Here is a 111,166-nt window from a genome sequence, read left to right as displayed (position 1 = left end):
GCGCTCGGGCTGCTCGCCGGGCTGCTGCTGCTCAACGCCCTGCTGCCGCACCCGGTGCTCTGGCCGATCTACCTGGTCGCCGCCCTGGTCGCGGCCTGCGACGGGCTCCAGCGCCCGGCGCTGGACTCGCTGCTGCCGCGGGTGGTCGCGTACCAGCACCTGTCGGCCGCCTTCGCCCTCAAGTCGCTCTACCACAACGTCGCTTCGGTGGCCGGTCCGGCGCTGGCCGGTGTCGTGGTGGCGGTGTCCGGGGTGCAGACCGCGTACGCGCTGGACGTGCTGACCTTCGCGGTCTCGCTGCTGCTGCTCGTCCGGATCAGGGCGGTGCCGCCGGCCACCGGCGCCGAGCGCCCGTCGATCCGGGCGGTGCTCACCGGCGTGCGGTACGCGTGGAGCCGCAAGGACCTGCTCGGCACCTACGCGATCGACCTGTGCGCCATGCTGTTCGCCTTCCCGGTGGCCGTCTTCCCGTTCCTGGCCTCGGACTTGGGCGCGGACTGGGCGCTCGGCCCGATGTACGCCGCCGCCGCCGTCGGCGGCCTGCTGGTCGGTGCGACCAGCGGCTGGACGTCCCGGGTGCACCGGCACGGACGGCTGCTGGTGGCCGCCGCGGTCGGCTGGGGCGCGGCCATGACGCTGGCCGGACTGTCCGGCAGCGTCTGGGTGGTACTGCTCGGGCTGGCCCTGGCCGGTGGCGCGGACGAGATCAGCGGGATCGCCCGCTCCACCATGTGGAACCAGTCCATCCCGGACGAGGTACGCGGCCGGATGGCCGGCGTCGAGCTGCTCAGCTACTCCGTCGGGCCCCAGCTCGGCCAGGTCCGGGCCGGCACCATGGCCGGCCTGATCGGCGTCCGCGCCGCCGTCTGGACCGGGGGCCTGGCCTGCGTCGCCGGCGTCCTCGCCCTCGCCGCCGCCCTCCCCCGCCTGCTCGCCTACGACGACCGCACCGACCCGCACACCGCCGCCGTCCGCGCCGAACACGAACGCAACGCCCTCGACACCCCCGCCCCGGCCTGACCGCCCCGGAGCGGCCGGGCTATTGCGCCCCGCCGTCCTTGGGGCGGTCGTCCCAGCGCGGGTCGTTCTGCCACTCGCGGTTGCGTTCGTTCGCGATGTCCAGGGCGTGGGCGGCCTCCTCGCGGGTGGCGTAGGGGCCGAGGCGGTCCTTCGCGGGGCACTCGGGGCCCTCCTCGACCTTGGCGTGCTTGATGCAGTAGAACCATTCGCCGGGTCGGCCGGTCGGCTTGCGGTGGAATCCGAGGGGCATCGCGTTCTCCCGTCCAGACATGGGGGTCGGTACCGATCATTCCCCGGGCGGGGCCGCCGTGCACACCGCGCGGGAACCGCCGGGTGGCGGCGGGGGCGGCGACTAGACTCGCCGGCATGGCTCTCGTACCCGGCATCCAGTCCCCCACCCGCAAGGTCCCGGCGCACATCGCGCGCCCCGAGTACGTCGGGAAGCCCGCCCCGACGCCGTACACCGGGCCCGAGGTGCAGACCGCCGAGACGATCGAGAAGATGCGGATCGCGGGCGGGATCGCGGCCCGGGCCATGGAAGAGGCGGCGAAGCTGATCGCCCCCGGCGTCACCACCGACGCGCTGGACGCCGTCGCCCACGCGTACATGTGCGACCACGACGCCTACCCGTCCGACCTCGGGTACCGCGGCTTCCCCAAGTCCGTCTGCACCTCCGTCAACGAGGTGATCTGCCACGGCATCCCGGACTCGACCGTGCTGCAGGACGGCGACATCGTCAACATCGACGCCACCGCCTACATCCACGGCGTGCACGGCGACCTCAACGCCACCTACCTGGTCGGCGACGTGGACGAGGAGTCCCGGCTGCTGGTCGAGCGCACCCGGGAGTCGCTGAACCGGGCGATCAAGGCGGTCAAGCCGGGCCGTCAGATCAACGTCATCGGACGGGTCATCGAGTCCTACGCCAAGCGCTTCGACTACGGCGTGGTGCGGGACTTCACCGGACACGGCATCAACACGTCGTTCCACTCCGGCCTGATCGTCCCGCACTACGACAGCGAGCGGGCCACCGAGGTCATCAAGCCCGGCATGACGTTCACCATCGAGCCGATGCTCACCCTGGGCACCTACGACTACGAGATCTGGCCGGACGGCTGGACGGTCGTCACCAAGGACCGCAAGCGCACCGCCCAGTTCGAGCACACCCTGGTGGTCACGGCGGACGGCGCGGAGATCCTCACCCTGCCGTAGCCGTGCCACCCGGTGGGCGCCGGATCAGCCGATCAGCCACTGCTCCTCGGCGACGGCGCCCACCTCGGTGCAGGCGTCGGTGAGCACGTCCAGGACGCGCAGCGGGTCCGGCAGCGGCAGTTCGGGCCCGCGCAGCCACCGCACCTCGGAGCCGTCCGGCAGCGCGGCGGGCGGGAGCAGGGTGTACGAGCCGCGGCAGTGCCAGCGCAGGCCGGGGTGCTCGGACACGGTGTCCGGGGTGGAGTCGAGGGCGCTGTCCCACCACTCGTCCTCGTCCTGGGGGGTGCCGCGGGTGGCGGTGAAGAAGAGGTAGCGGTCCTCGCCGACGGCGGCGACCGGGCCCTCGACGCCCAGCGCGGTCAGCCGCTCCAGGGCGAGCCGGCCGGCCTCGGCGGGGACGTCCAGGACGTCGTGCACCCGGCCGGTGGCGGTGACGAAGTTGGCCTGGGGGTCGCGGGAGAGCCAGCGGGAGAGCTGCTCGGGGTCGGTGGTGGCCTGGGTCTGCCAGGCGAAGGAGACCGGGTGCCGGGCCGGGGCCGGACAGGCCACCCGGTCGCAGGAACAGCGGTAGCCGGCCGGGTGGGCGGCGGGTGCGAGCGGGAATCCGGCGCGCACGGCGCCGAGCAGCTGTTCCAGTCTGGCGGCCGGGTCCGCGCCTCCCGGGCGGGCCCGCTCACGGTCACGCTTCTGCCACCAGGTCGTCCACCTGCTGCCGGCTTCCATCGTGCCCCTTCCGCGCAACTGCCGTGCCTGGTGCGACACAGCGTTCGACGTACCACTCGGACGCAACGCGCGGCATCCCCCGCTGCTTCCCGGGGCGGTGCTCGGCCCTGCTGTCCGCGCCCCGCCGACCGCGGCCGGGGTCACCGGACGGCCGACGCCCGGGTCTCGGTACGCCTGTCGCGGCAGCACGCTGTCCGCGCCGGTGACGGCCGGAGGGCACACTGACTCGCGCCTCGCCCGGCCCGTACGGGGCCCGCTGACCCGGGGTGGACCCCGGGGGCGTACAGGAAAGGATAGGGGTGCGCGGGGCCTGCGGATGACCGGGGGCGGTGCCTCTCCGGTCACACCCCGGCCACGCGGGCCACACTCCGGGCACCCGGCCGTCACCGTGCCTCCGCTCCCGGGTGCTCCCGGCGTGGCCACCCCGTGGAGGTGAGACCCTGGAGGGGTGAAGAGCGCGGACACCGAATTCGTCGGCGGGCCCCTGGACGGGACGGTCCTGCCGATCCCGCTGGGGCCGATGCTGGGCGTGCCCAAGAAGTACAAGGTCCCGGTCCCCGCGCAGGGCGACTCCCCCGCGCGCACACTGGTGTACGTCCGGAGCAAGCAGGTGCGGGGGCTCAGCTGGTTCTGGCGCTACGAGTACGACGAGGCGGCCTCCACCGGCGCCGGGCCCACCGGGTCCGCGGAGGCGACCGGACCGACGGAGCCGGCCGGCCCCACCGGACCCGCGGACTGACCGGCCGCCCGTTCCCCCTTCGCCCTCCCCGGGAGGTCGGCATGGCCAGGACGGTTCCGCACCCCGAACGGCACGGCAGGAGCCGCGCGCGGGCTGCCGCCCACCACAATCGGCAGGTCGCCTGGGTGACGGGTGCCCTGCTGCTGGTGGTCTGCCTCTACAGCGTCACGATCGGGCCCGACGGCTGGCTCTGGTTCGGCTGGGCGGTGCTGCTGCTCGCCTGCGTGGGCCTGTTCCTGGTCCGCCCCTGAGCGGCGGCACCGCCCGGGCCACCGGCCTGCGCCGGGACCGGCCCCCGCACCGGTCAGTCATCCTCGGCGAGGACGAGGTACAGCTTCTTGCGGGCCTCGGTCAGCACCGCCAGGCCCTTGGCGCGCTGCGCCTCGGTGCCGGTGCGCATGACCTGCTGGACCGCCTGCTCGACCGCGACGAGCGCCTGGCCGACCTCCTGGACGGCCTCCCAGTCGACCTCCCGGCCGGCCTCGGCCCACGGCTCCGCCGGGCCGGCCTCGGCCTCGGCGCGCCCCCGCTCGGTGAGCGAGACCAGCCGCTTGCCGCCGACCTCCTCCGCCGTGATCAGGCCCTCCTCCTCCAGCAGCTGGAGGTTCGGGTAGATCGAGCCGGGGCTGGGCCGCCAGGCCCCGTTGGTCCGCTCGGCGATCTCGGCGATCATCTCGTAGCCGTGCATCGGCCGCTCCTTGAGCAGGGCCAGCAGCGAGGCCCGCACGTCGCCGCGCCGGGCCCGGCCGCCGCGCCGCCCGTGCGGGCCGCCGCGCCGGCCGCCGTGGCCGCCGAAGCCGTGCCCGAACGGGCCGCCCATCGGCCGGCCGGGGCCGCCGCCGCCGAACGGCGGGCCGAAGCCGCCGAAGGCCGCCCGCCCCTCGAAGCCGCCGGGGCCCTCTCCGGGCATCCCCCGGAACTCCGGACCCGGACCGCTACGGCGTCCGCCGCCGCGCGGGTCCTCCGCGCGAAATCGCATTCCTGAGCGCATGGCGCCCACCTCCTCGATGGTTCCTTCGGTTCCGTCGGGACAGTCGAGTCACTGTCTCGATAGTTCGACGATATATCGGTGACTGTCGCTCGTCAACGGATACCGACACGGTTGCGACAGGCCGCGCGGGCCCGGGCGGAACGGATACGGTGACGGGCATGGCCGGTGAACGAGACCTTGCGACCCTGCTGCGCGGGATGCGCCCGCAGCTCAACCCGGGGCGGTACGTCTACTGCACCCTCCCCGCGAAGGTGCCCGCCGGCATGCGGCCGGTGGTGACCGTCGCCGAACCCGAAGGGGTGACGGTGGTGGTCACCCAGGAGGAGGCCGACGCGCTCGGGCTGCGCTACGAGTACGTGGCTGCCTGGATCACCCTGCAGATCCACTCCGCACTGGAGGCCGTCGGACTCACCGCGGCCGTCGCCGGGCGCCTCGCCGAGCAGGGCATCAGCTGCAACGTGGTGGCCGGCTTCCACCACGACCACCTGTTCGTCGCCGCCGACGACGCCGACCGCGCCGTCCGGGCACTGGAACAGCTCTCCGCCGACTCCGGCTGACCGCTCCCACCGGCCCGCCCCGGCGGCCCGCCCCGCCGGACGGGCCCGCCGGGTGGCCGCCGCCGGGCACGCCTTCGAGACTGGAGGGAGCCGCCCCGCCAGGGCCGGCCCCCACCGGAAGGAGACGGCCGCCATGGCCATCTGCGTCACCTGCGGCAACGACTACTGGCTCGCCTTCGAGATCAGGACGGTCACCGGCGACACCTACACCTTCGACAGCTTCGAGTGCGCGATGGAGAAGCTCGCCCCCCGCTGCGAACACTGCAACGTGCGCATCGTGGGCCACGGCGTCGAGGTGGCCGGCATGTTCTTCTGCTGCGCCAACTGCGCCCGCGTCAACGGCGGCCTCGGCGAACAGATCCGCGACGCCGTCGGCACCCACCCGGCCTGAACCCGGCCCCGCGACGCGCGAAGGTCCCGCGACAACGCGAAAGGGACGACGCGAAAAGGACGACGCGAAAGGCCCTCCGACCCGTTGCGGGTCGGAGGGCCTTCGGCTGTTCGAGGGGCGGAAGAGTCGGCCTGTACGCCGGGTTCTGTCACCCGGGTTGCTCGCGCGGCCCGGGGAGACGGCCATCCATCTAGGGCTGCCGTTGCCGACAGCCTCGTGCGGTCTACCCGCGAGCTCGGGCGAGCAGCCCTCGAACACTCGCGCACGGTGCCCGAGGGCACCGATCTTGACCTTGCTCCAGGTGGGGTTTACCTAGCCGGCCGGGTCACCCCGGTCGCTGGTGGTCTCTTACACCACCGTTTCACCCTTACCCACGCGCCGAAGCGGTGGGCGGTCTGTTTTCTGTGGCACTGTCCCGCGGGTCACCCCGGGTGGGCGTTACCCACCACCCTGCTCTGTGGAGCCCGGACGTTCCTCGGCGGGTCAGGGACCCGTCGCGACCGCCCGGCCGGCTCTTCCGCCGTAGTGGTCATGGTAGCCGCTCGGGCGGAGCCTCCCGAACACCGGGCCGGGCCGCCGGCGGCTCGCCGCCGAGGCGGGCGGCCACCCCCGCGGCGGTCCGGTCGGCCCAGACGCCGGTGGTGACCAGGCCGAGGACGAGGACGGCGCCGCCGAGGCCGACCAGGATCCACCAGCCGGCGTGGCTGGCCGGGGCGAAGCCGGTGGCCATCGGGCCCACCACGGCCGAGGTGACGACCGTGCCGATCACCGCGACGCCCAGCGACTGGCCGACCTGGCGGCTGGTCGAGGCGACGGCGGCGGCCACGCCCGCCTGGGAGCGCGGCATGCCGGAGACCGCCGCGTTGGTGATCGGCGCGTTGACCAGGCCGAAGCCGAAGCCGAACAGCGCGTACGCGGCCAGCAGCAGCGCGGCCGGGGAGTCGGCGCCGAGCCGGGTGAGCAGCAGGCCGCTCGCCGCCAGGCCCAGCCCGGCCACCACCAGCGGCAGGCGCGGGCCCCGGCTGCCGACGATCCGCCCGGACAGCGGCGCGCAGACCAGCATCATCCCGGCCATCGGCAGCGTCCACAGGCCCGCCTCGACCGGGCTGTAGTGCCGGACGTCCTGGAGGTAGAGGGTGTTGAGGAAGAGGAAGCCGCCCAGCGCCGAGAACGCGCAGACCGCGGTGACGGTGGCCCCGGTGAACGGCGCGCTGGCGAAGAAGCGCGGGTCCACCAGCGGCTCGGCGACCCGCCGCTCCCAGAGCGGGAAGGCGATCAGCGCGGCGACCGCGGCCGCGGCGAGGGCCAGGATCACCGGGGAGGTCCAGCCGTTGCCCGGGCCCTCGATGATCGCGGCGGTGCCGCAGCCGAGCAGGACGATCATCAGCAGCTGCCCGACCGGGTCGAGCCGGCGGGGCCGCGGCGCGCGCGACTCGGGGACGTAACGGTAGGTCAGCAGGATGGCGACCAGGGCCACCGGAACGTTGATCAGGAAGATCGACGGCCAGCCGGCGCCGTCCACCAGGAAGCCGCCGAGCAGCGGGCCGAGCGCCATCGAGATGCCGACCACGCCGCCCCAGACGCCGATCGCCCGGGCCCGTTCCCTCGGGTCGGTGAAGGTGTTGGTGATGATCGACATCGCCACCGGGTTGAGCATCGAGCCGCCCACCGCCTGCAGGGCCCGGAAGGCCACCAGCCACTCCAGGCTCGGCGCCAGGCTGCACAGCAGGGACCCCAGGGCGAAGCAGGCCAGCCCGATCCGGAACACCCGCCGGCGGCCGAAGCGGTCGGCCACCGAGCCGAACAGCATCAGCAGCGAGGCCAGCACCAGGGTGTAGGCGTCGATGATCCACTGCAGGCCGGAGGCCGGGGCGTCCAGGTCCTTCTGGATCACCGGCAGCGCGATGTTCACCACGGTGTTGTCCAGGCCGACGATGAACAGGCTCAGGCAGCAGATCGCGAGGACCAGCAGCCGGCGGCGGCGACCGGTGTCCGGCACGGCGGGTGACGGGGCAGCGGGTCCGGCGGCGGGTGCGACGGGAGGCTGGGCATCGGGCACGGACCGATCCTCCCACCCCGGGCCGGGTGAGGGGGGCTCAGACCGCGGCGAAGCGGACCGTACGGGTGGCCGGATCGGCCCGGGCGAGGCGGACGTCGATCACCCGGCCGAGCGGGAGCGGCGGCCCGCCCCCGGTGCCGTCGGCGGCGTCGCAGCGGGCCCGGACGGCGGGCTCGCGCAGCTGGACGACGCCCGAGCCGGGGCGCTTGCCGTCCACCTCGATCACCACCGCCGAGAACTCCTCGCCCTCCCGCCCCACCAGCAGCTCGGCCTCCACCAGGTCCACGCAGGCCCGTTCCACCTCGGCCGCCCGCCGGTCCCCGCTCGCCATCAGCGCCGGTACGGCCGGCAGCGCCTCGCGCGCCCAGTCCGGCACGTCCTCGCCCGCCGCGACCGCCGCGCACACCTCCTGGGCGAAGCGGTCGCCGAGCCGGCGCAGCGGCGCGGTGCAGTGCGCGTACGGGGCGGCCAGCGCGGCGTGCCCGGGCTCGGCGGGGGCGGGCAGGCCGCGGGACTCGTCGAAGGCGTGGTAGCCGGCGCCGCGCAGCAGCCCGGTGCAGGCGTTCAGGAAGGCGGCGTCCAGCGGCGCGTCCGGGTCCAGCGAGCGGATCAGTTCCGGGTACGGGAGGGCCTGCGGCCAGTCGACGTCCAGGGCGGCCGCGATCCGGCGCAGCCGCTCGTACGCGGCGGCGGGCGCGGCCGGCAGGGTGCGCAGCAGGCCGACGCCCGCGTCCAGCATCAGTTCGGCCGCGGCCATGCCGGTGAGCAGCGAGATCTGGGCGTTCCAGCCGTCGGCCGGGCTCAGCGCGCGGTAGCCGAGGACGTAGCCGTGCAGGGTCTCCTCGACCTCCTGCTCGGGCACCGGCAGGCTGATCCCGCCCCGGGCCCGCTCCTGCTCCTCGCGCAGCCGGCCGACGGTGGCGAGCAGGGCGAGCTGTTCGTCGGCGCCGCCGAGGTCCACGGCGCGCTGGACGGCGGCGTAGTCCAGTCGGCGGTGCGACCGGACCAGGGCGCGGCGCAGGTCCGCCAGCACGACGGCGCCGTCGGCGTCCAGGTCCAGCTGCCAGAGCAGGGCCGGGCGGGGTTCGCCGGGCAGCAGGCTGGCGGCGTCCTCGGAGATCCGGGCGGGGTGCAGCGGGACGCGGTGGTCCGGGAAGTAGAGGGTCTCGACCCGGCGGCGGGCCTCGGCGTCGACGGCTCCGCCGGGGCGGACGAAGGCGGCGACGTCGGCGATCGCGTAGTGCACCCGGTAGCCGCCGCCCGGGCGGTGGGTCAGGTGCATGGCCTGGTCGAGGTCGCGGGAGCCGGGCGGGTCGACGGTGAACAGCGGCAGGTCGGTGGCGTCGTACTCCGGCAGCCGGGGGTGCCCGGCGGCCTCCTCCGCCTCCGCGAGCACGGCCTCGGGCCACTCGGTGTGGATCTCCAGGCGGGTGCGGAGCTCGGTGAGCTCGGTGTTGATCCGGGCGGAGTCGACGGCCTTGACGCGCAGTTTTCGGCGAGGCATGCAGGCCAGCGTAGGGCGGACCGGGAGGTTCCGGGCGCAGGCCCCCGGCGCGTCCGCCGGCGGCCCGCGCCCGTCGGGGGCCGCGCCCGTCGGGGCTCAACGGCCCAGGAGGGACCTGAGGTCCTTGGCGGCCAGGGCGATCGCGTCGTCGTAGCCGCCGGTGGCGAGCCGCAGCACGAAGGCCACGGCGTCGTCCGGGTGCGGGTCGGTGTAGGGCTCCGCGTTGTAGTCCAGGAACAGCAGCATCGCCTCGAAGGCGGTGCGCTTGTTCCGGTCGACCAGCGGGTGGTTGCGGGCCAGGCTCTGGCCGAGGGCGGCCGCCTTGGTCCACAGGTCGGGGTAGGCGTCGTCGCCGAACAGGGTGGCCTGCGGGCGGGCGATCGCCGACAGCAGGCCGCCGAGGTCGCGGACGTTCTGCGGGCCCCCGGCGAGGTAGGTGACGTCGTCGAGGTCCAGGTACTCCGTGGTCACAGGTCCTTCAACCTCTCCAGCGTCTCGGCGTTCCCGGCGCGGATCCGGGCCACCATCGCGGCCCGGCGCGCGGCCCTGTCCTGCGGGGCCGGGTCGGCGGGCGTCGGCGGGAGCGGGTCCGCGAGCGCCTCCGGGAGCTCGGACTGGCGGACCTCGAAGGCCAGTTCGGCCGTGTCCGCCTCCGTGGCCGACCCCGTCACGCGCACCCGGCCGGCCAGCACGGCCTCGGCCGCCGCCCGCACCGCGAACTCCAGCGCCTGCCTGGTCTCCGCGGGCAGGCCGGCGGGCAGGCGCACGGGCAGGGACTCCTCCTCGGCGTCGCCGTCGCCGGGCACCAGGTCCAGGGGTCGCATGGTCATCTCGTTCACTCTCCTTCGCCGGTCACCGTAGTGGGCAACGCCGGGCCGGCCCACCGAATTGCCGCCCGGGCGGGCCGGGGGCCGGAGGGGTGTAAGGGCTCGTACGGTGGGGTCGGGCGTTGCTTCACGGAGGGGGTGCGGGCGATGGACGCGGTCAAGGCGGCCGGGGGCGTGGTGTCGGCGGGGCTGGCGGTGACGGGGGCGCTGCACGCGGTGTGGGCGGTGACGCCCTGGCCGCTGCGGACGCCGGAGGAGTTCGTGGACACCGTGGTGGGCGCGGGCGAGGGGCCGCCGCCGTCGGCCTGTCTGGTGGTGGCGGGGCTGCTGGGGACGGCCTCCTACCTGGTGGCGGCGGAGGCCGGGCTGCTGCCGGCGGCGGGCCCGCGGGGGTTGCGGCGGGCCGGGTTTCAACGGGCCGGGGTGCGGACGGCGGCCGGGGTGCTGCTGGCCCGCGGGCTCACCGGGCCGGTGGTGTTCGGGCGGCTCAGCGAGCGCTCGGCGCGGTTCCGGCGGCTGAACCTGCGCTACTACTCGCCCCTGTGCGTGGCGTTGGGAGCCGGAGCGGCCGCAGTAGGGTGGCGGGGTTCGTCCGCCACAGATTGTTGAGGAGTCCGCTGTGCTGGTGCTGTTGCCGCCCTCGGAGGGCAAGGCCGCGTCCGGGGACGGCGCGCCGCTCGCGCTCGACGGGCTGTCGCTGCCGGGGCTGACGGCGGCGCGCGGCGCGGTGCTGGAGGCGCTGGTGGGCCTCTGCCGGGGCGACGAGGACGCCGCCGCCGAGGTGCTCGGCCTCACCCCCGGGCTGCGCGGCGAGATCGCCAAGAACGCCGGGCTGCCCACCGCCGGGGCCCGCCCGGCGGCCGAGGTGTACACCGGGGTGCTGTTCGACAACCTGGGGCTGGCCACCCTGGACGCCGCCGCGTACGACCGCGCCGAGCGGGCGCTGCTGGTGTTCTCCGGTCTCTGGGGCGCGGTGCGGATCTCCGACCGGATCCCGTCCTACCGCTGCTCGATGGGCGTGAAACTCCCTGAGCTGGGGGCGCTCGGCGCGTACTGGCGGGGCGTGACGGCCGACGTGCTCCCGGAGGTGGCGGACGGGCTGGTGCTGGACCTGCGCAGCTCCGCGTACGCGGCGGCCTGGAAGCCGGCCGGCGAGGTGGCCTCCCGTACGGCGACCGTCCGGGTGCTCCAGGAGCGGAACGGCAAGCGCAGCGTGGTCAGCCACTTCAACAAGGCGACCAAGGGGCGGCTGGTGCGGGACCTGCTGGTCGCCGGGGCCGAGCCGAAGACCCCGGCCGAGCTGATGGACGCGCTGCTGGCGCTGGGCCACCGGGTCGAGCTGGCGGCGGAGGGCACGGCGCGCAAGCCGTGGCAGCTGGACGTGGTGGTCACCGAGGTGCACTGACCCCCCCGGTGGGGAGGGTCAGCGCAGGTGGGAGCTGTCGTTGAGCAGCCGCAGCGAGGCGTTGCCGTCCGCGTAGTACTGGACGGCGCAGATCGAGGCGGCGGACAGCTCCATCCGGTACATCGAGTCCGGCGGGGCGCCGAGCGCCAGCCGGACCAGGGTCTTGATCGGGCTGACGTGCGAGACCACCAGCACCGTCTTCCCCGCGTACCGGGCGAGGATCTTGTCCCGGGCGACGCCGGCCCGGTGGGTGAGGGTGGTGAAGCTCTCGGCGCTGCCGGTCGGCTTGGCCTTCGCGGAACCCAGCCAGGCCGAGAGGTCGTCCGGGTACCGCTCCTGCACCTCGGCGAAGGTCAGGCCCTCCCAGTCGCCGAAGTCGACCTCGCGCAGGCCCTCCTCGTACCGGACCTCCAGGCCGAGCCGGGCGGCGACGATCTCGGCGGTCTGCCGGGTGCGGCGCATCGGGGAGGCGACGACCGCCTGGACGCTGCCGCGCGCGGCCAGGGCGTCGGCGGCCCGCTCGGCCTGCCAGCGGCCCTTGTCGGACAGCTCCGGGTCGGTGCCGCCACTGCCGGAGAAACGCTTCTCCGGGGTGAGCGGGGTCTCGCCGTGGCGCAGCAGGACGAAGGTGGTCGGGGTGCCGAGGTCGGCCGGGGCGGCCCAGCCGGCCTTGGGGGCGGGGGGCTTCGGCAGCGGCTCCTCGGCCGTGGCGGCGGCCCCGGCTTCGGCCAGGGGCCTGGGCTCCCACTGGCGCCCGTCGCGGCCGGCGTCCATCGCCTCGTTGGCCAGCTTGTCGGCGTCCTTGTTCTTCTCGCGCGGGATCCAGGTGTAGCCGACCCGGCCGCGCGGGAAGACCGCGCGCGCCTCGGCGGCGAGCGGCTGCATGTCGGGGTGCTTGATCTTCCAGCGCCCGGACATCTGCTCGACGACCAGCTTGGAGTCCATCCGGACGTCCACGGAGGCGTCCGGGTCGAGCGCGCGGGCCGCCTTGAGCCCGGCGATCAGGCCCCGGTACTCGGCCACGTTGTTGGTGGCGTGGCCGATGAACTCGGCGGCCTCGGCGACGAGCTGCCCGGTGTCGGCGTCCCGGACCACCGCGCCGTAGCCGGCCGGCCCCGGGTTGCCCCGGGACCCGCCGTCCGCTTCGACGATGAAGCGCGCCGCCACCGGATCAGGCGCCCGAGTCGGCGGTGCGGACCAGGATCCGCCCGCAGTTCTCGCAGCGGACCACCTTGTCGGCGGGCTCGGCCTTGATGGCGTTCAGCTCGGTGATCGAGAACTCGGTGCGGCAGCCCTCGCAGCGGCGCTGGTAGAGCCGGGCCGCGCCGACGCCGCCCTGGGTCTCGCGCAGCTTGGCGTACACCTTCAGCAGGTCGGCCGGGATGACGGCGGCGACGGTCTCGCGGTCGCGCTTGACCTTGTCGGCCTCGCCGTCGATCTCGGCGAACGCGGCGTCGCGGCGGCCCTCGGCCTCGGCGAGGACGACGGTGGAGTGCTCCAGGCGGGCGGTCAGCTCGTCGACCCGGGTCTTGGCGCTCTCCTGGCGCTCCATGATCTCCAGCACGACCTCTTCCAGGTCGCCCTGGCGCTTGGCCAGCGAGCCGATCTCGTGCTGGAGGTTCTCCAGGTCCTTCGGCGAGGTGATCGCGCCGGAGTCCAGCCGCTGCTGGTTGCGGGCGGAGCGGGCGCGGACCTGCTCGACGTCCTGCTCGGCCTTGGTCAGCTCGCGGGCGGTGTCGCCCTTCTGGGCCTCGGCGGCGACGACGAGGTCCTTGAGCGCGGTGTGGTCGGCGGTGGCCTTGTCGATCTCGGCGTGCTCGGGCAGGCTCCGGCGCCGGTGGGCCAGCTGGTCGAGCTTCGAGTCGAAGGCCTGGAGGTCGAGCAGGCGGATCTGGTCGGCGGGCGCGGCGTTCAAGGGGAAAGCTCCTGTGGATCGGGTCAGGCGGTGAAGGACATGGGGGCGTGCGCGGTCCACGGGTCGGTGACCCGGTGGGAGACCTTGGTCTCCACGGCCCAGCCGTGCTGGTCGGCGACGGCCCGCAGGGCGCGCTCGGCCAGGCCGAGCCAGGGCCACTCGGTGGCCCAGTGGGCGGCGTCGACCAGCGCGACCGGCGCGGCCTCGGTGGCCTCGGAGGCCGGGTGGTGGCGCAGGTCGGCGGTCACGTAGGCGTCCACGCCGGCCGCCCGTACGTCGGAGAGGAAGCCGTCGCCCGAACCGCCGCACACCGCGACCCGGCCGATCAGCCGGTCCGGGTCACCGGAGACGCGCACACCGGCGGCGGTCGCGGGCAGACCGGCGGCGACCTGCGCGGCGAAGGCCGACAGGGTCAGCGGGGGCTCCAGCAGGCCGATCCGGCCGGTGCCGCGACGGCCCAGCGGGTCGGTCGGGTCCGGCACCAGCGGGCCGGTGACCCGCAGGCCGACGGCCTCGGCCAGCGCGTCCGAGACACCGGGGTCGGCGTGGTCGGCGTTGGTGTGGGCGACGTGCAGGGCGATGCCGTTGGTGATCAGGGTGTGCACCACCCGGCCCTTGAAGGTGGTCGCGGCGACGCTGGTGGTGCCGCGCAGGTACAGGGGGTGGTGGGTGACCACCAGGTCGGCGCCCCACTCCACGGCCTCGTCGACGACCGCCTGGACGGGGTCGACGGCGAACAGCACGCGGCTGACCTCGGCCTGAGGATCACCGCAGACCAGGCCGACGGCGTCCCAGGACTCCGCCCACTGCGGGGGGTAGACCTCTTCGAGCGCGGTGATGACGTCGGACAGTTTCGGCACCTGTCGAGACTACCGTGCGCGCGGGGCCGGTCGGGCCTCGGCCGATCGGGGGACGGCGGCGGAACGGCGGCAGGACGGTGCCGGGGCTACGGCGGGGCGGCGGCGGGCGTGCTTCGGACGCGGGTGCCGCAGGCGTACGGATGCGCGTCAACCTGCAGCTGGGGCGCGTGTCCGGGTCCCGCGCGCGCCGTACGCGCCCGCACGCCGTGCGCCCGTTACTCACAGCAGTGTTCTCGTACGAATTCGAAACCGCCCACTGATCACCCTTACGAGTGAAGTGACCGGCTCTGCGTTGAGGCTTCGGATTTCTCGAAACTAACTTCATTCCTGCGAACGGGAGTTGCCCCGGTCACCTCGGCCGGGAGCCCCTGGAGGGGGGTCGCGAGGAGCCGAGCAGAGGACGAAGGGGTGTGGTGACGCATGGGGTGGCCGGAGGCGACGCGGGCGGCCCTGGCCGGCACCGGGGGCCGGGGAGGCGACGGCGACTGGGACGTCACCGTCGGGGGCTTCTGGTGCACGGCCCGGCCGTCCGCGTCCGCGCCGTTACCGGCGCAGGGGTGGAAGCTCCACGTCAGCGCTGCCTCGGTGGTCGGTGGGGAGGTGCTCGCGGGCGTGGTCCGGGCGCTCGCCGCGGACCCGTGCAGTTTCAAGTTCGCCGCCGCCGAGGAGCGGCTGCGCGAGCTCAACTCCCGTAACAGCGACCGTGGTTCGGCGGGCAAGTTCATCACCGTCTACCCGGCGGACGACGCCCAGTTCCAGCGGCTGGCAACCGAACTGGACCGGGTGACGGCCGGGCTGCCCGGGCCGGTGGTGCTCTCCGACCGGCCGTACCGGCCCGGCAGCCGGGTGCACTACCGCTACGGCGCGTTCGCGGCCCGGGCCGAGCTCGGCAACGACGGGGAGTACCGCTCGGTGCTGCGCGGGCCCGGCGGGGAACGGGCCGAGGACGTGCGCGGCGGGTCGTACCGGGCGCCGGGGTGGGTCCGGGACCCGTTGCGCGGTGCCGACGACCCCCGCCGGCGTGGGGACGCAGGCGGGGGCGGGCGCGGCGACCGGCCCGGGGGCGGGCGCGGCGGCGGGGTGCTGCTGGCCGGGCGCTACGCGGTGACCGCCGCCGTACGGCACGGCGCCAAGGGCGGGGTGTTCCTCGGGCGCGAGGCCGCGAGCGGCGCGGAGGTCGTGGTCAAGCAGGCCCGCGCGCACATCGAGGTCGACCGCGCCGGGACCGACGCCCGCGACGCGCTGCGGCACGAGGCCGCGCTGCTCGCCCGGCTGGACGGGCAGGGGCTGGTACCGCGCGCCGTCGAACTGATCGAGCAGGACGACTCCGTCTTCCTGGTGCAGGAACGAATCGCCGGGCAGCCGCTCGGCGCCTGGGTCGCCGCCCGGCTGCGGCGCGACGGCAGCCCGGACGTCGACTGGACCGAGGCCGGACCGGTGGCGCACGGACTGCTCGACCTGGTCGGGCGGGTGCACGGCCAGGGCCTGGTGCTGCGCGACCTCTCCCCCGGCAACGTGATGGTCCGGCCGGACGGCAGCCTGCGGCTGATCGACCTCGAACTCGCCGCCGAGACCGGCCACCGGGCCGGCACGGCCGGCACCCCCGGCTACCGCGCCCCCGAACAGGGACGGCTCGCCCTCGCCGGCACCGGCACGGCCGACCCGGCCGCCGACCGCTACGCCCTCGGCGGGCTGTTCTTCCTGCTGGCCACCGGGCACGACCCGCTGCTGCCCGAGGACCTGCCGCGGGCCCGCCCGGTCGCCGAACGGCTCGGCCGCTGGCTCGACCTGGCGGCCCGCTCGGGTGCCACCGCGCGGCGGCTGGCGCCGGTGGTCCTGGGGCTGCGGGCCGAGCAGCCGGAGCTGCGGTGGAGCCTGGCGCGGGCCCGGGAGGCGCTGGGAGGGAAGGCACTGGGAGGGAAGGCTCTGGGTGGGCGGGGCGGCGGCGGAGTGCCGGGCGTGGACCCTTGTGTGGATCCCGGCGCCGTTTCGGCTCCTGCCGTGCCCGGTGCGGCTGCGAGGCCGGCCGTGTCCGCTCTGGTCGCCCCGCTGTGGCAGGCCACCCCTCGGCCGGGCACGGACGCCGATGCCCCGCCCCTCGACCGGCTGCTGCACGACGGCCTGCGGCACCTCGCCGCCGGCGCGACACCGGAACGGTCCGACCGGCTGTGGCCCGTGGTGCCCGCCGGGGAACGGACGGACCCGTGCAACGTCCAGCACGGCGCCGCGGGCGTGCTCGCCGTACTGGCGCGGGCGGCCGCGGCACCCGGCCTGCCGGCCGAGGTCCGGGCGACGGCCGCGGGTACGGCCCGGACCGCCGCGGACTGGATCGAGCGGCGGGTCGCCGCCGAGCCGGTGGTACTGCCCGGGCTGCACTTCGGACGGTCGGGAACGGCCTGGGCACTGCTCGACGCCGCCCGGGTGCTGGGCGACCAGGAGGCGGCCGAGCGGGCCGCCGCACTCGCCCGGCGGATCGCCGTCGAGTGGCCCAACCCGGACGTCTGCCACGGCGCGGCGGGCGCGGGCTTCGCCCAACTCCGCTTCGCCGGGGAGGACTTCCGCGCGGACCACGGCTTCGCCGAACGCGCCGACCGCTGCGCCCGCGCCCTGCTCGCCGCCGCGCGACGGGAACCGTACGGGACGGTCTGGCCGGTGCCGGCCGACTTCGACTCGGCGCTCGCCGGGATCACCCACCTCGGCTTCGCGCACGGCGTGGCGGGCGTCGGCGCCTTCCTGCTCGCCGCCGCCGGGGCGACCGGCGACCGCGCCCTGCGGGACGCCTGCACGACGGCCGCCCTGGACGCCGGGCGGACGCTCGGCGCCACCGTGCGGTGGAGCGAGGGCGACGGCGACCGAAACGGCGCGGCCGATCGCCGCACCGACCGGGCCTGCGCCTGGTGGCCGCAGAGCGCCGCCGACCCCGAGCACATCCGGCTCCCGCACTGGTGCAGCGGCTCCTCCGGCGCGGGCAGCTTCCTGCTGCGGCTGTGGCGGGCCACCGGCGACACCGAGGCGCTGCGCCTCACCCGTGCCGCCGGCCGGGCCGTCCTGGCCTGCCGCTGGCACGGCGGAGTGAGCGCCTGCCACGGCCTGGCCGGTGACGGCGAGTACCTGCTGGACCTCGCCGAGGCCACGGACGAGCCCGAATTCCGTTCCGGGGCACGCCGGTTGGCCCGACTGATCGCGGCCCGGAGCGCACTGCGCGACGGCCTGCTGGTCCTGCCCGACGAGACGGGCACGGGCTGCGCCGCCGCCTACGGCACCGGCACGGCAGGACCGCTGGCCTTCCTCCTCCGGCTCCGGCACGGCGGCCCCCGGCTCTGGCTGGACCCGCTCTCCCCCAGCCACCCGCTCGCTCCCCCTTGCCCGCCGACCCCCGCCCGCGACCAACTGCCTTGCGACAGCGACGGGGTGAGCGAGACGTGAACACGGCCACCCGCGCCACCACCCGGGCCCTGCGCCGGCTGAGCTTCTCCTTCGCCGCCGACGGCAGCCACGCGGCCTGCCTGGCCGCGGCCGCCGACAGCGGCTGGTACGTGGAGAGTTGGCGGCTCCCACCGGACGGCTCCCCCGCCGTACCCGCCGCGCTGCCGCTGTCCGGCAACCGGTCGGAGCAGCTGCGCTCGCAGCTCGTCGCCCTGCCCGACGGCTCGGTGCTGGTCTGCCGGCACGACGGCGAGCGGCACGACCTGGTCCGCCTCTCGCACGGCGGGAACGGCACCGTGGAACAGCAGTTGGCCTCGCTCCGGATGCCCGGACTGCGCCTGCTGCCGCTCCCGGTGGCCCCCGGCGCCGACCCGCGCACCCCGGTGGCGATCGCCCTGGGCACCGACACCCGCCCGGCGACCACCGCCTGGCTGATCCGGGCGGACGGCAGCGAGCCCGTGCAGGTCGCCGAGATCCCCGGCCTGCACGGCGGCGGCGCCTGGCTGGACCACGCGGGCGCGCTGCTCGCCCTGGACCGGGTGGCCGGCGGGCTGGTCCGCAGCGTGGTGCTGGACCTGCGCAGCGGCACCACCACCCCGCTGCTGGAGATCGGCGAGCACAGCAACGACCGGCTGGTGCTGTTCGACCCCGACAGCCGCTTCGCGATGGTGCGCAGCGACGCGCCCGGCACCGACCGGCTCGGCTGGGGCGTGCTGGGCGGCGGGGAACCACTGCGGTTCCCGGAATGCCTGCACGTCTCGGGCATGTTCCTGCGCCCGGTGGCACTGCGGCAGGCGGCGGACGGCCCGCGGGTCGCGGTGCAGATCGACCACGGCGCCGGCTCGGCGCTCGCCCTGTGGCGGCCCGCCGTCGGGCGGCTGGACCCGCTGCCGGTGCCACCCGGGCGGCTCGGCGCGGTCGGGCACTGGGACGGCGCCGGGCTGCGGATCCCGTACTCCTCGCCCGACCACCCGGCGGCGCTGGCCACCCTGGACGTGGACGCCCTGCTGGCGCACGGCCCGGCCCCCGCCGAGACCGCCCCGATGCCGCTGCCGCTGCAACTCGCGCCCCTGGGCTCGGGCCTGCCCGGCCCGTGGCGGGACACCGTCCTGCCCTGGCAGCCCGGTGCACCGCGCGTCACCCGCACCCCGCCGGCCGGCTGGCGCCTGGACGGCAGCACCCAGCCCGGCGACGGCAGCCGCTGGCAGCCCGCGCAGAGCCTCGAACTCGCGGGCCCGGCAGGCCCGTTGGAGGCCGTGGTGTACGGCGGCGACGCCTGGCTGAGCAACCCGCACCTGGTGCTGGCGCTGCACGGCGGCCCCGCCGACGCCTGGCGGCTGGAGTTCGACCCGGCGCTGCAACGGATGGCCGCCGAGGGCCTGGCCGTGGTCGCGCCCAACCAGCGCGGCTCCACCGGCTACGGGGTGCCGCACGCGCTGGCCATCCGGGGCGCCTGGGGCGGCCCCGACCTGGACGACGTGCTCTACCTGCTGGAGGGCATCGCCGGCCAGCGGGCGGCACTCGGCCTGGAACCGCCCGCCCTGTTCGGGGTCAGCTACGGCGCCTTCCTGGCGCTGCTGGCGGCCGCGCACGCGCCGACCGAGCAGGTCGCCCGCTGCGCGGTGGTCGCACCGTTCCTGTCCGGCGCCCGGCTGATGGCCGAAGCGGCGCCCCCCGTACGGGCGTTGACCACCCGGCTGGGCGGCGGCGACCCGATCCTGGACGCCCGCGGACCGCGCGACGTGCTCCAGCTCGCGCACCGGCTGAGCGCCCCGCTGCTGGTCGTGCACGGCAACCGGGACGAGGTGGTACCGGTCGGCCAATCCCGTTCGCTGCGGCACGAGTTGCTGCGGATCGGCCGGGTCGAGGGCACGGACTTCCGGTACGTGGAGGCGGCCGGCTCCGGCCACGAGGTGCTCGCCGAGGAGGGCGCCGCCGTGCTGCACGAACTGCTGGCCGCGTTCCTGCGGACCGGCCGACCGGGCTGATCCCGCCCGGCCACCCACAGACTCCCGGGCCCGTCGAGGCCCGGGGCACCACCCCGGTGCGGCGGATGGAGGCCGCGCCGGGGGTCAACACCCGACGCCCGCAGGCAGATCGCGGCGGGCGACACCCTCAAGGGGAGGACCCGATCATGGAGAACATGGTGGACTTCGAGACCGACCTCGCGGCGCTGCAGGACCTGCCGGAGACCGAGTCCGTCGAGCTGACCGGCCACGGCAGCGGCTGCCAGTACACCTGTCTCATCCTGACCTGTCTGATCTTCACCAACAGCTGATCAGGAACGGCCCCACGGGTGCCGCCCTCGCCTGTCCGGACAGGCGAGGGCGGCACCCGCCTTCCCGCACCCTCCTTCCCACACCCGCCTTCCCACACCCGCCTTCCCACGCCCGCGTCCAACTCACCGACAGGAGGCCGGACTTGCCACGACGACCCACCGGATGGACACTCGCCCTCGGCATCGCCCTGCCGGTCGAGGCCGCCACCACCCTCGCACTGCCCGCCGTCCTCGCCGCAGCCGTCGACGCCGCCCTCGCCCACCGGACCGGGACCGCCCTCGCCCCACCCGCCCTCCTGCTGCTGACGGCCGCCGCCGCCAACGCCACCGCGGCGGCCGCCGGACCGGCCTGCTCGGCCGAGGCCACCGCCGCCCTGCGCGGGCGCCTGCTCCGCCACCTCCTCGCCCTCGGGCCCGGCGGCCGCCTGCACGGCGGGCCGCCACCCGGCGACCTCGCCGCCCGGCTCCTCGGCTCGGCCGCCGACGCGGGCGGCCGGCTCCCCGCCGTACTCGGCGCGGCCACCGCGCTGCTCACCTCGATCGGCGCGATCCTCGGACTGGCCGCGCTCTCGCCGTGGCTGGCACTCGCCTTCTTCGCGGGCGTGGTGCCCGGCGTGCTGCTCATCCGGCTCTTCCTGCACCGGGCCGGGCCGGTGTTCGCCCGCTACCAGGAGGTGCAGGCCGAACTCGCGGCCCGGCTCAGCGGCGCCCTCACCGGGCTGCGCAGCATCCACGCGGCGCGCGCCGAACACCGCGAAGCCGCCCGGGTCCTGGCCCCGCTCCCGGACCTGTCCGCGGCCGGACACGCGCTCTGGGCCGCCCAGCGGCGCACCGCCTGGCAGGCCACCCTGCTGATCGCCCTGGTCGAGATCACCGTGCTCGCCACCGCCGGGGCGCTGCTCGCCGACGGCGCCCTCGCCCCGGGCGCGCTCGCCGCGGCGGCGGGCTGGGCGGCGCTCGGCGCGGGGCTCTTCGAACAGGTGGAGTCGCTGGTCGGGGTCGCCCACGCGCGCGCCGGGCAGGCCCGGGTCGACGAACTGCTGGCGCTCGCACCGGCCCCGGCCGGCCCGGCGGCCCTCCCGGCGAGCGGGCCCGGCGAGGTCGCCCTGCGGGGCGTGGTGGTGCGCGACGGCGAACGGGTCCTGCTCGGCCCGCTCGACCTCACCGTCCCCGGCGGCCGCACCGTCGCCCTGGTCGGGCACTCCGGTGCCGGGAAGTCACTGCTCGCCGCACTGCCGGGGCGACTGCGCGACCCCGACGAGGGCACCGTACTGATCGACGGCGTCCCGGTGGACACCCTGTCCCCCACCGCCCTGCGGGACGCCGTCGGCTACGCCTTCGCCCGGCCCGACCTGGTCGGCCGCACCATCCGCGACGCCCTCGCCGGAGCGGGCCCGGCCGAAGCCGCGGCCGCGTGCGCGGACGGCTTCCTGGCCCGGCTCCCCCACGGCTGGGACACCCCGCTCGACGACCTCCAGCTCTCCGGCGGCGAACTCCAACGCCTCGGCCTCGCCCGGCTGCTGGCCCGCCCCACCCGCGTCGTCGTCCTCGACGACGCCACCTCCGGCCTGGACCTCGCCACCGAGTACCAGGTCACCGAGGCCCTCGACCGCGCCACCCACGGACGCACCCGGCTGGTCGTCGCCCACCGCGCGACCGTCGCCGCCCGCGCCGACCTCGTCGCCTGGCTCGACGGGGGCCGCCTCCGCGCCCTCGCCCCCCACACCCACCTCCTCGCCCACCCCGACTACCGCGCCACCCTCTCGGCCACCACCCTCCAGGCAGCCACGACGTGACGCACCGGAAGTCGATCGGGCCGACTTCCGGTGCGGGGGGGACCGGCCACCCTCTGCCCTGCCGAGCTCTCGACGCTTCCTCTCAGCCGCACCGGAAGTCGAGCTCATCGACTTCCGGTGCGGGGAGATCAGCCGGCACCCCCGCCCTACCGCCCCACCGCGCCCTCCGCGCCTGCACCAGAAGTCGACCGGGTCGACTTCTCGCGCACGCCGCTCAGCCACCACCCCCTGACCGCACGGGAAGTCGACCCGATCGACTTCCCGTCCTCTCCGAAAGCCGACTGGATCGACGTCCATGGGATTGCCCACCTCGCACCGCACAAGCACCGACGCCAACCCCGACACCGGAAGTCGGCAGGGCCGACGTCCGGTGCAACCGCCGCCCCGAGCAGGCCACCGACGGGCGCCGGGCGCATCGACCTGGCGGTCCGCCCGCCCCGGAGGAGAGGCGGACGCGCCCAAGCGCCGGCATCGGCCACGGTGGCGGCTGCTGGCACGGCCCTTACGGGCGGCGCGGGGCGGGGCACGGGTGTCGGTGGCCGAGGAGCTGCGGCCGGGGGCGGGCGCGCCGATACCCGAGGTGGGCACGGTGGCGGGCCGGGGGCAGGGGCGAAGCCGTCGGCGCACCCCGGAATGGAGGCAGCGGCACCGCGGGGTCGGGATGGTCGTAGGGGCGATGCGGGGCACGCGAGGAGCCCTGGTGGGGTTGCTCGTCTGGTCGGGGGTGGAGGCGGTGCCGCCGCTGGTGTCCGGCTTGTTGGTGTCGGCCGCCGTCGATCAGGGGTTCCTGGCCGGGCGGCCGGGGGTCGGGGTGGCCTGGTTGGGCGGGTTCGGGGCGGCGATGGCGGTGCGGGCGTACGCGGCGCGGGCCGGGTTCCCGTACCTCGCGGGGGTGGTGGAGCCGCTGCGGAACGCGCTGGTGGAGCGGGTGGTCCGCGGTGCCCTGGCGCGGCCGCGGGCGGATCCGGCCGCCGTCGCGCGGTTGACCGAACAGGTGGAGTCCGTACGGCAGTTGACCGCGACGCTGCTCCGCACGCTGCGCGGGGTGGGGATCACGCTGGTCGCCGCCCTGGTCGGGCTGGCGCTGCTGGCGCCGGCCGTGCTGCCGCTGGTACTGGTGCCGCTATTGGTGGCCGGGCTGCTGTTCGTACGGCTGCTGCGGCCGTTGGCGGGCGGGCGGCGGGCGGCGGTCCTGGCCGAGGAGCGGCTCGCCGCCGAGGCCGGGCGGGCGTTGCGCGGGCTGCGCGACGTGCAGGCGACGGGGGCGGGCGACGCGGTCGCCCGGGCGCTGACCGGGGTGGCGCAGGAGAGCGCGGCCGCCTCCCGGGCGCTGGGCCGGGCGTCGGCCCTGCGCGCGCTCGTGGTGGCGCTCGGCGGGCGGCTGCCGGTCCTGGCCGTCCTGGCGGCGGCGCCCTGGCTGCTGGCGCACGACGCGCTGACGGCGGGCGGGCTGCTCGGCGTCGCCACCTACCTCCTCCAGCAACTGGACCCGGCCGTACGGACGTTGGCGGGAACGGTCGGCGGCTGGCTGCTCAATCTCGGCGTGGTGCTGGACCGACTGGCGGAATCGACCACCGAGTCCGGGCCCAACCCCACGCCAACCCCCGTCCCCACTCCCGCCCCCACCCCACTCCCCACCCCCGGCGTGCCGCTCGGCGCGGTCCGGCTGCTCGGGGTGCGGTACGCCCACGGACCGGGCGCTCCGGCTGTGCTGGACGGGGTGGACGCGGAGTTCCGCCCCGGGGAGCACGTGGCGGTGGTCGGGCCGAGCGGGGTGGGGAAGTCGACCCTGGCGGGGCTACTGGCGGGCCTGGTGGCGCCGACGGCGGGGGCGGTGGTGGTCGGTGGCGGCCCGCGCGGGGTGGCGCTGCTGCCGCAGGAGGCGTACGTGTTCCCGGGGTCGGTGCGGGAGAACCTGACCTGGCTCGCCCCGGGCGCGTCCGGGCGGGAGGTCGCGGAGGCCGTCGGGCGCCTGGGGGCGGACGGGCTGGTGGCGCGGCTGGGCGGGTTGGCCGGCGCGCTGCGCGATCCGGGTGAACTGTCCTCCGGTGAGCGCCAGTTGCTGGCTCTGGTGCGGACGTACCTGGCGGACGCGCCGGTGGTGGTGCTGGACGAGGCGACCTGCCATCTGGAGGCGGCCGCGGAGGAGCGGGTGGAGCGGGCGTTCGCCGCGCGGCCGGGGACGCTGGTGGTGGTCGCGCACCGGATCAGTTCGGCGCTGCGGGCGGACCGGGTGCTGCTGCTGGACGGCGGTCGCGGACTGCTGGCCCGGCACGGCGACCTCCAGGTGCTGTCGCCGTTCTACCGCGAGCTCGTCGGCCACTGGCTGGGTTCTTCCAGAGTGGCCCCCGGGGCCGCGGGCGGGGCGGGACTCGCCCCATGAGGTCGATAGGATCTCGTCCGTCCCGGCCGTTATGGTGGCCGGGGCACGGGCCGCGATCACCGGCTGTGGGCGCGTTCCGAGCGCCCGATCGGGGACCCGACCGTGTGCCGCAGGCATCGGACGGGCGCCGATGACCTGCACCCTCGCACGGAAGACGATTTCTCATGTCCGACACCCTCACCGACACCACGGGCCCTGCGGTCAACGGGACCGACGCCGACGAGAAGACGGCCGAGGACACCGCGTCGCACGGCCGCCACCGCGGCGGCTCGGCCGACGACGACACCCCTGGGGCGGACCCGCACGGCCGCCACCGCGCCGCCGGCGCCCGGGGCTGATCCGCCGAACACACCGACACACCCCGCGAGGGCCCGCCGAGGAGACTTCCCGGCGGGCCCTCGAACGTCACACCCCGACCCCACTCCACACTCCCCACCCCCACCGCACTGTGGGGCGGGGCGCGGCGGGCGGGGCGTCAGGAGTCCAGCGAGATCACCGTCCGCAGCGCCTCGCCGCTGCGCATCTGCTCGATCGCCCGGTTCACCTCGGCCAGCCCGACCCGGTGGGTGATCATCCCGTCGAGGTCGATCCGCCCGGCCCGCCAGAGGTCCACGACCAGGGCGATCGTGCGGGCGACCGGCGCCCCGCCGTACAGCGAGGGCAGCAGCCGCTTCTCGTTGAAGAACAGTTCCCCCATGGTGAACTGGGCGAGGTCGTCCTGCGCGCCCGCGCCGATGACGACGACGGCGCCGCCGCGCCGGGCGGCGTCGTAGCCGGCCCGGACGGTGGCCGCGCGGCCGACGGCCTCGAAGACGTGGTCGAAGCCGCCGCCGGGCAACCCCTTGGCGAACGCCTTGAGTTCCTCGGGCGCGATGGCCTCGGTGGCGCCGAAGGCGAGGGCCCGTTCGCGGCGTGAGGCGACCGGGTCGACCACGGTGATCCGGGCGGCGCCGCAGACCCGGGCGCCCTGGACGGTGGCCACGCCGACACCGCCCGCGCCGATCACCGCGACCGAGGAACCGGGCTCCACCCGGGCGGTGTTGACGGCGGCGCCGATGCCGGTGGTCACGCCGCAGCCGATCAGGGCGGCGGCCTCGTACGGCAGGTCGGCGGGCACCTTGATCACCGCGTCGGCGGCGACCACCACCTCCTCGGCGAAGGCGCCGGTGCCGTAGAAGCCGGAGGCCTCGGTGCCGTCGTCGGCGAGCCGGAAGCCGGGGGCGCCGAGCCGCCGCAGGCTGGCGATGCAGAGGTGGCCGCGGCCGCGCTCGCAGTGGGCGCAGCGTCCGCAGGGGGCCATCCAGCAGAGCACCACGCGGTCGCCGGGGGCGACGCCGGTGACGCCCTCGCCGACCTCGACGACGTCCCCGGCGCCCTCGTGCCCGGGGACGAAGGGCGCGGGCTGCGGCAGGATCCCGCTCATCGCGGAGAGGTCCGAGTGGCACAGGCTGGCGGCGCGCATCCGGACCCGTACGGTGCCCGGTCCGAAGCCGAGCGCCGTGACGTCCTCGCGGACGTCGAGGGTGTCCTGGCCGGTCTTGTGCAGGACGGCTGCGCGCATGGGCTGCTCCCGGTGTGCCTCGGGTCATCGGGTCAAGGGTCGGGGCGATTCTGGCACGGCCGCCGGGCACGGACTAGAACGCGTTCCAGAACGGCGCGGGGGCGGCGGCCCGGCGGAGTGATCACAGTACGAACAAGCCCTCCGCGCAGCGACGATCCGGCCCGCCATCATGATCGCCGTGCTCACGGCCTCGGCCGACGGCGCACCGCCGACCGGACCGGCCGACCTCCCGGCGGCCGCCCCGCTACCGTCGAGTAGGGTCCGAGCACGTCCGTCCGCCGCCCGAACCCGAGGAGCACCGCATGTCCGACCTGCTGGAGGGCGCCCGCCCGGCGCCGGAGGTGCTGGCGGCGTTCGAGACGGCCACCGGGTTCATGCCGGTGGACGAGGGCCTCGCGCTCTACGAGGCGGCGGTGGCGGCGGCCCGGCGCACCGGGCTGCCGGTGCTGGAGATCGGCACCTACTGCGGCCGCTCGGCGGTCCTGCTGGCCGCCGCGGCCCGGGAGGCCGGGACGGTCGCGCTGACCGTGGACCACCACCGCGGCTCGGAGGAGCAGCAGCCGGGCTGGGAGTACCACGACCCGACCCTGGTGGACCCGGAGGTCGGCCGGATGGACACCCTGCCCCGGTTCCGCCGCACCCTGCACGCGGCGGGGCTGGAGGAGCACGTGGTCGCGCTGGTCGGCCGCTCGCCGCAGATCGCCGCGCTGTGGGGGCGCCCGCTCGCCCTGGTCTTCATCGACGGCGGGCACACCGACGAGCACGCCACCGGCGACTACGAGGGCTGGGCGCCGCACCTGGCGCCGGAGGGCCTGCTGGTGGTGCACGACGTGTTCCCGGACCCGGCGGACGGCGGCCAGGCCCCGTACCGGGTCTACCTGCGGGCGCTGGCCGAGGGCTTCGAGGAGGTCTCGGTGACCGGTTCGCTGCGCGTCCTGCGCCGGGCCGCCGCCTAGGGCCTGTCCGCCCGAGGCTCCCGCACACCGGCCCCCGCCCCGACCGCACCGCGCGATACCCCCCGCAGCCACGCCCCGATGCTCTAACGTCGTGCCTGGGCTGTCGGGCGGGGGTTCGAACGGTACGGTGTCCGCGCAGCACCAGGCAGCTGCGGCACGGGCGGCAGCACCAGGCAGAGCATCGGCGGACGGTGGGGGCCAGCGGCACATGACGGACCAGCACAACACCGCTCCGGCGGTCTGGGACCCGACCGCGCGCGGCGGCGCGGGCGGCTGGGTCCGCAATCCGCAGCGCCCGGACGCCGGGACCGACCCCGCCGCACCGACCGGCGCCCCCGCCCCGGGCGCGGCCGAGGACCAGGACCCGCCGCTGGGCGGCCGCCCGTACCTGTCCACCGCCCCGGGCTTCGGCCCGGCGCCGGACATGTCGGGCCCGGCCACCCCGCCGCCCCCGCCCCCGGGCCCCGGCGCGCCCACCGCCGCCCTCCCCCGGATCGCCCCGGCGCCGGGCGCCCCGCCCGCGGCCGCGCCGTTCCCCTCGCACGCGACCCCGCAGGACCGCGGCCCCCAGGGCGGGCCGCTCCCCGGCCCCGGGTACGTCTACCCGCCGCCGCCTCCGGCCGGCAACCCGTACCAGCAGGCCGCGGACCAGCAGGGCGGGTACGGGTACCCGCCGCCGCCCTACCCGCAGACCCCGCAGAACCCGCAGGCCCCGTACAGCGCCCCGCCGTACCCGGCCCGGCCGGACCACCCGGCCGCCCTCCCGCCCGACCACGAGGACGACGGGGACCGCCCGGGCAACCGCCGGGCCCCGCTGCTGATCGGCTTCGCGGTCCTGCTGGTGCTGGCGGTCGGCGGCGGCCTGCTGTACGCGGCCCAGGGCGGTGACAAGGGCGGCCAGGCCGCGCCCACCCCGCCGGCCGGCGCCGCGACCGGTGCCGGCAACCCGCCGCCCGCCCCGGCGCCCACCGGCACGGACGCCGCGCCCGGCGCCACGGCCACGCCCTCCGACACGCCGGCCCCGTCCGCGACCACGGCCGGCCCGAACGCCAAGGCCCAGGCCCAGGCGCTGGACGGACTGCTCACCGAGGGCGGCAACGCCAGGACGCAGATCGGCAACGCCGTCGCCAAGGTCAGCAGCTGCCCGTCGAAGGCCGACATCGAGAGCGCGGCGCAGGTCTTCGACAGCGGGGCCGGCCAGCGCCAGGGGCTGCTGGGCAAGCTCGCCAAGCTGAGCGTCACGGACGTCCCGGGCGGCGCGGACGCGGTGAACTCGTTGAAGTCCGCCTGGCAGCTGTCCGCCGACATCGACAAGGCGTACGCGGCCTGGGCCCGCGCCGTGGCCAAGCAGGGCTGCTCCGGCAACGCGCCGAGCACGCCGGACAAGAAGCACGCGGACGAGCTCAACCCGCAGGCGACCCAGGCGAAGAACGACTTCCTGACCAAGTGGAAGCCGATCGCGGACGCCTACGGCCTCACCCCGCCCACCTCGGACAGGATCTGAACAGCCCGTGACCGGCCCGACCTCCCCCGCCCCCCGCCGTTCCGCCCTGCTGCGCACCGCCACCGCGGTGGCGGTGGTCGTTCCGCTCTGCACGGCGGGCTGGTTCGGGTGGCAGGCCCTGGACGGCTCCGGCCCGGTGGCCGCCACGGCCGCCGCGCAGCCCGCCTCGTCGCCGACCGGCGCCACCCCGACCGACCCGTCCCCGGAGCCGGCGACGGGCACGGCGACGGGCACGACGACGAGCCCCGCCCCGGACCCGACGCCCGGCGCGCCCACCGGTACGCCGCCGCCCGCCGCCACCCCACAGGCCCCGACCGGCGGCGGCGACCTGGCCGGCCGCACCGTGGTGCTCGACCCCGGCCACAACCCCGGCAACTTCTCCCACCCCACCGAGATCAACCGTCAGGTGGACGTCGGCAACGGCCACAAGGAGTGCGACACCACCGGCACCGAGACCAACGCGGGCTACACCGAGGCCGACTACACCCTGGACGTCACCCGCCGGGCCCGCGCCCTGCTCACCGCCCGGGGCGCCAAGGTCGTCATGGTGCAGGACGGCGACCGCCCGTGGGGCCCGTGCGTCGACGAGCGCGCCAGGGCGGGCGCCGACGCCCACGCGGACGTCGCGCTGTCGGTGCACGGCGACGGCGCGCCGGCGAGCGGCAGCGGCTTCCACGTGATCCTGCCCGCCAAGGTGGTCGCCGGTACGGCGGACAACTCCGCGATCGTCGAACCCTCGCGCCGGCTGGGCCTGCTGCTGCGCGACCGCTTCCACGCCGCGACCGGCGAGCCGTACGCCGACTACATCGCCAAGGACGGCCTGGACACCCGCTCCGACCTGGGCGGCCTCAACCTCTCCGCGGTTCCCAAGGTGTTCATCGAGTGCGGTAACATGCGCAACTCCGCGGACGCCCGACGGATGACGGACCCTCAGTGGCGGCAGCAGGCCGCCCAGGGGATCGCCGACGCGCTGGGCGCCTTCCTGACCACCCACTGACCGGACCGGGCAAGGGAGTTGGGGCGAAGCGGGCCGACCGGCGGACACCCGCCGAGTCGGCACGGTTTGCAACGACTTCGACCCGTTCCCGGTCCCGCCGTGCACCGGTGGGACGGTTGGGCCTAGGCTTCTGGTCCGTTCGGGAGTTTCGGCCGGTCGGACCGACCGCACGAAGCACCGTCCACGACACGTCAACGAGGGGAACGTAAGTGAATCTGCGCGCTCTCACCAGGGGAGACGCCGCCGTCGCAGGCGCGGCCGTCCTGCTGTTCATCGCCTCCTTCCTGCCCTACTGGACCGTGGACTGCAGCGGCCGGTACTGCGGGGACACCTCGCAGAACGCGTGGAGCACCCAGCTGTTCCCCATCCTGCCGTCGATCTACCTCCTGGGGATCGCCGCGGCCGTCCTGATCCTGGTGCAGCGCTTCCAGGGCCCCGCCGCGGCCAACCGCCAGGTGCTCGGCCTGCGGCTGGACCAGTGGGGCATCGCGTTCAGCGTCGCCGCGCTCTGGACCTCGGTCTGGGCGCTCGGCGGGGGCCCGTCGGCCACCACGCTCAGCCACGGCTTCGGCGCCTGGCTCGGCCTCATCTCGCTGCTCGTGCTGGCCGGTGCGGCCGCAGCCGCACCGCTGGTGCCGGCGCTCAAGGCCCCGCTGGTCAACGAGCGCCCGGCCGTCCCGTACCAGGGCGGCTACCCGATGCCGGGTCAGCCCGGCCACCCGGGTGCCCCCGGCCAGCCCGGCCCGGGCCAGTACGGCTACCCGAACCAGGGTCACGACCCGGCCTTCGGCGCCCAGCCGGCCGGTGGCTACGGCTACCCGGCCGCCGGCCAGCCGCAGCCGGGCCAGCCGGTGCAGGCCGGTCCGCAGGACGCCGCCGCGCCGGCCCCGCAGCCGACCCCGGCCGCCCAGCAGCCGGCCGCCCCGGCGGCGGACTTCCAGCCCTTCTGGTTCGCCGTCCCGGCCCCGCGCCAGCTGGCCCCGAAGGACAACCCGGTCGGCGCCCCGGTCGGCGAGGTCGTGCCGGGCACCTGGTACCTGGCCGTCGAGCAGCGCGGCGCGGCCCTGGTCGCCCAGCTGCCGGACGGCACCCAGGGCGTGCTGGCCGACACCGCCGGCATCCAGCGCGGCTGACGCCGCGGCGCGGACGCGAGCCGCGCGACGGCACGGAGAAGGGGCGGGACCGGATCACCGGTCCCGCCCCTTCCGTGTCCCCCGGGGCCGGGAGGCCCTCAGCAGCAGTCCTGGACCACCAGCCCGGCGGGCAGCTGGTCCCCGCCGAAGACCGCGACGGTCGCCGGGTCCCCGCCGAGCGCGGCGACCGCGAGCAGCAGCGCCCCGGCCGTCCAGGTGGTGCGCTCCTCGGGCCAGATCGCGTCGTCCTCGAAGACGTACCCGGTCCAGTACGAGCCGTCCTCGTGCCGCAGGTGCCGCTGGATCCAGCGCAGGATGTCCACCGCGCGGTCGGACTGGCCGATCGCCCAGAGCGCGAGCGCCAGTTCGGCGCTCTCGCCGCCGGTCACCCACGGGCGGTCGCTGACGCAGCGCACGCCGAGGCCGGGGACGACGAAGCGCTCCCAGTCCCGCTCGATCCGCGCCACCGCCGCGTCGCCGCGCAGGCCGGTGCCGAGCACCGGGTAGTACCAGTCCATCGAGTAGCGGTCCTTGTCGAGGAACCGCTCGGGGTGGTGGGCGATGGCGTGCCGCAGCCGGCCGGCCGCGAGCTCCCAGTCGGGCTGCGGCTCCTCCAGGTAGTCGGCGACGGCCAGCCCGCAGCGCAGCGCGTGCAGGATGCTGGACGAGCCGGTCAGCAGCGCCTCCTCGGTGGCCGCGCCGTCCTCGCCGACCCGCCAGGCGATCGGGCCGCCGGGCAGCCGCAGGCCGACGATGAAGTCCAGCGCCCGCCGGACCACCGGCCAGATCCACTCCAGGAAGGCGTCGTCGCCGGTGCTGAGGTGGTGGTGCCAGACCCCGACCGCGATGTACGCGCAGAAGTTGCTCTCCTTGGACCGGTCGGTGACCGTGCCGTCGGTGTACGCGGCGTACCAGGAGCCGTCGGGGTTCTGCCGGGAGGCGAGCCAGCGGTAGGCGGCCTCGGCGGCGGCGTGCTCCCCGGCGGTGTCCAGGGCCATCGCGGCCTCGGTGTGGTCCCAGGGGTCGAGGTGGTGGCCCGCGAACCAGGGGATGGCGCCGTCGGGGCGCTGCTCGGCCAGGATGCTGCGCACGGTGTCGGCCGCCTGCTCGGCGTCCAGCACCCCGTCGAGCAGCAGCACCTCGGGGACGGCGGCGGTCACTCCGCCCCGCCCGGCGCGCGCTCGACCTTGTTCGGCTTGGAGGCGTAGGCGACGAAGCTCTTGCCGATGAGCGGGTTGAGCGCCTTCTCGGCGGCCTTGGTGATCGAGCTGATCACCGGGGTGCCGACGATGTCCCAGACCAGCAGCTGGTGGTAGGCCTTGACCGGCAGCGCCTTGTCGTTGTCCACGCCGACCGCGCACTTGATCCACCAGTACGGCGAGTGCAGGGCGTGCGCGTGGTGGGTGCCGTACGGCTCCAGGCCGGCGTCCTTGAGCTTGCCGAGCAGCTCGTCGCCCCGGTAGATCCGGATGTGGCCGCCCTCGACCTCGTGGTACTCGTCGGACAGCGCCCAGCAGATCTTCTCCGGCAGCCAGCGCGGCACGGTGACGGCGATCAGGCCGCCCGGCTTGAGGACCCGGAACATCTCGTCGAGCACGCCCTTGTCATCGGGTATGTGCTCCATCACCTCGGAGATGATGATCTTGTCGAAGTAGTCGTCCTCGAACGGCAGCGCCAGCGCGTTGCCCTCCATCGCGACCGCCGACGCGCCCTCGGGGGCCTCGCCGGCCAGCTCCATCGCCGCGAACCACTTCTTGACCTCGGCGATCTCCTCGGCGTTCTGGTCGAGGGCGATCACGTTGGCGCCGCGGCGGTAGCACTCGAACGCGTGCCGGCCCCCGCCGCAGCCCAGGTCGAGCACCCGGTCGCCGGGGGCGAGCGGGAAGCGCGAGAAATCGACGGTCAGCACTGCAGGGCTCCCATTTCTATTGCCACCAAGCGTTCTTGACGCTTCGTCAGGTCACACTCGCCTCAACCCCCGGAGCGGCTCGCTCACGAGCCCGCCCCTCAGGGCACGTACCGCCAGCCCGGCCCGGAGCGGGCCCGGGCGCCGACGCCGGTGGCGATCGCCGCGCGGTAGGCCTCGGCGGTCAGCTCGGCGGCCCGCTCCCAGGTGAACCGGGCCAGCACCCGCTCGCGGCCGGCCGCGCCGAGCTCGGCGCGCAGCTCCGGGTCGTCCAGCAGCCGGCCGAGCGCGGCGGCCAGGGCGCCCGCGTCCCCCGGCGGCACCGCCAGGCTGGTCCCGCCGTCCGGCCCGGCCACCTCGGGGATCGCCCCGCCGGTGGTCGCCACCAGCGGGGTGCCGGTGGCCATCGCCTCGGCGGCGGGCAGCGAGAAGCCCTCGTACAGCGACGGGACGCAGGCGACCTCCGCCGAGCGGTACAGGTCGACCAGCTCGCGGTCGCTCAGCCCGGTGCGGAACTCGATGTGCTCCGCCAGCCCGAAGCGGCGCACCGCCTCGGCCACCGGCCCGTCCTCCTTCTGCGGCTTGCCGACCACCACCAGGTGGGCGTCCCGCTCGGTGCGGACCTTGGCCAGCGCCTCGACCAGGAACACCAGGCCCTTGAGCGGCACGTCCGCGCTGGAGGTGGTGACGATCCGGCCCGGGACCCGCTCGATCCGCGCCGAGGGCGACCAGAGCCGGGTGTCGGCGCCGATCGGCACCACCGAGATCGCGCCGGGGGCGGCGCCCAGGTGCTCGGCGATCTCGCGCTGCGAGGTGCCGGAGACGGTGATCACGTGGTCCAGCCGGGCCGCGACCCGGCGCTGCATCCGGGTGAAGGCGTACCAGCGGCGCAGCGACAGCCGCTTGCCCCGGGTGGTGGCCGCGTCCAGCTCCAACTGCCGGTCCACGGTGATCGGGTGGTGGATCGTGGTGACCAGCGGGAAGCCGTGCCGGGCCAGGCCGAGCAGGCCGTAGCCGAGGGTCTGGTTGTCGTGCACCACGTCGTAGCGGCCCTTGTGCCGGGCCAGGTACTGCCGGGCGCGCAGCGAGAAGGTGAGCGGTTCGGGGAAGCCGCCGGTGCGCATGGTGGCGAACTCCAGCACGTCCACCGGGCCGCGGAACTCGCCGCGGGCGGGGGTGCGGAAGGGGTCGTCGGCGCGGTAGAGGTCCAGGCTGGGCAGCTCGACCAGGCGGACCGAGCCGGGGCCCTCGACCTCGTCCAGCACGGGGTAGGGCTGGGCGCCGATCACGTCCACGTGGTGGCCGAGCCGCGCCAGCTCCCGGGAGAGGTGCCGTACGTACACGCCCTGACCGCCGCAGAACGGGTCCCCGCGGTATGACAGCAGGGCAATCCGCAGCGGCTGCGCGGTCATCCTCGGCCCTCATCTCTGGCTGCTATCGGTGCGAGCGGCGCCCAACGGTGGCACCGGTCGCTAAAGTAGATCAGGTTTCAGTGGCTGTGGAACTCGTCATCGACCGTGTGAACAATGAGAGACCTCGAAGATACCGGCCCGTAGCTTTCGCTCAGGAGCCAGGGCTGGTGATTCCCGCCACGCCGGGCCCGACCGACCGCGGGTCGCCTTCGGGTCGACCTTTCTGGAGCACGCCGCCACCCACGCGCCCCCGGGAGCACCCTTGCCGTCGCCGACCACGTCCGTGAGCCCCGCCTCCCCCGCACCGGGCGAGCCGCCGCTGTCCGCGCGCCAGGCCGAGCGGCGCCGCCGCATCCTGCGCGCCGCCACCGCGCTGGCCGCCCGCGGCGGGTACGAGGCGGTGCAGATGCGGGAGGTCGCGGAGAGCGCCCAGGTCGCCCTCGGGACGCTGTACCGGTACTTCCCGTCCAAGGTCCACCTGCTGGTCGCGGTCATGCTGGAGCAGCTCCAGGGGCTCCAGGAGCACATCCGGCGGCACCCGCCGACCGAGCCGGAGCCTGCCCTGCGGGTCGCCGACGCCCTCACCCGGGCCTTCCACGCGCTCCAGCGCGAGCCGCTGCTGGCCGAGGCGATGGTCCGGGCGCTCAGCTTCGCGGACCGCTCGGTCGGCACCGAGGTGGACCAGGTCAGCGCCGCCACCGGACAGCTCATCCTGGACGCGATCGGGCAGTCCGGGCCGCCCAGCGAGGGCCAGCGCGCGGCCGTCCGGGTGATCGAGCACACCTGGCACTCGGCCCTGGTCGCCTGGCTCTCCGGGCGCGCCTCGATCGCCGAGGTCCGGGCCGACCTGCACACCGCGGCCCGGCTGCTCGCACTGCCCTGACCGCCCCGGCCGGCGGGACGGCCACCGGGGGCGATTACTGGAACCTGTTCCAGCCCCGCGCCGCCCCGGCCGACCCGCGCGCCGCGGCCCGGCGGTTAGAGTCGACGGGCAGCACAACTCCATCCCGCTCCTCCCCCGGGGGAAGCCGGTGCGAATCCGGCGCTGACCCGCAACCGTGAGCCCGACCGCGCCCCCGGCGCCCCGGGCGAGCCGGGGCACCCGGGGAGGGACGAGCGGCGAACCGGGCACCCGCACCCGCCCGGCACCCGTCGAGGACTACGGAACGGCCCCCGCCGGGGCCCGCCACCGCTCACCGAAAGGCACACCGCACCATGCTGACCGCCGCCCGCCTGGGCGCCGCCGCCCTGTCCGCCGCGCTGCTCGCCGGCCTCGCCGCCGGACCGGCCCTCGCCGACAGCCCGTCGCCCACGGCCGCCGCCATCCCGGACGGCCTGTACGGCAAGAGCGACCCGACGTACGACGGCGTCTGGCGGCAGTCCCTCGCGCTCACCGCGCTGACGGCGGCCAAGGTCACCCCCGCCGACTCCGCCGTCGACTGGCTCACCGGACAGCAGTGCGAGGACGGCGGCTGGCCCTCCTACCGGGCCCCCGGCGCGGCCTGCGACCCCAAGACCGAGGACAGCAACGCCACCGCCGTCGCCCTCCAGGCCCTGGTCGCCGTCGGCGGGCACCAGCCCGCCGTCGACAAGGGCCTCCAGTGGCTCAAGGCCAACCAGAATGCCGACGGCAGCTGGGCCTACAACCCCGGCAACCCCGGCGACGCCAACTCCACCGGCCTCGTCGTCAACGCGCTGTTCGCCGCCCGGACCGACCCGGCGAGCATCGCCAAGCCCGGCACCGGCGGCGCCGCCGGGAAGAACGCCTTCGACGGCCTCGCCCGCTTCCAGCTCGGCTGCGCCGCCCCCGCCGACCAGCGCGGCGCCTTCGCCTTCCAGCCCGACCCGGCCGCCGGCACCCTCGCCCCCAACACCCTCGCCACCGCCCAGGCCGCCCTCGCCGCCGCCGGCGGGCACCTGCCGGTCGCCTCCTCGGTGCACGCCGACGCCACCGCCAAGCCCCTCGCCTGCGCCGACGGCTCCGCGCCCGCCACCGTGCCGCACGCCGAAGCGGGCGAGGCCGTCAGCGCCTACCTCGCCGCCCAGCTCGGCTCCGGCGACGGGCACCTCACCCTCACCACCCCCGGCGCCGAGCCCAAGCCCGACTACACCGCCACCGCCTGGGCCGCCCTCGCCCTCGTCCAGAGCGGCCACCCCGACGAGGCCACCGACGCCGTCGACTGGCTGGAGGGGCAGGGCGCCACCTGGACCAAGAACGGCACCGACGCCGCCGCCACCGCCACCCTCCTGCTGGTCGGCCAGGCCACCCACCGCGGCGACGCCGCCCTCACCGGCCAGCTCACCGCCCTCGGCCCGGCGCCCAAGGCCGAGGCCGCCTCGACCACCGCCACCCCGGCGAAGAAGAAGAGCGACGGCATCGGGCAGTTCTGGCTGATCATCGTCGGCCTCCTGATCGGCGTCGGCGGCGGGCTGCTGCTCAGCCTCCAGCGCAAGCGCAACCCGAAGCTCTGATGCGGGCGCAGCGTGACGCCGCCGGGGGCCGCGGCCCCCGGCGGGCACCGGCCGCCCTGCTGCTCGCTCTGCTCGGCACCCTGGTGCTGCTGGCCTGCGCCACCCCGGCGCAGGCCGCCGGGTACCGGTACTGGTCGTTCTGGCGCGGGGCCGACGGCGGGGCCTGGACGTACCAGCAGCAGGGGCCCGCGATCTCCGTGCCGCCGGACGGCTCGGTGGACGGCTGGCGGTTCGCCCTCAGCCCGGACGGCGGACAGGACGCCGCCCGGCCGCGCACGGCGTCCGGGTTCGACGGGATCTGCGCCGCCACCCCCGCCCAGGACGGCCGCAAGCGGGTCGCCGTGGTACTGGACTTCGGCACGGCCCAGGACGCCGGAGCGTCCACCGCCGCGCCGCCCGGGTCGCGGACCGCCTGCGCGAGCGTCGCACCGCGCGCCACCTCGGCCGAGGTGCTGGCCGCCGTGGCCCCGCCGCTGCGCTACGAGTCCAACGGGATGCTGTGCGCCATCGCCGGCTACCCGGGGGCCGGTTGCGGCGACCAGGTGGACGCGGGCGCCGCCCAGCCCAAGGCCGGCGCCGACGGCGGCAGTAGTGGCAACAGCGGCAGCGGCCCGGACCTCGGACTGGCCGCCGGCGGCGCGCTGGTCGCCGTCCTCGCCGGTGGCGCCGTCTGGCAGGCGCGCCGCCGCCGTCACTCCTGAGGCGTGCCGTGACACGCCCCGACCCCGTTCCCAGGACAGATCCGTGAGCAGCACCACCCGCAGCACCCGCAGCACCCGCCCGCCCGTCGGACCGCGCCAACTGCACCCCGGGGCCTGGTGGTTGTGGGCGCTCGGGCTCGGCGCGGCGGCGACCCGCACCACCAACCCGGTGCTCCTGCTGCTGCTCGCCGCGACCGCCGGGTACGTGGTCGCGGCGCGCCGCGGCGACGCGCCCTGGTCGCGTTCGTACGGGGCGTTCCTGCGCCTCGGACTGCTGGTGCTCGGCATCCGGCTGGCCTTCGCGGTGCTGCTCGGCTCCCCCGTCCCCGGCACCCACACGCTGTTCGGCCTGCCCGAAGTCCCGCTCCCCGCCTGGGCGCAGGGGGTGCGGATCGGCGGGCGGGTCACCCTCGAAGGCGTGCTCGCGGCACTGTACGACGGGCTGCGGCTGGCCACCCTGCTGGTCTGCGTCGGCGCCGCCAACTCGCTGGCCAGCCCCGCCCGGCTGCTGCGCGCCCTGCCCGGCGCGCTCTACGAGGCGGGCGTGGCCGTGGTGGTGGCGATGACCTTCGCGCCGAACCTGGTCGCCGACGTACGCCGGCTGCGCGCCGCCCGCCGCCTGCGCGGCCGCAGCGACCAGGGCGTCGCGGCCGTGCTGAGCGTCGGACTCCCCGTCCTGGAGGGCGCGTTGGAGCGCTCGATCGCCCTGGCCGCGGCGATGGACACCCGCGGCTTCGGCCGCACCGCCGACGTGCCGCGCCGACTGGCCCGGGTGACGGCCGCGCTCACCCTGGCCGGGCTGCTCGGGGTCTGCCTGGCCGCGTACGGACTGCTGACCGCCGGGGGCGCCGGCTGGGCGCCGCCGGTGCTGCTGCTGGGCCTGGCCGCCGCCTTCACCGGACTGCTGCTCGGCAACCGACGGTCCGTCAGATCTCGCTACCGGCCCGACCCGTGGGCGCTGCCGGAGTGGCTGACCGCCGGGTCCGGGGTCGCCGCCGCCGCCCTGTTCAGCTACCTCGCGACACGGGATCCGGCCGCCTTCGCCCCCACCGTCGTCCCGCCGACCGTCCCCGAGCTGCCGCTGGCCGCCGTCCTGGCCGTACTCCTCGGCCTGGTACCGACCTTCGCCGCCCCGACCCCGCCCCGGAGGGCATCGTGATCACCTTCGAGCAGGTCTCCGTCCGGTACACGGACTCCGCCGCCCCGGCGCTGGCGGGCGTCGACCTCACCGTGCCCGAGGGCGAACTCTGCCTGCTGGTGGGCCCCTCGGGCTCCGGCAAGTCCACCCTGCTGGGCACCGTCAGCGGCCTGGTGCCGCACTTCACCGGCGGGGTGCTGCACGGCCGGGTCACCGTCGGCGGCCGGGACACCCGCGAACACCGGCCGCGCGAACTCGCCGACCTGGTCGGCACCGTGGGTCAGGACCCGGCGGCGCACTTCGTCACCGACACCGTCGAGGACGAACTCGCCTACGGCATGGAGTCGCTGGGCCTGCCCGGCGACGTGATGCGGCGCCGGGTCGAGGAGACCCTCGACCTGCTCGGCCTCGCCGACCTGCGCGACCGCGCCCTGGGCTCGCTCTCCGGCGGCCAGCAGCAGCGCGTCGCGATCGGCTCGGTGCTCACCGTGCACCCGCGCGTCCTGGTCCTGGACGAGCCCACCTCGGCACTCGACCCGGGCGCCGCCGAGGAGGTGCTGGCCGTGCTGCAACGACTGGTGCACGACCTGGGCACCACCGTGCTGATGGCCGAACACCGGCTGGAGCGGGTCGTCCAGTACGCCGACCAGGTGCTGCTGCTGACCCCCGGCGGACCGCCCGTCCTGGGCGAACCCGCCGAGGTGATGGCGCACTCCCCCGTGCACCCGCCGGTGGTCGGCCTCGGCCGGCTCGTCGGCTGGCGGCCGCTGCCGCTGTCCGTCCGGGACGCCCGGCGCAAGGCCGCCGCGCTGCGCGCCGACCTGGACGGGCGCGCGCCCGGCGCCGTCACCGTTCCCGACGCCGCTCCGATCGCCGACTGCGCCCGCCTGGCCGTACGGCGCGGCCCGGTCCAGGCCCTGCGCGGGGTCGACCTGACGCTGCGCCCCGGCGAGATCGCCGCCCTGATGGGCCGCAACGGCGCCGGCAAGTCCACCCTGCTCGGCAGCCTGGTCGGCCTGCACGCCCCCGACTCCGGCCGCGTCACCGTCGGCGGCCGCACCCCGCACCGCACCCGCCCCGCCGAACTGATCCGGCAGGTCGGCCTCGTCCCCCAGGACCCGCGCGACCTGCTCTACGGGGAGAGCGTCGCCGCCGAGTGCGCCGCCGCGGACGCGGACGCCGGGGCCGCCGCGGGCACCTGCCGCACCCTGGTCGAACGCCTGCTGCCCGGCATCGACGGCACCGCCCACCCCCGGGACCTCTCCGAGGGCCAGCGGCTCACCCTCGCCCTCGCCGTCGTCCTCACCGCCAGGCCCCCGCTGCTGCTCCTGGACGAGCCGACCCGCGGCCTGGACTACGCCGCCAAGGCCCGGCTGGTCGAGATCCTGCGCGGGCTCGCGGCCGAGGGGCACGCCGTCCTGCTGGCCACCCACGACGTCGAGCTCGCCGCCGAACTCGCCCACCGCACCCTGATCCTGGCCGAGGGCGAGATCGTCGCCGACGGCCCGACCGCGGAGGTGGTGGTCTCCTCCCCCGCCTTCGCGCCGCAGGTCGCCAAGGTGCTGGCGCCCGGACCGTGGCTCACCGTCCGGCAGGTCACGGAGGCACTGAACGCATGAGCAGCCGACCCGTACCGCTCGGCCGCCGCTCCGTCGCGGCACTGTCCCTGGTCTCCCTGGTCGGCGTGACGGCCTTCGGCTGGCCGCTGCTCGCCTCCACCGGATCGGCCCTGGTCGGCCACTCCGCCGACGCGCCGTGGCTGTTCGCCCTGCTGCTGCCGCTGCTGCTGGCCGTCGTCATCGCGCAGATCTCCGAAGGCCGTACGGCGGGCGGCGGGGCGCCGGGCCTGGACGCCAAGTCCGTCGCCCTGCTGGGGGTGCTGGCGGCGGCCGGCGCCGCGCTGCGGCCGCTGGGGGCGGGGACGGCGGGCCTGGAGCCGATGTTCTTCCTGATGGTGCTGTCGGGGCGGGTCCTCGGCCCCGGCTTCGGCTTCGTCCTCGGCTCGCTGTCGATGTTCGCCTCCGCGCTGCTCACCGGCGGGGTCGGACCGTGGCTGCCGTTCCAGATGCTCGCCATGGGCTGGGTCTGCCTCGGCGCGGGCCTGCTGCCCGGCCCGGCCGCGCTGCGCGGCCGCCTCGAACTGCTGCTGCTCGCGGGGTACGGCGCCGTCTCCGCCGTCCTGTACGGCACGATCATGAACCTCCAGGGCTGGCCGTACATCGGCGGCCTGGCCGGCTCCATCTCCTTCCACCCCGGCGACCCGCTGTCCGCCAACCTGGTCCGCTTCGCCGCCTACTGCCTCACCACCTCCCTGGGCTGGGACCTCCCGCGCGCCGCCCTCACCGTCGTGCTCTGCCTCACCCTCGGCACCCCCGTCCTGCGCGCCCTGCGCCGCACCACCCGCCGGGCGGCCTTCGACGCCCCCGTCGACTTCCGGCCGCCGCTAGGGTGACCGTTCGAAGCGTCCGCCAGAACGGGAGTCCACCCCAGTGTCCGCAGAATCCCCCGGCTACGAGGCCGACTCCGACACCGAGACCGACACCGACCAGGACGACGATCCCTGGATCACCGCGTACTGCCCCGTCGACCCCGAACTGGCCGCCCGGCTGGTGGCGATGGCGGACCTCGACTGGACGGACGGCGACGTCGGCGAACGCGCGATGACCGACGCCGGCTGGCACTCCACCGGCGACCACCTCGGCGAGCTGAACGAGAAGGCCTGCACACCGGCGGGCCACCTCGCGTACGGCGACGACTGCCTCTTCCTGCCCTTCGCCTACGAGTACTACGTGCACCCCGACGGCGGGATGGCCGAGGACTTCTGGGGCACCCTCCCCGGCTGGCGGAGCAGCACCGACCAGGAGACCGACACCTTCACCGAGCAACTGGACGCCGTCGCCGCCCGGTTCACCACCCTGCTCGGCCCGCCCGACCACGACGTCAGCCACGAACGGCGACCGCACTCCGGCAGCGTCCGGCGCTACCGCGTCTGGCGCCGCGGCGACAACGCCCTGGTGGTGGCCCCGGGCCTGGACCCCTTCTCGTACTCCCAGTTCGAGCACGCCTTCGTCCAGATCCGCCCCCTCCCGGCGGCGGCGCCGCTGCCGCCCGCCGAGGAACTGGTCGACTTCTTCACCTGGTAGTCCTCCCGGCCTGCGCCAGTAGCACTCAGCGGTCCGGAGCTCCCCAGTCCAGGGCGGACCGGGCCAGGGCGGCGAGCCCGAGCGCGGCCGGGAGTTCGACGAGGAACGCCATCGCGAGGGCGGTGTACCAGGCGCCGCCGCCCTCGGCGGTCATCACGTCGAACCAGGCGTCGAGGAGGAGCAGGGTGGCGGCTGCGGCGGCGGCCAGGGCGGTCAGGCGTGAGCGCCGGACGAGCAGCCTGGCGGTGGCGATCAGGCCGGCGACCTGGAGGACGTCCATGCCGATCCACACCGTGGACCAGTTCCTGACCTCGGCCTGCCCTCGGGTGGCCGACCCGAGGACCAGGATCCAGGCGAAGAGCAGGACCGAGACGGCGATCAGCGCCCCGCCCAGGAGCGTGCGGGAGCGCTCCGCCGTCGGGTGTGCCGATCCCAGGCGGTCGAGCGCCGCCCGCACCGGCCGACCGTCCCCCGTTGTCGTTCTCATGATCGAGAATCTACCCACCCCCTCGCGGGACCCGGCGGGCGGTGCCCGGGGCCGGAACCGCACCGCCCGGGGGCGACGCCCCGGCGCCCCGCTACCATCGCCCGGTCGTGATCGACGGAGGGGGTACGACGTGGGACTGATCCAGCACTGGCGGGACTCCAAGGCGCAGGAGCTGCACCGGGAGGGCATCCGCCTGCTCAACCGGGGGCGCGCGCGGGACGCGGAGCCCGTGGCGCGCGAGGCGGTCCGCATCCGCTCGAAGGTCTTCGGCCCGGACGATGCCACCACCCTGGCGAGCCGGGTGGTGTGGGCGCGCGCACTCGGCGGCCTCCAGCGTCATGCCGAGGCGGAGGCCGAGCTGCGCGAGGTGCTGCGGCTGGCGCCCGACCCGACCGCCCGGGGCGAGCTCGTCCGCTGGGCCCGGCTGGGGCTCGCCCAGGTCCAGGTGCGGACGGGACGGGCCGAGGAGGCGCGGGCCGAGGCGGCCCTCCTCCTGGAACTCACCGGTCGGGCCGACGTCGAGTACACCCGCGCCGCGCTGGCGATCGAGGCCGCGGCACTCAGCACGCTCGGCCGCCACGCCGAGGCGGTCACGCGCTGGACGGAGCTGGAGGCGGCCGCCACCGCCACCGCGGGCGGGGGCAGTCCCCAGGCGCTCAAGGCCCGGTCCGACCGGACCCAGGCACTCGTCTACCTGGGCCGCTTCCAGGAGGCCGAGGCGCAGGCCCGGGCGCTGATGGACGTCGCGGCCTCGGGCGGTCCCGGTGGCGTGCTGCTCGGGATGGCCGCGCGGAACGCCCTGGTGCTCTCGCTGACGGCCCGCGGCCGGGCGGTCGAGGCCGAGGCCGAGGCCCGCACCGCCGTCGGACACGCGGCGGGCATCGCGGGCCTGGACGCCCGCTTCCTCCTCACCGCCCGGCTCGGCCTGGCCCGCGCCCTGAACGCGCAGGGCCGCCACGACGAAGCGCTGTCGGCGCTCCGCCCCGCGCTCGAACACACCACGCCGGACCCCGTCGGCGAGGAGGAACTGGAGGCCGCGCTCCACCTCGTCGCGGCGGTCACCCTGCTCGGGCTGGGGCAGGACGCGGCGCCGTCCCTGGAGAAGTCCTCGGAGCTCTGCCGGCGCACGCTCGGGCCGAACCACCACCGCGCCCTGGAGGTCGGCACGCTCCGGGGCCGGGTCCTCGCCGCCCAGGGCCGCCTGCCGGAGGCCCGCGAGGTCCTCCGGACCAACGCCGCCGCCTGGCAGGAGCACTTCGGCGAGGGCCACCCGAGGACGCGGGCGGCGCAGCAGGCCCTGGCCGAACTGGGCTGACCCCGCCCCAGCCCCCGCCGCGACACCGCCGCCCGCCCCCCGGGGGGGCGGGCGGCGGCGCGCGCACCGCCCGGCGCGCGCACCGGACATACCCGACACGCCCCGGCGCGCCACCTGCCGTACGGGGCCGAACCACCGTAGATTTGACGGATCGTCACTTTTTAGGCCCGCCCGGCCGTCCACGACTCCGTCGATCGGTGGTGGTTGCCCTGCGACGTCCCTCCCTGCGGATGCGAATCCTCCGGCTCGGCCTCGGTGGCTGCCTGCTGGCCGCCGCCACGGCCGGCAACGCCGCGGCCGCGCCGGGCGAGCGCCCGAAGGACGGGCCCGGATCGCCGGAGCAGCGGATCGAGAGCCTCCTCGCCCAGCTGACCACCGACGAGAAGGTCACTCTGCTGCGCGGCCGGGACGCCCCCGCCGGGGTGGACTCCGTCGGCTACGTCGCGGGCGTGCCCCGGCTCGGCATCCCTCCGCTGCTGCTGACGGACGGCCCGGCCGGCGTCCGGGACGGCCGCCCGGCGACCGCGCTGCCCGCACCCGTCGCGCTGGCCGCCGCCTTCGACCCGGCGCTGGCCACCCGGTACGGCGACGTGCTGGGCCGGGAGACCCGGGCGCGCGGCTACCAGGTGCTGTACGCGCCCATGGTGAACATCGTCCGGACCCCTCAGGGCGGGCGGAACTTCGAGACGCTGGGCGAGGACCCGTACCTCGCCGGGCGGCTCGCCACCGCCGAGGTGCGCGGCATCCAGGCGCAGCGCGTCGCCGCGCAGGTCAAGCACTTCGCGGCCAACAACCAGGAGGACAACCGCCAGTCGTACGGCTCGGACGTGGACGAGCGCACCCTGGCCGAGATCGAGCTGCCCGCCTTCCGGGCGGCGGTGCGGGAGGGCCGGGCCTGGTCGGCGATGTGCGGCTACAACCCGGTGAACGGCGTCTGGGCGTGCGAGAACTTCCCGCTGCTGCGCGACGTGCTCAAGGGCCGCTGGGGCTTCGACGGGGTGGTCGGCTCCGACTACCCGGCCACCCACTCCGCCGTCAACGCCGCCGCCGGCGGGCTGGACCAGGAGTTCGGCGGTTCGAGCTACTTCGCCGACCTGCCCGCCGCCGCGGCGGACGGCCGGCTCGCCCCGGCCCTGCTGGACGACCAGGTCCGCCGGGTGCTGCGGCTGATGGCGCGCACGGGAGCGCTCGACGGCGTCCAGGCGCCCCCGGTCGACCCGGCCGCCGGAGCGCGCGACGCCCGGACCGCCGCCGCCGCCGGAACGGTTCTGCTGCGCAACGAGGGGTCCGCCCTGCCGCTGGACGCCGCCCGGCTCAAGTCCGTCGCCGTGATCGGCCCCTGGGCGGACCGCGCCTACACCGGTGGCGGCGGCTCCTCGCACGTCACCCCGTACGCCGAGCACACGGTGACGCCCCGCCAGGGCATCGCGGCCCGGGTCGGCCCGAACACGGAGGTGCGCCACGACCCCGGCGACGACCCGGCCGCGGCGGCCGCGGCGGCCACCGGGGCGGACGTCGCGGTGGTGGTGGTCGGCGACCAGGAGACCGAGGGCGCCGACCGCGGCTCGCTGAACCTCACCGCGGCGGACGACGCGCTGATCCGGGCCGTCGCCCGGGCCAACCCGCGCACCGTGGTGGTGCTGAACACCGGCGGCCCGGTCACCATGCCGTGGCTGGACGCGGTACCCGCCGTGGTCGAGGCCTGGTACCCGGGCGAGCAGAGCGGCGCCGCGCTCGCCGACGTGCTGTTCGGCGACGTCGACCCGGCCGGGCGACTGCCCGTCACCTTCCCGACCTCCGCCGACGCCACCCCGATCCGGGACGCCGCCCAGTACCCGGGCACGGACGGCACCTACCACTACACCGAGCGCCTCGGCGTCGGCTACCGCTGGTACGACGCGAGCGGCACCGCCCCGCTGTTCCCCTTCGGCCACGGCCTCTCGTACACCACCTTCGACTACGGCGGCCTCACCGTGACCGGCCCCGACCAGGCCGGCCGGGTCCGGGTCGGCTTCGACGTCGCCAACCGGGGCCGCCGGACCGGCACCGAGGTGCCCCAGCTGTACCTGACCTTCCCGGCCACGGCCGGCGAACCCCCGCAGCAGCTGAAGGCCTTCGACAAGGTCACCCTGGCGCCCGGCGCCTCGACCCACGTGGACCTGCTGCTGGACCGCTCCGCCTTCGCCGTCTGGGACGAGGGCGTGCACGGCTGGGGCGTCCCCGGCGGTCGGTACGGCCTCACCGTCGGCTCGTCCTCCCGCGCACCCCGACTGCGGGGCGGCGTCGACACCCCCGCGTCCCCCGCCGTCTCCACCTGGTCCGGGCGGATCACCGGCTCCGACGGCGCCTGCCTGGACGCCTCGGCCGCCGCCGGGGACGCCGGCCGGCCGCTGGAGGCGACGGACTGCTCGGGCGTGGCCGCCCAGGACGCCACCGTCGGCTCGGACGGCAGCGTCGGCGTCCTGGACGGCTGCCTCACCCCGGCCGGCTCCGCCGACGGCGCCGCCGTGCTCCTGCGGGACTGCACCCGGACCGCCGACCAGGAATGGCGCAGGGGCCCGGACTCCTCGCTGCTGAACCCGTCGACCGGCCGCTGCCTGAGCGGCGCGGACGGCCGACTGCTGCTGCAGCCCTGCGGGACGACCGCAAAACAGCGCTGGACCACGCCCAGCCCCAGCGGGCCGCTGACCGGCATCGACGGGCAGTGCACGGACGTCGACGGGGCGTCCACCGTCAACGGCACCGCCGTCCAGCTCTACCGCTGCAACTCCACCGGCGCCCAGGACTGGACCGTCCACCAGGACGGCTCGCTCCGCGCCCTCGGCAAGTGCCTGGACGTCACCAACGGCAGCACCGCCGCCGGCACCCCCGTCCAGCTCTACGACTGCAACGGCACCGCCGCCCAGAGCTGGTACCCGCGCCCGGACGGCACCCTGCTCAACCCGGGCTCCCGCCGCTGCCTGGACGCCCGGGGCGGCGGCAGCGCCGACGGGACCAGGCTCGAACTCTGGGACTGCACGGGCGGCACCAACCAGCTCTGGAAACCGCCCGCCTGACCGGTACCCGCTCCACCGGTGATTGCGCACGCGGCGTTCGGAATGCCCGAACGCCGCCGTACGCTGTCCCGCAACACCGGCAGGATCATCGCGAACACCTCAACACGAGCCGCAGCACGCACCACGAGCGGGCCGAGCGGGCCCGCCACCGCACGCGGGCGTTCGGGGGAACCGGAGAAACCAGTGGAACTTCGTCAGTTGCGCGTCTTCGAGGCCGTGGCCACCCACCGCACCGTCACCGCCGCGGCCGTGGCGCTCGACCTGGCCCCCTCCTCGGTGTCCGAGCAGATCCGCACCCTCGAACACAGCCTGGACACCGAGCTGTTCGACCGCGCCCCGCGCGGAACCAGGCTCACCGCGGCCGGCGAGCGGCTGCTGCCCTGGGCGCGCACACTGCTCGACCAGGCCGAACAGGCCCGCCGCGAGGTGGTCGCCGACCGCGCCCGGCTGCGGCTCGGCGCGCTGGAGACGATAGCCGCGACCCACGTCCCGGCCGTGCTGGCCCGGCTCGCCGAACGCCGCCCCGGCCTGGACGTCGCGCTGCACACCGACACCGCCCGGGACGCGCTGCTCGGCGGCGTCGCGGCCGGGGCACTGGAGGCCGCCCTCATCCTGGACACCGCCGGACCGCTCGGCGACCTCGGCTTCTACCTGCCGCCCGCCCCGCTCGACCACCTCGACCTCCAGGACGTCTCGCTCGCCCTGGTCGCCGCCCCCGCCCACCCGCTCGGCGGCGCCGCCGCCCTCACCCGCGAGGACCTGCGCGGCCAACGCCTGCTGGTGAACACCCCGGCCTGCTCCTTCCGGCTGGCCGGCGAGCGCCTGCTCGGCCACGCCGTCGAACGCGTCCCCACCGGCGGCGTCGCCGTCACCCGCGCCTGCGCCGAACAGGGCCTCGGCATCGCCCTGCTCCCCGACTTCGCCGTCCGGGAGCCCCTCGCCTCCGGCGCCCTCGTCCGCCTCCCCCTCGCTCCCCCGCCCCTGCACCTCCGCCTGGTGTGGCGGGCCGACCGCGAGACCGTCCCCGGCCTGCGCGCGGCCCTGTACGCCGCCGCGGCCTGAACTCCCCCACACCACAAGCCCGTTCATCGCACACCCGGTCGGCCCGGACGGCATCGCCCGGCCCCTCGAACGCCGGACGGCGCACCCCGGAACCCCGGGGCGCGCCGTCCGCCTCCTACCAGCCCGCCGAATCAGGCCTTCGGGCCCGCCGACTGCACGACCTCGAAGGACCACAGCGTGGACCCGGAGGCGGCCGGCCGCTTCGGCGCCTCGCCGCCCTCACCGCCACCACGGTGGGCCGCCTGCATCGGGCCCTCCATCCACGCCTTGAAGTCCTCCTCGCTGCGCCAGCGGGTGTAGACCAGGTACTGGTCGGTCCCCTCGACCGGACGCAGCAGTTCGAACCACTCGAAGCCGTCGGAGTTCTCCACCGCACCGGCCCGCGAGGCGAAGCGCTGCTCCAGCACCTCGCGCTGCTCGGCGGGCACCGTCAGTACGTTGATCTTGACGACGGACATGCCGCTCCTCACTGATCCGCCGGGGCCCGTACGGCCGTCGGCTCGGTTGCTCCCGAGCAGTCTGCTACACCTCACACCCCGCCGGTCGGGCGCTGCGGGCCCGGGGGCCGCCGGGGCGGGGCGGGGGCAGGGGGCGGGGCTCCGGCTTCCGGCTCAGGCGATCCAGGCCGGGAGGAGGCGGTCGGCGTCGCGCGGGGCGAGGGCGCAGGCGCCTTCGGGGGTGCGGGCGTCGGGGTTGTAGGCGTGGGAGGGGGACGGGGAGGCGACGAGGGCGGTGAAGCCCTCGGCGGTGGTGATGCGGCGGGGCACGTCGGCGGGGAGGGCGAGGGTGTCGCCGGCGGCGACCGTCAGGGTCTCGCCCGCGAGGTCGACCTCGGCCGAGCCGGCCAGCAGGGTCCAGATCTGCTCGGTGTCCATGGCGTGCAGCGGGCCCTGCCGGTCGGCGGGCATCTCGACCCGCCACTGGGCGAGGGCGGTCGCACCCTGGGTGGGTGAGGCAAGGGTGGTCATGACGGCGTTCGGGGTCTCGGTGCGACGGGCGTCGGCGGAGCGGATCACGGGCATGGTGAAGGAACCCCCTAAGATGGACAATGTCGTTGTCTATATGGTCAATGAGGTTGTCTATCGTGTCAAGCGAACCCGCCCCGCCCGGCTTCGAGCTGCCGCTGCGCCTGCTGCTGGCCTTCCGCACGATCATCGACGAACTGCACGAGCGGATCGCCCGCGAAGGGCACCCGGACCTGCGCCCGATGCACGGCTTCGTCTTCCAGGCGATCGGCCCCCGGGGCACCACCGCCGTCGAACTCGGCCGCCGGCTCGGCGTCTCCAAGCAGGCCGCGGGCAAGACCGTCGAGACCCTGGAACAGCTCGGCTACGTCGAGCGCGGCAGCGACCCGGCCGACGCCCGCCGCAAGGTGGTCCGGCTCACCGAGCGGGGCGTGGACTGCCTGGTCCGCTCGGCGCGGATCTTCGAGGAACTGCGCACCGAGTGGTCCGCCGCCCTCGGCGAGGAGGAACTCCGCCGGATCGAGGACGGTCTGCGGCTGCTCGCCCCCGGGGACCCGTTCCGGCTCGACACCCCGCGCTGGTTCGGCAGCCCGTGAGGAACGCCGCACCAGCGCTGGGGACGGCTAGAACGACCGCCCCTCCCCCCGGTACGGCGGCTGCGGCCCGGTCGGCGGATCCGGCCGGTCCCGCCGGTCGGCGCAGAGCGTGGAGCTGAGCCGGGTGAGGAGTGCGGCGAGGTCCTCGTACTGCCGCTCGTCCCAGTCCCCCAGCAGTTCCGCGAGCTGGGTGCGCCGGGCCGCGACCAGCCGCAGCGCCGCCTCCTCCCCCGGCTCGGTGAGCCGCAGCGGCAGGCCGCCGGTGCGGGCGGCGAGGCCGCGGCCCTCCACCTCCCGGACGGCCTCCTCGACGACCGAGACCGGGACGACCCGCCGCTCGGCCAGTTCGGCGGGCTCCACCGAACCGTGGTGGTGCATCTGCAGGAGGAGCCAGCTGGAGGCGGGCCGCAGGTCGAGCCCGGCGGTGGCGGTGATCCGCCGGAAGAGGTCGCGCCGGGCCTCCCGGGTGCCCAGGACGGACAGCGCGCGGGCGATCTCGTCCAGGGAGGAGCGCTCGACCGGGTTGATCCCGATCGACTCGCTGAGGTCGGGCGCGGTCACCGTGGAGCGCAGCTTCTGCTCGCGCAGGAACAGCGACAGCACGAAGGCGACCGCCGCGACGGGCACCGCGTACAGGAACACCCGGGTGATCGACTCGGCGTAGGCGTGGTGGACGCCGGCCTGGAGGGCGGCGGGCAGCCGGGTGATCAGGCGCGGGTCGGCGGTGATCGCCTCCACCCGGAAGCCCGGCGGCAGCGGCTGCCCGGCCAGGGCGTCGGCGAGCCGGGAGCGCAGGCCGCTGGCGAAGACCGTCCCGAAGATGGAGACGCCGAAGGAGGCGCCGATGGAGCGGAAGAAGGTGGCGCCGGCGGTGGCCACCCCGAGGTCCTGGTAGCCGACCGAGTTCTGCACGATCAGCACCAGTACCTGCATCACCAGGCCCAGCCCGAGGCCGAAGACCAGGAAGTAGAGGCTCATCTCGGCGGTGCCGCTGTGCTCGTCGAGCCGGGAGAGCAGCAGCAGGCCGACCGTGGTGACGGCCGTCCCGGCGATCGGGAAGGCCCGGTAGTGGCCGGTGCGGGCGACGATCTGGCCGGAGCCGATCGAGGTGAGCAGCATCCCGAGGACCATCGGCAGCATGTGGATGCCGGACATGGTGGGCGAGACCTGCTGGACCACCTGGAGGAAGGTCGGCAGGTAGGTGAGGGCGCCGAACATCGCGAAGCCGACCACGAAGGAGATCACCGCGACCAGGCTGAACGTCCGTGAGCGGAACAGCCGCAGCGGCAGGACGGGCTCGGCGGCCGAGCGCTCCACCTGGACGAAGACGAGCAGCAGCGCCAGTCCGAGCACGCCCAGGCCGACGACCTGCCAGGAGCTCCAGGCCCAGGTGGTGCCGCCGAGCGAGGTCATCAGCACCAGGCAGGTGGCGACGGCGGCGATCAGCGCGGTGCCGAGGTAGTCGATCCGGTGCTCGCGCCGGGCCTCCGTGCCGTGCAGCACCGCCGCGATCACCACCAGGGCGACCGCGCCGATCGGCAGGTTGACGTAGAACACCCAGCGCCAGCTGAGGTGGTCGACGAACAGCCCGCCGAGCAGCGGCCCGAGGACGCTGGTGACGCCGAAGACGGCGCCGAAGAGGCCCTGGTACCTGCCGCGGTCCCGGGGGGCGACGAGGTCGCCGACGATCGCCTGGGAGAGCACCATCAGGCCGCCGCCGCCGAGGCCCTGGAGAGCGCGGAAGGCGATCAACTCGCCCATGTTCTGGGCGATTCCGCAGAGCACCGAGCCGATCAGGAAGATCACGATGGAGGCCTGGAAGAACCGCTTCCGGCCGTACATGTCGCCGAGCTTGCCCCAGAGCGGGGTGGCGGCGGTGGAGGCCAGCAGGTAGGCGGTGACCACCCAGGAGAGGTGGTCCAGGCCGCCGAGGTCGCTGACGATGGTGGGCAGCGCGGTGGAGACGATGGTCTGGTCGAGGGCGGCGAGCAGCATCGCCAGCAGCAGGGCCCCGATCGGCACCCAGAGGTTGGCGGCGGTGACCTCGGGCGGGCCGGGCGGGCCGGGCGGGTGCGCCGGGCTCCGCCCGCTCGCGGCGCGCGGCTCCGTCATGACGTCTCCACAGGCGGCATGGCCTCTCCGTCGGGTCGCGGGGCCGGACGACCGGACGCCCAGGTGGATGATCACTCCCCGTTCCCCATGCTGGCAGATATGTCCCGTTATGCTCCGCCGGGTTGAGCCGAACGTAAGCACCGGACCCGTCGTGGGCGTTCCGGCGGTTTCCCCCGGGGCCAACCACCACCAACCGGCACAACACCCCCGCCGGGGGCCGGACGCCCCTGTCCCCCCTCCGGGACGTCCTGCATAATCAGGCCCGATCGCGAGACCCGAGAACCGAGGAGGACCGGCCGATGCCGGACCAGCACTGCCCGACGTGCGGCACCGCACGCTCCACCGGGTGCAGCTGCCTCCCCGACCGGAGCCTCGACGAGACCACCGTCCTCCCGCACCTGGAGGGCCCGCCGCTGGTCCGCCCGTACGTGCCGCAGGCGCCCGAGCAGGTCGCCGACGAGCCGCCGCTGACGGCCGACCCGTTCGCGACCACCGTGCTGCCCCCGGTCGCGCCGGCACAGCCTGCACAGCCTGCACAGCCGATGAGGCATCCGGTGCAGCAGGCCCAGCACGCACAGCAGATGCAGCCGCCGGCCACGCCCCCGCTCGGGCCGGACGCGGACGCCTACGCGACGACCGTCCTGCCGCCCGTCCCGGGCCCCGCACCGGACGCGTACGGCAACGGCGCCACCACCGTCCTGCCCGCGGTCCCGCCGGCCGGACGGCCCGGCCCGGACGCGTCCGGGGACGAGCTCGGCTACTTCCCGTTCGACAGCGGGGCCCCCGGGCCCGACTCCGCCCCCACCGGCGGACGGGCCGCGCGCCGGGCCGCCGAGCAGTCCGAGCGCGGCCCCCTCGCCGGGCGCAAGGGCCTGATCGCGGGCGTCGGCGCCGGACTGCTGGCGCTCACCGTCGGCCTCGCGTACGCCGTGACGCCGTCCTCCGAGCCGACCCGTCGGGCCGAACCGGCGCCCACCACCTCGCTCGCCCCCGCCCCGGTGGAGCCGCCGACCGTGGCCGCCCCGGCGCCCAGCGACCCCACGCCGACCCCCGAGACGCCCAGCCCGAGCGCCACCCGGTCGGCCAGACCGAGCCCCACCAGGACCCCCACCCCCACGCCGACACCCACTCCGACCCCCACCCCGACACCGACGCCGACCCCCACGCCGACGCCCACCCCGACGCCCACGCCCACCCCGTCGCAGACCCCGCGGCTGCTCCAGATGGGAATGAGCGGGCCCGACGTCAAGGCGATGCAGCAACTGCTCGTCGGCGCCGGGTGCGGATTCGTCGACAAGTCGCTCGTCACCGGCACCTTCGACTGGTGGACCCAGACGACGCTGCAGGACTACCAGCGGCAGAACCGGATCAAGGGCGAGAACGGCGTCTACGGCCCCAAGACCCAGGCCGCCCTCACCGCCGACCCCGGCTGCTGAGCGGGGCCGGGCGGGAGGCGGCCGCGCCGTCGGCCGGTCCCACCTCCGGCCACCCGCACCACCTGCTGACCGGCGTCAGCCGGTGATCGCCCCGAAGATGCTGACCCCGGCCAGCACCACCATGATCGCCGCCGCCACCCGGACGATCAGCTTCATCGGCACGTACTTGAGCAGCTTCTGCCCGCCCACGATGGCGATCCCGCCGACCGCGCAGAGCGCCAGCCAGGAGCCCAGGCCGACGGCCAGCGGGTCGGCGTACTTGGCGGCCAGGTTGGCGGTCATGATCTGGGTCAGGTCGCCGAACTCGGCGACCGCGACGACCGCGAAGCTGGTCCCGGCCACCTTCCAGAAGCGGTTCGAGGACGGCTCCTTGGCCGCGTGCCCCTCCTCGTCCTCACCGCCGTGGAACAGCAGCATCGCCGCGCCGACCAGGAACAGCGCTCCGGTGACGCCCTCCACCCAGCGGTGCGGCAGCAGCGAGAGCAGGTGCCCGGCGGCCAGCGCCAGCACCACCTGGAGCAGCATGGCGGCGGCGACGCCCGCGAAGACGTAGCTCGCCCGGTACTTGGTGCCGAGCACCAGGCTGGCCAGCGCGGTCTTGTCCGGCAGCTCGGCCAGGAAGATGATGCCGAACGTCAACGCGGCAACGGTCAAACTCATCGGAGGAACCCCTCGGTCGGCTGTCCGGCCTCCGCAGGTCCGTCAGGGGACGCTTCGGCCCGACAGCACTGGAAATGGTCACAGCACTGCGGCCGAAGGTCTCGCCGGCAGCCGCCATTCGAGCGGTGCCCCGGGCGCCGGGCCCCTGGGGGCCAGTATGTCGACGGTCCGGTGGAGGGCTACTCCCCTTCAACGCGCTCCAGCCTACCCGACGCCGTGGCCGCCCGGCCCGGCGTCGGCCGTCACCAGACCCCGCCCGACCAGCTCCAGCACCACCACGACCGCCACCGACTCCACCGCCAGCAGCCCGATCAGCACGAACAGCTGCACCGCGCCCGCCTGCACCGGCGAGGCGCCGCCGAGCAGCATCCCCACGAAGGCGCCGGGCAGGGTGACCAGGCCGACGGTGCGGGTCTGGTCCAGCGCCGGGACCAGCGAGGTCGCGGCCGCCGTACGGCAGATCTCCAGCCGGGCGTCCCGCTCCTCGAAGCCCAGCGCCAGCGCCGCCTCCACCTCGCCGCGCCGCTGCCGCAGCTCGTCCAGGGCGCGCCGGCCGGCGAGCGAGGTCGCGGTGAGCCCGCCGCCGATCAGGATGCCCGCGACCGGGATCACCGACAGGCCCTTGAGCGGCAGCAGCCCGACGGCCAGCAGCAGGGCCAGCACCGGCAGCACCCCGGCGCCGATCGGGGCCGCCGCCCAGACCCAGCCGGGGCCCGGGGTCATCCGCCGGCCCGCGGTGCGCACCGCGACCGTGAACATCAGCAGCACGAACAGCGCCGACCACCAGAGCGAGGCGACCACCCAGCTGATCACCGCGGCGACGGCGGCCAGCTGGACGACCGCCCGCAGTCCGGCCCGCGCCACCGCCCGCCCGTGGCCGAGCAGACCCCGGCCGGCCACCGCCACGGCGGCCAGCAGCAGCACCGCGGTGACCACCCCGAGCACCGGGGTGACCGGCAGCAGCTGCCCGGCGCCGGACGCCGCCAGCGGTACGGGTGCCGACGGCGGCGACCACGGGGACAGCGGCATCAGATCCAGCTGGTGAACCACATCCGGTCCTGCCAGGACGACATCGGGATCACCTCCGCCGTGTACAGCGGGTAGAAGAAGGCGAAGCAGCCGACGATCGCGAGCACGATCAGCCCGGCCCCGATCGCCCCGTACCGGCGGCGCTGGGGGCTGCAGCCCACCGGGCCGAGGATCGCACCGAGCATCTGGGCGACGGCCAGGCACAGGAACGGCACCAGCACGACCATGTAGAAGGAGAAGATCGTCCGCTCCTGGTACTGGAACCAGGGCAGGTAGATCCCGGCCACCGCGCACAGCACGGCGCCCGAGCGCCAGTCCCGGCGGAAGAACCAGCGCCACAGCAGGTAGACCAGCGCGAAGCAGGCCGCCCACCACAGGAACGGGGTGCCCAGGCCCAGGATCTGCGCCGCGCAGCCACCGGGGGCGGTGCAGCCGCGCGACCCGGTCGGCACCTGTTCCCAGTACATCGAGACCGGGCGGCCGTCGACCAGCCAGGCGAAGGGGTTGGACTGGTAGGTGTGCGGGGTGCTCAGGCCGGTGTTGAAGTCGTACATCTGCGAGTGGTAGTGCCACAGGCTGCGCAGCGGCGCGGGCACCCAGGTCATCGGGACCTGCGGCAGCGGGATGCCGAAGGCGTGGTCCGGGGAGAGCCCGGCGCGGCCGTCCGCCCAGTGCCGGTCGTAGCCGCCCCCGCCGTTCGCACCGCCGGCCAGCCAGCCGCTCCAGGCGCCGACGTACACCACCACGGCCGAGCCGACCATGGCGAGGAGGGCGGGTACGGCGTCCCGGCGCAGCATCGAGCGCCAGGGGTGGCGGGCGCCGGCGGCGCGGCGGCCGGACTGGTCCCAGAGCACGGTCAGGACGCCGAAGGCGGCGAGGATCGGGGCGCCGTTCCACTTGACGGCGCAGGCGGCGCCGATGAGCACCCCGGCGGCGATCCGCCAGGGGCGCCACCCGAGCCGCACCCCGTCGCCGTCGGTGACCCCGGCGAGCCGGGCGCGGACGTGGTCGCGGTCGATCAGCAGGGCGCCGAAGGAGGCGAGCACGAAGAACATCTGGATGCCGTCGAGCAGGCCGACCCGGCTCATCACCAGCTGGAGGCCGTCGACGGCCATCAGCAGGGCGGCGGTGCAGCCGACCAGGGTGGAGCCGAAGAGCCTGCGGCCGATCCGGGCCAGCATCAGCACGGTGAGGGTGCCGAGCAGTGCGGTCATGAACCGCCAGCCGAAGGGGTGCAGTCCGAACAGCTGCTCGCCGACCGCCATCACCCACTTGCCGAGCGGCGGGTGGGCGATGAACTCGGGCGCGGAGCTGAGCGGGACGGACTGCGGGACGGCCAGGATGTCGGCGTTGGCGTGGTCGGGCCAGGTGCCCTCGAAGCCCTGCTGGAGCAGGGACCAGGCGTCCTTGGGGTAGTACGTCTCGTCGAAGACGAAGGCGTTGGGGTAGCCGAGGTTCCAGAACCGCAGCAGGCCGGCGAAGAGCGCGACGCCGATCGGGCCGAGCCAGCCGGAACGGTCGGCCGCCCAGCGCAGCAGGCCGCGCGGGGCCGGTGCCGGGTCCGGTTCGGCGGTGGCCTGGACCGCCGGGGGGTGCGTGAGCGCCGCTTGCGTCATAGCCTCGCCGATTCGCCTGTCTGCGGGGCCCTGGGGGTTGCTGCACCGGGCCCGGGTCTGCTGCCCCGGCCGGGGCCGGGCGGTCAACAGCCACTGACACTATGTGGCGGTGCCCGGGAAGCCAAGCGCGACGGGCGCCGACCAGGTGACCTGGTCGGCGCCCGTACGAGCGGCTGTACACATGGCCGCACAAGCGGCCGATTCGCTCGGCCGCCCGCCGTCACGCGGCGGTCTGCAGCTCCCGCCCCCGGACCGGGGCCGGGGTGCGGACCACGGCCGGGGCCGCGTTGTCCTGCTCGGCCGTGAGGTACGGACGCAGGCGCAGCGCCAGCACGACGATCAGCAGCGTCGAGCCCGCCATGGCCGCGAGGTAGAGCGGCCAGGTGCCGGAGCCGACCAGCAGCACGCCGACGGCCGGGCCGACCGCGATGGCAATCTGCTTCACCAGGGCGTACCCGGCGTTGTAGGTGCCGAGCAGCCGGGCCGGGGCGAGGTCGGCGACCATCGGGCCCATGGTGGGCGCGAGCAGCGACTCGCCGACGCCGAACAGGGCGTAGATCGAGACGATGGCGACCGTGGCGGCCATGGTCTCGGTCCGGATCAGGCCGGCGACCAGGGCCATCCCCCAGGCGCCGAGCCAGGCCACACCGGCCGCGGCCATCGCGGTGGTGCGGCGGCGGCGCGCCGTGATCCGCACCATGAACATCTGCAGCACCACGATGGTGACCGCGTTGGCGCCGATCGCGAGGCCCAGGGTGGACGGCGCGGTGCCGACGGTGTCGGTGGCGAAGGCCGCGACACCGGACTCGAACTGGCCGTAGCAGGTGAAGAAGATCAGCCCGGCGAGGATGCTGAGCCGCACCATCGCCTTGTCGGCGAGCAGGGCGCGCAGGCCGGTCGGGCCGGTCGCCGCGTCCTGGACGGCGCTCAGCTGGGCCTTCGGCATCCGGGCGGTGCCGGTGACCAGGGCCAGGCCGAGGAAGGTGACCGCCTCGATGGTGAACAGCCGGGTGAGGCTGGCCGGGTCGGCGACGTTCACGATCTGCCCGCCGACCAGCGCGCCGATGCCCATGCCCAGGTTGACCAGGGTGAACTGCAGCGCGAAGGCGTGCGAGCGGGTCGCGGCCGTCGAGCAGCGGACGATCATCGTGGCGAGGGCCGGCTGGCAGGTGGTGACACCCGCGCCGAACAGGAACGAGGAGACCAGCAGGGCCGGCGTGCCGGTGGCTTGGCCGAAGGCGAACGCGCCGGTGGCGGCCAGGGCCGCACCCGCCAGCAGCACCGGACGGGGACCGTACCGGTCGATGCCGCGCCCGGTGAACGGGAGGACGGCGAGCGCCGCCAGCGCGAAGACGGTGAACACCATCCCGGCCGCCAGCGAACCCAGCCCGCGCACCTGGTCCACGTACACGAACATGTACGGCATCGTGAACCCGCTGCCGAACGCGCTGAGCGCGTTGCCGATCTGGACGCGGCGCAGCGGGCCGCCCGCCCCACGTCGCTGCTGCCTCTGCTGCTTCACCGTGCCGATCACCGTGCACATCCCTTCCTGTTTCCACTGGAACTCTTAAGCCCAGAAGATTTCAGACCTAAACTCTGCCGAGATAAAGTCTTAGCACCGGAAGACTGCGGAGTCAAAGGCTTAAGGAGTGCACGCCCGTGCGACACTGGTCCGCATGACTACGGACAAGCCGTCGCCGGCTGCCGACAAGCCCCCGCGGACCACTCCCCTGGAGTTCGGCATCGCCGAGCAAGTGGCCCTCTACCAGCGGGAGTTCCCCACAGTCGACCCCCAGGTCGAGACGATCGTGCAGACCCTCAACCGGGTCTCCCGGCGGATGGGCGTCGCGTACGACCGGCAGCTGACTGTGCTCGGGATCACCTCCGCCGAGTGGGAGGTGCTCAAGGCGCTGGTGGTGAGCGGGAGCCCCTACCGGCTGGGCCCGGGCGAGCTGGCGAAGCGGCTGGGGCTCACCCCGGCCGCGATGACCCACCGGATCGACCGGATGGTGGCCGAGGACCTGGTCACCCGGGAGCGGGACGAGTCCAACCGGGTGCGGGTGATCATCGAGCTGACCGAGAACGGCCGCGACAAGTGGCTGGAGTCGATGCGGATGGCCGCGGTGTTCGAGGAGGAGCTGCTGCAGGACGTCGTGGGCGAGGAGCGCACCGCGCTGTCCGGCCTGCTGGCCCGGATGCTGCGGCGGATCGAGGAGAGCCAGCCGGACGCGCTCGGGCGCACGGCCGACCTGGCCTGAGCCGCGGTCGCGGGCCCGGAACGACGGAGTCCGGCCCGCCGGGGGTGCTCCCCCGGCGGGCCGGACTCCGTTCTCGTTCAGGTGCCGCGGGGTCCGTGGACCCCGGACGGTCAGCGGGTCGGCAGGTCAGCAGGTCAGCCGCTCCGCGGATCAGCGGGTCAGCGGGTCAGCAGGGACCGTTGTCGGTCCAGACGCCCCACTGGCCGCTCTGGGTCGGGTCGTCGCCCTTGGTCCACCACTTGTTGGTGTAGTAGTGGCCCTTCCAGGAGACCTTGGTGCCGCCGGCCGCGTAGGTGGCGTTCGGGTCCCAGCTCGGGGCGGCCGAGCAGGTGGCCGGCGTGGTCGGGGTGCCGGTCGGAGTCCCGGTGGGCGTGCCGGTCGGGGTACCGGTGGGGGTCCCGGTCGGCGTGCCGGTCGGGGTCTGGGTCGGCGTCGGGGTGCCGGTCGGCGGGGCCGGGCAGCCGGCCGCGGAGCCGTTGGTGGCGTTCACCATCGTGTCGAACAGGCTGGTGTTGGTCCCCAGGTCGTACAGCGAGAAGGCGAAGGAGCCGCCGAGGCCGTTGCAGTGCGCGTAGTCCAGCTTGGCCTGGATGGACTTGGCGTTCTCACCGCTCCAGAAGGTGGTGCCGTCGTAGAAGTAGGCGGCCTTGGCGTCGTCGTCCCAGAAGGTCTTGGACGGGTTGTCGACGAAGCCGGCCAGCTCCTTGTACATCTGGATGCCCGGGACGTTGCCGGACATCGCGGCGCCGGTGGCCGGGGCGGTGGCGGGCTGGAAGAGGCCGTTCTTGCCGTTGTTCTGGACGCCGGTCCAGCCGCGGTAGTAGAACGGCACACCCATGTTGATCTTGTTGGCCGGGAAGCCGCCGGGGATGCCGTACTGGGCGTCGCCGACCGTCCACGCCTTGATGGCGTTGTCGATCGAGTACTTGCCGTTGCCCGGCCTGGCCGGGGTCGACGGGTCGTTCGGGCCGGAGTACAGCGGGGCCTGGTGGTTGGTCGGACCCTGGGGGTCCCAGCCGCCGTGCATGTCGTAGGTCATGACGTCGAGGAAGGTCAGGTACTGACCGATCTTGTCGGTCTCGACGTTCATGATCTTGTCCTGGCCGGCGCCGACCGCCGCCGAGAGGGCGTAGGTCTTGTTGTCGGCCTTGCCCTGGGCGTCCAGCTGGTTGCGGAACTCCTGCAGCAGCAGGGTGAAGTTCTGCTTGTCGGCCGGGCTGGAGATGTTGCCGGTGTGGCCGCCGCCGCCCGGGTACTCCCAGTCGATGTCGATGCCGTCGAAGACGCCCTTGCCCGTGCCCGGACCGCCGTAGCCGGCGTCGGACGGGAGGTTGCCCTTGATGAACATGTCGAGGCAGGACGAGACCAGGTGCTTGCGCGAGGCGTCCGTGGCGGCCGCCGACGAGAAGTACTTGGAGTAGGTCCAACCGCCGATCGACAGCAGGATCTTGAGGTTGGGGTTCTTCGCCTTGAGCTTCTTGAGCTGGTTGAAGTTGCCCGCGATCGGCTGGTTCCAGACGTCGCCGACGCCGTCCACCGAGATGTCCGCGCCGAAGCTCTTCTGGTAGTCGGCGAAGGCGTCGGCCGCGCCGTCACCGGCGTTGGGGTTGTTGTCGTTGGTGTCGGCGGCCTTGGTCGCCTCGAAACAGCCCAGGTCGGACGGGGAGATGTTGGCGAAGTCGTAGATCAGGTAGTCCAGCTTCCCGGCCACGCCGGTGTCCTGGATCGTCTTCGGGTAGTACGCGTTGGCGTACACCGACCACTGGTCGTAGTAGGCGACCTTGATGCCGCCGCTGGTGGCGGTCGCGCCGGTGGAGTTGGTGGTCGCGGCGTTGGCCGCGCCGCCGCCGGACAGCGCGAGGCCGGCGCCGAGCAGCAGCGAGGCGGTGGTGCCGGCCGCGATGGCGGCCAGGCTCTTCGGGCGGCGCCGGCGGGGCCCGTCCGGAGCCGGGGTCCCGGCCCTTTCAATGCGTGAGCGCAGCATGGGTGCGTGACTCCTGGGTGTGGGGGTTCCGTCGCCCGGTGGGGTGGCGCGTCCGGGGTGGGGCCGGACGACCGGGACATGACAGATCAGGGGTGGGAATCGAGCGGACAGGCCATGACGGACACCGGGATGTGCCGAACCGGCGCCCCCGACACGAGGCCGGTGACGCCGGTTCAGGGGCTCCCTGCACCTGGGGAATAAAAATGGACTAGACCAACTCCCCCGTCAAGGGGTCCTGTTGGCCTTGAGACCCGCTTAAGGTTCCGCACCCGCCCCGGAACGGCGGCGCCCGGAGCCGGAACGGGCTCCCCGCGGCCCGGTGCTCAGAACCGGACGGCGTTCGCCACCTCGGCCTCCACCGTGCCGCTGAGCTCCCGGTTGGCCTGCGCGGTGGCCTGGGCGCTCTGGCCCGCCGCCACGTCCTGGACGGTCACTGCGGTGGCGTCCAGCAGCTTGCCGCTCCCGTCGGTGAAGTTCACCTGGACCACGTACCGGTACGACTCCTGGCCGTGGTTGGTGACGGTCAGCTGCGCCTGCGGCCTGCCGTCCGGACCGGTCGACACCGCGCCGACCGAGACGTCCCCCTTGGCGTCCAGCCCGCCCTTGATCCCGGCGACCGCCGAGGAGGCCGCCGAGACCGCCGCGGAGGCCTCCGCCTGCGCCGAGCCGAGCAGCCCGCCCACGCCGCCGGCCGCCGAGGCCAGCGCCGACGCGGCGGAGGCGGCGGCGCTGGCCGCCTTCTGCACCTCGCCGGCCGCCGCGGAGGCCTCACCGCGCGCACTCTTGCCGGAGGAGCAGCCGGCCAGCACCGCCGAACCCAGCACGGCGGCCGCCAACACCCCTGCGGCCAGCCGGTGCTGACGGTTCGTCGGTACGGCCGGGCGCGGTGCGGTGCGGCGCGGCCCGGAGGCGGCCCGGGTGAGCGGCTGGCGGTCCATGCGGGTCCTCGTTCCTTCCGGCGCCGGGCTGCCCGGCACACCTCCCGCCCACCCTCCGAGCCGCCCGCCGCGCCCGCCAGCAGGGGTGGTGCCTCCGGGTGAGGCCTCCTGCGGCCTTCCGGACGGGGCCCGGCCTCAGGACAGCCCGGAGCCCTCCTGCTCGTCGGCCTCCACCGCCGCCCGCTCCTCGCGCAGCCGCACCAGGTGCCGACGGCGCGCCACCACCCCGTACGCGCCCGCCGCGCTCGCCACGAAGGCCAGCGCGCCGACCCACGGCCGGTCGAAGACGTGCCCGGTCAGGTGGTCCAGCGAGTACCGCCCGGGGCCGGCCAGGCCCATCGCCAGGGCGGTCCCGCCCAGGAACGCCGGGTACTCGTAGCCGCCGGACATCGCGAAGAAGCCCGCCGGGGCGTGCACCGCCACGGCCCCGGCCATCGTCCCGGCCACCACCGCACCGGCCGCCGGGGTGGCCAGCCCGGCCACCAGCAGCGCGCCGCCGCCCGCCTCGCCGACGCCCGCCGCGATGGCGCTCTCCCGGGCCGGGTGGAAGCCCATGTGGTCCATCGCCTGGGTGGTGCCCTCCAGGCCGCCACCGCCGAACCAGCCGAACAGCTTCTGGGTCCCGTGCGCGATCAGCACCCCGCCGACCGCGCTGCGCAGGGCCAGCAGGCCCAGGTCCCTACGGTTCAGGCACATGTCGCATCCTCGTTTCCGCCGGGGGAGTGGTCGTCCGTACCTCCATGGCACCCGAGAGCGCCCGCCGGCTCGACCCGGGGCCGCCATCCGGGCGAATCCGGCCCCGACAAGGAATGCTGGGCCCATGTTCGTCTTCAACCTGGGCAGCGCCTTCATCACCTTCTTCGCCGTGGTCGGCCCGCCGAAGACCCTGCTGACCTTCGCCAGGCTGGCCGGGGACCGCAGCACCCGGGAGCTCCGGCGGCTGGCCGCCTGGAGCACGGCCGTCTCGGCGCTGATCGGCCTGGTCCTCGGCTTCGGCGCGGACGAGGTGACCACGCTCTTCCACATCAGCGACCAGTCGCTGCAGCTCGCCGGCGGGGCGATCTTCTTCGTCTACGCCGTCGCGCTGGTCTTCGGCCTCCACCTCGGCGCGGACGGCGACGACGACGAGCACCTGGGCAACCCGCTCGTGGACGGCATCCGCGAACTGCTGCTGCCGTACATCGCCAGCCCGCTCGCGATCACCGCCGTCCTGGTCGCCTCGCTCAACCAGGACAACTGGGGCTGGAAGGCCGCCGTCGCCGGGGCGTACGTGGCCGTCGCGGTGCTCAACTACCTCTGCGTGGCCGTGCTCGCGCCGCTGATGCGGCGCACCCACAGCACCTCGCTGGAGGTGGCGTCCCGGCTGCTCGGGCTGCTGCTCGCGGCGGTCGGCGTCGAGCTCTTCCTGGAGGGCCTGGCCGGGCTCGGGGTGCCGCTGCCCGCCGGGCACTGAGCCGCAGCCCCCGGGCGGGCGCTCAGCCGGCCGCCAGGAGGGTCAGCACCTCGCCGATCCGCCCGCGCACCAGCGGGTCGGCGACCAGCCCGTCCGGGCCGACCGCGCCGCGCTCCAGCGGGATCCGCACGCAGGCCTGCGCCAGCACGGCCGCGCCGGTGTAGCCCAGGACGGTGCCCAGGGTCGCCTCGGCGCCCTGGCCGCGGCCGGGCCCGGCGCAGTTGATCCAGGCCGCGGGCTTGTCCGAGATCTCGATCCCGCCGACCGTCCAGTCCAGCAGGTTCTTGAACGAGCCGGGCAGCGTCCCGGCGTACTCGGGGGTGCAGACGATCAGCGCGTCGGCCGCCTCGATCGCCGCCCGCAGCGCGGCCACCGGCTCCGGCAGGGGGTCGGTGTCGTGGTCCGGGTTGAAGTGCGGCAGCCCGGCCAGGTCGGCGTAGTACGTGGTCCGGACGCCGGGCAGGTCGTCGGCCACCGCGGCGGCGGTGCGCAGCACGGCCTCGTTGGCGGAACCGGCCCGCAGGCTCCCGGGCAGCAGCAGGATGTGGCGCTCGTTCGGCATGCCGAGGAACCTACTCCCTGACGTCCGCGTCAAGGCCAACCGGCGTCAGGGCCGGCCGGCGCCGGGGGGCAGGCGGGCTCGCGCCGGTCAGCTCGGCAGCAGCGGCCGCCAGGGCACCGGGCTGGAGAGGATCATCGAGCTGGCCGGCGGCCCGTACCCGCCGAGCCGGTCGCAGAGCGCCTCGAACTCGGCCATCGTGGCAACCGCGACCAGCAGCACGCAGCAGGCCCCGCCGGTGACCCGGTGCAGTTGCAGCACCTCCGGCCAGGTCGCCACCTCGGGGTCGCGCAGCACGCAGCGCGGGCCGTAGCACTGCACCTGGACCAGCGCGGTGATCGGCAGCCCGGCCCGGGTGGGGTCCACATGGGCGTGGTAGCCGCTGATCACGCCGTCCGCCTCCAGGCGGCGGACCCGTTCGGCCACCGCGGGTGCGGACAGGCTCACCCGGCGGGAGAGTTCGTTGTACGAGAGTCTGGCGTCGGCCTGGAGTTCGGCCAGCAGGCGGCGGTCGACGGCGTCCATGGGGGCTCCCGGAGCGATGGTGATCAGCAGGTGTGATCAGCGGTTTTTCATTCGTAAAGCAGATCGACCGAACGCCTCGCGAACGACAACCCGAAGCCCTGTTGCGGTGCTCGTCGGCCATTCAAGCGGGGGACCGCGGCGCCGCACAATGGGCACCCCGGTGGAACCAGGACGTCCGTCCGCTCCACCGGACCCGGGCGACGCGGCCCGGACGGAGCAGGAGGGATCGGGATGGGGCACGACACGGTGGAGACACCCAGCCTGTCGTTCGGTGGGGACGGCCGGCCGGGTCGGGGCACCCCGTACGCGCAGTACGTGCGGCTGGAGGAGCTGCACAGCCTCCAGCACCCGCGCAGCAAGGAGCCGGCCGAGCTGTCCTTCATCGTCACCACCCAGGTGATGGAGCTGCTCTTCGACCTGCTGCGGCACGAGTGGACGATCGCCCGGCAGGCGCTGCGCGAGGACGACCCGACCGCCGCGCGGGCCGCGCTGCGCCGCGGCACCCACGTCCAGGACGTGCTGGTGGAGTCCTGGGACCTGCTGGCCACCATGACGCCGCAGGAGTTCAACTCCTTCCGCGCCCTGTTCGGCGAGGCCTCCGGCTTCCAGTCCTCGGCCTTCCTGCACCTGGAGTTCCTGCTCGGCAACAAGAACGCCGCGCTGCTGAACATGTACGAGGGGATGCCGCAGACCCGGGCCGAGCTGGCCGAGGCACTGCGCTCCCCCGGCCTGTACGACGAGGTGCTCGGCCTGCTGGCCCGCCGCGGCCTGGCGGTGCCCGCGGCCGTCCCGGAGCAGCGCTACCGGCCCTCCGAGGAGGTCGCCGCGGCCTGGCGCCGGGTCTACACCGAGCCGGAGTACGCCGACCTCCAGCCGCTCGCCGAGACGCTGCTGGACGTCGCCGAGCGGGTCACCCGCTGGCGCCAGCGGCACCTCAGCTCGGTCAAGCGGACCATGGGCGCCAAGCCCGGCTCGGGCGGTTCCAGCGGACTGACCTGGCTGCGCAAGGCGGCCGAGCAGGACGTGTTCCCGGAGCTGTGGACGATCCGGGACGAGCTGTGACCGAGCCGGTGGCGAAGGAGAGAACGGGCATGACCACGCGCGAGGACTGCGCGGCGCTGGACGCCGTCGACCCGCTGGCGGCGTTCCGCGAGGAGTTCGCCCTGCCGGACGGGGTGATCTACCTGGACGGCAACTCGCTGGGCGCGCTGCCGGTGCGCACGCCCGAGCGGGTGGCCCGGGTGGTCGAGCGCGAGTGGGGCCGGGAGCTGATCCGCAGCTGGAACGACGCCGGCTGGTTCGAGCAGCCGTACCGGCTGGGACGGCGGATCGCGCCGCTGATCGGGGCCGATCCGGCGGAGGTGGTCGTCTGCGACACCACCTCGGTGAACCTGTTCAAGGTGCTCGCGGCCGCGCTCCAACTGCGCCCGGGGCGGCGCACGGTGCTCGGCGACGTCGAGGCCTTCCCGACCGACCTGTACATCGCCGAGGGCGTGACCGGCCTGGTCGAGGGCGGGAGCAGCGTGCTGATCCGCCCCGAGGAGCTGGACCGGCACCTGGACGGCGACGTCGCCGCGGTGGTGCTCTCGCACGTGGACTACCGCACCGGCGAACTGCTGGACATGCCCGGGATCACCGCCCGGGTGCAGGCCGCGGGCGCCCTGATGATCTGGGACGTCTGCCACTCCGTCGGCGCGCTGCCGGTCGAACTCGGCGCCGCCGGCGCCGACTTCGCGGTCGGCTGCACCTACAAGTACCTGAACTCCGGCCCCGGCTCGCCGGCCTTCCTGTACGTCGCCGAGCGGCACCTGGCGGCCGGTCCGCGGCAGCCGCTGAGCGGCTGGTTCGGGCACGCCCGCCCGTTCGCCTTCGAGCCCGGGTACGACCCCAGGCCGGGCATCGGGCGCTTCCTGACCAGCTCGCCCTCGCTGCTCGGCCAGGCCTCGCTGGAGGTCTCCCTGGACATCTGGGAGCGGGCCGACCTGGCCGCCGTACGGGTCAAGAGCCTGGCGCTGACCGACCTGTTCGTCTCGCTGGTGGAGGGCCTGGACGGGATCGAGGTGGTGACCCCGCGCGAGCACGCCCGGCGGGGCAGCCAGGTCGCGCTGCGGCACCCGGACGGGTACCCGGTGGTCCAGGCGCTGATCGCGCACGGGGTGATCGGGGACTTCCGCGCACCGGACCTGATGCGCTTCGGCTTCACGCCGCTGTACCTCTCGTACACCGAGGTGTGGGACGCGGCCCGGCAGCTGGCCGAGGTGCTGGAGAGCGGTGAGTGGCGGGAGGAACGGTTCTCCCGTCGGGGCGAGGTGACCTGACCGGGGCAAGGGGCCGGCGGAAGGGGCCGGCGCGGGGGTCCTTTGCTGTTAATAATGCGCAGTATTAACCTGGTGCGCATGGCAAGGACATCGGCGGGCCACGAGACCCGCGACAGGCTGCTGCGGGCGGCGGAGGAACTCTTCGCCACCCGGGGCGTGGAAGGTGCCCTGACCAGGGACATCACCCGGCTGGCCGGACAGGGCAACCCGTCCGCCGTGCAGTACCACTTCGGCTCCCGCGAGGGCCTGCTCGACGCGATCATGGCCGGCCGCCAGGACCGCACCGAGCGGGCCCTCGCGCCGCGTCTGCCCGCACTCGCGGACGCGGACCTGTCCGGACTGCTCGACGCGCTGGTCGCGGCCGAGGCCACCGAACTGCGCACCGAACAGGGCCGGTACTGCCTGCGGATCTCCGCCCAGGTCAGCCACAGCAGCGGGGTCCGCACCCGGACCCCGCACCCCACCCTCGCGGGCGGCGGCTACTGGCGGCTGATCGAGCTGGTCGAGGAGCGGATCGCCGCGCTGCCGGAGCCGATCCGGCTGGAACGGATCGACCTGGTCCTCACCCTGGTGGGCGCGGCCCTGGCCGACCGGGCGCAGCAGTACCTCACCGGGTCCACCCCCCTCACGGACGAGGAGACCTTCCTCGCCGACCTGGTGACGGTGTCCGCCGCCATGCTCTCCGCCCCCACCCCCCGAAGGAGCACGTCATGAACGACCTCACCGGCAGGACCGTCCTGATCACCGGCGGCGCCCGCGGCCTCGGCGCCGAGGCCGCCCGGCTCGCCGTCGCGGCCGGCGCCAACGTGGTGATCACCGACGTGCTGGCGGAGGACGGCGCGGCCACCGCCGCCGAACTCGGCGAGCGAGCCCGGTTCGTCCGGCACGACGTGACCTCCGAGGCGGACTGGCAGCGCGTGGTGGACTTCGCGGTGGCGGAGTTCGGCGCCCTGCACGGCCTGGTCAACAACGCCGGGATCTCCACCGGTTCACTGCTCGCGGACGAGAGCGTCGAGCACTTCCGCAAGGTCCTGGACATCAACCTGACCGGCGTGTTCATCGGGATGAAGACCGTCGTCCCGGCGATGCGCGCGGCCGGCGGCGGCTCGATCGTCAACATCTCCTCGGCGGCCGGCCTGATGGGCCTGGCGCTCACCGCCGGCTACGGCGCCTCCAAGTGGGGCGTGCGCGGCCTCAGCAAGATCGGCGCGGTGGAGCTCGGCACCGAGCGGATCCGGGTCAACTCGGTGCACCCGGGCATGACCTACACCCCGATGACCGCCTCGGTCGGCATCCGGCGCGGCGAGGGCAACTACCCCAACACCCCGATGGGCCGGGTCGGCGAGGCGCCCGAGATCGCCACCGCCGTGGTCTACCTGCTCTCCGACGACTCCTCCTACGTCACCGGCGCCGAGCTGGCCGTGGACGGCGGCTGGACCACCGGGCCGACCGTCAGGTACGTCATGGGCCAGTAGCCCGCAGCGGGACCGGGAGCACGGCGCGCCCGGCGACGTGACGCAGCTCATGTCCGAGCGGGAGTTCGACCGCCATCGCACCAGGGAAACCTCGTCCTTGACGATCCGTCACACCCTGGGGAGGTTGGCGTGAACATCGAACTCGGCCCGCTCAAGCCGGATCCCTCCATGCTGGTCCTCGGCCTGGCCCAGCTCTTCCTGCTCATGTTCGCCCTCGGTGTCGTCCTGCTCCCCCGCATCGAACGGGTGCGGGCCCAGCGGTGGGACGCGACCGAGGGGCGCGCCGAACGGGCGGAGGCCGTCCGCGCCGAGGCCGAGGCGGTCCGGGACGCGGCGCTGCACGAGATCACCGAGGCCCGGCACGAGGCGGCCCGGATCCGCCCGGAGTACACCGAGCGCGGCACGGCGGCGATCGCGGCGGCCCGCGCCGAAGGCGTCCGCGACCGTGAACTGCTCCTCGCCACGGGCCGCGCCCGGATCGCCGCCGACCGGACGCAGGCCGCCGGTGTACTGCGGCAGGACGTCGGCGACCTGGCCGTCGTGCTGGCCGGCCGGGTGGTCGGCGAACCGGTGCACACCGTCGCCGCCCAACGCCGCACGGTGGAGCGGTTCTTCGCTCAGCCGATCGACTGACCGATCGTCAACTCGGCCACCAGCTGGCAGTACACGCCGAAGGCCGGCTTGCGCGTCCAGTCGTCGCGAAGCAGTCCGAAGTGGTGGAACGGACCCGGACCGGCGCTGTCGGCGTCCCGGAGGGAGAAGAACGAGTAGCTCCGGACGGCGAGTTCACCCGCCAGCCCGGCCACCGCCCGGACCACCTGCTCCACCACCTCGGCCTGCCGGGCCTCACTCCGCCCCGGACCGGTGGGCCAGCCGTTCTCGCAGATCCGCAACGGGACGGCCGGCCCGATCCCGGCCCGGGGCAGCGCGTCGTTCCGGAAGCCGGTGAGCACCGCCCGCACCGCGTCCGCGAGCCGCCCCTCCGGGACGGGGCGGAAGACGTCCGGGAAGAAGTCCAGGCCGACGTAGTCCAGGGCGCGGTGGAAGCGCTCGTCGGCGAGCCGGCCCAGCTCCGGCCAGAAGGTGTCGGCGGGGTCGAAGCTCGGCACCGCGTTGAAGCCGACCGCCAGGTGGTCGTAACCGCAGGCCAGCGCCTCCTCCTTGGCCGCGACGACACCCTCGACCAGCGCCCGGCGGACGTTCGGGACGCTGCCGTCGAGGACGGGCAGGTCCAGGTTGGGCTCCTCGCAGATCTGCAGGAGCGCGAGGCGGGGGCCTTCGGCCCGGACGGTCCGCCGGACGAAGTCCAGCCAGCCCGCCAACTCCCCGCTGCGCTCGCGGAACTGGAGCACGAGGTCGAGCTTCCGCCCCTCGGCGGCGTACCGCTCGGGCCGCTCCGGCGTGTGCGCGCCGTCCGGGTACAGGCGGTAGGCGCGCACGAGCAACTCGGCCGCCTCCCCCTGGAGTTCGCGCAGGGCGGCGGTGATCTCCGCGGGATCGTCGGGGCGGACGGGAGGGATCAGCCCTGCCTCGTCGCCGAGCAGTCCACCGGGGTAGATGCCGAAGGTGAAGGTCATGGCGACACCGTAGCCGATATTTTTGGTGTCACTGCAAGTTTTAAGTGACACCATGATTCGGCGCTACGATGCGGCCATGGGACTTCGCGAACTCAAGAAGCAGCAGACCCGGGAACTCCTCTCCGACACCGCCATGGGCCTGTTCGCCGAGCACGGCTTCGACCGGGTCACCGTCGTCGAGGTGGCCCGGGCCGCCGGGGTCTCGCCCAACACGGTGTTCAACTACTTCCCGACCAAGGAGGACCTGTTCTTCGACCGGCAGGACGAGGTCGTCGGCCACCTCGCCGACATCGTCCGCCGCCGGCCCGCCGGCAGCTCCGCCGTCGACGCCGTCCGGGCCGACCTGCTGGCGGGCCTCGCCGACGGGGAGCCGACGATCGGGCTCGACCCCCGGATGGCCGCGTTCTGGCGGATCGTCGCGGACAGCCCGGCCCTGCGGGCCCGGCTGCTGGAACTCGGCGAACGCTCCGAGGCCGCCCTGGCCGCCGCCCTGGCCGAGGAGTCGGACGCCGGACCGGCGGACCCGCTCCCCCGGGTGGTGGCCGGCGCCCTCGCCGGGGCCCACCGGGCGGCACTCGGCGAGGTGCGGCGGGCGATGGTCGCCGAGGAGCCGGCCGAGGAGGTGCGGGAACGGGTCGCGGCGGCGGCGGACCGGGCCTTCGGCCTGCTCGCCTCCGGACTCGCCGGATACCCGTCGGGGGGCTGAGCCGGAGCACTGGGTCGGGGCACCGAGTCGGGGCGCTGACGCGACTCGGGCCGCCCGGCCACGAGGGCGGGCGGCCCGAGGGGCACTGGCCGGGGCGTCAGCTGTGACGGCCCCGGCGACGGCGGGCGGCCAGCACGGCGAGGCCACCCAGGCCGAGCAGGCCGACACCGGCCAGGCCGAAGACCACCGGCGCGTTACCCGCACCGGTCGAGGGCAACTCGCCGTGGCCACCGGGGTGGTGACCGCTCGGGTGGTGGCTGGTCGGGGCCGGGCCCGCGCTCGACGTGGACGAGCTCGCCGATGCCGAGGTGGTGCTCGCGCTCGGGGAGGTCGGGGTCGGACGCGGCGAGGTCGGGCTCGGGGACGTCGGGCTCGGCGAGGTGGGGCTCGGCGAGGTGGGGCTCGGCGAGGTGGGGCTGGGCGAGGTGGGGCTGGGCGACGTCGGCGACGGGGAGGTGGGGGACGGCGAGGTCGGGGAGGGCGAGGTCGGGGACGGCGAGGTCGGTGTCGGGCTCGGCGTCACCCGGCAGTCCGGCAGGTCCCCGTCGAACGGGTAGCTGTGGATCTCGTAGCCGCCCGTACCGGTGTGGATCAGGTTGCCCGCGAGGTAGACCCGGCCGTTGATGCCCGGCTGGGCGAGGGTCGTGGTGCTGCCCGGGTTGCCGGCCATGACCGCGCCCTGGAACTGGGCGCTGCCGTTGATCTGCGCCGAGGTCGCGGTCGGGAAGTTGTACAGCAGCTTGGAGCGCAGGTCGGTGGTCTGGTCGCCGGCCAGGCCGGTGCCCGTGTAGGTGTTGATGACCGGGCTGTCCCCGAGCATGTTCACCACGACGGTGGCCCCGGCCGGGATGTTGGTGAAGACCAGGCCGATCTGGCCGCCGCTCGGGGAGGCCAGGTTCTGGGTGACGTTGAAGACCTGCTTCATACTGACGCCGTCACCGGTGAAGGTGGCCTGGCTGGAGGAGACGTCGACGGTGCCGGTCGCGGTGGCCCGCCCGACGCAGTCGGAGACCTCCTCGATCCGGGTCAGCACGTCCTGGTAGGGCGCGGCGGCGTTCGGGTCCTGGATCGACCGGCCGGTGGGGTCGATGCTGACGGTGCCGGTGACGCCGCCCGCGTGGCGCAGGTTGCCGAAGGCCGGGCCGTGGGAATCGCTGCCGCCGATCAGGATCGAGTTGCCGGTCCTGACGTCGACGTTGCCGCCGGTGGTGACGAAGTCACTGCCGTTGGGCGGCACGACGCGCGAGCCGACGCCCACCACGCCCATGTTGTAGACGCCGCCGCCGTTCTTGTCGACGGTCAGGTTCCCCAGCGTGACGATCTTGCCCTCGGCCTCGGCCGCACGGCCGTTGACGGTGTAGTCGCCGCCGGTGAAGACGTTGATCGTGGCGTCCCGCCCGGTGAAGTCGCCGTTGTTCGGCGGCGGCCAGGTGGCGGGGCAGTCGGGACCGGAGCAGGCGCCCAGCGGCGGGGCGAGCGGGGCGGCCGAACCGACCGTCAGCACGGCGGCCAGCGGCACGGCGGCGACGGCGGTCGCCACGGCGATCCGGACGGCCCGGCGACGGCCGGTGGCGGGTGTTCTTCTCACGGCGGTCGCTCGGTGATCCGGCGAACCGGTGGCCTGACCCATCGACAATTCCTCCGCGCAGAGAAAAGGGCAGGTCCGGACGACCTGCCAGATTCATTCATATCTCCTGATGATCCCACAGATCAGAGACATTCAATCCTAAAACGGACTATTCACACCCTGCGGACCCTCAGATCGGATCCGAGCACCCTGCGGACGACCCCTCGCTCCGCCCGACCCGCCCGCCGCCGGGACCGCGGTCCCGCCCGCTCCCCCAGGGTCCGGCTCCCCGCCCGGCGGCTGGGCGGACTAGGTTGGAGGTCATGACCACCGAGGCCCAGGAGCAGGACGCGCCGCTCGTCGCCGTCGCGTCCGCCGACGCCGTACTGCGGCACCCCGAGGCGGGCGAACACCTGCTCACCGAGATCGAGCGGGCCCGCGCCGCACGCTTCCGGCAGGAGTCCGGGCGGACCGACTTCGTCGCCGGGCACGTGCTGGTCCGGCTCTGCGCCGCCCGCCTGCTCGGCGTCCCGGTCGCCGGGCTGGTGCTCGCCCAGGAGTGCCCGGACTGCGGCCTCGCCGACCACGGCAAGCCCTACCTGCCCGACCACCCCGGGGTGGAGGTCAGCCTGTCGCACACCCGGGGCGTGGTCGCGGCCGGCGCGGGCCGGCGCCCGGTCGGCGTGGACGTCGAGCTGGCCGGCCGGGGCGGCTCGCTGCGCGCCGTGGCCCGCCGGGTGCTCGCCCCCGCCGAGCTGGCCCTGGTCGAGGCGGCCCCGGAGCCGGACCGGGCGTTCCTGCGGCAGTGGGTGCGCAAGGAGTCGCTGATCAAGATCGGGCGGGTCACCCTGGACACCCTCGGGCAGGTCGACCTCTCCGCCCTGCCGCTGGACGTCCCGCCCGGCGCCCCGCTGCACAGCCGCTTCGAGGACCTCCACCTGCTCGACTGGACCGACCCCGGGCAGGGCGCCGCCGTCGCGGCCGTCAGCACCGCCCCGCCGCGGATCGTGGAGCTGGTCCCGGCGGGCTGAGCGGGGCACCGGGCCGGGCACCCGAGCGCGGGGCCGGTGGATAAGCGGTGTTAGCGTGCCTGGTCGTGGGCACGCCGAGCGCGCACGCCCGCCGTCCCCCCGCTGCCCACCGGATCAAAGGGTGCCCCGCCATGGCCAAGTTCCTGCTGAGCCTGCACGTCCTCGCGTCGGTCCTGTTCATAGGCCCGGTCGCGGTGGCCGTCAGCATGTTCCCGCGCCGGGCGAAGGCCGCCCTGGCCGGCGGCCCGGACCAGGCCTCGGACGCGGGCGTGCTGCGCGTCCTGCACCGGATCACCCAGGTCTACGCGCTGCTCGGCGTCGCGGTGCCGCTGCTGGGCATCGGCGTGGCCCAGGTGATGGACGTGCTCGGCCAGTCCTGGCTGATCGCCTCCATGGTGCTCACCGCGGTCGCCGCGCTCTCCCTGCTGCTCTTCGTGCTGCCCGGCCAGCAGGCCGCCGTGGACGCGCTCGGCCTCGACCCGGCGGACGAGCAGCGCACCAAGGCCGTCAGCGGCCTGCGGCTGCTGCCGATGACCGCCGGGGTGTTCAACCTGCTGTGGGCGGTGGTCGTGGTGCTGATGGTGATCCGCCCCGGCTCGACCACCGGCGCCTGAACCTCCGGCACCCGACCTCACGGCACCCGACCTCACGGCACCCGACCTCACGACACCCGACCTCACGACACCCGACCTCACGACACCCGCACCCACGGCCCCCTCCCGCGGACGGGGTCGGTTCGAGTACCGTCCTTGCCCATGACGATCATGGCGGGCATGGGCGGCCCGACAGGGACCGGCGTCGGACCGCTGCTGCGCGGCTGGCGGGAGCGGCGGCAGCTCAGCCAACTCCAGCTGGCCCTGCGGGCGAACTCCTCGGCCCGACACCTCAGCTTCGTCGAGAACGGCCGCGCCCGGCCGAGCCGGGAGCTGCTGCTGCGCCTGGCCGAACAGCTGGACGTCCCGGTGCGCGAGCGTAACTCCCTGCTGCTGGCGGCGGGTTACGCCCCGCACTACCCCGAGACACCGCTGGACGCCCCGTCCATGGACGCGCTGCGCGGCGGCGTCGAACGGCTGCTCGCCGCCCACGACCCGTACCCGGCCGTGGTCGTCGACGGCACCTTCCGGGTGCTGGCGGCCAACCGCTCGCTCACCCTGCTGCTGGACGGCGTCGCCCCCGAGCTGCTCCGGCCGCCGTTCAACGCCGTCCGGGTCGCCCTGCACCCGGACGGGCTGGCACGGCACATCGTCAACTTCCGGCAGTGGCGGCGGCACCTGCTCTCCCGGCTGGAGGAGCGGCTGGAGCCAGGGATCCACGCGGAACCGCTGCGGCAGCTGTACCAGGAAGTGCTCGGCTACCCCGAACCGGAGGAGGAGCCGACCCCGGAAGCCGCCGAGGAGCGGAACCCCTTCGCGCTGCCGCTGCGGGTCCGGCACGACGGCCGGGTGCTCTCCTTCCTGTCGACCGTCACCACCTTCAACACACCACTGGACGTGACCGTCTCCGAACTCGCCCTGGAGACCTTCCTGCCCGCCGACCGGGAGACCGTGCAGCACCTGCAGTCCGTGGTCGGCCCGGACCGGTAGCCCTGCGCCGGAGCGGGTGCCCGGTGGGTCGGCCCTACCGCCGGGCACCGCTCCGGCGCAGGGCCGCGAGCTGGAGCACCACGAACAGCGCCACGGCGGCGGCCTGCACCGGGACCCAGACCGTGCCGGACGCGGTCGGCGCGAACCGGACGGCGAGCGCGACCAGGCTGAGCAGCACCCACCCGGCGTTGATCCCCGCCACCGCCAGCACCGCGGGCCGCGGCGGGCGGCGGGCGGCCAGCGCGCCGAGCACCAGGCCGTGGCAGGTCAGGAGCAGCCCGAGGACCAGCAGGGTGGGACGACCGACCCCGAGCAGGCCGCCGAGCGGACCGGCGAAGGCCAGATAGGCCAGACCGTTGCCCGCGGTGACCACCGCGTCCAGGGCGAGGACCCCGCGGACCGTCCACGGCGAGAACACCGCAGCAGGCCGGGCGGGGGTGACGGGGTGTGCGTTCGCACGCATGCGGATCGTCTCCTGACCGGGGTGGTGTCCCGGTGGCGCCGACCGCCCGCCCGGGTACCTCCACCCTGCCGGGCCGGACGGCGCCCGTCGATTACCCCGCGGGTCACGTACCCGGCCACCGCACGGGCGAGGCGCCCGGCCCGGCCCGCCCGGAGCTCACCGTGCGCGCGACGGCCGGTCCAGCAGCACCCCGGCCCGCTTCACCGCGCGGGCGGTGATCGTGGTCTCCGCGCGGGTGACCCCCAGCGGGCCCAGGGTGTCGGTGAGGAAGCGGTAGAGGCCGCCGTGGTCCGGGCAGAACAGCGTGGCCAGCAGGTTGGTCGGGCCGCTGGTGGCGAAGACGCCGTGCACCTGCGGGTGGCGGGCCAGCTCGGCGCCGACCTCGGCGAGCCGGCCCGGCGGCACGTCCAGCCAGAGGTTGGCGTCCACGGCCATGCCGAGCAGCCGGGGGTCCACGGTGGCGTGGGTGCGCAGCAGGCCGAGCCCGTCCAGCCGGTGCAGTCGGCGCCGTACGGTCGACTCGGGCGCGCCGACCGCCCCGGCCAGCACCGCGTGGGACTGCCGGGCGTCCTGCCCGAGCCGGTCCAGCAGGGCGCGGTCGAGGTCGTCCAGCGGCGGGGGCACGGCGGGGCGCGGGGCGAGCGGCCGGGCGAGCGCGGCGGCCTCCCCGTCGGTCAACCCGCCGGCCCGCCACTGCCCGGCGTCCGCGAAGGCGTGCAGGACGGCGTGGGTGGTGGTCTCGACGACGGCACCGGTCGCGGGCAGCTGCCCGTACAGCAGCCGGTCCCGGCCGTGGGCGTCGCCCAGCATCACGGCGCCGACCTCGTGGCCGCCCAGCATCACGTCGACGAAGGGCACGTCCGAGCGGTCGGCCAGCGCCCGGGCGAGGGCGTCCACCCGGCCGCGCAGCACCCGGACCCGCAGCAGCAGCGCGCCCACGGCGGCGTCCTCGACGTCGGGCAGCCGCACCACCCGGAGCACTCCGGCCTCGCGCATCCGGCCCAGCCGGCGGGTGACCGTCCGGGCGGAGACGCCCAGCACCTCGGCGATCCGGCCGGGCTCGGCCCGTCCGTCCACCTGGAGCGCGCAGACCAGGCGGCGGTCCAGGGTGTCCAGCACGGTGTCCGGATCCGTCGTGTCGAGGTCCATGGTGTCCGATCTCCGTCGCTTCGGGCTGCCCGTACGTCCTGTTCGGCAGTCCTGACGGTACTCCTTGTCCTGCCCGGCCGGAACGCGGCCGGAACGCGCCGGGACGCACCGGACCGGGGCGGAGCAGCACGGAACCGAGGAGGCAGGACATGGACGGACAGGGACAGGTCGCGGAGCTGTGGGCCCTGACGGAGGCCGTGGAGGCGGCGGTGCGCGAGGTCGGCGCGGGGCTGGCGGCGGCCCGGCCGGTCGAGCCGACCCCGGGGCGGACGGTCGAGGAGGCGATGGCCCGGTTCGCCGAGCTGGACGGCCCGGCCGCCGCCGAACTGCGCGAGCGGCTCACCGCGCTTCGCCCGCAGGCCGGGTGGGTGCCGGAGGAACTGGACGGCTCGGTGCCCGCCGAGGGCGAGTGGTGGGTCTGTGACGCGACCGACGGCGCGGTGCAGTACCTGCTCGGGCAGCCGCACTGGGCGGTGACGGCCACGCTGGTGCGCGACGGCACGGCGGTGCTGGCCGTGGTGCACGCCCCGGAGCTGTTCGGCGCGGGCCGGACCTACCGGGCGGTGCTGGGCGGCGGCGCCCAGTTGGACGGGCGGCCGATCACGCCGCTGGAGCGCGAGCTGGCGGCCACCGTCGCCGCCACCAGCCAGCCGCCGCTGGTGGCCGCCGACCCGGTGGCGCTGCGCCGGGCCGGCGAGTCGCTGTCCGCGATGGCGGGCGCGGTGCTCGCGGTGCGCAACCTCGGCCCGACCGCGCTCCAGGTGGCGCAGGTCGGCTCCGGGCACCTGGCGCTGTTCTGGCAGTACGGGCAGGACGCGGGCAACCTGCTGCCGGGCGCCCTGGTGGCGAGCGAGGCGGGCGCGACGGTGACGGACACCGCCGGGTCGGCCTGGACGGCCGGCTCGGACGGCTTCCTCACCGCCGCGCCCGGACTGCACGCGGACGCGGTGGGGGTGCTGCGCGCGGTCGGGTGAGGCCCGGGGTGGGACTTGGGTGAAGCCTCGGGCGAGGCCACGGGTGAGGCCTCACGGGTGAGGCCACGGGTGAGGCCTCAGGTGAGGCCTCAGGTGAGACCGAACAGCGCGGCCGCGTTGTCGTGGCAGACCGCCCGCAGCCACTCCTCCCCCAGCCCCAGTCCGGCCAGCGCCTCCAGCTGGTGGACGTACCGGTACGGGATGTTGGGGAAGTCGCTGCCGAGCAGGACGCGCTCCCGGAGCCCGCGCAGGCGCGGCAGTTCGTCGCGCGGGAAGGGCACGTCGGCCTCGGCGAAGTCGGTGAACGCGATGGTGGTGTCCAGCCGGACGGCCGGGTGGCGCTCGGCCAGGTCGAGGAAGTCGCGGTACTCGGGCATGCCCAGGTGGGCGACCACCAGGACCAGGCCCGGGTGCCGGTCCAGCACCGCGCCGATCGGGCCGGGACCGGTGAACTTGCCCGGCACCGGCCCGGATCCGCAGTGGGTGACCACCGGGGTGCCGGTCTCGGCGAGCAGCCCCCAGACCTCGTCCAGCCGGTCGTCCGTCGGGTCATAGCCGCCGACCTGGAGGTGCGCCTTGAACACCCGGGCGCCGTCCTCGATCGCGCGGGCCACGTAACCGGCTGCCCCGGGTTCGGGGAAGAAGGTCGCGGTGTGCAGGCACTCCGGGGTGCGGGCGGCGAACTCGGCGGCCCAGGCGTTCAACCAGCCGGCCATACCCGGCTTGTGCGGGTACAGCATGGACGTGAACGCCCGGACGCCGAAGTCCCGCAGCCGCTGGACCCGCTGCTCCTCGGCCTCGCGGTAGGTGATCGGCCAGGGGCGGTTCACCAGCGGACCGGCCGCGTCGAAGTACGCCCAGACCTTGTCGAGGACGTTCTTCGGCATGAAGTGGGTGTGCACGTCGATCAGCCCGGGCAGGCCCAGGCCCTGCCAGAACTCCCGTACGCCTGCGGACTCCTGGTCGTTCGCGGGGTCGTGCTGCTGATCGTTCGCGGGGTCGTGCTCCCGATCGTTCGCGAGATCGTGCTCCCGATCGTTCACGCGGGCACCGGGCGGGCGCGGTCGATGATCGCGGCGGTGTCGACGCCGGACGGCAGGGTGCCGAAGGCGGCGCCGTGGTCACCGCCGAGCCGGCTCGCGCAGAAGGCGTCGGCCACCGCCGGGCTGCCGTACCGGACCAGCAGCGAACCTTGGAAGGCCAGCGCCATCGACTCCACCAGCCGCCGGGTGCGGTACTCCAGGTCGGTCGGGTCGCTGAACTGCTTGCGCAGTCCGGCGACGGCCGCGTCCAGCCGGCGGTCCGCCCCGGCCGCCGCGTCGAGCTCGCCCATGAAGGCCTCGATCGTCTCCGGCCGCTTGGCCATGGCGCGCAGGGCGTCCAGGGCGGCGACGTTGCCGGAGCCCTCCCAGATCGACACCAGCGGTGCCTCGCGGTAGAGCCGGGGCATCCCGGACTCCTCGACGTAGCCGTTGCCGCCCAGGCACTCCAGCGCCTCGGCGGAGTGCGCCGGACCGCGCTTGCAGACCCAGTACTTGGCCACCGCCAGGCCCAGGCGCCGCACCAGCGCCTCGTTCCCGTCCCCGGCGAGGGTGAGGTCCGTCGCGTGGGCCAGCCGCATCGCGACGGCCGTGGCCGCCTCGGACTCCACCACCAGGTCGGCCAGCACGTTGCGCATCAGCGGCTGGTCGACCAGCGCCTTGCCGAACGCCCGCCGGTGCAGGGCGTGGTGGACCGCCCGGGTGGCGCCGTAGCGCATCCCGGAGGCGGCGCCGATCGTGCAGTCCAGACGGGTCATGTTGACCATCTCGATGATGGTCGGCACGCCCCGGCCCTCCTCGCCGACCAGCAGGCCGACCGCGCCGTCGTACTCCAGCTCGGCGGAGGCGTTGGACTTGTTGCCGAGCTTGTCCTTGAGCCGCATCAGGTGCAGCCGGTTGCGGCTGCCGTCCGGGAGGACGCGCGGCAGCACGAAGCAGCTGAGCCCGCCGGGGGCCTGGGCGAGGGTCAGGAAGAGATCGGACATCGGCGCCGAGGTGAACCACTTGTGCCCGGTGAGCCGGTAGCTGCCGTCGGACTGCGGGACGGCGGTGGTGGTGTTGGTGCGGACGTCCGAGCCGCCCTGCTTCTCCGTCATCGACATGCCGGCGATCAGCCCGCGCTTGGTGCGCGGCTCGCGCAGCCCGTAGTCGTACTCGGTGGCGGCCAGCAGCGGCTCCAACTCGGCTGCCAGGGCCGGGTTCTGGCGCAGGGCCGGGACGGCGGCGTAGGTCATCGAGATCGGGCAGGTGTGACCGGCCTCGACCTGGCTCCAGACGAAGAACTTGGCGGCGCGGGCGGAGTGGGCGCCGGGCCGGTCGTCCCGCCAGGGCGCGGCGTGCAGGCCGTAGGACACGGCGGTGCGCATCAGCTCGTGCCAGGACGGGTGGAACTCGACCTCGTCGATCCGGTGGCCGAAGCGGTCGTGGGTGCGCAGCACCGGCGGGTTCTCGTTGGCCAGCCGGCCCCAGTCGGCGGCCTGCTCGGAACCCGCCAAACGGCCGAGCTCGCGCAGTTCGGGCTCGGCCCAGCCGGCGCCGGCCCGGTGCAGGGCGGCGAGCAGGGTCGGATCGGCGGCGGTGTCGTGTCCGTACGGCAGGGGCACCTGGTTGGTGACCTCATGCGTCGCTGTCATCGCGTCCTCCCAGGGCACGCAGGGTGAAGGAGACCAGGGCGGGGACCACCTCGGCGGTGGCCCGCTGGGGGTCGGAGTGGGGCCGGGGGCCGGAAGGCTGAGGGTCGGAGGGCTGAGGACCGGGGAGCCGGGCGTCGGAGGGCTGGGGGCCGGAGGGCTGGGCCGCGAGCGGGCCGGCCAGGGCCTCGCCGACCGCGCCAACCAGGGCGGCGGCGGTCAGCACCGGGTCCTGCTCGGGGAGTTCGCCGGCCGCCACGGCAGCGGCGATCTCGGTGGCGATCACGTCCCGGAACGCCCGCCGGAACACCAGACGCTCGCCGTCCACCACCGTGTCGGCGGGCTCGACCAGCAGCGCGTACGCCAGCCGGGGGGCCCGCAGGGCACGGGTGGCGAAGGTCTCGACCACGGCGGCGATCCGCTGCCGCGGGGTGTCCCGCAGCGCGACGGCGGCGTTCACCGCGGCCATCTCGCGGGTGACCACCCGGCGGAACAACTGCACCGACAGCTCGGCCTTGTTGGCGAAGTGCTGGTAGAGGCTGCCGGTCGCGATCCCGGCGCGGTCCGCCACCGCGGCCATGGTGCAGCCGCCGTAACCGCGCTCGGCGAGCAGGCCGACCGCCGACTGCAGCACCGCCTCGCGCTGGGCGTCCAGGCGGGCTTGGACGGCGGGGGTGCGTCGGTAGGCCATGGAAGCATTGAAGCACCGATTCACTGCTTCGGGGAGGGGGAGGGAGAGCCGAGACGGCGGCAGCAGCGGGACCTGCGGGAACGACGGCGGGAACGACGGCGGGAACGACGGGAGGCCGCCCCGGGCGGGGCGGCCTCCTGGTCCTGCTCCTGGTTCTGCTCCTGGGCTACGCAGCGCTACAGCGGGCGGCGCTCCTGCTCCAGGCGCTGGCCCTCGACGTCCAGCGGGCCGAACGGCGCTCCCGGCTGCGCCGACTTGGCGAGCGAGCGGGCGGCGGCCTGGTCGCCCAGACCGGCCCACTCCAGCACCTTGGCCGTGGCCTCCGCCGACTGGTCGGCCGGCAGCTTGCCGATGTTGGAGCCGTGGTTGCCGCCGGGCACGACGTAGACGTAGCTGTCGTCACTGCCCCGGCCGAGGTGGAACGGCTTGGCGCCCCACGGGTCGTTGCCGCCGTAGACGAACATCATCCGCTCGCCCTCGCGCTTCACCCAGCGGTCGATGTCGGGCATCGCCTTCGGGTTGAAGACGGTCGGGATCTCCTTCGGCACGTAGGAGCGGGCCGAGTAGAGGTCCTTGTAGTCGTAGTGCAGCTGGTCCTTCAAGTACGAGACGTCGAAGAACGGCGCACCCAGCTCGGTCGCGGCCTGGTAGTAGTACGCGGTGTACTTCGCCAGCGACTGGTCGCTGTTGCCGGTGATGCCCGACTGGGCGTCGTACCACGCGTACAGCTCGTCGTCGGTCGCGGTCGCGGCCACCGGGACCTTCGCGCAGTCCGACTCCAGGCTGTACTGCCAGAACGCCCAGACGACGTCGAGCACGCCGGCCTCGTAGGCGCGGTCCGGGGTGCCGAGGGTGTTGAAGGTGGAACCCGCCGCCTTGTTGTCGGCGATGTAGCGCGACTCCAGGCGGTCACGGCGCACCAGCAGCTCGCGCTGGGCGGCGTTCAGCTTGGCGCGGCACTCCGGGGTGCCGACGTTGCGGAAGAACTCGGTGTAGGCCGCGTAGTCGCTGACGTCGGTGTTGTTCGGCGCGACGTACGCGATCGTGCCGGCCACGTCGTCCGGGTAGAAGCGGCGGTAGAAGGTCGACGACATGCCGCCCTTGCTGGCGCCGGTGGAGAGCCACTCCTGGTCGTAGATCCGCTTGAGCGCGGTCACCAGCTTGTGCGAGTCGGCGGCCTGCTGGCGGATGCCCGCCTTGGACCAGTCGGCCGGCTCCGGGCGGGAGGGGGTGAAGTACCGGTACTCGATGGAGACCTGGTTGCCGTCCACCAGCCGGGTCGGCTCGGTGCGGGACGGCGTGGTGCCCAGCGTGTAGCCGTTGGTGTAGAAGACGGTCGGGCGGTCGTAGCCGCGGTGCAGCACGCTGAAACGCTGCTGGAAGGTGCCCAGCCAGGGGCGGAAGTGGTCGATCGGCTGGGTGTAGGTGGCCAGGAAGTAGCGGTGGCCGGTGGTGGTGGGCTTCTCCTCGGTGATCGTCACGCCGGGGATCGCCGCCAGGCGGTCCTTGATGTCGGCGGTCGGGTCGTCGGCGGGGCTCCGGCCGTGCGCGGCCCCGGACGCCTCGGCCCCGCGGCCGGTGTCGGCCGAGGCCGGAGCGGCCAGGCCGCCGATCGCGAACATCGGTATCAGCAGGGCGGATACCAGCAGCCTCTTGAACCTGGTGGTCATCAACTCTCCATCTGGTCAACGGACATGACGTGCCTCGTCGGCACTACTCTGCGGTGCGGGTGGTGCGGTGGCCGCCCGGTGGACGGCCGAATGGGCCACCCGCCTGGTCGCGGGTGGCCCATCGGGGAGAAGGTGCTGGTCAAGGGGGTCGCTGCGGTTCCTTCGACGGCCCGGAGGCCAGGTGGGTCGGCCCGCCCGCCGAGGGGGTGCGGTGCGGGCGGGCCGGGGCACCCGGGCCGGGCCAGGGCTTACGGACAGGGCTTGCACGGACAGGGCTTACGGGCAGGGCGTGCGAGCGGGGCCTACGGGCGGGGCAGGGTGCAGCCGGCCAGGGTGAGGTCGAGGCGGTTGCCGGGTGCGAAGCAGGCGGGGATGCCGTAGGTCTCCTGGGCGTAGCCGATGCCCTGGTGCACCGTGACCGCGCCCGACTCGTCGACCTCGCACGGGTTGTCCAGGGTGCAGGACTCGCCGCTCTCGTTGATCGTGTTGTTCACGGCGACCAGCAGACCGGTCGAGGCGTCGACCACCGGCGAGCCCGAGGTGCCGCCGATCACGTTGCAGCCCGAGGTGTAGCGGACCGAGTCCTTGAACGTCCAGTCGGCCTCGTTCAACTGGTAGGCGAAGCCGTCGATCGAGCAGGAGTAGATCTTCTTCCAGTAACCGGAGACGACCCGGATGTCCGCGCCCTGGTTGGGGTGGGTGTCGGCGATCGTCAGCGGGGAGATCCCGTACTTCGACTTGATCGAGGCGTAGCTGGTGTTCAGCTGGTAGATCGACACGTCGGTGTCGGTCATCGCGCCGTAGACCACCTTGGTCGCGCGCAGGGTGGCGAGGCGGCCGCCGGTCGAGTTGAGCAGGGTGAAGGTCCGGCTGGAGGGCTGGTTGAGGACGACCTCGCCGGGGCCGGGCATACCGGACTCCAGGCAGTGGCCGTTGGAGAGCACCAGGGCCGGGTCGGTCGCGGCCGAGCCGGGCATCCGCACCAGGGAGCCGGAGCAGTTGCTGAGCGCGACCGTCCCGGCGAAGCTGACGGCGGCCGGCTTGGCCGCCGGAGCGGAGCCCTCGGCCTGGGCAGCGGCCTCCGTCGGGGCGGTGACCTGCACCGGGGCGGCGGCCTGGGCCGGGGCGGCACCGCCGAGGGCGGTGGCTCCCGCGACCAGGAGCGTGGCGAGCATGCCTATGAGCGGCTTCTTCATGAGAGACCTCTCGGTGTGGGGGTCCCCCAAAGCTGTCGCGGACATGACTTACTGTCAAGAGTCAAAACCAGACCAAGAGAACACCCCTGGTCATGGAATCGACCGCCCGGCGCCCGGGCGGGTGCCCGGCCCGGCACTCAGGGCCCTACTGCGGTCAACTCCCCTGCCAGTGCCGCCGGCCGAGGCTGATCAGGCGCAGCTGCGAGCGCGCCGTGGCGGCGATCCGCTGCTCGCGGGCGGGGTCCGCCTCCTGGGCCTCCAGGAAGGCGGAGGCCGTCGACACCATGTGGTCGACGTAGAGCTCGGCCAGCATCCGCAGGTCCTGCTCGCTCCAGCCCGCCGAGACCGGCTGGAGCGCCAGGGCGGAGCCCACTTCGGCGGCGAATCGGCCCAGTTCGGCGTCGATCGCCTCGCGCACCTGCCGGACCCCGCCGTGCCGCTCGCGCGACAGGAAGCGCACGTGCGGCCGGTGTTCGCGGACGTGCCGCTGGATGACGTCCACCGCCCGGTCGATCAGCTCCTCGGCGCCCCCGGCCTCGGCGAGCACCGAGCGGATCATGACGTGCAGGCTGGCCAGCGACTCCTCGACCAGGGCGACGCCGAGGGCGGCGAGGTCCGGGAAGTGCCGGTAGAAGGCGGCCGGGGACAACCCCGCCTCCCGGGTGACCTCGCGGACGCCCAGGCTCGCCAGGTTCTGATCGGCCAGCAGGTGCAGACCGGCGTCCAGCAAGGCCCGCCGGCTCTGCTGCTTCTGGGCCTGTCTGGCCCCCACGGTGTGATTCACGCCATTCAGTAAACAGTCGTTTGCCGAACTTGGCCAGCCGGGCGTACAGTGGGCCTCGAAGTCAGTGAACACTTGTCAACCGAAATCGGCGCGGCAGCAGCCGCAGCCGCAGCCGAAGGAGCCAGCCGTGATCCTGTTCTCCGCACTGGTCGCCATGGGAGTCCTGATCGGCACCGCCGCCCACCTCCCCCTCCCGGTGTTCCTCGCCGCCTCCGCCGCCATCTCCGCCTGGCTGCTCGCCTTCGGCGCCCGCGAAGGCGTCGCCCGCCTGCGGCACCGCTGAGCCCGCCGCACCGTCCACTCCCGTCGACCGCCGAGAGGACCGCCACCGCCATGAGCACCGTCACCGACCACGCCGTCACCAGCAACGCCGTCACCGGCCGCGCCGTCATCAGCAACGCCGTCACCAGCCGTAACAGCGCCGGCCGTACCGCCGCCGTCCGCAGCAGCGCCGAGCGCGCCGCCGAGGAGCGTCAGGGCACCGCCGAGGCCGACAACCTGGCCGTCGCCTCCTTCCTGCTCGGCCTCCCGGGCCTGCTGCTCTTCAACCTCGTGCTGGGCCCGATCGCCGTCACCCTCGCCACCCTGGCCCTGGTCCGCGGCACCAGCCGCCGCGGCCGCGCCTTCCTCGGCCTGGCCCTCGGCATCGCCTCGCTGGCCATCCTCGCCGTCACCACCGCCACCTCCCACGGTGTGCTCATCGACCTCGGCTCCTGACCGGGCTTCAACTCCCTGGCGCCCCGGGCCGAACAGTCGATCATGTCAACCCTGCCCACGACCCCCGCCCGCCACGTAGGGTGGCCACATCGGCCGGGTGACCACAGGGGGCAGGAGTGAGTACCGAGATCCGCAGCGACGCACAGCCGAGGCCCACCGGGGCGGGCGGGGGCGGGCGGCTGCTCGCGGTGAGCGACCTGCACATCTCCTACCGGGAGAACCGCGACCTGGTGGAGAAGCTCCGGCCCACCCACCCCGACGACTGGCTGCTCGTCGCCGGTGACGTCGCCGAACTCACCACCAGCATCGAGTGGGCGCTCGGCCTGCTCGCCGACCGCTTCGCCCGTGTGGTGTGGGCCCCCGGCAACCACGAGCTGTGGACCCACCCCGAGGACCCGGTCCAGCTCCGCGGCGTGGCCCGCTACAACCACTTGGTGGAACTGTGCCGCGCCCTCGGCGTCGTCACCCCCGAGGACCCCTACCCGCTCTGGCACGGCCCCGCCGGCCCGGTGCGGATCGCCCCGCTCTTCCTGCTGTACGACTACACCTTCCGCGCCCCGGGGACGACCACCAAGGAGGAGTCCCTGGCGGCCGCGTACGAGAGCGGCATCGTCTGCGCGGACGAGCGGATGCTCCACCCGGACCCGTTCCCGGACCGCGACTCCTGGTGCCGCGAGCGCGTCCGGCTGACCGAGCAGCGGCTCGCGGCCTGCGACCCGGACGTCCCGCTGGTCCTGGTCAACCACTACCCGCTGGTCCGCCACCCCACCGAAGTCCTCTGGTACCCCGAGTTCGCCCAGTGGTGCGGCACCGAGCTGACCGCCGACTGGCACCGCCGTTTCAACACCGCGGCGATGATCTACGGGCACCTGCACATTCCGCGCAAGACCTCCTACGACGGCGTCCCGTTCGAGGAGGTCTCGCTCGGCTACCCGCGCGAGTGGCGCAAGCGCGGGCTGCCGGACCCGCTGCTGCGGGAGGTGTTCCCGCAGGTCACGGTGAGCTGATCAGCCGGCCCGCTGCCCCGCTGATCCACCGACCCGCTGACCCGCCGGCCCACTGACCCGCCGGCGCACTGACCCGCCGGACCCGGGACCTCGGGGAGGCCCTCTGCGAGGGGGCCTCCCCCGCTCCCGTACCCCCTCCTGCTCCACCGCTCCCTCCTTCCTACTCCGCCGCGATCGCCCGCAGCACGTCCAGCCGCGCGGCCCGCCCGGCGGGGCGGAGCCCGGCCACCGCTCCCGCGAGCAGTCCGGCCGCCAGGACCACGGCCAGTTGCCCGCCCGGGAGCGCGAACGACCCCGTCCCCGCGCTGTCCGAGGCCTTCACCAGCGCCCAGCCGAGGAAGACCCCGAGCCCCAGGCCGCCCACCGTCCCGAAGGCCGCCACCAGCACGGACTCCCAGCGGACCATCGCGCGCAGCTGCGCCCTGGTCTGGCCCACCGCCCTCAGCAGCCCCAACTCCCTGGTCCGCTCGTGCACCGCCAGCGTGAGGGTGTTGGCGATGCCGAGCAGGGCTATCAGGACGGCCAGCGCCAGCAGCGCGTAGACCACCGAGAGCATCATGTCGACCCCGGAGGCCGCGCTCTTCGCGTACTCGGCCCGGTCCTGCACCTGCGGACTGCCGTAGGGCACCAGCGCCTTGACCACCGCCGCCTTTCCGGCGGACGGCGAAACGCCGTCGCGCAGCCCGATCGCGACCATGGTGTCGGCGTCCTGCCCCCGGTGCGGGGCCCAGACCTGCCTGGTCATCAGGTAGTCGCCGGCCAACCCGCCGCCCTCGTACAGGGCACGGATGGTGAACGGCCCGCTCGCTCCGTCGGTGAAGCCCACGGTGACGGACTGTCCGAGCCGCCAGCCGTGCTGCTTCGCCTCGCTGCGGGAGACGGCGAGGCCGTCCGTGCCGAGCGCGGTGAGCGAGCCGTCCACCCGGCCGAGGTCGACGATGCCGGGCAGCCGGGCCGGGTCGGTGACGTCCAGGGTGCGGCCGTGCCCGTCGATCCGGGCGACGCCGCGACCGAGCCCGACCGTCTGCCGCACCTCGGGCAGCGCGGCCAGGGCGTCCGCCGCCTTGGGGCTGATCCCGCTGCCGCCCGCCCCGAAGGAGGCGGTGGTGACGGCGAGGTCGCCCGCGAAGGACTTGTCCACCGTGTCGTCCAGGGTGGCCCTGATCGAGGCGCCGAAGACGGTGAACAGCGTGACCACCGCGACGCCGATCATCAGCGCGCTCGCCGTGGCCGCCGTCCGGCGCGGGTTGCGGGCCGCGTTGCGCCGGGCCAGCAGTCCGGAGACCCCGCGCAGCCCGGGCAGCGGTGCGCCCAGTGTCCGGACCGCGACGGCCGCGGCGACCGGCCCGAGCACCACCGTGCCAGCCAGCACCGCCAGCGCCCCACCCGCCGTCAGCAGGACCGACGGGCCGTCGGTGGCACCGAGGACGGCGACCGGTACGCCGCCCGCCAGCAGCATGCCCCCGAGCACCACCCGGACGAGCCCCGCCCGGCCCCGGGCCGCCCCGTCGACCGCCGTCTCCCGCAGGGCCGCCAGCGGCGCCGTCCGGCCGGCCCGGACGGCCGGCAGCAGCGCCGAACCGACCGCCACCAGCGTGCCGACCAGCAGCGGCAGCACCACGGCGGCGGTGCTGATCACCATGCCGCCGGTCGGCAGGGCGAAGCCGAGCACCGAGAACAGCGCCTTGAGGCCGGCCGCGACCCCGATCCCGCCGAGCAGCCCGCCGAACGAGGCCAGCAGGCCGACCAGGGACGCCTCCGCGAGCGTCGCCCCGAGCACCTGGCCGCGCGCCGCGCCGAGTGCCCGCAGCAGCGCGTTCTCCCTGGTCCGCTGGGCGACCACGATGGCGAAGGTGTTGTGGATGGTGAACGTCGCCACCAGGAGGGCGATCCCGGCGAACACCAGCAGCAGCGTGGTGAACAGGCTGAGGAAGCGCCCGGACACCTGCTGGGTGCTCTCCTGGGTGGCCGCGGCGCCGGTGACCGCCTGGACGCCGGCGGGCAGGTGCGGGCCGATCCGGTCGACCAGCTCCCGCTGGGACACCCCGCCCGCCGCCCGGACCTGGATCGAGCTGGCCTGCCCCGAACCCTTGGGCGTGAGGTGCTGCTCGGCGTCGGCGAAGGTCATCGCGGTGAAGGTGCTCGGCCCCATGCCGTCCGCGCTCGCCCCGAAGGTGGCGATGCCGACGACGGTGACGGGCACCGGATCGGGGGTGCGCAGCACGGTGGTCGAGCCGAGGTGCAGCCCGCCCGCCTTGGCCGCGCCCCGGTTGACCACGACCTCGCCCGGCGCGGCCGGTGCCCGGCCCTCGGCCAGCCGGTAGGGGTTCAGCCGGGCGTCGGTGAGCCAGTTCCCCGCCAGGGTGGGCGGGCCCTGGCCGCCGACCGGTTTGCCGTCGCTGCCGATGAGTTGGCCCGCGCCCTGGACGGACGGCTCGGCGGCCGCCACACCGGGCAGCGCGCGCAGCCGGTCGGCGAGCGCGGCGTCGACCGGGGCCCGCACCCCGCCGGGCGCAGCCGGGGAGTCCAGGACGTCGGCGCTGCGGACCACCGCGTCGGTGCCCGCGTTGGCATCGGCGAACAGGGTGTCGAAGTTGGCCCGCAGGGTGTCGCCGAGCACCATCGTGCCGGTCAGGAAGGCGACGCCGAGCAGGATGGACAGCAGGGTGCCGGCCAGCCGGCGCTTGTGGGCGCGCAGCGAGCGCAGGCTGAGCCGGAGGGTGGCGTCGGCCGCGGTCATGACCGCCCCCGTTCGAAGGCCTTCATCCGGTCGAGCACCCGGTCGGCGCTCGGCCGCGCCATCCGGTCCACCAGCCGCCCGTCGGCGAGGAACAGCGCCTCGTCGGCGTGGCCGGCCGCCGTCGGGTCGTGGGTGACCATGACGACGGCCTGCCCCATCTCGTCGACCGCGCGGCGCAGCAGGCCGAGCACCTCGCCGCCGGTGCGGGAGTCGAGGTTGCCGGTCGGCTCGTCGGCGAAGACCACCTGCGGCCGCCCGGCGAGCGCCCGGGCCACCGCGACCCGCTGCTGCTGGCCGCCGGAGAGCTCGCTCGGGCGGTGCCGCAGCCGGTCGCCGAGGCCGACCACCCCGATCAGGGTGTCCAGCCAGGCCTGGTCGGGGGCGGCTCCGGCGAGGTCCAGCGGGAGGGTGATGTTCTCCCGGACGGTGAGCGTGGGCACCAGGTTGAAGGCCTGGAACACGAAGCCGATCCGCTCCCGGCGCAGCAGGGTGAGCCGCCGGTCGTTCAGTGGGCCGAGTTCGGTGTCGCCGATCCAGGCGCTGCCGGCGGTGAGGGTGTCCAGTCCGGCCGCGCAGTGCATCAGGGTGGACTTGCCCGAACCGGACGGCCCCATGATCGCGGTGAACCGCCCGGCCGGGAACTCCACCGTCACGTGGTCCAGCGCCCGGACCTCGGTGCCGCCGACGCCGTAGACCTTCACGGCGTCGGCGACCCGGGCGGCGGTGCCGCGTACGACGTCGAGGGTGGTCACGCGGCGCCACCGCCCCGGGGGACGTCCCGCGTCGGCTCGGTGAGCACCGCCCGCTTGGCGCGGTACTCCTCGGCGTCGATGTCGCCCTCGGCGTAGCGGCGGCCCAGGACGGCGAGCGGGTGCTCCGCGCCACCCGGGGCGCCGGCCCCGAACCCGCAGGCGCCGCGCCGCCGCCAGACCGTCCGGCGCAGCAGGGTGATCACCAGGACCACCACGGCGATCCAGACCAGGGGTACCAGCAGGATCCAGGGGCCCGGCCCGTGCCAGTCCGCCAGTTGCTCCGCCAGCTGTGTGGTCATCACGGTTCATCTCCTCGGTCGGCTCCACGGCCCCGGGTCTTCCCGAGGTGCCTTGAGCGTCCCGCCGAGGGGTCTCATCACGCGTCCTACCAGCAGCGGCAGTTGGGGTACTCCCGGGAGAGTACGGATGCCCCGCGCCACGCCGGGCCGGAAGTAGCCGTACGGAAGCGGGCCCGGGGTTCGGCGTACGAAGGTGCGCCCGAGGCCCGGCGCACGGAGGCGCGCCCGAGGCCCCGCCCCGCCCGCCCCGCCGGCCGCGGCGCCTCAGCCCAGCCAGCCCGGCCGCACCAGCCCCGACTCGTAGGCCAGCACCACCAGTTGCGCCCGGTCTCGCGCCCCGAGCTTCACCATCGCCCGGCTGACGTGCGTCTTCGCCGTCAGCGGGCTGACCACCAGCCGCCGGGCGATCTCCTCGTTGGACAGCCCCATCCCGACCAGCGCCAGTACCTCGCGCTCCCGCTCGGTCAGCGCCGAGACGTCCGAGAGCCCCTCCGGAGCCGTCTCCGGCCCCTTGGAGCGGGCCGCGAACTCGCCGATCAACCGCCTGGTCACACCCGGCGAGAGCAGCGCGTCCCCGGCCACCGCGACCCGGATCGCCCGCAGCAGGTCGGCCGGTTCGGTGTCCTTGACCAGGAAGCCCGACGCCCCCGAGCGCAGCGCCTCGAAGACGTACTCGTCCAGCTCGAAGGTGGTCAGCACGACCACCCGTACGGAGGACAGCGCCGGATCCCCGGCGATCCTCCGGGTGGCCTCCAGCCCGTCCATCCGGGGCATCCGGACGTCCATCAGCACGACGTCGGGCAGCAGTTCGCGGGCGAGCCGCAGCGCCGCCTCGCCGTCGTCCGCCTCGCCGACCACGGTGAGGTCGTCCTGGAGGTCCAGCAGGGCCCGGAAGCCCGCCCGGACCAGCAGTTGGTCATCCGCCAGCAGTACCCGAATCAATCGCTCTCCGCCTTCGGTGTCGGCAGCTCCGCCCGGACCCGGAAGCCGCCGCCGGGCAGCGGCCCCGCCGTGATGGTGCCACCGAACGCGGAGGCGCGTTCCCGCATCCCGACCAGCCCGCTGCCCGACCCGCCGGCGTCCGCGACCACCGCGGGCCCCGGGTCCTCGACCCGGACCACCAGGACGGCGGTGTCCCGCCAGTCCAGCACCACGACCGCCTCCCGGGCCACCGAGTGCCGGATCACGTTGGTCAGCGCCTCCTGGACGATCCGGAAGGCGGTCAGGTCGGCGGTGGCGGACAGCGGGCGGCGGACGCCGTCCTCGAGCACCTCGACCGCCAGCCCCACCCGGTCGGCCTGCTCGGTGAGTTCGTCCAGCCGCCCCAGCCCGGGGGCCGGCCCACGCGGCGCGGCGTCGGGCCCGCGCAGCGTGGCGAGCACCTGGCGGACCTCGCCGAGCGCCTCCTTGCTGGTCGACTTGATGGTGACCAGCGCCGTGCGGGCCTCCTCCGGCCGCCGGTCCAGCAGCGCCAGCGCGACCCCGGCCTGGATGTTGATCAGGGACAGGCTGTGCGCCAGGATGTCGTGCAACTCCCTTGCCATCCTGAGCCGTTCCTCGTTGGCCCGGCGCTGCTCCAGTTGCTGCCGGTAGGCCCGGTGGGCGGCGATCCGCTCGCGCCGGAAGCGGATCAGCTCGGCGACCGCCAGCATCAGCAGCAGCCAGGCCAGCAGGCCGAGTTCGACCTGCCAGACGAACCGGGGCTTGGCGGCGCGCTGCCAGTCGTCCGGCAGGACGAAGGACATCAGGACGTGCACCAGGTACACCCCGGCGACCCCCGTCCAGGCCGCCCGGCGGTGTCCGTAGCCGATCGCGAAGCAGCAGGCGATCACCCAGCTCACGAACACCGGGCCGTACGGGTACCCGGCGGCCAGGTACCCGGCGGTGACCACCGACGTCCCCGCCACCGCGGCGACCGGACGGCGGCCGAACACCGCCAGCAGCGCCGGGCCGAGCAGCAACAGCAGGTAGCCGACGGCGTCCAGCGGGGCCCGGCCGTCCTGGTGGCGGGCGGCGAACCCCGACCCGACCACCTGCACCACGGCGGCCGCCGCCGCCAGCCGCACCGGCAGGCCCGAGCGGGCCCCCCGCGCCCACGGCGGGCGCCACGGTTCGGGCGGCGCCTCCGGGGAGGGCGGCCCCTGCTCCGGCGGTGGGGACGTGGGCGGCATCATGCCCGGAAGGCTAGACCCGCGCCCGGCCCCGGCGCGTCCTCCACCGGTGGCGTTCGGGCGTACTCCCGCTGGAGTACGCCCGAACCGGTCAGCTCCCTGCCCCGGCCGCCCGCACCCTGCGCCTACCCCTCCGCCCGCGCCTCCCCCTACTCCCCCTGCTGGCGCCCCCGGCTACTCCTCCGGCTGCGCCCCCGCCGACGCCTCCGCGACGGCCGCCGACGCCTCCGGCCGCGCCAGCGTCACCGTCAGCTCCCCGTCTCCGACGTCCGCGATCAGCGTGTCCCCCTCCCGCACCGTCCCGTCCAGCAGCAGGTTGGAGATCCGGTTGTCCAGCTCCGACTGGATCGTCCGGCGCAGCGGCCGGGCCCCGAACTCCGGCTGGTAGCCGCGGTTGACCAGGTACTCCTTGGCCGCCTCGGTGACCTCCAGCCGCACGTCCTGGGCCCGCAGCCGCCGCCGGCTGCGCTCCAGCAGCAGGTCGACCACCGACAGCAGGTCCTTCCGGGTGAGCGCGTGGAAGACGATCACCTCGTCGATCCGGTTGAGGAACTCCGGCCGGAACTGCCGGCGCAGGTCCCGCATCAGGTCGTCCCTGATCTCGTCCACGTTGCCCGAGTGGTCCAGGATCCGCTGCGAGCCGATGTTGCTGGTCATGATCACCACGGTGTTGCGGAAGTCGACCGTACGCCCCTGGGAGTCGGTGAGCCGCCCGTCGTCCAGCACCTGGAGCAGCAGGTTGAAGACGTCCGGGTGCGCCTTCTCCACCTCGTCGAAGAGCAGCACGCTGTACGGCTTGCGGCGGACCGCCTCGGTCAGCTGCCCGGCCTCCTCGTAGCCGACGTACCCGGGCGGGGAGCCGACCAGCCGGGAGACGGTGTGCTTCTCCTGGAACTCGCTCATGTCGAAGCGGATCATCCGGTCCGGGTCGCCGAACAGCAGCGCCGCCAGGGCCTTGGCCAGCTCGGTCTTGCCGACACCGGTCGGCCCGAGGAAGAGGAAGGATCCCGTCGGCCGGTCCGGGTCGCCCATTCCGGCGCGGCCGCGGCGCACCGCCTGGGCGACGGCGGTGACCGCCTCGTCCTGGCCGATCACCTTCTCGTGCAGGTGGTCCTCCAGCCTGAGCAGCCGCTCCCGCTCGGTCGCGTTCAGCTCCGCGACCGGGATGCCGGTGCGGGAGGAGAGCACCTGCGCGATGTCGTCGGCGGTCACGTCGACGACCTCCTCGCGGGACTCGGCGATCGCCGCCAGCTCGTCCTCGGTGCGCCGCAGCTCGGACTTGAGGTTGGCGGCCCGGACGAACTCCTCGTCCGCGACCGCCTCGTCCAGCTCCCGCTTCAACTTGGTGATCCGGTCCTGCACCGAGGTCGACTCGGTGGAGCCGCTCAGGCTGCGCAGCCGCACCCGGGCGCCGGCCTGGTCCAGCAGGTCGATCGCCTTGTCGGGCAGGAAGCGGTCGCTGACGTACCGGTCGGAGAGGGTCGCCGACGCGTCCAGCGCCTCGTCGGTGAACCGCACCTGGTGGTGCGCCTCGTACGCGTCGCGCAGCCCCCGGAGGATCTCGATCGTCTCCTCGACGCTCGGCTCCGGCACCAGCACCGGCTGGAAGCGGCGCTCCAGCGCGGCGTCCTTCTCCACGTGCTTGCGGTACTCGTCCAGCGTGGTCGCGCCGACCACGCTCAACTCCCCGCGCGCCAGGGCCGGTTTGAGGATGTTGCCGGCGTCCATCGACCCCTCGCCGCCACCGCCCGCGCCGACCACGGTGTGCAGCTCGTCCAGGAAGAGGATCACGCTCTTCTCGGCCGCCGTGACCTCGTCGATCACCTTCTTCAGCCGTTCCTCGAACTCGCCCCGGTACTTGGAGCCGGCCACCAGCGCGGTCAGGTCCAGGGTGACCACCCGCTTGTCCCGCAGGCTCTGCGGGACGTCCCCGGAGACGATCCGCTGGGCCAGGCCCTCGACGATCGCGGTCTTGCCGACGCCCGGCTCCCCGATCAGCACCGGATTGTTCTTCGTCCGCCGGGAGAGGATCTCCACGGTCTGCTCGATCTCCTCGGCCCGCCCGACCACCGGGTCCAACCGGCCCCCGCGCGCCGCCTCGGTGAGGTCCTGCCCGTACTCGTCCAGGGTCGGGGTGTCGCTCGGGTGCCCGCCCGTGCTGCTGCGCTCGCCGCCCGTGCCGCGCCCGTCCAGCACCGACTTCAACGCCTCCTGCGAGGGCGCCGCGTTGCGCAGCGCCGTCCCCGCACCGGACCGCTCCTGCTCCAGCAGCGCACCGAGGATGTGCTCCGGGCCGATGTACGAGGCGCCGACCGCCTGCGAACGGGCGTGCGCGGCGAGCAGCGCGCGCTTGGCCGACGGGGTCAGGGCGGGCCGCCCGTCCAGCGCCTCCGAGTTGCCGGAGGGCAGCACGTGCTCCAGGTCCCCGGAGAGCCGGTCCGGGTCGATGCCCGCACGCTCCAGCATCCGCCGGGACGGCTCCACCCGGGTGGCCGCCCAGGCGAGGTGCGCGGTGTCCAGGTCGCTGCTGCCGTCCTCGGCCGCACGCTGCGCGGCGAGCCCCAGCAGCTCCTGGGAGGACTCGCTGAGCAGCCGCCCGATCGGCACCCGCTGCACGGCGGGCGGGGAGGCCAGCGGACTCATCCCGAAGAACCGGCTGAGCAGGTCGGAGAACGGGTCGTTCGATCCGAACGGGGGCATGGTCACGATGGTTCACCTCTCCCAAGCGGTTTGCAGCCACACAAACACAGGCCGCCGGAGCCTGCCCGTCGAGCGCGGCAGCCGACGGGCGGGACGGCCGACGGGCGGGGCAACCGACGGGCGCCTCAGCCGGTGACGTGGTCCAGCAGCACCCCGCCGCTGTACGTCACCGCCATCGCCAGCAGCCCGCCCGCCACGTTGCGCGCCACCGCCCGCCCCGCCCCCGCCCCGCCGAGCCGGGCACTCGTCCAGCCCGAGGCCGTCAGCGCCAGCACCACCGCGGCCACCGTCACCCCCAGCCGCCAGGACTCCGGCGGCAGCAGCACCGCCAGCAGCGGCACCAGCGCACCCAGCGTGAACGCGGCCGCACTCGCCAGCGCCGCCTCCCAGGGATTGGTCAACGCCTCCGGATCGATGCCGAGTTCGGTCTGCGCGTGGGCCGCCAGCGCGTCCCGCTCGGTCAGCGCCGTGGCCACCTCCCGGGCCAGCCCGTCGGCCAGCCCGCTGTCCCGGTAGTAGTCGGTCAGTTCGTCGAGCTCCCCCTCCGGGTCCTCCGCCAGCTCGCGCCGCTCCTTCGCCAACGCGGCCCGCTCGGTGTCCCGTTGGGTGCTGACCGAGACGTACTCGCCGGCCGCCATCGACATCGCCCCCGCCAGCAGCCCGGCCACCCCCGCCGCCAGCAGCGCGGCGCGGGACCCGGCCGCGCCCGCCACACCGGTCACGATCCCGGCCGTCGAGACCACGCCGTCGTTGGCGCCCAGCACGGCGGCCCGCAACCAGTTCAACCGCGCCGACAGCTCCGCCCGGGTCTCCCCCGCCTCCCCCGTCCGCTCCGCCATCCGCGCCCACCGCCCTCAGGGGTCCGTACGGTCCCCCCCGATCCTCGCCCGGCCCCTGCGGCCCCGCCACCGGTCACCCGTCCCCATCACCCGTCACCAGTCACCCCAGGAGCGGTGCCAGCGCCCGCCGCAGGTCCTCCGGGCCCCGGTAGAGCACCCCGGTCATCCCCAGTGCCACCGCCGCGTCCACGTTCTCCTGCCGGTCGTCGACGAACAGGCACCGCTCCGGCCTCGCCCCGGCCCGCCCGGCGGCGATCTCGTAGATCCGGCGGTCCGGCTTCGCGCTGCCCACCCGGGAGCTGTTCACCACCTCGTCCGCCAGGTCCGTCAGCCCCAGGAACGCCAGGTCCTCGTCCAGCCACACCGTCGCATTGGTCACCAGCACCACCCGACAGTGCTCCCGCACCCGCCGCAGCAGTTCCACCACGACCTCGTCCGCCCAGAACGGCGAGTGCGCGAACGCCTCCGCCAGGCCCCGGGCCGCCTCCTCCGACACCCGGCCGGCCAACCCGCGCGCGATCGAGTCCACCCACTCCGCCCGGCCGATCCGCCCCAACAACAAGGGCAGGTCGTTCACCGGCGCGAACCCGACCGCCGCCGTGCTCCCCTCCTCCACCCCGGCAGCCCGCTCCAGCGCGGCCACCCCGGCCCCGTCGAAGAACCGGATCACACCGTCCACATCACACAGCACCGCATCAAAAGCCTTGGTAGTCACCCGTTTCTCCTACCACAGCAGGCCCCCGCCCCGGCGCCCCGGGGACGCCCTCAACTCCCGGACGGACCCGGGCGGTGCCACCCCCGCGGAACCAGCGCCGGCACCCGGGCCCGGTATCCCTCGTACTCCGCCCCGAACAGGCCGGCCATCATCCCGTCCTCGGCCCGCACCCTCAGCAGCAACCACGGGACGACGACCAGCAGATAGGCGACCCACACCCCGAAGCCGCAGGCCAGCATGCCCCCGCCGACCAGCCCGAGCAGCCCGGTGTAGATCGGGTGCCGCACCAGCCCGTACGGCCCGTCGGTCCGCAGCTCGTGCCGCTCCTGAACGGCCGGCACACTCGCCCACATCGTGCCCAGCACCCACCGGGCCCACAGCAGGAAAGCCGTCGACGCCACCACCAACACCCCACCCAGCACAGCGAGTTCCGGCTGCCAGAACCTCAACTCCCGCCAGAACCCCTGAGTCCGGTCCACCACCGCCAGCACCACGTACACCCCGACGCCCAACAGGACCCGCCGCAACAGCGAACGGCGCAACCCGCCCAACCACCCCCGGAACCCGGACCTCCCCACCACAGCGAAGTAGACGACACCCGCGACCCAGGCCACGCAGAAGATCGCCACGCACGTCCCGGTCACCACACCCAATACCGACTGCAGAGCTCCCATCCCGCAAGCCTCCGCCCCACCCCACCACCCCACCACCACCCCCGGGTGGAGCCACCCCCGCTCCACCCCCGTCCACCCCGAGGTGGAGCCCCTCACCTCGCACCACCGACCGGGAGCGCCTCCCTGCCCGAGCCGGCAGCGGGCCCCGACTCCCCGAGATCGTTTAGGAGAGATTCAGGCGTCGGACTCGCGCATCGAAACCGTCCAAGACTGCTGTCAGTCTGCCGGAACGACTGCGGCCCAGGTCGGAATCATGCTCCTGACCTGGGCCGCAGTGCGCGTTTCAGCTGTTCACGGGGTGGGCGCGGACGGTTTCGAACCGCCGACATCTGCTTTGTAAGGCTTGGCGTCCGCCCCCGCCCCGACCTGCGCCGCACCTGACCTGCCTGTTCCCCACCCATCGCACCGCCGGCACCCGTGACCGACCGCCACGTACCGCCCGTTCTGGCACGCCTGTGGCACGCCGAGCAGGCTGCTGATGGCACCATCGGCAACCGCCACCCCCAGCGTGCCCACAGAGCGGAAGAGCTGACGGAGCAGCCCATCCGTAGGCCACCAACAAGTCTCTAAAGGACCGCTTACTGGATACGGCCCCCGCGAGCACCCGCCGCCACTACAGTCTGACCGACAGGGCAAGGCGAACGACTGGGGAAACAATGGCCTGGAAAGATGTACCAGCGAAGGACGACCCAAACCTTTCCTTCCAGGCCTATTACGCAAGACCAAATGTCGTGCAGAGAATTCTTGAACCTGTAAGCCGAGAAGTGTTTCGACAGATCTGGGCAGTTGCCGAGAATGATGACCTGAAGGGGCTTCGCCGATCTGCTCTGGTGGGCTTCCTGATGGCCGACTATATTCGCGCCATCGGCCTGCCTGAGATTTCCGAGACCCCACTATCCCCGGGAGACTGGTTCATCCATTCAGGTGAGACCCACTATAGTCCGCTAGATGGCGACCTGCGCGAAGCACGGATCACATCCTTCGATGGCGCAGTCGTGACAGGGGTCACTCGAACAGAATGCAACATCACAAGCTCCGCCTCTGTCAATATGAGCGGAGTTGACGATGTTTCACTTGTTATCGGTCGACTCACCACAGCCTCTAAATTTGACCTAGTCGCCGCTGGCTACCGCGATCCAATGGCCAGTCTGGGCGGCAGGCTGCCCCGGGGCTCGGTAGCCGACCTGTCGAGAATGGCGGAAGGCAAACCGTGGTCCTCAAGCCTTCTCCGCTTGCAGTTTGGGGAATCCTCCGACGGACAGGTGCTTCGTGCGGCCATCACGGATACGGTCAACCAATTCTCGACTGCTGTCACTAAGCAAGGGGCCTGGAAGCTTCTATATGGGAGCGACGGAAAGCCCCTTCACGAGCGCCAGCACCAGGGAATGTTTAGGCTCTTCTCCCAGCTACCATTCGGCGCCCTTGGGATTCAGGTTCACCCCAACACAGATCACGGATCGGGGCCGACAGATTTCACCCTTCGGCTAAATGACTCAACAAATATTGTTGAGTTTAAAAAGGATGATAGGCGCGAGGAAATCAAGCATGGCATGGCAATTCAACTGCCAAACTACATGGCCTCGGCAGGAGCCGATCGTGGCACATATATCGTCATGTGCCATCATCGCAAGAGGGAGGATGTGGAAGACATTCTGGCCGATGTCATCGTATCTGATCCGACACTACCACCGATCGGCTGGTTCGTAATCGATTGCACACCGAAGACTTCCGCTTCAAAGGCGCAGGATAGGCTTTCGCCGACACAATGAAGGACCTGCCAGTACCCCCTAGTCTCTAAAAAATCAAGCTCTGCCACGGAAATGGGCAGTCGATACGCAGCGGGCGGCGGAGCGGTTTTGGCCGGTGTCCTGTCCGGGCTGGGGTCGAGCATGATCGGGGGGCCGTAAGCTGTTGCGACTCGGTCAGGGCTTTTGGGCCTGACCGCAGTTTGGCCGAGTGGCCCCCCGGTCTTGCTCGACGTGGGTCCCTGGCCGGGGAGGTGGGTAAAACCGCGGAGCCGCCCGCCCCAGCCACCCTGCTGCCCCTGTCCGGACGGTCGCGCCGGGACCGGGCGCCAGCCCGCACGCCCGGCGTCGGCCGGCCGGGGCGGGGCAGCGGCGCGCGCAGGGCGCGCGCCCTTGACCGGTACGCCGGCCCCGGCCCGGACGGGCACCTGTTCATCGGTCCCCGCGGCGGCAAGCTCCGCCGGAGCAACTTCCGGGACGACTGGATCAAGGCCCGCACCGCCGCCGGGGTGAGCGAGGACGCCCACTTCCACGACCTCCGCCACACCGGGAACACCCTCGCCTCGCAGAACGGAGCCAGCACCCGGGAACTCATGACCAGGATGGGTCACAGCAGCACCCGCGCCGCGCTGATCTACCAGCACATGACCAGCGACCGCGACCGCGCCATTGCCGACCGGATGGGCGAAGCCGTCCGCCAGGCGCTCGGCAAGCCGGAGGCTTCTGGCACGCGGGTGGCAAGGGAGGGGTAGGACCCCGGAAACGTTCAAGGGCCAGTTCGGGAGGATTCTGCCGCCGAACTGGCCCTTCCTGCTGGTGGGCGCGGACGGTTTCGAACCGCCGACATCTGCTTTGTAAGAGCAGCGCTCTACCACTGAGCTACGCGCCCCCGGTCGTGGCCCTTCGGGCGTACGACGAGTGCCTAGGGTACCTGGTCCGGCGGGGTGGTGTGGTGCGGGCGGGGTGGGGTGGTGGGAGGGGGCTGCCCGTGGTGCGGGGGGATCGGGGAGAATGGGCGCGGATCAGCGGGTCGGAGAGGGAGCGCGCAGTGGCGGTGGCCGGCGGGAGCGGGCGGCGGGGGCGGCGTCGGGCGGGGAGTGCGCTGGGCGACGCGCTGGTGTTGCCGGTGGTGCTGGCGGGTGCGTTGGGGGCGGTCGGGCTGGCGTCGGCGGGCAGTGGCGGCTGGTGGGGGCGGCGGGGTGCCGGGGACGGTGTGCGGGCGGAGGCGCGGGAGGCGCGGGCCGCGGCGCAGGAGGCGTTCTACGAGCTGGACGAGACGCAGCGCGAGCTCCGGTTGGCGGTGGAGACCGTCCGGGCGGTCGAGGAGGGTGTGGCGGCGCAGCGGGTGCTGGCCGAGCTGCCGGCGATCTCCGGCCGGGTCGAGCAGGTCACGGTGAACTACCTGGCCGCGCTCGACGCCCATGACCTGGACCGGGAGGACCTGGACGCCGGTTCGGTGGCCCAGGCCCGGCGGCTGCTGGTGGACGTGCAGGGCCAGCTCCGCTCGGCCCGCGCCGAGCTGACCGACTTCCTGCGCCGCCTCCAGCCGACCCTGCTCCACGCCGAGCAGCAGCTGATGCGGGTCACACCGGCCGTGGAGCAGGCCAAGCACGCGCTGCTGCGGGCGACCACCACGCTGGACGAGGTGCGCGGCGCCGGGCTGCGGGCGGACGACCTGGCGGCCCGGCTGGCCGAGCTGGCGCCGGAGTTGGGGCGGCTGAACGAGGGGGCGGCGCGGCACGGCGTGGCGGCCACGCTGCAGCGGGCCGAGGAGGTGCGGCGGCGGGCGGAGGCGATCACCGCCGATGCCGCCCAGCTGCCCGAGCGGGCCCGGGAGCTGGACCGCCGGGTGTCCAGCCTGCGGACCCGGATCCAGGCGCTGGAGACCAAGGCGGAGACGGTCGATCCGGCGCTGAGCGAGCTGCGCCGCCGGTTCAGCACGGCCTGCTGGCAGGACCTCCAGCGGGTGCCCGAGCAGGTCGCCGAGGCGGGCCGGGCCGCCGGGCGCAAGCTCGCCGAGGCCGCCCGGGCCCGGGACGAGCAGCGGTGGGCGGACGCCACGGCCGCGATCGGTACGGTCCGCGCGCTGCTGGAGACCGCGGACGGCTCGGTGCAGGCCGTGAACGACCGGCTGCGGCAGCTGAACGAGGTGCAGCACGACCCGAACCGGGAGGTGGAGCGCGCCCGCTTCGCCGTCCGGGACGCCCAGCGGCTGGCGATGGCGGGCCGCACCGCGCCGGACCCGCGGCACGCCGGCCCGCTGGACGAGGCGGTGGCCCGACTGGACCGGGCGCTGGAGACCCTCCAGGCCTCGGGCCGGCACCCCGACTACTGGCACTTCCTGACCGAGCTGGCGGCGGTGCGCGAGACGGCGGCGCGGGTGATCGGCATGATCCGCGGGGATCTTGGCCCGCAGCGCTGAGCGCGGTCGGTACCCTGCCGGTATGCCACGCTACGACTTCCGCTGCCGCTCCTGCGGCGCCACCTTCGAGCTCCGCCGCGCGATGGCGCAGGCCAACGACCCCGCCGTCTGCCCGCAGGGCCACCCGGACACCGTGAAGTTGCTGTCCACCGTCGCCGTCACCGGCGCGGCGGGCGGCGCGCCGCAGCAGGCCCCGAGCGGGGGCGGGGGCGGCTGCTGCGGCGGCGGGTGCTGCGGCTGACCGAGGAGGACCGGTGGCGACCGACGGCTAACCGGCGACGACGGGGTCGGCGGGCATGACCGAGGCGGTGGCCGCGGTGGCCGCCGCCAGGAACCGGCGGACGATCTCCTCCCCCGCCGCCACCCCCACCTCCGCCAGGGCGGTGACGCCGGGGGCCGTCCATCCGCCGTCGGCCAGTTCGCCGTGCCCGGGCCGCCACCCGGCGTCGGCGGCGAGCAGCAGGTCGGCGTCCAGCAGGGAGTCGCCGGCCGCCAGGACGGTGTGCGCGCCGCTGCGGCGGACGGCCTCGGCGAGCGCGGCGCTCTTGGTGAGCGGCTGCGGCACGGCGTACACCTTGCGGCCCTGTAGTGAGACCCGCCAGCCGCGTTCGGCGCACCAGCCGGTGAGTTCGGGCAGCCAGCCGTCGGGCAGCCGGTCGCGTTCGACGACCAGGTAGGCGAACTGCTCGTCGGCGACCCGCCGTTTGCGCGTCCACTCCGGGTCGGCGCTCAGGGCGAGTTGGCGCACCACCTCGTCCAGCGGGGCGGCGCCGGCGGCGATCCGCGCGGTGATCTCGCGGCGCCAGTCGCGGTCCGGCTCGCCGTCCACCAGCAGCTGCCCGCCGTTCGCGCAGATCGCGTACGTGGGCGTCGGTCCGGGCAGGTTGACCCGTCGGTACTGTTCGACGGTCCGGGTGGTGGCGGGTACGAAGCGGGCCCGGCGGCCCAGTTCGACCAGCAGGGCGGCGGCCCGTTCGGTCAGGAAGGACAGCGGGCGGCCGTCCAGCACCTCGACGCAGAGCAGCCGCGGCGCGAGCCGGTCGGGGCCGGCCAGGGCCAGGGCCCGCTCGGAGTAGATGAGCGTACGGTCGAGGTCGCTGGCCACCAGCACGCCACCCTCGTCACCGCCCGGACCACCCGCTCCGCCCGGACCACCTGCACTGCCCGCACCGCCACCCGCGCTGCCACCCGTACCGTCCACGGCACCCATCAGGACTCCCTCCCCGTCACGGCCCGTCCGCTCTCCCCCGTCGCGCCCCGACTGTAGCGGGGGTGGATGAGGCCCACGCAGCTGTACGGCAGCCCGTCCACCTCCTCGACCGGGACGCCGCGTTGGGCGGCGAGCAGCCGTACGTGGTCGAGGTCGGTGCCCGCGCCGCGCCGGGCCAGCACCCGCCAGGGCACCCGGCGCAGCAGCACCCGGGTGGTCTCGCCGACGCCGGGCTTCACCAGGTTGATGTTGTCGATGCCGTACTCGGCGCTGATCCGCTCGACGGCGGCCCAGCCGGCCCAGTCGGGCGTGCGGTCCGGGTCGGCGGCGAGCCGTCCGGCCGCCTCGACCGCGAGGGCGCGGACCTCCCCGAAGTGGTCGGCCACTGCGGTCAGGAAGGCCTCCGAGACGTCCCCGCCCGCGAGGTCGGCGTAGTGCTTGGCGCCGTGGAAGTCTCCGGGGCCGATCAGTCCGGCCCGCAGTACGGTGCGCGAGACCAGCCCGGACACCGTGGAGTTGAGGCAGGCGGAGGGGATCAGGAAGTCCTCCCGGGTGCCGTACGTCCGGACGCAGCGGCCCGGGTCGGCGAGCACCGCGAGGTCCGGGTCGAAGCCGGTGCCGGCCAACGCGTCGGTGAGTTCGCGGGTGATCGCGCCCTTCCCGGTCCAGCCGTCCACGAAGACTACGTCGGACGCCCGGTGGTGGGCCGCCAGATAGCGCAGCGCGACCTGGTCGATGCCGCGGCCGCGGACGATGGACACCGCGTAGTGCGGCACGGACAGGCCGTGGGCGAAGGCCAGCCAGCGGCGGACCAGGATGCCGACCGGCGTGCCGGCCCGGGCCAGCGAGGCGAGCACCAGGCCGGGCCCCCGCTCGCGCAGCAGGGTCTCGGCGACGGTGCCGACGGCGAGCGCCATCCGGCGGGCCGAACCGCGCAGCGCCTGGTGGAACAGCTCCTGGTACTCGGGGCTGGGGCAGTACTCGACCGGCAGCGACTCGGCGTAGTGGGCGCCGCCGTACTGGACGGCCTCCTCCCGCTCCTCGGTGGGGGCCTCCAGCGGGACGTCGGAGAGGTCCTTGAGCAGCCAGGCGACCTCCTCCGGACGGTAGGAGGAGAACTCCGGCCCGTACAGCGGAGTCGGCAGCGCAGCCGGCAGCGGGGAGGACGGCGCGGAGGACGGCGGGGAGGACGGCGCGGCAGGCAGCACCGGGCGGTACGAGGGGAGTACCGCGAGGACCACCCGGTCGGTCACCTGCCGCAGCTGGCGCAGCAGCGCGTACTCCCCCTGGTGCAGGGCCGGGGTATCGGCTACGTCGTCCACCACCAGCACCACGGCGTCGAAGCGGCGGGCCCCGTCCGCACCGGGGGCGACGTTGTAGACGTAGCGCTCGCGCGAGCCGCCGTCCTGCGGGTCGTCGTGGGCCGGGAAGACCAGCCGGGTGCGGATGGCGTAGCCGGGGTCGTCCACGGCGAGGACGGGCGAGCGGGTGGTGGTGGAGTAGCGGATGCGGTCGCCGCCGAACCGCTGGGCGAGCGCCTCGGCGAGCCGCAGCGGCGCGTACATCAGCTCCTCGAAGCCGAGCACCAGGACCCGCTGCTGCTCGGCACCGTCCACCGCCGCACCCGTACCGACCGCCGCGCCGGCACCCACCGCCGCACCGTCCGCCGGCCCGGCGCCGGCACCCAGCGCCTGCGCCAACTGCCCGGCCAGAGCGGGCAGTACGGCGTCCAGCCGCTCACGGTCGTGCGCCGTGAAGCCGTGCCGTCCACCGTCCGGCAGCCCGGCGGGCCAGTCCAGCTCGACCCGGACCAGCGGGGCGGGCTCGACGGCCGGCGGCGGGGCGGCCGGGGGGACGGCGGCGATCAGCCGCTCGGCCCGGGCCACGATGTCCTCGGGCAGGTCGACGCCACCGCTCGCGGTGGCCACCACGTCGAGCCGGGCGCCGAGTTCGGCGGCGGCCGCGGCGAGCCGGTGCCGGTCCTCGGCGGAGCGCAGGTCGACCAGGGCGACCACCACGTAGTGGCCGCGCGGGTGGCGGCGGTGCAGTTCGCGGATGGTGTTGAGGACGGTCCGGCCGGTCGAGAGCTCGTCGTCCACCAGCACCAACGGACCGTCACCCGAGAGGAGTTCGGGGTCGGCCGGGAGGAGCAGGTGCCCGGTGGCGTGGGAGTGCTCCTCCTCGAAGCCGCCGAGCGGGGGCACCCCGGGGACGGGGCGGCGGGTGGAGTGCAGGCAGGGCGCGTCGAGCCCGTCGGCGACGCTGTGGCCGAGGCCGGTGGCGGTCTCCGCGTAGCCGAGCACGACGGCCCGGCCGGCCTCCGCGGGGCCGAGCAGCTCCCGGACCCGGCGGCCGAGTTCGAGGCCGGCGCCGTGCACCACGGCGGGCCGCTGCGGGACGTGCTTGCCGAGCACGCTGGAGACCAGCAGGTGGGCCCGCTTGGGGTTGCCGGACCGCAGGGCCAGGCCGACCAGTTCGGGCAGGCGCTCCGATCCGGTCAGCGCGATCCCGGCCCGCTCGGCGACCCAGCGCCCGGTCCAGCCGCCCTCCGCCGCCACCGCCGCCGTCTCTGCTCTCTTCACTGCTGGTCCCGCCTTCGGTGGTGCTGATCGATCGGTTCGCGCGTGTCGGGTCGTACTGGGTCGGGTCATGACGGTCGGATCGAGGGGCCGGGGTCAGCCGCACAGGCAGGCGGACAGGAGCTCCGCGAAGCTCACGTCCTCCCGGGCCACCCCGAAGACCTCCGCCCGCAGCAGCACCCGCTCCGCCCAGGCGCGGTGCGGCCGGGCCTCGTTCATCTTGTTCGTGTACGCCGAGCGGAGTACCCCGCCGCCGTCCTGCTCCTGTCGCAGGATGTCGCGCGCGTCGCAGTACTCCTCGTGCGTGACCACGGACAGCGCGTGCACCGCGGGGACGTGGCTGGGATGGATGCAGGTCTTGCCCAACAAGCCGTTGGCGCGGTCGAGTTCGACCTCGCGGATGAGCCCGTCCAGGTCGTGCTCGATGATCCTCCGGCGGACCTCCTCGCCGGAGGCCCGGGCGGTGCCGGCCGTCGCGGCGAACGGGGTGCGGCGCAGCTGCGGCTTGAACATCCGCTCCTGCACCGGGAAGTACTCCCAGACCGGCCCGGTCACGGTGTACCCGGTGCCGTCGGCCCGGCCGAGCACATTGACCACGTCGCCGATCACGGCCGCGACCAGGGCCACGTCGTAGGCGGTGAGGTCGGGTGAGCGCCGCAGCCCGTAGGCGGAGCACAGGTCGGTGACACCGAGCCGGACGGCGAGCACCCGGTCGCGGTGCTCGGCGAGCAGGCCGGCGATGCCGAAGAGCTGCTCGCGCCTGGTCTCCAGGTGGGCGAGTTCGGGCGTCTCCAGGACGGGCATGGCGAACAGCCGCCGCCCGGTGGCGGCCTCGGCGGCGGCGAGCGCGGCCAGGTAGGCGCCGCCGGTCTCCGGGGTGAACTTGGGCAGGACGAAGCCGCTCAGCAGCCCGGCGGCCGGGCCGAGCCGCTCGGCCAGGTCGAGGATCTGCTCGGCGGTGCGGACCCTGATGAAGAGAAGCGGATGATCCCGTGCACAATCGGTGAAATCATTGACCAGGTCCGACAACTGCTCGATCAGGTTGCGTTCGCCCGCATCCACCTCGTGGTCGGCGATCGCGTCCTCCAGGCAGAGCACCATCGACACCACGCCCTGCCCGGCCAGCTTGCGGATGTCGGCGGCCAGTGCGGGCCTGGTCGCGGGGCTGTAGAGGGTGCCGCCGAGGGCGGTGGCGAGCACCGCGGGCTCGCTCCCCGCGGTGAACGTCCGCGGCTGCTCCAGGAACAGCCGGGCGCGGACGTCGTCGGCGAGGTGGCCGAAATGGCGCATGGTGCTCTCCTCGGGGCTGGACGGCGGGCTGGCCGACCGGACGGACGGCCTCCGGCCCGCGGTTTCCGCCTGGACGCACCGCCGGCGGACTCCCCTCCACCGGCCTCCGGGGGCCTGTTCGAAGGCCCATCGTACGGACGGTTTCCGGCCGTTCCCGGCGTCGGGGCACTGAACTCCCGGAACATCCGGCCGGCACCCGACCCACCCGGAACGATCATCCTGCGGGCAACGGCCCGGCGCGAACGGACCACTCGCCGGTCAGCGAAGGCCCGCCGCAAACCTCGATCCGACGCAAGTCTTGGCAAAGTCCGCCCCCACGCCGACCGTCCCGGTCACGTTGTCCGAAGGGGTGGCGAACGGGCAGGATGGTCCGCTATGACGCACGTGATGGCCAAGGGCGCCAACATCGCACTGCCGGCGGCGGCGGTCCGCGCCGTGCTGCGCTGGAGCGCCACGCCCGGTGCGCCGGACGTGGACGCGTCCGCGCTGCTGCTCGGCACCGACGGCAAGGTCCGTTCGGACGCCGACTTCGTCTTCTACAACCAGCCCCGCCACCCCTCCGGCCTGGTCCGCCACCTGCCCAAGCAGCACACCGCGGGCGGCGCCGAGATCATCGACACGGTCGAGGTCGAACTGGCCAAGCTGCCGGTCGAGGTGGACCGGGTGGTGCTGGCCGGTTCCTCCGAGGGCGGCTCGTTCCGCGCCGTCCCGGGGCTGCGGCTGCTGCTGTTCGACGCCGCCACGGGTGACGGCGCGGTTCCGCTCGCCGAGTTCGCGATCGTGGACGCCGAGAACGTGTCCGCGCTGGTCGCGGGTGAGCTGTACCGGCGCAACGGCTCGTGGAAGTTCCGGGCGATCGGCCAGGGGTACACCTCGGGACTGATCGGCCTGGCCACCGACTTCGGCATCACGGTCGACGACGAGGCGGAGGCCGCCGCCGCGGCCGCGGCCCGGTCGACCCCGGCTCCCGCCTCCACCGCCACCCCCACCGGCGCGGTCGACCCGCGGGCCACCCCGCTGCCCGACCCGCGCTCCGAGGCCCGGCCCGAACCCGGCACCTTCACCCTGAGCCCGGCCGTCCCCCAGTCCCCGACCCAACCTCCGGCCCAGCCCCCGGCCGCTCCGGCCACCCCGGCCCCTGCCCCGGCGGCCGCCACCGCGAACGGCCCGGCCACCCCGCCCCCGCCGGTGGCCCCGCCCACCGTGCCCCCGAACGTCCCGCCGGCCCCGCCCGCGCCCCCAGCACACCAGCCGCCGACCCACCAGCCCCCGACCCACCAGCCCCCGGCCCACCAGCCGGGCACCCAGTCGGGCGGCTACGGCTACCCGCAGCACCAGCCCGGCACCGGGTACGGCTACCCCCAGCACCAGCCCGCGACCGGCTACGGCTACCCCCAGCCCCACCAGCCGTACCCGCCGCAGCAGCCCCAGCCGGGCACCCACTCCGGCGGCTACGGCTACCCGCAGCACCAGCCCGGCACCGGGTACGGCTACCCCCAGCACCAGCCGGGCACCGGCCAGCAGCCGCCCGTCCCGCCGCAGCCCCCGGCACCGGCACCGGCGCCGACCCAGGGCCCGCCCGCCGAGGAGTTCGCGCTGCCCCCGCAGGGCCCGCAGTTCCAGCCCCACTGACCCACAGCGCCGTCCCACCGGAACCACCGAGACCACCGCGCACCCCGGACCCGCCCCACACCCCGCCCCGCCGAGCCCGACGCCCGGCGGGGCCGCCCCGCGCGACACCGCGGCCCCGGGCGGCACCACGCCCCCGCCAGGGACTCAGTCCCCGCCCCCGCCCGGCTGCTGCCCCTTGTACCCCCGCTGCCACTGCATCCCGAAGCCGTACAACCGGTCGATGTCCGCCTGGAACCCGTTCACGTACCGCACCTCGCGGCGCACGGTCAGCTGGTTGTCCCCGGCGTTCTCGATCAGCACCACCGCGCAGGAGCGCGCCGACCGGGCCCGTTCGTCCAGCTTGATCTCGATCCGCGGCCCGGTCTGCGGCACGATCGTTATCACCGCGTGGGTCTGCTCGAAGGCCGGGGTGCCGTCGTAGATGTAGACGAAGATCAGCAGCCGCTTGAACTTGTCCTTCTTCTCCAGGTTGACGTACATCGTCTCGCCGGAGGGCGCCCCGTACTGGTCGTCGCCGCTGAGCTTGATGAACGGCGGTTCCCGCAGGTCGCCGAAGAGTTCACCGAGCGGCTGCACCACGCCCCGGGTGCCGTCGGAGAGTTCGTACATGCAGGCGAGGTCGAGGTCGACGTTCAGCTGCTCGTTGCCGCCCGGCGAGTCGGGCTCCAGCGGGCTGAGGATCCGCGGGCTGAAGAACCGCTTGAGGGTGTCCCGGGTGCTCGGCCGGACGGCGCCCGAGCGCATGGTCCAGTGCAGGTTGACGTAGAGGTAGCCGGTGGTGGCGGCCGAGCCGGTGATCGCGTGCTGCGGCGCCGACTTGGTGAGCGTGACCTTGTGCTGACCGCCCGGGTTGTCGAAGGTGTAGCTCTTGTCCCCGCGCAGGTACTCCCAGATCGAGACCATCCAGTCCTCTCCCCCTGCCTCCGTGCGGCGGTCTGACGATCCGCCGGTCCATGGACGATCCGCCGGTCCATGATCGGGCATCGACCGGGCCGACGGATACCCGAACTCCTCCTTTCCCTACCCCGCCCGGCCGTTGACGCCCACCCGCAGCGCGAACCCGCAGCGCGAACCCGCAACCCGAACCCGCAACCCGAACCCGCGACCCGAACCGGTGGGTCGATTGGCCCGGGGAAGCCGCCCTCCCGTAACATGCCGCCCCTTCGGACGCGATATCGTCTAGCCGCACAGGTGTCCCGTCCGCCCCTGCGCGGGCGCGGTGGGCACGTCGTGCGGCGACGAACGAACCGTCAGGCGGCACCCGCCCCGCGGGACCTGACCACCTGTGTCGCGCTGTGAACCTGTCCCCTGCGGAAACCCGAGGCCCGACCCGCAATGAACCTGACCTCCATACAGCTGGTCTGGACCGTCGTCGGCGGCGCAGCCCTGCTGTTCATCGCCATCCTGATGGCGACGCTGCGATTCAAGAGCACGAAGCACGACGAGGCCGGCGATTCCTGGGAGCGCAGCGAGGAGCGCCGCCGCCGCAAGGAGATGATCTACGGCATCTCCTCGTACACCCTGCTGTTCTGCTGCGCCGGCGTCGCGGCCGCGCTCTCCTTCCACGGCCTGGTGGGCTTCGGCATCGAGAACCTGGGCCTGTCCAACGGTTGGGAGTACCTCGTCCCGTTCGGCCTGGACGGCGCCGCGATGTTCTGCTCGGTGCTCGCCGTCCGCGAGGCCAGCCACGGTGACGCCGCGCTCGGTTCCCGCCTGCTGGTCTGGGTGTTCGCGATCGCCTCGGCCTGGTTCAACTGGGTGCACGCCCCGCGCGGCCTGGGCCACGCCGGCGCCCCGCAGTTCTTCTCCGGCATGTCGATCTCGGCGGCGATCCTGTTCGACCGGGCGCTCAAGCAGACCCGCAAGGCCGCGCTGCGCGAGCAGGGCCTGGTGCCGCGTCCGCTGCCGCAGATCCGCATCGTCCGCTGGCTGCGCGCCCCGCGCGAGACCTACGCGGCCTGGTCGCTGATGCTGCTGGAGAACGTCCGCAGCCTGGACGAGGCGGTCGAGGAGGTGCGCGAGGAGCGCCAGGCGAAGCTGGACGCCAAGGTGCGCGCCCGTTCCGCCGACCGCCGTGAGCGGGCCGAGTTGAAGGCGATCTCCCGCCAGGGCGGCATGCTCGCCCGGGCCCGCGGCGGGCGTCAGGTGCCCGCGCTCACGGCGGCCGGAGACGGCCAGACCGCTACGGAGCCTGCCCTAGCCGCCGAGAGCGACCGCACCGCCCCGACCGCGCACGACCCGTACCTCTCCCCCACCCCGTCCCTCTCGGCGAGCACGCTGGACCGCTCCGCCCTGGACGCCGGCCGCCGCCCGCGTGCCGCCGTCGGGTCGTCCTACGCCTCCGCCACGAGCGGTTCCACGAGCGGCTCCACGAGCGGCTCGACCGGCAGCTCGGCGTCGTCCTCGTCCTCGTCCTACCGCAGCTCGACCATCGACCTGACGGCCGACGACGACACCCTCTCGATGCCGAAGCTGGACTCGCTGGAGCGCAAGCTGCGCGCGATCGAGCAGCAGCTGGGCTGACCCCCGCCCGGCACCCCGCAGGAACAAGGCAGGAACAACGCAGGAACAACGCGAACGGCCGCCCCCGGATCCCCGGAGGCGGCCGTCGCGTTCCCCGGCCCTACGGCCGGAGAGGGGGTGGCGGGCGGCGGACTACTGCCCGCTGCCCACGAGTTCCTTCTCCCCCTCCGCCGCCTCGCGCCGGTTGCGCAGCATCGAGGAGAGGAGGGCCAGCCCGATGAAGGCGACGCCGATCAGGCCGGTGACGATCTCCGGGATGTGGTACTTGATCCCGACCAGCAGGATCACGGCCAGCGCGCCGATCGCGTAGTGGGCGCCGTGCTCCAGGTAGACGTAGTCGTCCAGGGTCCCCTTGCGGACCAGGAAGACGGTCAGCGAGCGGATGTACATCGCGCCGATGCCGAGGCCCAGGGTGATCTGGAAGATGTCGTTGGAGATCGCGAAGGCGCCGACCACGCCGTCGAAGGAGAACGACGCGTCCAGGACCTCCAAGTAGAGGAAGAGGAAGAACGCGGCCTTGCCGGCCACCTGGACGACGGACTTGCCGGACTTCTCCGCCTCCTCCTCGCGCTCGGCCTCCTCCTCCAGGCCCGATTCGAAGATCGAGGAGAGGCCGCCGACGACGAGGTAGGTGACCAGGCCGAGCACACCGGCCAGCAGAACGGTTTCGGCGTGCTCCGCCGCGAAGAAGCGCGAGGCCAGCACCAGCGCGACCAGGGCGACGACGCTGGACAGGGCGTCCAGCTTGCCGACCTTCTCCAGCGGGCGCTCCAGCCAGCCGAGCCAGTTGTGCTCCTTCTCGTCGAACACGAAGTCGAGGAAGATCATCAACAGGAAGACGCCGCCGAAGGCCGCGATGGCCGGGTTGGCCGCCTCCAGGTACTGGCCGTACGTGAGGCCGTCGTGGGTCGCGTTGGAGTGCAGGGCGAGGTCGATCACCGTCGCGGGGTTGAGCTTCGCGGTGAGGCCGACGACCAGCAGCGGGAAGACCAGTCGCATCCCGAAGACGGCGATCAGCACACCGACCGTCAGGAAGATCTTCTGCCAGTACGGGTTCATCCGCTTCAACACCGTGGCATTGACCACCGCGTTGTCGAAGGACAGGGAGATCTCCAGGATGGAGAGGATCAGCACGATGCCGAAGCCTTGGGCTCCCCAGAGCAGTCCGGCCGCGATCAGGCCCAGGGCGGTGATCGCGAACGACCAGCCGAATGTGCGGAGGAACACGGGAGTTGGCTACCTTTCGGGTTCTGGCCGTGTCGGGGGCGGCCTGGTCCCGAGACGCCTGACCGGGCCGGGCCCGGTCAGGTCACCCCCGCACTGCCCTCTGTTCTCTTGATCGTTTGATCGGTGATCATCTGATCGTTGATCGGTGCGATAAGTCCGTTTTACGCCCTTACTGTACGTTGACGCCGAAGTCGAGCGCGATCCCGCGCAGGCCGGAGGCGTACCCCTGGCCCACCGCGCGGAACTTCCACTCACCCGCGTACCGGTACAGCTCGCCGAAGATCATCGCGGTCTCGCTGGACGCGTCCTCGGACAGGTCGTAGCGTGCGATCTCCTCGCCGCCGACGGAGTTGACGACCCGGATGTAGGCGTTGCGCACCTGTCCGAAGTTCTGCAGCCGGGCCTCGGCCTCGTAGATCGAGACCGCGAAGACCACCTTGTCCGCCTGGGCCGGGACCAGCTCCAGGTTGACCAGGATCAGCTCGTCGTCACCCGCGTCGTCGCCGCCCACGAGGTTGTCGCCCTGGTGCTCCACCGAGCCCTCGGGGCTCTTGAGGTTGTTGTAGAAGACGAAGTACTCGTCACCGAGCACCCGTCCGCCACCGCAGAGCAGGGCGCTCGCGTCGAGGTCGAACGGTGCGCCCGTGGTCGAACGGGCGGACCAGCCGAGGCCGATCTGGACCTGCGTCAGGTTCGGCGCGGCCTTGGTGAGCGAGACGTTCCCGCCCTTGGCGAGCGTGACCACCATGGTGTTCTTCCTCCCTTGCTTCTCCCGGGGCGCCATACAGGTGTAGTCCCCCGCGGCCCCGGCCGGCCCGCTTCGGCCGGCTGAACTTCCTGAACTCACATCCTCGCAGCGCACCGGACCCCGACGAAGCCGGGCCGCTCCCGACCCCCCTCGAAGCCGCCCCCGCCCCCCGACGACCCCGACGACACCCGCGCCGCGGCCGAACTTCGCGTGGTCGGCGGCCCGGACGCCGGCGGAGTGCACCGGCTGCACGGCCGGGAG

Annotated in this window: 103 protein-coding genes, 1 tRNA gene, 1 other RNA gene and 1 riboswitch (1 of these 106 cut by a window edge); of the genes, 51 read left to right on the top strand and 54 right to left on the bottom strand. The window is 74.5% G+C overall.

Features of this window, described 5'->3' with window-relative positions:
- Positions 1–1,020 carry the 3' portion of an MFS transporter gene (locus ACFY2K_RS23095; protein ID WP_387713613.1) on the top strand. 309 nt of this gene lie to the left of the window's left edge, so 1,020 of the gene's 1,329 nt are visible here — the last part of the coding sequence; its start codon lies beyond the left edge, outside the window; the stop codon is at positions 1,018–1,020.
- A 19-nt stretch (positions 1,021–1,039) separates the two neighbouring features.
- Here ACFY2K_RS23095 and ACFY2K_RS23090 read toward each other — a convergent pair whose 3' ends face one another.
- Entirely contained in the window at positions 1,040–1,270 is a 231-nt protein-coding gene (locus ACFY2K_RS23090) for a hypothetical protein (protein ID WP_375888007.1), read from the bottom strand.
- Between the two features lie 116 nt (positions 1,271–1,386).
- On the opposite strand from ACFY2K_RS23090, the gene map reads away from it, so the two are divergent.
- A complete protein-coding gene (map, locus tag ACFY2K_RS23085; RefSeq protein ID WP_375888004.1) occupies positions 1,387–2,232 on the top strand; it encodes a type I methionyl aminopeptidase in 846 nt (281 codons plus the stop codon).
- A 24-nt stretch (positions 2,233–2,256) separates the two neighbouring features.
- Here map and ACFY2K_RS23080 read toward each other — a convergent pair whose 3' ends face one another.
- Positions 2,257–2,955: a bifunctional DNA primase/polymerase gene (locus tag ACFY2K_RS23080; protein WP_375888002.1), complete on the bottom strand. Its 699-nt coding sequence runs from the start codon at positions 2,953–2,955 to the stop codon at positions 2,257–2,259.
- Positions 2,956–3,403: 448 nt separating this feature from the next.
- Between ACFY2K_RS23080 and ACFY2K_RS23075 the strand changes: the two genes are divergently transcribed.
- The gene (locus tag ACFY2K_RS23075) at positions 3,404–3,694 is read left to right on the top strand and encodes a hypothetical protein (protein ID WP_380592570.1); all 291 of its coding nucleotides are present in this window, start codon (positions 3,404–3,406) and stop codon (positions 3,692–3,694) included.
- Between the two features lie 41 nt (positions 3,695–3,735).
- On the top strand, positions 3,736–3,945 hold the full coding sequence (locus tag ACFY2K_RS23070) for a hypothetical protein (RefSeq protein WP_375887998.1): 210 nt from the start codon (positions 3,736–3,738) through the stop codon (positions 3,943–3,945).
- 53 nt (positions 3,946–3,998) lie between these two features.
- On the opposite strand, the gene ACFY2K_RS23065 is transcribed toward ACFY2K_RS23070, so the two are convergent.
- Positions 3,999–4,673 carry a PadR family transcriptional regulator gene (locus tag ACFY2K_RS23065; RefSeq protein WP_375888132.1) on the bottom strand — a complete coding sequence of 225 codons (675 nt, stop codon included), beginning with the start codon at positions 4,671–4,673 and terminating at the stop codon, positions 3,999–4,001.
- Positions 4,674–4,843: 170 nt separating this feature from the next.
- Here ACFY2K_RS23065 and ACFY2K_RS23060 point away from each other — a divergent pair, with 170 nt between their 5' ends.
- Together ACFY2K_RS23060 and ACFY2K_RS23055 are read left to right on the top strand one after the other, a co-directional pair.
- A complete protein-coding gene (locus tag ACFY2K_RS23060; RefSeq protein WP_375887996.1) occupies positions 4,844–5,242 on the top strand; it encodes an ACT domain-containing protein in 399 nt (132 codons plus the stop codon).
- Positions 5,243–5,375: 133 nt separating this feature from the next.
- Positions 5,376–5,633 carry a Prokaryotic metallothionein gene (locus ACFY2K_RS23055; protein WP_375887995.1) on the top strand — a complete coding sequence of 86 codons (258 nt, stop codon included), beginning with the start codon at positions 5,376–5,378 and terminating at the stop codon, positions 5,631–5,633.
- 118 nt (positions 5,634–5,751) lie between these two features.
- Here the strand turns inward: ACFY2K_RS23055 and rnpB are convergent.
- From rnpB to ACFY2K_RS23030, 5 genes are all read right to left on the bottom strand, one after another.
- An RNA gene (rnpB, locus tag ACFY2K_RS23050) (RNase P RNA component class A) lies at positions 5,752–6,149 on the bottom strand.
- A gap of 13 nt (positions 6,150–6,162) precedes the next feature.
- Complete coding sequence (locus ACFY2K_RS23045) at positions 6,163–7,632, bottom strand: MFS transporter (protein ID WP_387713632.1); 1,470 nt, start codon at positions 7,630–7,632, stop codon at positions 6,163–6,165.
- A gap of 97 nt (positions 7,633–7,729) precedes the next feature.
- Positions 7,730–9,196 (bottom strand): RNB domain-containing ribonuclease, encoded by a 1,467-nt coding sequence (locus tag ACFY2K_RS23040; protein ID WP_380527369.1) that lies wholly within the window; start codon positions 9,194–9,196, stop codon positions 7,730–7,732.
- 96 nt (positions 9,197–9,292) lie between these two features.
- Complete coding sequence (locus ACFY2K_RS23035; RefSeq protein ID WP_375887989.1) at positions 9,293–9,667, bottom strand: type II toxin-antitoxin system death-on-curing family toxin; 375 nt, start codon at positions 9,665–9,667, stop codon at positions 9,293–9,295.
- A complete protein-coding gene (locus tag ACFY2K_RS23030; protein ID WP_380527367.1) occupies positions 9,664–10,026 on the bottom strand; it encodes a hypothetical protein in 363 nt (120 codons plus the stop codon). Before ACFY2K_RS23030 ends, ACFY2K_RS23035 begins: the two co-directional genes overlap by 4 nt.
- Positions 10,027–10,170: 144 nt before the next feature.
- Between ACFY2K_RS23030 and ACFY2K_RS23025 the strand changes: the two genes are divergently transcribed.
- Both ACFY2K_RS23025 and yaaA read left to right on the top strand, forming a co-directional pair.
- Positions 10,171–10,632: a DUF3995 domain-containing protein gene (locus tag ACFY2K_RS23025; RefSeq protein ID WP_387713606.1), complete on the top strand. Its 462-nt coding sequence runs from the start codon at positions 10,171–10,173 to the stop codon at positions 10,630–10,632.
- A 10-nt stretch (positions 10,633–10,642) separates the two neighbouring features.
- Positions 10,643–11,428: a peroxide stress protein YaaA gene (gene yaaA / locus ACFY2K_RS23020; protein ID WP_375887981.1), complete on the top strand. Its 786-nt coding sequence runs from the start codon at positions 10,643–10,645 to the stop codon at positions 11,426–11,428.
- 18 nt (positions 11,429–11,446) lie between these two features.
- Here the strand turns inward: yaaA and ACFY2K_RS23015 are convergent, their stop codons facing one another.
- Genes ACFY2K_RS23015 through ACFY2K_RS23005 form a run of 3 tightly spaced genes read right to left on the bottom strand, consistent with a single transcriptional unit; the run spans position 11,447 to position 14,203 of the window.
- The gene (locus ACFY2K_RS23015; protein WP_387713603.1) at positions 11,447–12,595 is read right to left on the bottom strand and encodes a bifunctional RNase H/acid phosphatase; all 1,149 of its coding nucleotides are present in this window, start codon (positions 12,593–12,595) and stop codon (positions 11,447–11,449) included.
- Positions 12,596–12,599: 4 nt separating this feature from the next.
- Positions 12,600–13,343 carry a zinc ribbon domain-containing protein gene (locus ACFY2K_RS23010; protein ID WP_380644863.1) on the bottom strand — a complete coding sequence of 248 codons (744 nt, stop codon included), beginning with the start codon at positions 13,341–13,343 and terminating at the stop codon, positions 12,600–12,602.
- Positions 13,344–13,366: 23 nt separating this feature from the next.
- Positions 13,367–14,203 (bottom strand): Nif3-like dinuclear metal center hexameric protein, encoded by an 837-nt coding sequence (locus tag ACFY2K_RS23005; RefSeq protein WP_380405641.1) that lies wholly within the window; start codon positions 14,201–14,203, stop codon positions 13,367–13,369.
- A gap of 420 nt (positions 14,204–14,623) precedes the next feature.
- On the opposite strand from ACFY2K_RS23005, the gene lanL reads away from it, so the two are divergent.
- The 6 genes from lanL to ACFY2K_RS22975 all read left to right on the top strand — a co-directional run bounded on the left by lanL (position 14,624) and on the right by ACFY2K_RS22975 (position 24,424).
- Positions 14,624–17,629 (top strand): class IV lanthionine synthetase LanL, encoded by a 3,006-nt coding sequence (gene lanL, locus ACFY2K_RS23000; protein WP_387713600.1) that lies wholly within the window; start codon positions 14,624–14,626, stop codon positions 17,627–17,629.
- Positions 17,626–19,617: an alpha/beta fold hydrolase gene (locus ACFY2K_RS22995; protein ID WP_387713598.1), complete on the top strand. Its 1,992-nt coding sequence runs from the start codon at positions 17,626–17,628 to the stop codon at positions 19,615–19,617. The genes lanL and ACFY2K_RS22995 overlap by 4 nt, the downstream gene beginning before the upstream one ends.
- A 146-nt stretch (positions 19,618–19,763) precedes the next feature.
- Complete coding sequence (locus ACFY2K_RS22990; protein WP_157882160.1) at positions 19,764–19,907, top strand: VenA family class IV lanthipeptide; 144 nt, start codon at positions 19,764–19,766, stop codon at positions 19,905–19,907.
- Positions 19,908–20,050: 143 nt separating this feature from the next.
- Positions 20,051–21,703 (top strand): ATP-binding cassette domain-containing protein, encoded by a 1,653-nt coding sequence (locus ACFY2K_RS22985; RefSeq protein ID WP_387713595.1) that lies wholly within the window; start codon positions 20,051–20,053, stop codon positions 21,701–21,703.
- Positions 21,704–22,403: 700 nt separating this feature from the next.
- Complete coding sequence (locus ACFY2K_RS22980; protein ID WP_387713592.1) at positions 22,404–24,086, top strand: ATP-binding cassette domain-containing protein; 1,683 nt, start codon at positions 22,404–22,406, stop codon at positions 24,084–24,086.
- A gap of 164 nt (positions 24,087–24,250) precedes the next feature.
- A complete protein-coding gene (locus ACFY2K_RS22975; protein WP_380592582.1) occupies positions 24,251–24,424 on the top strand; it encodes a hypothetical protein in 174 nt (57 codons plus the stop codon).
- Between the two features lie 137 nt (positions 24,425–24,561).
- On the opposite strand, the gene ACFY2K_RS22970 is transcribed toward ACFY2K_RS22975, so the two are convergent.
- On the bottom strand, positions 24,562–25,647 hold the full coding sequence (locus ACFY2K_RS22970; protein WP_375887957.1) for a Zn-dependent alcohol dehydrogenase: 1,086 nt from the start codon (positions 25,645–25,647) through the stop codon (positions 24,562–24,564).
- Between the two features lie 302 nt (positions 25,648–25,949).
- On the opposite strand from ACFY2K_RS22970, the gene ACFY2K_RS22965 reads away from it, so the two are divergent.
- From ACFY2K_RS22965 to ACFY2K_RS22950, 4 genes are all read left to right on the top strand, one after another.
- Positions 25,950–26,603, top strand: coding sequence for a class I SAM-dependent methyltransferase (locus ACFY2K_RS22965; RefSeq protein ID WP_380407751.1), 654 nt, complete (start codon positions 25,950–25,952; stop codon positions 26,601–26,603).
- Between the two features lie 208 nt (positions 26,604–26,811).
- On the top strand, positions 26,812–28,107 hold the full coding sequence (locus tag ACFY2K_RS22960) for a hypothetical protein (RefSeq protein WP_387713588.1): 1,296 nt from the start codon (positions 26,812–26,814) through the stop codon (positions 28,105–28,107).
- A gap of 7 nt (positions 28,108–28,114) precedes the next feature.
- Complete coding sequence (locus ACFY2K_RS22955) at positions 28,115–29,104, top strand: N-acetylmuramoyl-L-alanine amidase (RefSeq protein WP_387713585.1); 990 nt, start codon at positions 28,115–28,117, stop codon at positions 29,102–29,104.
- A 209-nt stretch (positions 29,105–29,313) separates the two neighbouring features.
- Positions 29,314–30,237 carry a hypothetical protein gene (locus ACFY2K_RS22950; protein ID WP_380529461.1) on the top strand — a complete coding sequence of 308 codons (924 nt, stop codon included), beginning with the start codon at positions 29,314–29,316 and terminating at the stop codon, positions 30,235–30,237.
- A gap of 98 nt (positions 30,238–30,335) precedes the next feature.
- On the opposite strand, the gene ACFY2K_RS22945 is transcribed toward ACFY2K_RS22950, so the two are convergent.
- From ACFY2K_RS22945 to ACFY2K_RS22935, 3 genes are all read right to left on the bottom strand, one after another.
- Entirely contained in the window at positions 30,336–31,397 is a 1,062-nt protein-coding gene (locus ACFY2K_RS22945; RefSeq protein ID WP_387713581.1) for a prenyltransferase, read from the bottom strand.
- Positions 31,394–32,146 (bottom strand): class I SAM-dependent methyltransferase, encoded by a 753-nt coding sequence (locus ACFY2K_RS22940; RefSeq protein WP_380529463.1) that lies wholly within the window; start codon positions 32,144–32,146, stop codon positions 31,394–31,396. The genes ACFY2K_RS22945 and ACFY2K_RS22940 overlap by 4 nt, the downstream gene beginning before the upstream one ends.
- A 98-nt stretch (positions 32,147–32,244) precedes the next feature.
- Positions 32,245–33,555, bottom strand: a complete 1,311-nt coding sequence (locus tag ACFY2K_RS22935; RefSeq protein ID WP_380594061.1) for a glycosyltransferase family 4 protein — start codon at positions 33,553–33,555, stop codon at positions 32,245–32,247.
- 262 nt (positions 33,556–33,817) lie between these two features.
- Between ACFY2K_RS22935 and ACFY2K_RS22930 the strand changes: the two genes are divergently transcribed.
- The 7 genes from ACFY2K_RS22930 to ACFY2K_RS22900 all read left to right on the top strand — a co-directional run bounded on the left by ACFY2K_RS22930 (position 33,818) and on the right by ACFY2K_RS22900 (position 41,009).
- Positions 33,818–34,438, top strand: coding sequence for a TetR family transcriptional regulator (locus ACFY2K_RS22930; protein WP_380529467.1), 621 nt, complete (start codon positions 33,818–33,820; stop codon positions 34,436–34,438).
- 139 nt (positions 34,439–34,577) lie between these two features.
- Positions 34,578–34,658: riboswitch (cobalamin riboswitch) on the top strand.
- Positions 34,659–34,770: 112 nt separating this feature from the next.
- Positions 34,771–36,027, top strand: a complete 1,257-nt coding sequence (locus ACFY2K_RS22925) for a prenyltransferase/squalene oxidase repeat-containing protein (RefSeq protein WP_387713578.1) — start codon at positions 34,771–34,773, stop codon at positions 36,025–36,027.
- Entirely contained in the window at positions 36,027–36,728 is a 702-nt protein-coding gene (locus ACFY2K_RS22920; RefSeq protein WP_387713575.1) for an SCO2322 family protein, read from the top strand. Before ACFY2K_RS22925 ends, ACFY2K_RS22920 begins: the two co-directional genes overlap by 1 nt.
- Before the next feature lie 43 nt (positions 36,729–36,771).
- Entirely contained in the window at positions 36,772–37,887 is a 1,116-nt protein-coding gene (locus ACFY2K_RS22915; RefSeq protein ID WP_387713572.1) for an energy-coupling factor transporter transmembrane protein EcfT, read from the top strand.
- Positions 37,884–39,485 carry an ABC transporter ATP-binding protein gene (locus tag ACFY2K_RS22910; protein WP_387713569.1) on the top strand — a complete coding sequence of 534 codons (1,602 nt, stop codon included), beginning with the start codon at positions 37,884–37,886 and terminating at the stop codon, positions 39,483–39,485. The genes ACFY2K_RS22915 and ACFY2K_RS22910 overlap by 4 nt, the downstream gene beginning before the upstream one ends.
- Positions 39,482–40,318, top strand: coding sequence for an ECF transporter S component (locus ACFY2K_RS22905; protein WP_380529475.1), 837 nt, complete (start codon positions 39,482–39,484; stop codon positions 40,316–40,318). The genes ACFY2K_RS22910 and ACFY2K_RS22905 overlap by 4 nt, the downstream gene beginning before the upstream one ends.
- Positions 40,319–40,355: 37 nt before the next feature.
- The gene (locus ACFY2K_RS22900) at positions 40,356–41,009 is read left to right on the top strand and encodes a hypothetical protein (protein WP_380644133.1); all 654 of its coding nucleotides are present in this window, start codon (positions 40,356–40,358) and stop codon (positions 41,007–41,009) included.
- 25 nt (positions 41,010–41,034) lie between these two features.
- Here ACFY2K_RS22900 and ACFY2K_RS22895 read toward each other — a convergent pair whose 3' ends face one another.
- Positions 41,035–41,496, bottom strand: coding sequence for a hypothetical protein (locus tag ACFY2K_RS22895; RefSeq protein ID WP_387713565.1), 462 nt, complete (start codon positions 41,494–41,496; stop codon positions 41,035–41,037).
- A 130-nt stretch (positions 41,497–41,626) separates the two neighbouring features.
- Here ACFY2K_RS22895 and ACFY2K_RS22890 point away from each other — a divergent pair, with 130 nt between their 5' ends.
- The 3 genes from ACFY2K_RS22890 to ACFY2K_RS22880 all read left to right on the top strand — a co-directional run bounded on the left by ACFY2K_RS22890 (position 41,627) and on the right by ACFY2K_RS22880 (position 46,929).
- A complete protein-coding gene (locus tag ACFY2K_RS22890) occupies positions 41,627–42,811 on the top strand; it encodes a tetratricopeptide repeat protein (RefSeq protein ID WP_380529481.1) in 1,185 nt (394 codons plus the stop codon).
- A 230-nt stretch (positions 42,812–43,041) separates the two neighbouring features.
- On the top strand, positions 43,042–45,867 hold the full coding sequence (locus tag ACFY2K_RS22885; RefSeq protein WP_387713562.1) for a glycoside hydrolase family 3 C-terminal domain-containing protein: 2,826 nt from the start codon (positions 43,042–43,044) through the stop codon (positions 45,865–45,867).
- Between the two features lie 183 nt (positions 45,868–46,050).
- Entirely contained in the window at positions 46,051–46,929 is an 879-nt protein-coding gene (locus ACFY2K_RS22880) for a LysR family transcriptional regulator (RefSeq protein WP_387713559.1), read from the top strand.
- A gap of 131 nt (positions 46,930–47,060) precedes the next feature.
- Here the strand turns inward: ACFY2K_RS22880 and ACFY2K_RS22875 are convergent, their stop codons facing one another.
- Both ACFY2K_RS22875 and ACFY2K_RS22870 read right to left on the bottom strand, forming a co-directional pair.
- Positions 47,061–47,387: an antibiotic biosynthesis monooxygenase gene (locus tag ACFY2K_RS22875; RefSeq protein ID WP_188303748.1), complete on the bottom strand. Its 327-nt coding sequence runs from the start codon at positions 47,385–47,387 to the stop codon at positions 47,061–47,063.
- A 153-nt stretch (positions 47,388–47,540) separates the two neighbouring features.
- Positions 47,541–47,951, bottom strand: coding sequence for a cupin domain-containing protein (locus ACFY2K_RS22870; protein WP_375887907.1), 411 nt, complete (start codon positions 47,949–47,951; stop codon positions 47,541–47,543).
- A 62-nt stretch (positions 47,952–48,013) separates the two neighbouring features.
- Between ACFY2K_RS22870 and ACFY2K_RS22865 the strand changes: the two genes are divergently transcribed.
- Complete coding sequence (locus ACFY2K_RS22865; RefSeq protein ID WP_375887905.1) at positions 48,014–48,490, top strand: MarR family winged helix-turn-helix transcriptional regulator; 477 nt, start codon at positions 48,014–48,016, stop codon at positions 48,488–48,490.
- 27 nt (positions 48,491–48,517) lie between these two features.
- On the opposite strand, the gene ACFY2K_RS22860 is transcribed toward ACFY2K_RS22865, so the two are convergent.
- On the bottom strand, positions 48,518–50,602 hold the full coding sequence (locus tag ACFY2K_RS22860) for a DHA2 family efflux MFS transporter permease subunit (protein WP_387713555.1): 2,085 nt from the start codon (positions 50,600–50,602) through the stop codon (positions 48,518–48,520).
- A gap of 299 nt (positions 50,603–50,901) precedes the next feature.
- Between ACFY2K_RS22860 and ACFY2K_RS22855 the strand changes: the two genes are divergently transcribed.
- The gene (locus ACFY2K_RS22855) at positions 50,902–52,038 is read left to right on the top strand and encodes a peptidoglycan-binding protein (RefSeq protein ID WP_380644138.1); all 1,137 of its coding nucleotides are present in this window, start codon (positions 50,902–50,904) and stop codon (positions 52,036–52,038) included.
- A 75-nt stretch (positions 52,039–52,113) separates the two neighbouring features.
- Here ACFY2K_RS22855 and ACFY2K_RS22850 read toward each other — a convergent pair whose 3' ends face one another.
- From ACFY2K_RS22850 to ACFY2K_RS22835, 4 genes are all read right to left on the bottom strand, one after another.
- On the bottom strand, positions 52,114–52,698 hold the full coding sequence (locus tag ACFY2K_RS22850; protein WP_380407709.1) for a TMEM165/GDT1 family protein: 585 nt from the start codon (positions 52,696–52,698) through the stop codon (positions 52,114–52,116).
- Between the two features lie 204 nt (positions 52,699–52,902).
- Positions 52,903–53,748 (bottom strand): ABC transporter permease, encoded by an 846-nt coding sequence (locus ACFY2K_RS22845; protein WP_380525229.1) that lies wholly within the window; start codon positions 53,746–53,748, stop codon positions 52,903–52,905.
- Positions 53,727–55,343 carry a dolichyl-phosphate-mannose--protein mannosyltransferase gene (locus ACFY2K_RS22840; protein ID WP_380594081.1) on the bottom strand — a complete coding sequence of 539 codons (1,617 nt, stop codon included), beginning with the start codon at positions 55,341–55,343 and terminating at the stop codon, positions 53,727–53,729. Before ACFY2K_RS22840 ends, ACFY2K_RS22845 begins: the two co-directional genes overlap by 22 nt.
- Before the next feature lie 220 nt (positions 55,344–55,563).
- On the bottom strand, positions 55,564–56,865 hold the full coding sequence (locus tag ACFY2K_RS22835) for an MFS transporter (protein ID WP_387713550.1): 1,302 nt from the start codon (positions 56,863–56,865) through the stop codon (positions 55,564–55,566).
- Positions 56,866–57,019: 154 nt separating this feature from the next.
- Between ACFY2K_RS22835 and ACFY2K_RS22830 the strand changes: the two genes are divergently transcribed.
- Entirely contained in the window at positions 57,020–57,601 is a 582-nt protein-coding gene (locus ACFY2K_RS22830) for a MarR family winged helix-turn-helix transcriptional regulator (RefSeq protein WP_375887892.1), read from the top strand.
- Positions 57,602–57,767: 166 nt separating this feature from the next.
- Here the strand turns inward: ACFY2K_RS22830 and ACFY2K_RS22825 are convergent, their stop codons facing one another.
- The 3 genes from ACFY2K_RS22825 to ACFY2K_RS22815 form a co-directional block, all read right to left on the bottom strand.
- Entirely contained in the window at positions 57,768–59,585 is a 1,818-nt protein-coding gene (locus ACFY2K_RS22825; RefSeq protein ID WP_387713547.1) for a glycosyl hydrolase family 18 protein, read from the bottom strand.
- 323 nt (positions 59,586–59,908) lie between these two features.
- On the bottom strand, positions 59,909–60,523 hold the full coding sequence (locus ACFY2K_RS22820; protein ID WP_380525234.1) for an FxLYD domain-containing protein: 615 nt from the start codon (positions 60,521–60,523) through the stop codon (positions 59,909–59,911).
- A gap of 135 nt (positions 60,524–60,658) precedes the next feature.
- The gene (locus ACFY2K_RS22815; protein ID WP_375887885.1) at positions 60,659–61,219 is read right to left on the bottom strand and encodes a DoxX family protein; all 561 of its coding nucleotides are present in this window, start codon (positions 61,217–61,219) and stop codon (positions 60,659–60,661) included.
- 124 nt (positions 61,220–61,343) lie between these two features.
- Here ACFY2K_RS22815 and ACFY2K_RS22810 point away from each other — a divergent pair, with 124 nt between their 5' ends.
- Positions 61,344–61,976, top strand: coding sequence for a MarC family protein (locus ACFY2K_RS22810; protein ID WP_375887882.1), 633 nt, complete (start codon positions 61,344–61,346; stop codon positions 61,974–61,976).
- Positions 61,977–61,998: 22 nt separating this feature from the next.
- Here the strand turns inward: ACFY2K_RS22810 and ACFY2K_RS22805 are convergent, their stop codons facing one another.
- Entirely contained in the window at positions 61,999–62,538 is a 540-nt protein-coding gene (locus ACFY2K_RS22805; protein WP_387713543.1) for an NADPH-dependent FMN reductase, read from the bottom strand.
- 87 nt (positions 62,539–62,625) lie between these two features.
- Positions 62,626–63,060, bottom strand: coding sequence for an Lrp/AsnC family transcriptional regulator (locus tag ACFY2K_RS22800; protein WP_030288688.1), 435 nt, complete (start codon positions 63,058–63,060; stop codon positions 62,626–62,628).
- Between the two features lie 231 nt (positions 63,061–63,291).
- Here ACFY2K_RS22800 and ACFY2K_RS22795 point away from each other — a divergent pair, with 231 nt between their 5' ends.
- From ACFY2K_RS22795 to ACFY2K_RS22775, 5 genes are all read left to right on the top strand, one after another.
- Positions 63,292–64,122, top strand: a complete 831-nt coding sequence (locus ACFY2K_RS22795) for a tryptophan 2,3-dioxygenase (RefSeq protein ID WP_380525236.1) — start codon at positions 63,292–63,294, stop codon at positions 64,120–64,122.
- Between the two features lie 29 nt (positions 64,123–64,151).
- Positions 64,152–65,378 carry a kynureninase gene (gene kynU / locus ACFY2K_RS22790; RefSeq protein WP_387713539.1) on the top strand — a complete coding sequence of 409 codons (1,227 nt, stop codon included), beginning with the start codon at positions 64,152–64,154 and terminating at the stop codon, positions 65,376–65,378.
- A 78-nt stretch (positions 65,379–65,456) separates the two neighbouring features.
- A complete protein-coding gene (locus ACFY2K_RS22785; protein ID WP_380525238.1) occupies positions 65,457–66,092 on the top strand; it encodes a TetR family transcriptional regulator in 636 nt (211 codons plus the stop codon).
- Positions 66,089–66,853: a glucose 1-dehydrogenase gene (locus tag ACFY2K_RS22780; RefSeq protein ID WP_380525239.1), complete on the top strand. Its 765-nt coding sequence runs from the start codon at positions 66,089–66,091 to the stop codon at positions 66,851–66,853. The genes ACFY2K_RS22785 and ACFY2K_RS22780 overlap by 4 nt, the downstream gene beginning before the upstream one ends.
- Positions 66,854–66,982: 129 nt before the next feature.
- Positions 66,983–67,486 (top strand): hypothetical protein, encoded by a 504-nt coding sequence (locus tag ACFY2K_RS22775; protein ID WP_387713536.1) that lies wholly within the window; start codon positions 66,983–66,985, stop codon positions 67,484–67,486.
- On the opposite strand, the gene ACFY2K_RS22770 is transcribed toward ACFY2K_RS22775, so the two are convergent.
- A complete protein-coding gene (locus tag ACFY2K_RS22770) occupies positions 67,471–68,430 on the bottom strand; it encodes a hypothetical protein (protein ID WP_387713533.1) in 960 nt (319 codons plus the stop codon). The two genes, ACFY2K_RS22775 and ACFY2K_RS22770, sit on opposite strands and share 16 nt — an antisense overlap.
- Before the next feature lie 76 nt (positions 68,431–68,506).
- On the opposite strand from ACFY2K_RS22770, the gene ACFY2K_RS22765 reads away from it, so the two are divergent.
- On the top strand, positions 68,507–69,136 hold the full coding sequence (locus ACFY2K_RS22765) for a TetR family transcriptional regulator (protein ID WP_387713530.1): 630 nt from the start codon (positions 68,507–68,509) through the stop codon (positions 69,134–69,136).
- A gap of 97 nt (positions 69,137–69,233) precedes the next feature.
- On the opposite strand, the gene ACFY2K_RS22760 is transcribed toward ACFY2K_RS22765, so the two are convergent.
- Positions 69,234–70,724, bottom strand: coding sequence for a choice-of-anchor A family protein (locus tag ACFY2K_RS22760; RefSeq protein ID WP_387713528.1), 1,491 nt, complete (start codon positions 70,722–70,724; stop codon positions 69,234–69,236).
- A 302-nt stretch (positions 70,725–71,026) separates the two neighbouring features.
- Here ACFY2K_RS22760 and ACFY2K_RS22755 point away from each other — a divergent pair, with 302 nt between their 5' ends.
- The 3 genes from ACFY2K_RS22755 to ACFY2K_RS22745 all read left to right on the top strand — a co-directional run bounded on the left by ACFY2K_RS22755 (position 71,027) and on the right by ACFY2K_RS22745 (position 73,317).
- Entirely contained in the window at positions 71,027–71,734 is a 708-nt protein-coding gene (locus ACFY2K_RS22755; RefSeq protein ID WP_380525244.1) for a 4'-phosphopantetheinyl transferase family protein, read from the top strand.
- A gap of 131 nt (positions 71,735–71,865) precedes the next feature.
- On the top strand, positions 71,866–72,348 hold the full coding sequence (locus tag ACFY2K_RS22750; RefSeq protein ID WP_375887856.1) for a DUF2269 family protein: 483 nt from the start codon (positions 71,866–71,868) through the stop codon (positions 72,346–72,348).
- Between the two features lie 141 nt (positions 72,349–72,489).
- Positions 72,490–73,317, top strand: coding sequence for a helix-turn-helix domain-containing protein (locus tag ACFY2K_RS22745; protein ID WP_375887854.1), 828 nt, complete (start codon positions 72,490–72,492; stop codon positions 73,315–73,317).
- A gap of 34 nt (positions 73,318–73,351) precedes the next feature.
- Here ACFY2K_RS22745 and ACFY2K_RS22740 read toward each other — a convergent pair whose 3' ends face one another.
- Both ACFY2K_RS22740 and ACFY2K_RS22735 read right to left on the bottom strand, forming a co-directional pair.
- The gene (locus tag ACFY2K_RS22740; RefSeq protein WP_380643415.1) at positions 73,352–73,780 is read right to left on the bottom strand and encodes a hypothetical protein; all 429 of its coding nucleotides are present in this window, start codon (positions 73,778–73,780) and stop codon (positions 73,352–73,354) included.
- Between the two features lie 156 nt (positions 73,781–73,936).
- Entirely contained in the window at positions 73,937–74,929 is a 993-nt protein-coding gene (locus tag ACFY2K_RS22735; protein WP_380525246.1) for an Lrp/AsnC family transcriptional regulator, read from the bottom strand.
- A gap of 149 nt (positions 74,930–75,078) precedes the next feature.
- On the opposite strand from ACFY2K_RS22735, the gene ACFY2K_RS22730 reads away from it, so the two are divergent.
- Entirely contained in the window at positions 75,079–75,903 is an 825-nt protein-coding gene (locus tag ACFY2K_RS22730) for an inositol monophosphatase family protein (RefSeq protein ID WP_380525247.1), read from the top strand.
- A gap of 89 nt (positions 75,904–75,992) precedes the next feature.
- Here ACFY2K_RS22730 and ACFY2K_RS22725 read toward each other — a convergent pair whose 3' ends face one another.
- The 6 genes from ACFY2K_RS22725 to ACFY2K_RS22700 form a co-directional block, all read right to left on the bottom strand.
- The gene (locus ACFY2K_RS22725; protein ID WP_380643421.1) at positions 75,993–76,829 is read right to left on the bottom strand and encodes an amidohydrolase family protein; all 837 of its coding nucleotides are present in this window, start codon (positions 76,827–76,829) and stop codon (positions 75,993–75,995) included.
- Positions 76,830–76,942: 113 nt separating this feature from the next.
- Positions 76,943–78,577: an acyl-CoA dehydrogenase family protein gene (locus ACFY2K_RS22720; RefSeq protein ID WP_387713522.1), complete on the bottom strand. Its 1,635-nt coding sequence runs from the start codon at positions 78,575–78,577 to the stop codon at positions 76,943–76,945.
- Entirely contained in the window at positions 78,561–79,265 is a 705-nt protein-coding gene (locus ACFY2K_RS22715) for a TetR/AcrR family transcriptional regulator (RefSeq protein WP_380525250.1), read from the bottom strand. The genes ACFY2K_RS22720 and ACFY2K_RS22715 overlap by 17 nt, the downstream gene beginning before the upstream one ends.
- Positions 79,266–79,441: 176 nt before the next feature.
- Positions 79,442–80,935 carry a S28 family serine protease gene (locus tag ACFY2K_RS22710; protein ID WP_375887840.1) on the bottom strand — a complete coding sequence of 498 codons (1,494 nt, stop codon included), beginning with the start codon at positions 80,933–80,935 and terminating at the stop codon, positions 79,442–79,444.
- A 302-nt stretch (positions 80,936–81,237) separates the two neighbouring features.
- Positions 81,238–82,131, bottom strand: coding sequence for a trypsin-like peptidase domain-containing protein (locus tag ACFY2K_RS22705; protein ID WP_380593043.1), 894 nt, complete (start codon positions 82,129–82,131; stop codon positions 81,238–81,240).
- A 154-nt stretch (positions 82,132–82,285) separates the two neighbouring features.
- Positions 82,286–82,915 carry a TetR family transcriptional regulator gene (locus tag ACFY2K_RS22700; protein WP_380406134.1) on the bottom strand — a complete coding sequence of 210 codons (630 nt, stop codon included), beginning with the start codon at positions 82,913–82,915 and terminating at the stop codon, positions 82,286–82,288.
- Between the two features lie 127 nt (positions 82,916–83,042).
- Between ACFY2K_RS22700 and ACFY2K_RS22695 the strand changes: the two genes are divergently transcribed.
- The 3 genes from ACFY2K_RS22695 to ACFY2K_RS22685 all read left to right on the top strand — a co-directional run bounded on the left by ACFY2K_RS22695 (position 83,043) and on the right by ACFY2K_RS22685 (position 84,639).
- Positions 83,043–83,198, top strand: a complete 156-nt coding sequence (locus tag ACFY2K_RS22695; RefSeq protein WP_375887834.1) for a hypothetical protein — start codon at positions 83,043–83,045, stop codon at positions 83,196–83,198.
- Between the two features lie 50 nt (positions 83,199–83,248).
- The gene (locus ACFY2K_RS22690; protein WP_380525253.1) at positions 83,249–83,632 is read left to right on the top strand and encodes a hypothetical protein; all 384 of its coding nucleotides are present in this window, start codon (positions 83,249–83,251) and stop codon (positions 83,630–83,632) included.
- A 128-nt stretch (positions 83,633–83,760) separates the two neighbouring features.
- Positions 83,761–84,639 carry a metallophosphoesterase family protein gene (locus ACFY2K_RS22685; RefSeq protein WP_380525260.1) on the top strand — a complete coding sequence of 293 codons (879 nt, stop codon included), beginning with the start codon at positions 83,761–83,763 and terminating at the stop codon, positions 84,637–84,639.
- Between the two features lie 160 nt (positions 84,640–84,799).
- On the opposite strand, the gene ACFY2K_RS22680 is transcribed toward ACFY2K_RS22685, so the two are convergent.
- The 9 genes from ACFY2K_RS22680 to ACFY2K_RS22640 form a co-directional block, all read right to left on the bottom strand.
- A complete protein-coding gene (locus tag ACFY2K_RS22680) occupies positions 84,800–87,379 on the bottom strand; it encodes an ABC transporter permease (RefSeq protein ID WP_380643406.1) in 2,580 nt (859 codons plus the stop codon).
- On the bottom strand, positions 87,376–88,131 hold the full coding sequence (locus ACFY2K_RS22675; protein ID WP_375887825.1) for an ABC transporter ATP-binding protein: 756 nt from the start codon (positions 88,129–88,131) through the stop codon (positions 87,376–87,378). The genes ACFY2K_RS22680 and ACFY2K_RS22675 overlap by 4 nt, the downstream gene beginning before the upstream one ends.
- A complete protein-coding gene (locus tag ACFY2K_RS22670; RefSeq protein ID WP_375887823.1) occupies positions 88,128–88,430 on the bottom strand; it encodes an SHOCT domain-containing protein in 303 nt (100 codons plus the stop codon). The genes ACFY2K_RS22675 and ACFY2K_RS22670 overlap by 4 nt, the downstream gene beginning before the upstream one ends.
- A 264-nt stretch (positions 88,431–88,694) precedes the next feature.
- Positions 88,695–89,372 carry a response regulator gene (locus tag ACFY2K_RS22665; protein ID WP_375887821.1) on the bottom strand — a complete coding sequence of 226 codons (678 nt, stop codon included), beginning with the start codon at positions 89,370–89,372 and terminating at the stop codon, positions 88,695–88,697.
- Positions 89,369–90,604 carry a sensor histidine kinase gene (locus tag ACFY2K_RS22660; protein ID WP_387713514.1) on the bottom strand — a complete coding sequence of 412 codons (1,236 nt, stop codon included), beginning with the start codon at positions 90,602–90,604 and terminating at the stop codon, positions 89,369–89,371. Before ACFY2K_RS22660 ends, ACFY2K_RS22665 begins: the two co-directional genes overlap by 4 nt.
- Positions 90,605–90,775: 171 nt before the next feature.
- A complete protein-coding gene (locus ACFY2K_RS22655) occupies positions 90,776–93,301 on the bottom strand; it encodes an ATP-dependent Clp protease ATP-binding subunit (RefSeq protein ID WP_387713628.1) in 2,526 nt (841 codons plus the stop codon).
- Positions 93,302–93,426: 125 nt separating this feature from the next.
- Positions 93,427–94,140 carry a VIT1/CCC1 transporter family protein gene (locus tag ACFY2K_RS22650; protein WP_380525255.1) on the bottom strand — a complete coding sequence of 238 codons (714 nt, stop codon included), beginning with the start codon at positions 94,138–94,140 and terminating at the stop codon, positions 93,427–93,429.
- A gap of 100 nt (positions 94,141–94,240) precedes the next feature.
- Positions 94,241–94,855 carry an HAD family hydrolase gene (locus ACFY2K_RS22645; RefSeq protein ID WP_380525256.1) on the bottom strand — a complete coding sequence of 205 codons (615 nt, stop codon included), beginning with the start codon at positions 94,853–94,855 and terminating at the stop codon, positions 94,241–94,243.
- A gap of 50 nt (positions 94,856–94,905) precedes the next feature.
- A complete protein-coding gene (locus tag ACFY2K_RS22640; RefSeq protein WP_380525257.1) occupies positions 94,906–95,529 on the bottom strand; it encodes a methyltransferase family protein in 624 nt (207 codons plus the stop codon).
- A gap of 656 nt (positions 95,530–96,185) precedes the next feature.
- On the opposite strand from ACFY2K_RS22640, the gene ACFY2K_RS22635 reads away from it, so the two are divergent.
- Together ACFY2K_RS22635 and ACFY2K_RS22630 are read left to right on the top strand one after the other, a co-directional pair.
- Positions 96,186–97,298, top strand: a complete 1,113-nt coding sequence (locus ACFY2K_RS22635; protein WP_387713509.1) for a hypothetical protein — start codon at positions 96,186–96,188, stop codon at positions 97,296–97,298.
- 230 nt (positions 97,299–97,528) lie between these two features.
- Positions 97,529–98,026 (top strand): tyrosine-type recombinase/integrase, encoded by a 498-nt coding sequence (locus ACFY2K_RS22630; RefSeq protein WP_387713506.1) that lies wholly within the window; start codon positions 97,529–97,531, stop codon positions 98,024–98,026.
- A gap of 62 nt (positions 98,027–98,088) precedes the next feature.
- On the opposite strand, the gene ACFY2K_RS22625 is transcribed toward ACFY2K_RS22630, so the two are convergent.
- Positions 98,089–98,163: transfer RNA gene (locus ACFY2K_RS22625), tRNA-Val, on the bottom strand.
- A 159-nt stretch (positions 98,164–98,322) separates the two neighbouring features.
- Between ACFY2K_RS22625 and ACFY2K_RS22620 the strand changes: the two genes are divergently transcribed.
- Both ACFY2K_RS22620 and ACFY2K_RS22615 read left to right on the top strand, forming a co-directional pair.
- Positions 98,323–99,696 (top strand): hypothetical protein, encoded by a 1,374-nt coding sequence (locus ACFY2K_RS22620; protein ID WP_387713504.1) that lies wholly within the window; start codon positions 98,323–98,325, stop codon positions 99,694–99,696.
- 22 nt (positions 99,697–99,718) lie between these two features.
- Positions 99,719–99,937, top strand: a complete 219-nt coding sequence (locus tag ACFY2K_RS22615) for a zinc ribbon domain-containing protein (RefSeq protein ID WP_375887805.1) — start codon at positions 99,719–99,721, stop codon at positions 99,935–99,937.
- Positions 99,938–99,964: 27 nt separating this feature from the next.
- Here the strand turns inward: ACFY2K_RS22615 and ACFY2K_RS22610 are convergent, their stop codons facing one another.
- The 3 genes from ACFY2K_RS22610 to ACFY2K_RS22600 are packed head-to-tail and all read right to left on the bottom strand — an operon-like array spanning position 99,965 to position 104,775.
- Entirely contained in the window at positions 99,965–100,906 is a 942-nt protein-coding gene (locus ACFY2K_RS22610; protein ID WP_387713501.1) for an HAD family hydrolase, read from the bottom strand.
- On the bottom strand, positions 100,906–103,557 hold the full coding sequence (locus ACFY2K_RS22605; RefSeq protein WP_387713498.1) for a phosphoribosyltransferase: 2,652 nt from the start codon (positions 103,555–103,557) through the stop codon (positions 100,906–100,908). The genes ACFY2K_RS22610 and ACFY2K_RS22605 overlap by 1 nt, the downstream gene beginning before the upstream one ends.
- Before the next feature lie 24 nt (positions 103,558–103,581).
- Positions 103,582–104,775 carry an HpcH/HpaI aldolase/citrate lyase family protein gene (locus ACFY2K_RS22600; RefSeq protein WP_387713495.1) on the bottom strand — a complete coding sequence of 398 codons (1,194 nt, stop codon included), beginning with the start codon at positions 104,773–104,775 and terminating at the stop codon, positions 103,582–103,584.
- 375 nt (positions 104,776–105,150) lie between these two features.
- Here ACFY2K_RS22600 and ACFY2K_RS22595 point away from each other — a divergent pair, with 375 nt between their 5' ends.
- On the top strand, positions 105,151–106,407 hold the full coding sequence (locus tag ACFY2K_RS22595; protein ID WP_387713492.1) for a TerD family protein: 1,257 nt from the start codon (positions 105,151–105,153) through the stop codon (positions 106,405–106,407).
- 144 nt (positions 106,408–106,551) lie between these two features.
- Here ACFY2K_RS22595 and ACFY2K_RS22590 read toward each other — a convergent pair whose 3' ends face one another.
- Positions 106,552–107,310 (bottom strand): Tellurium resistance, encoded by a 759-nt coding sequence (locus tag ACFY2K_RS22590; RefSeq protein ID WP_375887791.1) that lies wholly within the window; start codon positions 107,308–107,310, stop codon positions 106,552–106,554.
- 432 nt (positions 107,311–107,742) lie between these two features.
- Between ACFY2K_RS22590 and ACFY2K_RS22585 the strand changes: the two genes are divergently transcribed.
- Complete coding sequence (locus tag ACFY2K_RS22585; RefSeq protein WP_380524610.1) at positions 107,743–108,930, top strand: DUF2637 domain-containing protein; 1,188 nt, start codon at positions 107,743–107,745, stop codon at positions 108,928–108,930.
- A gap of 132 nt (positions 108,931–109,062) precedes the next feature.
- Here the strand turns inward: ACFY2K_RS22585 and ACFY2K_RS22580 are convergent, their stop codons facing one another.
- The gene (locus tag ACFY2K_RS22580) at positions 109,063–110,157 is read right to left on the bottom strand and encodes a DUF475 domain-containing protein (RefSeq protein ID WP_375887788.1); all 1,095 of its coding nucleotides are present in this window, start codon (positions 110,155–110,157) and stop codon (positions 109,063–109,065) included.
- Positions 110,158–110,326: 169 nt separating this feature from the next.
- Positions 110,327–110,905, bottom strand: a complete 579-nt coding sequence (locus ACFY2K_RS22575) for a TerD family protein (RefSeq protein ID WP_375887786.1) — start codon at positions 110,903–110,905, stop codon at positions 110,327–110,329.
- Positions 110,906–111,166: the final 261 nt, after the last annotated feature.

It is taken from the genome of Kitasatospora sp. NPDC001309 (assembly GCF_042896295.1).
Lineage (GTDB): Bacteria > Actinomycetota > Actinomycetes > Streptomycetales > Streptomycetaceae > Kitasatospora.
This window is presented reverse-complemented; position numbering and strand designations above follow the sequence as displayed.

Excerpts from the sequence above, each read along its gene's own strand:
- ACFY2K_RS23070 (WP_375887998.1), top strand. The coding sequence starts at position 3,736 with ATGGCCAGGACGGTTCCGCACCCCGAACGGCACGGCAGGAGCCGCGCG.
- ACFY2K_RS22885 (WP_387713562.1), top strand. The coding sequence starts at position 43,042 with ATGCGAATCCTCCGGCTCGGCCTCGGTGGCTGCCTGCTGGCCGCCGCC.
- ACFY2K_RS22780 (WP_380525239.1), top strand. The coding sequence starts at position 66,089 with ATGAACGACCTCACCGGCAGGACCGTCCTGATCACCGGCGGCGCCCGC.
- ACFY2K_RS22740 (WP_380643415.1), bottom strand. The coding sequence starts at position 73,780 with ATGCGTGCGAACGCACACCCCGTCACCCCCGCCCGGCCTGCTGCGGTG.
- ACFY2K_RS22640 (WP_380525257.1), bottom strand. The coding sequence starts at position 95,529 with ATGGGAGCTCTGCAGTCGGTATTGGGTGTGGTGACCGGGACGTGCGTG.
- ACFY2K_RS22840 (WP_380594081.1), bottom strand. The coding sequence starts at position 55,343 with ATGACGCAAGCGGCGCTCACGCACCCCCCGGCGGTCCAGGCCACCGCC.
- ACFY2K_RS22820 (WP_380525234.1), bottom strand. The coding sequence starts at position 60,523 with ATGGACCGCCAGCCGCTCACCCGGGCCGCCTCCGGGCCGCGCCGCACC.
- ACFY2K_RS22860 (WP_387713555.1), bottom strand. The coding sequence starts at position 50,602 with ATGACGGAGCCGCGCGCCGCGAGCGGGCGGAGCCCGGCGCACCCGCCC.
- ACFY2K_RS23080 (WP_375888002.1), bottom strand. The coding sequence starts at position 2,955 with ATGGAAGCCGGCAGCAGGTGGACGACCTGGTGGCAGAAGCGTGACCGT.
- ACFY2K_RS22715 (WP_380525250.1), bottom strand. The coding sequence starts at position 79,265 with ATGGCCTACCGACGCACCCCCGCCGTCCAAGCCCGCCTGGACGCCCAG.
- ACFY2K_RS22735 (WP_380525246.1), bottom strand. The coding sequence starts at position 74,929 with ATGGACCTCGACACGACGGATCCGGACACCGTGCTGGACACCCTGGAC.
- ACFY2K_RS22855 (WP_380644138.1), top strand. The coding sequence starts at position 50,902 with ATGCCGGACCAGCACTGCCCGACGTGCGGCACCGCACGCTCCACCGGG.
- ACFY2K_RS22765 (WP_387713530.1), top strand. The coding sequence starts at position 68,507 with ATGGGACTTCGCGAACTCAAGAAGCAGCAGACCCGGGAACTCCTCTCC.
- ACFY2K_RS22800 (WP_030288688.1), bottom strand. The coding sequence starts at position 63,060 with ATGGACGCCGTCGACCGCCGCCTGCTGGCCGAACTCCAGGCCGACGCC.
- ACFY2K_RS22705 (WP_380593043.1), bottom strand. The coding sequence starts at position 82,131 with ATGAAGAAGCCGCTCATAGGCATGCTCGCCACGCTCCTGGTCGCGGGA.
- ACFY2K_RS22825 (WP_387713547.1), bottom strand. The coding sequence starts at position 59,585 with ATGCTGCGCTCACGCATTGAAAGGGCCGGGACCCCGGCTCCGGACGGG.
- ACFY2K_RS22605 (WP_387713498.1), bottom strand. The coding sequence starts at position 103,557 with ATGACCCGACCCAGTACGACCCGACACGCGCGAACCGATCGATCAGCA.
- ACFY2K_RS23025 (WP_387713606.1), top strand. The coding sequence starts at position 10,171 with ATGGACGCGGTCAAGGCGGCCGGGGGCGTGGTGTCGGCGGGGCTGGCG.
- ACFY2K_RS22635 (WP_387713509.1), top strand. The coding sequence starts at position 96,186 with ATGGCCTGGAAAGATGTACCAGCGAAGGACGACCCAAACCTTTCCTTC.
- ACFY2K_RS22815 (WP_375887885.1), bottom strand. The coding sequence starts at position 61,219 with ATGTGCCTGAACCGTAGGGACCTGGGCCTGCTGGCCCTGCGCAGCGCG.
- ACFY2K_RS22795 (WP_380525236.1), top strand. The coding sequence starts at position 63,292 with ATGGGGCACGACACGGTGGAGACACCCAGCCTGTCGTTCGGTGGGGAC.
- ACFY2K_RS22975 (WP_380592582.1), top strand. The coding sequence starts at position 24,251 with ATGTCCGACACCCTCACCGACACCACGGGCCCTGCGGTCAACGGGACC.
- map (WP_375888004.1), top strand. The coding sequence starts at position 1,387 with ATGGCTCTCGTACCCGGCATCCAGTCCCCCACCCGCAAGGTCCCGGCG.
- ACFY2K_RS22590 (WP_375887791.1), bottom strand. The coding sequence starts at position 107,310 with ATGGTCTCGATCTGGGAGTACCTGCGCGGGGACAAGAGCTACACCTTC.
- ACFY2K_RS22785 (WP_380525238.1), top strand. The coding sequence starts at position 65,457 with ATGGCAAGGACATCGGCGGGCCACGAGACCCGCGACAGGCTGCTGCGG.
- lanL (WP_387713600.1), top strand. The coding sequence starts at position 14,624 with ATGGGGTGGCCGGAGGCGACGCGGGCGGCCCTGGCCGGCACCGGGGGC.
- ACFY2K_RS22595 (WP_387713492.1), top strand. The coding sequence starts at position 105,151 with ATGACGCACGTGATGGCCAAGGGCGCCAACATCGCACTGCCGGCGGCG.
- ACFY2K_RS22690 (WP_380525253.1), top strand. The coding sequence starts at position 83,249 with ATGAGCACCGTCACCGACCACGCCGTCACCAGCAACGCCGTCACCGGC.
- ACFY2K_RS22965 (WP_380407751.1), top strand. The coding sequence starts at position 25,950 with ATGTCCGACCTGCTGGAGGGCGCCCGCCCGGCGCCGGAGGTGCTGGCG.
- ACFY2K_RS22680 (WP_380643406.1), bottom strand. The coding sequence starts at position 87,379 with ATGACCGCGGCCGACGCCACCCTCCGGCTCAGCCTGCGCTCGCTGCGC.
- ACFY2K_RS22990 (WP_157882160.1), top strand. The coding sequence starts at position 19,764 with ATGGAGAACATGGTGGACTTCGAGACCGACCTCGCGGCGCTGCAGGAC.
- ACFY2K_RS22895 (WP_387713565.1), bottom strand. The coding sequence starts at position 41,496 with ATGAGAACGACAACGGGGGACGGTCGGCCGGTGCGGGCGGCGCTCGAC.
- ACFY2K_RS22720 (WP_387713522.1), bottom strand. The coding sequence starts at position 78,577 with ATGACAGCGACGCATGAGGTCACCAACCAGGTGCCCCTGCCGTACGGA.
- ACFY2K_RS22745 (WP_375887854.1), top strand. The coding sequence starts at position 72,490 with ATGACGATCATGGCGGGCATGGGCGGCCCGACAGGGACCGGCGTCGGA.
- ACFY2K_RS22655 (WP_387713628.1), bottom strand. The coding sequence starts at position 93,301 with ATGCCCCCGTTCGGATCGAACGACCCGTTCTCCGACCTGCTCAGCCGG.
- ACFY2K_RS22925 (WP_387713578.1), top strand. The coding sequence starts at position 34,771 with ATGCTGACCGCCGCCCGCCTGGGCGCCGCCGCCCTGTCCGCCGCGCTG.
- ACFY2K_RS22750 (WP_375887856.1), top strand. The coding sequence starts at position 71,866 with ATGGCCAAGTTCCTGCTGAGCCTGCACGTCCTCGCGTCGGTCCTGTTC.
- ACFY2K_RS22585 (WP_380524610.1), top strand. The coding sequence starts at position 107,743 with ATGAACCTGACCTCCATACAGCTGGTCTGGACCGTCGTCGGCGGCGCA.
- ACFY2K_RS22710 (WP_375887840.1), bottom strand. The coding sequence starts at position 80,935 with ATGACCACCAGGTTCAAGAGGCTGCTGGTATCCGCCCTGCTGATACCG.
- ACFY2K_RS23090 (WP_375888007.1), bottom strand. The coding sequence starts at position 1,270 with ATGCCCCTCGGATTCCACCGCAAGCCGACCGGCCGACCCGGCGAATGG.
- ACFY2K_RS23055 (WP_375887995.1), top strand. The coding sequence starts at position 5,376 with ATGGCCATCTGCGTCACCTGCGGCAACGACTACTGGCTCGCCTTCGAG.
- ACFY2K_RS22960 (WP_387713588.1), top strand. The coding sequence starts at position 26,812 with ATGACGGACCAGCACAACACCGCTCCGGCGGTCTGGGACCCGACCGCG.
- ACFY2K_RS23060 (WP_375887996.1), top strand. The coding sequence starts at position 4,844 with ATGGCCGGTGAACGAGACCTTGCGACCCTGCTGCGCGGGATGCGCCCG.
- ACFY2K_RS22935 (WP_380594061.1), bottom strand. The coding sequence starts at position 33,555 with ATGACCGCGCAGCCGCTGCGGATTGCCCTGCTGTCATACCGCGGGGAC.
- kynU (WP_387713539.1), top strand. The coding sequence starts at position 64,152 with ATGACCACGCGCGAGGACTGCGCGGCGCTGGACGCCGTCGACCCGCTG.
- ACFY2K_RS22615 (WP_375887805.1), top strand. The coding sequence starts at position 99,719 with ATGCCACGCTACGACTTCCGCTGCCGCTCCTGCGGCGCCACCTTCGAG.
- ACFY2K_RS23030 (WP_380527367.1), bottom strand. The coding sequence starts at position 10,026 with ATGACCATGCGACCCCTGGACCTGGTGCCCGGCGACGGCGACGCCGAG.
- ACFY2K_RS22660 (WP_387713514.1), bottom strand. The coding sequence starts at position 90,604 with ATGATGCCGCCCACGTCCCCACCGCCGGAGCAGGGGCCGCCCTCCCCG.
- ACFY2K_RS22905 (WP_380529475.1), top strand. The coding sequence starts at position 39,482 with ATGAGCAGCCGACCCGTACCGCTCGGCCGCCGCTCCGTCGCGGCACTG.
- ACFY2K_RS22970 (WP_375887957.1), bottom strand. The coding sequence starts at position 25,647 with ATGCGCGCAGCCGTCCTGCACAAGACCGGCCAGGACACCCTCGACGTC.
- ACFY2K_RS22830 (WP_375887892.1), top strand. The coding sequence starts at position 57,020 with ATGACTACGGACAAGCCGTCGCCGGCTGCCGACAAGCCCCCGCGGACC.
- ACFY2K_RS22850 (WP_380407709.1), bottom strand. The coding sequence starts at position 52,698 with ATGAGTTTGACCGTTGCCGCGTTGACGTTCGGCATCATCTTCCTGGCC.
- ACFY2K_RS22730 (WP_380525247.1), top strand. The coding sequence starts at position 75,079 with ATGGACGGACAGGGACAGGTCGCGGAGCTGTGGGCCCTGACGGAGGCC.
- ACFY2K_RS22755 (WP_380525244.1), top strand. The coding sequence starts at position 71,027 with ATGACCACCGAGGCCCAGGAGCAGGACGCGCCGCTCGTCGCCGTCGCG.
- ACFY2K_RS22670 (WP_375887823.1), bottom strand. The coding sequence starts at position 88,430 with ATGACCACACAGCTGGCGGAGCAACTGGCGGACTGGCACGGGCCGGGC.
- ACFY2K_RS22805 (WP_387713543.1), bottom strand. The coding sequence starts at position 62,538 with ATGCCGAACGAGCGCCACATCCTGCTGCTGCCCGGGAGCCTGCGGGCC.
- ACFY2K_RS22575 (WP_375887786.1), bottom strand. The coding sequence starts at position 110,905 with ATGGTGGTCACGCTCGCCAAGGGCGGGAACGTCTCGCTCACCAAGGCC.
- ACFY2K_RS22810 (WP_375887882.1), top strand. The coding sequence starts at position 61,344 with ATGTTCGTCTTCAACCTGGGCAGCGCCTTCATCACCTTCTTCGCCGTG.
- ACFY2K_RS23065 (WP_375888132.1), bottom strand. The coding sequence starts at position 4,673 with ATGCGATTTCGCGCGGAGGACCCGCGCGGCGGCGGACGCCGTAGCGGT.
- ACFY2K_RS23040 (WP_380527369.1), bottom strand. The coding sequence starts at position 9,196 with ATGCCTCGCCGAAAACTGCGCGTCAAGGCCGTCGACTCCGCCCGGATC.
- ACFY2K_RS22600 (WP_387713495.1), bottom strand. The coding sequence starts at position 104,775 with ATGCGCCATTTCGGCCACCTCGCCGACGACGTCCGCGCCCGGCTGTTC.
- ACFY2K_RS22870 (WP_375887907.1), bottom strand. The coding sequence starts at position 47,951 with ATGCCCGTGATCCGCTCCGCCGACGCCCGTCGCACCGAGACCCCGAAC.
- ACFY2K_RS22650 (WP_380525255.1), bottom strand. The coding sequence starts at position 94,140 with ATGGCGGAGCGGACGGGGGAGGCGGGGGAGACCCGGGCGGAGCTGTCG.
- ACFY2K_RS22770 (WP_387713533.1), bottom strand. The coding sequence starts at position 68,430 with ATGACCTTCACCTTCGGCATCTACCCCGGTGGACTGCTCGGCGACGAG.
- ACFY2K_RS22875 (WP_188303748.1), bottom strand. The coding sequence starts at position 47,387 with ATGTCCGTCGTCAAGATCAACGTACTGACGGTGCCCGCCGAGCAGCGC.
- ACFY2K_RS22610 (WP_387713501.1), bottom strand. The coding sequence starts at position 100,906 with ATGGGTGCCGTGGACGGTACGGGTGGCAGCGCGGGTGGCGGTGCGGGC.
- ACFY2K_RS22920 (WP_387713575.1), top strand. The coding sequence starts at position 36,027 with ATGCGGGCGCAGCGTGACGCCGCCGGGGGCCGCGGCCCCCGGCGGGCA.